Raw genomic sequence first — 115343 nt, forward strand, 5'->3', positions numbered from 1 at the left:
TCGGTCCGCCGTTAGCCCAGTGCTCGACGTGGTGGGCATCGCACCACTGCGCCGGGATCGTGCAGGCGGGAAAGGTGCACCGCTGGTCGCGGTGCCACAGGGCCCGGTGCTGTCCCTCGGTGAACAGGCGCACCTTGGTGCCCAGGTCCAGGATCTCCCCCTGCGAGCCGAGTACGGCCGGAATGACCCCGGCGTCGCAGGCCATCCGCCGAACGGTGCCGGGGGAGAGGACCTGCCCCGTGGCGGTGATGCCGGCACCCTGGGTGGTGCTGAGCAGATCTGCCAGTGGAATGGTGACCATCACCTGGGCCTTGGTCGTTTTCGGCACTCCGTCGGGGGCGGAGACCCCGCGCCGGATGACGGTCAGCAGTGCATCTGCGCGTCGTTGGGCCGGAGTGCGCGGATCCGGGGTGTCATCCTCACCTTTGACTGGGGCGGACAAGGCTGAGACAGCGGCATCGATGGTGGCGGCGGCTTCGGGCTCGACAACCAGGGCGTACTCGGTCATCCCGTTCTCGCGCGTGCTGGAGTGCAGGGTGCGGAAGGCCCGGCCGCGTTCCTCCTCGCGTTCGGACTCGGTGGCCGGTTTGATGATGCGGCGGGCCTGGGACAGGATCGTGCGCAACTCGCGCTCGCTCCACCCTCGGCGCCGAACGATGGAGTTCGGATCGTGATCCCGGCCCAGTGGATCCCTGCTCATTCCGCGGGGACCGTGGGAGTCCTTGGCGCCCTTGTTGATCGTGCGCATGGTCGTGGCCAGCGCCTGAGGGGGTGAATGGGGCGCTACCTCGTTGTGGAACCGCACGATCGTGCCGGCCCGGGACGCGGCGAGGACTCCGGCGTCGAATGCGGCGACGGTCTCCTGCAGACAATCCGTTCGGTCGGCACCCTCGGAGACCTGCTGGACGGCCTCTGCCAACCGGACGGTGTTCACGGCGTGCCCCACCGGTGGTGCGGGTGCCCGCTGGGCCTGGGCCTCGGACAGGTAGTCTGCCGGCGACAGGCACCGATCCTTGGGCAGGCCGCGCTTGAGCGTCTCGGCGGTGGCATGGACCTCTACGCGCGCGAGTTCGTGCCGCAGCCGGTTCACCGCACCGAGCACATCGACGAGGTCACTCTCCGTGGCTCGCCACCACTCGCCCTGAGGAAGGTCGCTCAACTTCTCGGTGACCTGGCCCAGCACCGCTGGCGCCTGGGTCACCGGATCGGCGACGGAGGTGGTCGACATAGAACAACCGTACTAGCGGCCACTGACATTCCAGTTTGATGACCGGTCGATGGCACTCATCCGAGCACCTCCCCTCGGCGTGGGTTGCCCGGGGCGCTCTCCGCGAGGAATCGGTGTCGGGTGTCCGGCAGCACCGGGTGGCGAGCGAGGATGCCGGTCCAGGCCGCCTCGTCGTCGATGTCGGCCACCGCGGGAGGCAACCGCCGTCGTGCTTGAACTCCCCAGCCCACCGGTACCGGCCAGCCGCCGGGTTCCCCAGAGCCCGCCGGCGCCGTTGACGCCCGCGGCGTAGGCGACCGGCGTCAGCAGGGTCGGCTGCGAGGAGGATGACGACGTCATTGAGCAGCGAGCGGTCCTTGCGTTCGCCGAACACCAGAGGGTGATCGTCTTCAACGGGGCGAACGACAGTGCCCAACACCTGCTGCACATCCGGTGTGTCGGGCAGCATTGTGAATCACGCCCGCCCGGGGTCGCCTCCCGCGGTTGCCTGCGCCAGGTGGCGCCGGTCTGAGCCATTCGCCCCGGTGGGAACGGTCGGACGCCCGCACGTGATGACGGGCCCGCACCAGATTCGCGATCGGACGGCCATGTCGCGGCGAGCGGGTTCGTCGATCAGTGCGCTGCACCCACCATAGAGTCGTACCGGCGCGGCACGCATGGCGCAGGTATTAGTCAATATGTCTTGACAAGGAATCGGGTGCTGGTCAGGATGAAATACCACACACGCAAGGTGCCGGTTCCCAACAAGGACGGGGGAGACCTGTGACAGCACCCGTAGCGGACAAGGAGCGTCTGCGTTGGGGCCTCACACTGGTTCGGATGGGGCCGGCCCTGATGCTCCTGCTCCTAGCGATCGCGATGTCCATTCTCACCCCGGTGTTCCTGTCCGGGCGCAACCTGGGCAACATCGGCCTGGAGTCCTCGGTGGTGGCGCTGCTGGCGCTGGGTCAATTGCTGGTCATCATCACCGCCGGGATCGACCTCTCGGTGGGTTCGGTGATCGCCTTCGCCAGTGTGCTCGGTGCCTTGTGGGTCCGGGAAGCCAACATCGTGGAAGGTTGGTTGATCATCCCCAGCATGATCGCCGGGGGGATCCTCGCCGGCGCGGTCAGCGGCACCTTGTTCGTCAAAGGTCGGCTACCGCACCCGTTCCTGGCCACACTGGCGATGATGATGGTAGCCCGCGGGGCTGCACTGCTGATCTCCGAAGGCCGGCCGATCACCGGTATGCCCCCTGCCATCCTCGCCCTTGGCAGTCATCGCGTATTCGGCGTGCCCATCGCGGTGTTCCTGGTGCTCGGCCTCGCGCTGCTGGTGCACATCCTGCTCTCCCGCATCACCTGGGGGCAGTGGATCTATGCGGTGGGTGCGAACAAGGAAGGTGCCAAACGAGTGGGGATCCCCGTGGACCGAGTGCTGATCTCGGTCTACGTGATCAGCGGCTTCTTCGCTGGCGTGGCAGCGCTCGTGGTCTCCGGGCAGACCAACTCGGCCTATCCCACGGCCGGGAACTTGCTGGAGCTGTCCGCTATCGCGGCAGTCATCATCGGGGGAGCCAGCTTCTTCGGCGGCCGGGGCACCGTGTTCGGGGCGCTAGTGGGGGCGCTCATCCTGGGCGTGATCCAGAACGGGCTGAACTTGCTCAACGTCGCCGCAGCTTGGCAGTACGTGGCGCTTGGCGTGGTGGTCATCATAGCCGTGGAGATGGACGTGGTCCGTCAACGCCTCGAGACCCGGCTGAAAACTGCGGAGGCTGAACACAAACCAGTCGACCAGAAGGAAGTCGACCAGAAGGAAGTTGACCAGAAGGAAGTTGACCAGAAGGCGAAGTGACATGTCCGATGCCGTAGCAGCACCAGCCCCCGCAGAGTCCGGGCGCACTCCGCCGATCCTGGAAGTGCGCGGCGCCTCGAAACTCTTCGGGCCGGTGCGGGCTCTGGACAACGTGAGCATCTCGCTGGATGAGGGCCAGGTACTGGGACTGCTCGGCGACAACGGGGCCGGGAAGTCCACGCTGATCAAGGCCATCACCGGTGTACACCGGCTCGATGCCGGCAGGATCTACATCGATGGGAATCCGGCGGACATCCGCTCCCCGAACGACGCCCGGGCCCTGGGCATCGAAGCCGTGTACCAGGACCTGGCGCTGTTCGACAACCTCGGCGTGGTCTCCAACTTGTACCTGGGCAACGAACTGACTAAGCCGCGTTGGCTGCGTGCCCTGGGTTGGCTGGACCGCAAAGCGATGGAAACCGAGGCCCGTCGTAAACTCGACTCCCTGCAGGTGCATCTGCCGAGTTTTAGCTCCTCGGTGGGCCTGATGTCCGGGGGCCAGCGGCAGGCGGTAGCGGTGGCCCGCGCAGTGGCGTTCGCCACCCGGGTGCTGATCCTCGATGAGCCGACGGCGGCACTCGGGGTCCGGGAGACGCGCAACGTGCTGGACACGATCGCTGAACTGCCGCGCCGGTACAACGTCTCGATCGTCCTCATCTCCCACAACATGGATCACGTGGTCGAGGTGTGCGACAAGGCAGTGGTGATGCGACAAGGCGGTGTGGTCGGCGAGGTCGTGCCCACCGCAGAGACGATGGAGGAAATGGTTTCACTGATCGTGGGTGCGAGAACCCACAAGGAGGAGTAGATCATGGCGTCAAGAAGCAAGAAATGGCGGGTGGGTGCAGCCTTCACCGCCGCTGCGGTCCTGACACTGAGCGCCTGCGGTAACGGAAATGGCGACGGCGGCGACGATGATGCGCTGAACGTCGCCGTGGTGCTGAAGACCACCACCTCCCCGTACTGGCTGCAGGTGATGGGCGGGGTGGAAGATGCCGCGGCCGAACACGGAGTGAACGTCACCGTGGGTGGCGCGACCCAGGAGACCGAGGTGCAGGAACAGATCGACCGCATCCAGGCGGACCTGACGAACCAGCCCGACGTGCTCGTGGTCTCTCCCACCCAGGCCGAGCAACTCCAACCGATCCTGCAAAGCGCCGTGGACGAAGGCACCCCGGTGGTACTGCTGGATACCAACATCGAGGGGTGGGACGGAGCGGAAACCTTCATCGGCACCGACAACTGGGACCTTGGTCAGGCAGTGGGCGAGTTCCTTCTCGATGAGGCGGGCTCCGGGGAATTGCTCACCATCCGCGGTGTGGCCGGTAACCCCTCCACCGACAACCGCATCGACGGCGCACTGGAGGTGCTGCAGGGCACTGACTTCAACCTCGTGGCGGATCTCGGAGCCGACTCCGACCGTGCGCAGGCTCGCGCCGTCACCGCCGACGCCCTGCAGGCCAACCCCGAGCTGGACGTGATCTTCGCGGCCAACGACGACATGGCTCTGGGTGCCATCGAGGCCGTTCGCGGAGCGGGCCTGGACCTCGATGACTTCTTCATCGTAGGCGTGGACGGGACCGGCGATGCGATCGACTCCATCATCGCCGGTGAACTGGACGCCACCATGGCCCAAGGCGCTTACGAGATGGGTGCTCGCAGCATCGAGGAAGCCATCCGGGTGGCAGCCGGTGAAGACGTGGAAGCCGAGATCGCCATCGACACCACATTGGTGACAGCCGAGAACGCCGCGGAGTTCGCGGCCGCGCTGGAGGAGCAGGCCGCGAAATAGAAGGCCGCGGAATAGCAGCCCGCGCTGCAACAGGCTCATCGAACCCGGCCGGGATCATTGCCGTGTGGTCCTGGCCGGTGCGCACCTGCTCGCTGTGGGGGTGCACCTGAGTCGCCGGGGGCGCACCAAGGGTCTCGGAGTGTATTCGGGTCACATGCGGGGTGTTCGTGAGCGCGCGGTATCAGGACTGGGACACCCTCCGCGCGCTCTGGCCTGGCGTGCGTCGCTCATCATCAGCGCAGCGGAGCGCGTGCTCGGGCGGTGAACGCCGCACCACCATTACCGCGTCGCCTTGCAGGACCGACGGTCACCGCGCCACCCGGACCGGTACTGCTGAGTCCAGCGATGCCTGCGCGGCGTCGGCGACACGCCCAGCGTCCACCGCCTCATGGGGAGGGCAGGGGTTGGCGCCGGAGCCGCGCACCAACGCTACGAACGCCGCCATCTCCGCCGCGTAGGCGTCGGCGAATCGTTCGTGGAACGTGCTGTGCACCTGGCCGCCGGCGGGGTAGCCGAATCCAGGCTCAGCGCTTCGGCCCGCATAACTGGCATCCAGGCCGACCTGGATGGTACCTACGGACCCGTGCAGTTCCAGCCGTACATCATGTCCCGCGCCGTTGTGCCGGGTGGCCGAGACTGTGGCCAGGGTTCCGTCTGCGAACGTGGCCAGCGTGACTGCCGAGTCCACGTCCCCGACGGAGCCGATAGTCGGATCGCCGTTGTTGGAGCCGCGGGCATAGACCTCCATGATCCGCTGCCCGGTGATCCACTGCAGGATGTCGAAATCGTGCACTGAGCAGTCCCGCAACAACCCACCGGAGGTGGCCAGGAACGTCACCGCTGGTGGGAACTGATCCGCGGTCACCGCTCGGACGGTGTGTAGCCACCCCAGTTCTCCCGCCCGGTACGCCCGTCGGGCCTCCTGGTATCCGGGATCCAAGCGCCGTTGGTGACCGACCTGCACCGTGGCCCCGGACGCGTCGATCGCCTCCAGCACCGCAAGGCTTCTGCAGTGGTCCGCGCCAGGGGTTTCTCGCAGAACACCGCAGCCCCGGCCGCTGCTGCCCGCTGGACCAACGGCGCGTGCTGGTCGGTGCCCGTCGCGATCACCACGCCGTCAAGATCTCGGGCGAACAAGGCCTCTGCGTCTGCCACCGCTGAGCAGCCCAGGTCGACGGCGACCTGCTGCGCCCGGGCAGGCTCGGCGTCGGCAATCAGCACCTCCACCTCTGCCAGGGCACGCAGGTTCGCCGCGTGCAGCGTCCCGATCCGTCCGGCTCCGAGGAGCCCGATCGTGGTGGCCACCATGTGTCCTCAGCCGTCGAACGGCAGACGAGGGTCGATCTGCTGACCTTCCCAGGTGCGCCGGATCCACCCGTGGTGCGGATCGTCGCTGATCAACCACGCCCGCAGCGGGCCGGGGCCGGCCATCACGTTCAGGTAGTACATGTCGTGCCCCGGCGGCGTCATCGCCGGCCCGTGCCAGCCATAGGGCACCAGCACCACGTCGCCGGTGCGCACCTCGGCGGTGACGTCGATCTCCCGGTCGTCCGAGGCGTACACGCGCTGATACCCCATCAGGTCCGGCCCGCCCTCTTCGGGCTGGGGGACAGGCATGCCCTCGGCGGGCTGCATCTCGAAGTAGTAGATCTCCTCCAGCGCGGTCTCGCCGTCGGTCTCCTCATCGTGTTTGTGAGGGGGATAGGACGACCAGTTGCCCGCCGGGGTCAGCACTTCGCACACGATGAACCGGTCGGCATCCAATGCGGCCGGGGTGCCGAAATTGTGCACCTGGCGCGAGGCCGCACCTGCCCCGCGCAGTTCCACCGGCACCTCAGCCTTGCCCACGTGCCGGACCGGGTACTCCACGGTGGCGGTGGCCGAGGCGACGGCCACCCGACCGCCATCGGCTGAACCGATCCGCACCTCGGTGCCGATACCGGCGTACAGCACATCGGTGGGGCCGTGGAACACCGACTCGCGGCCTTCCAACTCAAACCGCGCCCCTTCCACCTGCACGTCGAAGGAACCACTCAACGGCAGCACGAGCCGCTCTTCGTTCTGGGCACCCAGATGCACGTGTCCGCCGGGGGCGATCTCCGCGCTACGGATGCCGGTGTGCTCCCACCCTGGCACCTGGACGACCGAGTCAGCCGTACCCAGGTCGAGAGCCCAGGGGCCGTGGCCGGTGCTACCTGCGGGGTGGAACCAGGGCCTGGTCTGTGCATGGGGCATAGCGAGTCCTCACTTTCGTGCTCGACGGTCCTGCCGGCTGGTCAATCCACCAGGGTGATGTCGAAGGAGTACCGGTCTGCCCGGTAGAGGTGGTGCCCGTGCTCCACCGCGATGCCACGGCTATCCAGGGCGGTGCGTTCCATCATCACCAAGGCCGAACCGCGATTGCACTGGAGCAGTTCAGCCTGCTCGGTGCCGGCGGTGGTGGCGCCCACCCGCTGATGGGCCATCCGGAAGTCGATCCCGGCCTTGCGCAAGATGTTTGTACAAGCCATCCTGCTCCAAGGACTCCTTGTCCAGGTGCGCGACACTACTCGGCACCCAGTTCTCCATGACCGCCAGCGGCTGGCCGTCCACCCTCCGCAACCGGCGCAGATGACACACCTCATCGCCGGTGGCGATTCTCAGCGGTTCGGCGATCTGGGCCGGCGCGCCGATCCGTTCCAACGACAGGACCGTCGTCTGCGGGTTTGCTCCTTCGGAGACCAGGTCATTGTACAAACTTGATAAGCGCAGGTCGCGCCGCACACGGGGGCCGATCACCTGGGTGCCCACACCGCGGCGACGCACCACCAGCCCGCTACGGACCAGTTGGTTCATCGCCTGACGCATCGTGGGCCGGGACAGGTTGTATCGGTGCGCGAGGGCCACCTCATTCTCCAGTTTGGTGTCCGGAGGCAGGGTGCCGTCGCGGATGGCGCTCTCGATGGCCGACGCGACCTGGTGATACAGCGGCACCGGGGAGGAGCGGTCCAGATCGATCTCGAGTGAGGCGGGCACGGGGCGTCTCCTTTGCACCTTGGTTAGTTTGTCATGACAAGCCGGGCGTGTCATAACACCTGAGGGACAGGCGCTCGGAAGGACGATGCTATTCGCCGTTCCCTTTGTTTGTCTTGACAATAGGACAGCCTTCTCGGAAGACTGGAACCTGCAGGCCAACTCGCGGGGCCGCCGAACGGGCCTCTCGCTGTAACCGCGGCTGGAGGAGGACAATGACGCACACGCCCACCCATAGGCCCCAGGTCGCCGAGGACGGTACCGAGGCGCCGTTGCTGATCGGCACCGCACCGGATTCCTGGGGAGTGTGGTTCGCCGAGGACTCCAAGCAGACCCCCTGGAACCGCTTCCTCGACGAAGCAACCGAAGCCGGCTACCGCATCATCGAACTAGGTCCCTACGGTTACCTGCCCACCGACGCTTCCCAGCTGAAGGACGAACTGGCCGCGCGGGATCTGAAGGTGAGTGCCGGCACGGTGTTCACCGCGTTCCACCGCACTCACACGGATGAACGCCGGGCCACGTGGAACCAGGCCAGGCGCGTGGCCGAACTCACCAGCGCGGTGGGCGGGGAACACATCGTGGTGATCCCGGCGATGTGGCGCGATGACGTCACCGGCGAGCCCGTGGAGGATAAAGACCTCAGCACCGACCAGTGGCAGCGATTGTTCGATGGGCACAACGAACTGGGTCGGGTTCTGCATGAGGAGTACGGCCTGCACCAGCAGTTCCACTCCCACGCCGATGCGCACGTGTGCAGCCAGCAGCAGATCGAGCGCTTCATCGAAGGTACCGACCCGGACTTGGTCAGTATCTGCCTGGACACCGGGCACGTCGAATACGGGGGTGCCTCATCGGCTGACCTGATCCGCCGTTATCCCGACCGGGTGGGCTACCTGCACCTCAAGCAGGTCGATCCCACGATCATGGAGGTGGTGCGCCGGAACAACCTCGCCTGGGCCGAGGCGAACAAGGCCGGGGTGATGGTCGAACCGCCGGCGGGCGCTCCCGACCTGGCCGTGGTGATCGAGGAACTGGAGAAACTGGGCCGCGGGTTCTACTGCATCGTGGAACAGGATATGTACCCGGTGGCCTCCTTCGACATACCCCTGCCGATCGCTGCCCGCACCCGCCGGTACCTATGCGGCTGCGGATCCCGGACCCGGATCCGCTAGGAGCACGCGTGGCTTACGACCTCATCACCACTGGCCGCATCAGTGTGGACATCTACCCCGATGACATCGGCGTGCCATTGGAGGATGTGACCCGGTTCCGTAAGTACCTGGGCGGCTCCTCCACGAACGTGGCGGTGGCCGCCGCTCGGCACGGCCGGCGCGTTGCCGTCATCACCCGCACTGGCGATGACCCGTTCGGGGTCTACCTGCGCCGCGAACTACGGCGCTACGGCGTGGACGACCGGTGGGCGACCGCCGTGCCCGGGCTGCAGACCCCGGTGACGTTCTGCGCGATCCAACCCCCGGAGGACTTCCCGCTGTACTTCTACGGCCGCAGCCCGTCGGCGCCGGACTGGGAGATCGCGGTCGATGAGGTGGATTATCACGCGGTGCGGCACACCAGCATCTTCTGGTCCACCTTGACCGGGATGGTGCGACCCGCCTCCCGTGAAGCACAGGTCGCGATGCATCGGGCCCGTCCTCGCGATGAACTCATCGCCGGGCAACAGACCATCCTGGACCTGGACTACCGGCCGATGTTCTGGGACTCGGTGGACCAGGCCCGCGAGCAGGTGATGCGCATCCTGCCCTCGGTGACGGTGGCGGTGGGTAACACCGAGGAATGCGCCGTGGCGGTCGGTCCCGGCAGCGCCCACGACCAGGCCGACCGGCTCCTGGAGTCCGGAGTGCGACTGGCCGTGGTCAAACAGGGATCCGAGGGCGTCATGGCCGCCACCGCCGAGGAACGCGTCACCTCCAAGCCAATCCAGGTGGAGACCGTCAACGGGCTGGGCGCCGGGGACTCCTTCGGCGGGGCGCTATGCCACGGGCTGTTATCCGGCTGGCCCTTGGAACAGATCTTGGACTTCGCCAACGCCGCCGGCGCCCACGTCGCGGGGCAGATCGCTTGTTCCGAAGCGATGCCCACGTCCACCCGCATCTACCAGATGTTGCGCGACGCCGGACGCGCCGTCCCGGACCGGCCGCCGGCCGAGCCCGCCCGGAAGAAGGAATGACCGTGGCCCAACCGGCGCGAAGCGGGAGTTGCGACCCAAGACGGTATGAGCATCTGACCGACCTGCGTGTGCAGGACCCCGACTCGGTGCTGCGTGTCGCCCGTGCCCGGCGCCGCCACCCCGGCCCACGCCCGGGCAAACAGGTCTTCATCATCGCCGCCGACCATCCGGCCCGCGGCGCCCTTGAGGTGAACGGTGACTCCTTCGCCATGGCCGACCGGCGGGAGTTGCTGGACAGGCTGTGCACCGCCCTGGCAAGCCCCAAGGTGGACGGGGTGCTGGCGTCCCCGGACGTGCTGGATGACCTGCTGTTACTCGGCGCGCTGGACGGCAAACTCGTGTTCGGCTCAATGAACCGCGCCGGCCTGCCCGGACTGGTGAACGAGATCGATGACCGGTTCACCGCCCACACCGCTCCGGCCTTGGCAGAGATCGGTGCTGACGGCGGCAAGATGCTCACCCGCATCGCCTACGACGACGAACACACCACCTCGCTCTTGGAGGCCACCGCCCACGCCGTCGACGACCTGCACCGGCACCGGCTGCTGGCGATGGTGGAACCGTTCATCGCCGTCAAACGCCAGGGCCAGGTGGTCAACGACCTGTCCACCGATGCGGTGGTGCGCTCGGTAGCCATCGCCCAGGGGCTCGGGGCGAGTACGGCCCGGACCTGGCTGAAACTGCCCGTGGTACCGGATATGGAACGGGTAATGGCCGCCACCACCCTGCCCACCGTGCTGTTGGGCGGCAGCGCGGCCGGGCCCACTGAGGACATCCTGGACACGTGGCGCCCGGGCCCTGGCGCTACCCGGGGTGCAGGGCCTGACCGTGGGCCGGGCCTTGCTCTACCCCGAGGATGGTGACGTGGCCGGCGCGATCGACACCGCCGCGTCGCTGTTGCGCGACGACTCCGTGGAGAAGGAGACCCCTGAATGAGCACCCGCATCATGACCGTGGCGCAGGCCGCGGTGGAGTTCCTGGCCAACCAATGGACTGTCGACCTTATCGATGGTCACCGCACCGAGGTGCGCACCATCCCAGGCATGCACGGAATCTTCGGGCACGGCAACCTCGCCGGTGTGGGCCAGGCCCTCAAGCAGGTCCAGACCCATGCCCCCGGGCTGATGCCGTTCCACCAGGGCCGCAACGAACAAGCCCTGGTGCATCAAGCCACCGGCTTCGCCCGGCACACCCGGCGGCGCCAGACCTACGCCGTGACCGCCTCGATCGGACCGGGCAGCACGAACATGATCACTGGTGCGGCGGTGGCCACTACGAACCGGCTACCGGTACTACTGCTGCCTTCCGACGAATTCGCAACTCGGGCCCCGGACCCGGTCCTGCAGCAACTCGAACTGCCCCACGACGCGACCATCGCCTGCGCCGATCTATTCCGGCCGGTGAGCAGGTTCTTTGACCGGGTGGAGCGGCCCGAACAGGTGTTCAGCGCCCTGTTGTCCGGGATGCGGGTGCTGATGGACCCGGCTGAGACCGGCACGGTGACGATCTCACTGCCCCAGGACGTGCAGGCCGAACGGATCGAGGTACCGGATGAGTTCCTGGCCCCCCGGCAGTGGCGCATCCGCCGCCCCGACCCCGAACAGGTGGATATCGAGGCCGCGGTGGACGTGATTCGTGGCGCCCACCGGCCGCTGATCATCGCCGGTGGCGGGGTGCACTACGCGTTGGCGACCGACACACTGCGTGACCTGGCCGAGGTCACCGGCATCCCCGTCGCCTACACCCAGGCGGGTGTGGGCGTGATCGACTGGGACCATCCACAGGCCCTGGGGGCGGTCGGTGCGACCGGCTCCACCGCGGCCAACGCCTACGCCGCACAGGCCGATGTGGTGATCGGTATCGGGACGCGCTACTCCGATTTCACCACCGCCTCCAAGACACTGTTCCAGAACCCCGCGCTGCGGTTCGTGAACATCAACATCACCGGCTTCGACACGTACAAACTCGGGGTGACGGTCCCGATCATCGCCGACGCGGGAAAGACGATCCCGGTTCTGCGGGCGGCACTGGGCTCCGTGGGTTACCAAGTAGGACAGCAGGCGGCGGAACTCATCCGGGCAGAGAAGCAACGCTGGGATGCCACGGTGGACGAGGCGTTCACCATCCAGGACCAGCCGCTACCCGCCCAGAGCCAGATCATCGGCGCGGTGAACCGGGCCATGGCGGATGAGGACGTGGTGATCTGCGCCGCCGGTTCCCTCCCGGGGGACCTGCACAAACTCTGGCGGATCAAGGACCCCTACGGTTACCACGTGGAGTACGCGTTCTCCTGCATGGGTTATGAGATCGCTGGCGGCCTGGGTGTGAAACGGGCCGCGCTCGCCGAAGGCGCCGGGCGGGACGTGGTGGTCATGGTGGGGGACGGGTCTTATCTGATGATGCATACCGAACTGGTCACCGCTGTGGCCGAACGGATCAAACTGATCGTGGTGCTCCTGCAGAACCACGGATTCGCCTCGATCGGATCCCTGTCGGAGACCGTGGGCAGCCAACGGTTCGGCACCAAGTTCCGCTACCTGGACCCCCAGCGCCACTCCTTTGAGGACGGCGGGGAACTGCCCGTGGATCTGGCCGCCAACGCCGAGTCGCTGGGCGTGCAGGTGATCCGCATCGACCGTGGTCCGGGCGCGATCGACGACCTTCGCCGGGCCGTGGACCACGCCAGGTCGCTACCGGAGGACACCGGGCCGGTGCTCATCCACATCGCCTCTGATCTGTACCAGGGAGCGCCGGACTCCGAGGCCTGGTGGGACGTGCCCGTGGCGCAGGTTTCCGACCTGGACACCACCCAGGCTGCTCACGTCACCTACACCGAGCAGAAAGCCCGCCAGCGCCCGCTGCTGGGCCCCAGCGCCACCGCAGGAGAAACCGATGCCATCCACTGAGGGACGCACCGATGACGAGGTGCAGCCACCCCATCAGGTGCGCGCCGAGCGGCAGCCAGCACCGGCAGAGTCCACCGGGCGACCGGTATCCGAGCGCGATCTGCGAATCGCAGTCGTCGGCACCGGGCGGATGGGGGCCAATCACGTCGAACGGATCGCCGGAACCACTCAACGTGCGATAGTCAGTGCCCTGGCGGACGTGGACGCCGACCGGGCCCGCTCCGTGGCAGCCGGAGCCAGCGCCCGCCAGCAGGTTCAGCCGCGGGTGTTCGGCACTATCGACGATCTCGTCGCCGCCGACTGTGCAGATGCGGTCGTGCTGGTGACTCCCGGGTTCCTGCACGAGGTGGCCCTGCTGCAACTGATCGAGGCGGATCTACCGGTGCTGTGCGAGAAGCCCCTGACCCCGGCTGCCGAGTCAGCACTGCGCGTGCTGCAGGCCGAGGAACGCAGCGGCCGGCGCACGATCCAGGTGGGCTTCCACCGACGATTCGACACCGAATACCGCCAGTTGAAGCAGGTCATCGACTCCGGACAGTTGGGTCGGCTGCTGATGCTGCACTTCCAGCACCGCAATCCTGCGGCTCCGCCAGGGTTCACCGAGGAGATGCTCATCAACGACTCCGTCGTGCACGAATTCGACGCGGTGCGGTTCTTCACCGGGGAGGAAGTGACCTCCGTGCAGGTGCGCACCAGTCGCAGCACCCGCAAGGGCGCCATGCGTGACCCGCAACTGGTGCTGTTGGAGACCTCCTCGGGTCTGCTCGCCGATGTGGAGATCTTTATGAACTCCGGCCTGGGATACCAGGTGGAGGCGCAGGCGGTGTTCGAGAACGGGGTCGTCTCCGCTGGGTACGCCACCGGCATGCAGGTCACCTCCGCCCAGCAGGATCCCCGGGCGATCTCGCAGAACTTCTACGACCGGTTCGAGGTGGCCTACGACGCCGAGATTCAGCAGTGGGTCGATTCGGTCCGTGCCGGAACCACCTCCGGGCCCACCGCCTGGGACGGCTACGCCACGGCAGCGTGCTGCGAGGCCGGGGTGACCTCCCAACGGTCCGGACGGATCGAACCAGTGCGGCTCGTCGAACAACCCACCTTCTACCGATGACCCGGTGCACGCGGTGACCCCATGGGTGCCATCACTAGGACCGTGAGCCGGAGCAGCGACCATCGAGCGGTACGTGCCGATGCTGCCGCTGAGCCGGACCCAGCAGCACTACCGCCGGCTGCTGCGCACTCTTGGGGCATACCGGCTCACGCTCGGTCAACCCCGCCGGGCCGCTCATCGCCTACGTGGGCGACCAGGCCGACTTGACGGAGCGCCGGGTGGACCTGGCGCCCTGGGGTCCTCAGTCCGGCGGGATGTTGTGGTTGCGCCGCAGCACGTTGTTCGGGTCGTACCGGCGCTTGACCTCCACGAGCCGGGAGAGTTTCGACCGGCCGAACGTCTCCTCGGCCGCGACGCGGGGCACTCGCTCGTCGCGGGCAGCGAAGTTGACGTAGTGTCCGTCGCCGGCGAAGGGCGCCATATCCAGGGCAAGGTCCTGCACGAACCGTGTGCGAGCCGCGTCATCGCCCGGGTCCCGCCAGAACCCGTAGCAATTCAGCCAGAAGCGCGCATCCCGTGCCGGGAACGGGGTTCCATCAACCGGAACGCGGGCGAAGGCACCACCCATGTGGTGGATGTCGAAGGCTGTGCCCTGCCAGGTTTGTTCGGTGCCGCGGCGGACCAGGATCTCGATGACGTCGTCGTCGAGGTGGTCGAAGGAGGTGTTCTTCCAATAGCCGCGCACACCCCGGGGAAACAAGAAGTCCATGGCGCTTTGCCACTCGGTCCATGGGACCAGGCCGACCTCCTCATCCTCCGGCGTGGCGGCGGCGCGGAGATCAGCAATCAGGTCCTCGCCCTGCTGGGGCTCGCGGCCGGACCACGCGGCCCCGACGATCAGCACCGGTTCGGTACCGAGCTCGAATTCCGGAGGCGGGGATATCACCGTGACGATCGACTGCATCTGGTCGGGCAGGTCCCGCGTCCAGTTCTCCCAGGCGCTCAATGCCCCGCGCCACCGGGATGACCTGTAGACGAGGTTTGCTCCGTAGATGTCCGAACCCAGTCGGTGCGCGCGGACGGTAAACGCCGTCACGACGCCGAAGTTCCCGCCACCGCCGCGCAGCGCCCACAGCAGTTCGGGGTCATCGGCGGCCCGGATGGGCGAGCCATCGGCTGCGACGAGTTCGGCGTCGAGCAGATTGTCCGCGGTCAACCCATAGGCACGGGTGAGCCAGCCCATGCCGCCCCCGAGGGTGAGGCCGCCCACCCCGGTCTGGGACACGACTCCGAGCGGGACAGCCAGGCCCATCGGGGCGGTGACGCGGTCCACGTCGGCAGAGTGGCACCACCACCGATGCGAACTGCGGCACCGTCACCTACCGATTGGGCGGGATCGTCCAGGACCGTCACGCTGTTGATCGCGCTCAGATCGATGACCACGCCGTCCGTCACGGTGCCGTGGCCAGCCACGTTGTGCCCGCCGCCGCGCACCGCCAGAGGCAAGGCGTGGGACTGCGCGAACTCGAGGGTTGCTGCGATGTCGCCGGGTGCGGTGACCTGTACGAGCACAGCCGGGCGTGCATCGACCATCGCGTTCCAGATGCGGCGCTGTTCGTCGTAGCCGGGATCCAACGGGGTGATGACCGAGCCTTGGACCCGGCCGCGGAGCGTGTCGATGTGCGGGCTGGAAATGGTCGGCGAAGCCATGACGCCTTCTCTCCTGCGGAGGTCGGAGTCGGCGCCCCGCGATTCGGACTCGTCGCCCGAACCGGCCACAGCGGCAGGCCGGCGGAGTCGCTCCAATCCTGCGCCCGTGCTGATCGCTGGTCAATGCTTTTGACCTTCTTCGACGCCGATGACTACCCGAGCCGTTTCGCTCAGCGTGCACTGCGCGCCAGGCGAACTGGCACCCAGGGGCTAAAGGCTACGAACTCGCGGGCGCGTTGGCTTCGTCGGCGGAGTAGGAGTAGACCTCCTGGCCCTTGATGAAGACCCGCTGTGCGCGCTGCATGACATCGAGCGGATCCCCGCTCCACAGGACGATGTCGCCGTACTTGCCCTTGCTCAGCGATCCCACCTTGTCGTCGATGCCGATGACCTTGGCCGGGTTCAGCGTGATGGCACGCAGCGCGGTATCGCGGTCCAGGCCCTCCTTGATCGCGAGCGTGGCCTGGTGGACCAGGAAGTTGATCGGGACGACCGGGTGGTCGGTGATGATGGAGATCGTCACTCCGGCCCGGGCGAGTTTGGCGGGGTTGGCCAGGCTGCGCTCGCGCAACTCCACCTTCGACCTGCTGGTGAACAGCGGGCCGATGAGCACCGGCACACCGCGCTGCGCGATCTGCTGGGCCACCAGGTGCGCCTCGGTGCCATGGTCCAGGACCAGTTCGTACCCGAACTCCTCGGCCACGCGCAGCGCGGTGGCGATGTCGTCAGCGCGGTGGGCGTGCTGGCGCCACGGGATCTCCCCGGCCAGCACCGAGGCGACCGCCTCGTGGGTGAGGTTGCGTGCATCGAAGTCACCCTTGGCCGCATTGCGCTTGGCCACGTAGTTCTGCGCCTCGACGAACGCCTGCCGCAGCACCGCGGCGGTGCCCAGCCGGGTCGAGGGCATGGTCTTCTTGTCCCCGTACACCCGCTTCGGGTTCTCACCCAGCGCCGACTTCAGTCCGGCGGGAGAGCGCAGCACCATTTCATCGACCACATCGCCGTGGGTGTGGATCGCTACGCACAAACCGCCGACGACGTTGCCGGAGCCAGGATTGACGCACACCGCCGTGACACCGCCGGCCAGGGCGTCGGCGAAGCCCGTCTCCTTGGGGTTGATAGCGTCCAGTGCCCGGACCTGGGCGGTGACCGGGTCGGTCATCTCGTTGACGTCGCTACCGGCCCAGCCCTCGGCCTCCTCGTGCGTACCCAGGTGCGTGTGGGCATCAACGAAACCGGGCAGCACCCACTGTCCGGTCGCATCGACCACCTGGGCGCCCCGCGGGACCTTCGCCTTCGGCCCGATCGCGCTGATCACCCCGTCGGTGACCACCACCGTGCCATCGAAGGGCTCAGCGTCAACAGGCAGGACATGTCCGCCGGTGAAAGCAATCGTCGTCATGCTCCCACCCTGCCATGGTCGGCATGCTGGGCGTGAGTTCACCTGAGCCACGCCGTGCCCGCTTCCCGGGCTTCCGCGCAAGCGCGGGAAGCGGGCACCGGGCACGGGCCGTCAGTAACCGGGTCGTCCGGTGACTATTGAAGCTGCTCGAGGATCGCCCCGGCCTGACCGGTGAGGTCATCACGAGCGGCGTCCGCGAGTGTGTCCGGCTCCTTCGGATTCTGCACGTGGCGCAGGAACCGTTCCATCGCACGGATCGCCGGAGTCTCCCGGTCAGCGGCCAGGTGCTGCTGTGCTTGCTCCAGCGCATTCTCCAACTGGTGGGCGATCGGACCGTCCACCCCACCCGAGTCGATGTAGGCCTCCAACGAGACGGTCAACTTCTCCAGCGCGGCGGCCGGATCCGCCGGCTCCTCGGCCGGCTCCAGTTCCACACGCGCGACCTCACCGGCGACGATGGTCACCTCGGCCGGTTCGGCGCCGGTCGCGCTGACGACGTACGCGCCCGGGGCGAGGTCGACCGCGCCGAACCATCCGGAGCCGTCCGTGCGCGCTTGCGCGGACTCGCCGTCGACCGCCTCGATGGTGACGGTCACGCCGTCGATCTGCCCATCCTCGTCCGCGAGGAGGGTGCCGGACAGGTGCCCGTCGGTGGGGTTGGTCTTCCAGTCCATCTCCGGAACGTCAGCATCGGCGGCGAACACCTCCTCGCGCAGCGCCTCGGCCAACGCCTGACGCTCGGCGTCTTTGACCGCCGAGGAGCCGGACGCGTTGGCGGTGAGTGAGGCGTTGGCGTAGGAGTAGCCCGACCAGCCATCGAAGCCGGCATCGACCGTTTGGCGCGCCTGGGCCACGGAGTCCTCGATCTCGTTGAGGTACAGCGCAGGACCATTGACCACGTGGCGCCCGGCCCGGTACTCGATCAGGGCGTCGTTCCACTCGGCGAACATACGCGCCTGGTCATCCATCCAGTTGCGCTTGTAGTTCATCGCGGTGACCGTGTCGATGATCCCCTCATCGAGCCACGACCGGAAGTCCTGGGAAACGTTGGCGTAGGTGCGGGTGCCCTCGAAGCCGTCGTCGTGACTGACCGGACCGAAGCCGTAGGTGATGCCGTCGATGCTCAACCGAGCCAGTGGATCGATCTCATACATCTCCAGGAACACCTTGCGCACCAGGGCCGAGACCTGATCGCGCCGCCAGTCGGAGAACTCCGCATCGTCCGGTTCGGGCACGTCGGCGCGTCCGGTGTGTTCAGCGAAGCGTGCCAAGGAGACCTCGGAGTAACCCCACTCGTTCTGGCTCTCATCCGCGCTGTGATCGGGGTAGCGAATGTAGTCGAGGTTGATTCCGTCGACGTCGTAGTTCTCCATGATCGAGGCAACGCCATCGACGAAATAGTCCACGGCGCCCGGGTGAGCCGGGTCGATCCAGGTGTTGTTCCCCACCTGCTCGGTGCCATCCACACGCTGGTTCAGCCAACGGTCCTCGCCCTCGGCCCCCGGTCCATGCAGGTTGTAGGCGTGCTCGGGCGAACTGGGTGGGGCGGCCTGGTTCCACAGCGTCGTGGCATTCACCCAGGCGTGCACCTCGATCCCCGCCGCATGGGCCTGCTCGATGACCTCCTCGAGCGGGTCGTAGGGCGCCGGGTCGATGGAGGCGTCGGTGCGCGGGAAGGCGGAGTTGTTACAGAAGCAGTCGTAGCGGCGCCCCACCTGCACGATGAGTGCGTTGGCGCCGACCTTCTCGGCGTCGGCGACGAGGTTCTGAACCTCCTCGGCGTCGTAGATGCCCGGGTTGAAGGCGTCCACCCAGTAGCCGCGGAACTGCTCGACGGGTTCGTGCACCTCCTCACCTTCGGCGTCCACGCGGGTCCAGCCCTCGACCTGCATCCGCGCCCGGTCAGCCAGGTCCCAGTCGTCGAAGATCCTCACGCCGTCGGCGGTCACCTGGATACGGTCGAAGTAGACGCCGCGCCCGGAGTAGAACTCGTCGGTGGCGTACCGCAGTCGAAGCAGGACGTGACCATCCAGGCCGGAGAGGTCGAAGCGGGCATCCCACCAGCGGCTCAGGCCGTCACCGGAGATCCAGCCCGGTGCAGAGAGCGCGTCGCCATCAGCAGTCAGGGTGCCGCTGAGCGGTTCCCATGTGTCGCCGTCGTCCGTCGACGCTTCGATATGCAGGTAGTCGGTGGGCTCGGTGTGGAACCACACGTCCAAGGCGAGTTCACCGGCACCGTCGAGACGCGCGGGCACGGTGAGGGAGTGCTCCAACTCGTCCCCGATACCGGAGTACCAGGCGGAGCCATGGGTGAAGCCGGTCATCGGGTGGGCCAGGCCGGCGGCACGAGCCACGGCTCGGCGCACCGGGTTGACGTTTCCCCAGTCCCGGCTGGGGTGGACCCGGTTGGACATCAGGATCGCCACCGTGTCGGAGTGCGGGTCGATCACCAGCGACGTTCCGGTGAAGCCAGTGTGTCCCGCGGACTCCGCGGTGGTGAGGACGTCGTGGTAGTACCAGGCTTCCAACTCCGGGCCGAGCCCGCGGTGGGCGTTGGAGGCGTGTCCGGTGTAGTCCTGCATCATGGTCTCGATGGTGGCGGGCTCGAGGATCCGGGCGCCGTCGTAACTGCCACCGTTGAGGAGCATCTGGGCGAAGACGGCCACGTCGTCCACAGTCGCGAACGTGCCGGCGTGGCCGGCGACTCCACCGAGGGACCAGGCGTTCTCGTCGTGCACCTCACCGTGGACCAGTCCGCGTTCGGCGAGCGGCTGGTACTCGGTGGCGGCGATCCGATCGAGAAGTTCGGCCGGGGGGTTGTACGTCGTGTCGGCCATCTGCAGCGGGCCGGTGATGCGAGCCTCGACGTACTCATCCAGTGCCAGGCCCGAGACCTCCTCGACGATCTTGCCGAGCACGATCAGACCGAGATCGCTGTAGCGGTACTCCTCACCGGGTTCGCTCAGGGGGGCGATCCCGTAGACCGCCGCCAGGCGCGAGTCGATGTCGTCGTAAGCCGAGTACAGGTTGATCCACGAGGGCAGTCCACCGGTATGGGTGAGCAGATGCTCGAGGGTGACGTCCTCCTTGTCCTCAGCGGCGAAAGCCGGAATGTAGGCGGCTGCGGGATCCTCGAGGTCGATCTCGTCCTGCTCGACCAGCTGCATCACCGCGACCGCGGTGAACAGTTTGGAGAGGGAGGCCAGGTCGAAGATCGTGTCGGTCGACATCTCGATCTGCTCCTCGGCGGGCAACTCGGTGTCGGGGTCGGCCCAGCGCACCGAGTGGCCAACGGCGGTACGTTCGGCGATGACCCCATTCGCCGCGACGAGGGCGACAGCGCCCGGGTAGAGCGGGGTCGGGTCGGCCGTGAGCCCGTCGTGGAGGGCCGGTTCGATGGCCGCGAGCCGGCTGGCGATGAGCCCGGCTTCCTCCGGCGTGCCGTCTCGCAGTAGGTGGTGAGGCGCGTTCGAGCGGTCCCACCCTCGTTCACGTTCGGCGAGGGGGAGAATATCTCCCGCTGCCGGCGTTGCCATTGCCGCACCTGTCAGACCCACCGCCAGTGTGGCCGCGACCGCGAGTACCTTGCGCATGCCCTACCTCCCGTTGGCACCGGCGTCCCTGCCGGCCGACAGCCACTGTGGCGCAGGTCACCGAGGCTGTCAAGGAGTTACATTCATGCTACGAGTGGCGGAATGGAGTTACCTACCGACCGTTCCGAGGGCTCGCAAGGCCCATGATCGTGAGCAGCCAAGGTGCTGGTCCGTCACACCTGAGGGGCTCGGTCAAGGCCTCGGCTGGGCCGGTGAACGTGCTCTGAGCGCGCGCCATGGCTCGACACGCAGCAGCGGCTACTGCTCCAGGACGGGCGGCCCGTTGCCTGCCGTCGAGTCTTCGTTGCCGCCCGCGTCGTCGTCGGGGTCTTCTCTTTCGACACCGATCGTCGCGGAGGTCAGTAGCGCCGCAATGGCCCCGACCGCCACCAGAATGGGCGCGAACGCCGCGGTCACGGCGGTGATGGCCACGCCTACCGTCAGGGGGATCTCCAGCAGGGTGCGCCCCTCGGGGTTCTTGATGAACACCCGCCGGACGTTGCCTTCGGCGACGAGTTTCTTCACCTGGTCGAGAAGTTCGTTCCCGGAGACGGTGAACTCCTCGTACCAGGTCTTCTTGGCCTTGGCCGAGTCGTCCTTGGATTCGTGTGTGTCAGCCATGTGTGGTCTCCTCCTGAGGTGAGCGGTGGTCCGGTGGCCGTATTCGGCTCGGCCCCTCTCCGTCGTCGTCATTGTCCTGCATCGGCACCCGCACGTATAGTGGATAACCCCCGGGTGCGACGACGGCCGGGGTGCGAGGATGGGCCCATGGCAACGAGGCTGGGGGAGAGTCCCTGTGGCATGGTCTTCGGCTGCCGGGTGGGCATCCATGAAGCGTGTCGTTCCGCCGGATCCGAGATGGCGGTAGCGCGGTGCGGGTGACCTGGGCGCAGGCGTTGGCCTGGCGAATGGCTCGGCAGCTGCTCGCGCCGGCGGGTCGGCTTCGGGCCGACGAGGTCGTGGGCCGGTTGGGTGCCATCCCGGCCTGGTCCGGTAACCCTGGGTACGCGGTGTGGGTGCGCCAGACCGAACCGGAACCGGACGAACTCGATCAGGTCCTCGCCCAGGGCCGTGTGGTCAAGGTGTTCGCGTTCCGAGGCGGCACCTACCTGATGACCCCCGCGAGCGCGGCCGTCTACCTGGCGCTGCGATCCTCGAGCCGGATGTGGGAGCGCCGGAGCTGGCGCGACCACTACCGGGTGGAGCCGGGGGAGTGGCCGGCGCTTCGGGCAGCGGTCCGCGAGACCCTGGCTGATGGGCCGCTGACACCGGATGAAGTCGCCGCGGAGGTCACCACGAGCGCTAGGTTCGCCCACCTCGGACCGGCACTCTCGGCCGCGAACACCTTCCTCAAGCCCTTCTTCTGGCAGGGCGACGTGTGTTTCGGCCCCACCAGGAACGGGCAGGCCACCCTTCAGGCGCTCGCACAGAACCGGTACTGGCCGGGTCTTCCGGAACTGCAGGAGGCGGGAAGGCAGGCGGTCTTCGCCTACCTGTCCGCCTACGGCCCGACGACGCCCGAGCGGGTGCACTACTGGCTCGGGGAGGGGCTTGGCACCGGCCGTCAGCGCATCGCGGGGTGGCTCGCCGGCTTGGGTGAGCAACTCACCGAGATCGAGGTGGAGGGTGAGCCCGCGCTGGTGCACCCCGACCACGTGGAGGACCTGATGGCCGCCAGCCCTACCAGCGCGGTGCGCTTCCTCACCGGTCACGACCAGTGGGTGCTCGGCACTGGCACAGCCGACGTCCACGTGGTCCCGCCCGAACACCGGCCCGCCGTCAGCCGCGGAGCGAACCTGGTGATCACCGGTGGTGTGGTCTGCGGGACCTGGCGGCTCGCCGGTGATGGGCCCGCGGTGTCCTGGTTCGACGGGGCGGACCGATCACCCCCGGAACTGGCCGAACAGTCGCTGCGGGTGCGGGAACTCCTCGGCTAGACCCCGCGCGGTGGGCGGCGCCGTTATTGGGCCTTGGTGCCGACATCGGTGATCCCCTGGCCGAGCAGTTCCAGGGCCCTGCGGGTGGTGGCGTCCAGGATCTCCTCGGCGTCGCCGTCGAAGTGATGCTGCTCGCAGGTGGTGCCCTCCGGGGTGTGTACGGCGATGAACACCGTCCCGACCGGCTCACCCTCCTGCGTCGTCGGGCCCGCCGACACCGGTCACGCCCACGGCACAGTCTGCCCCCAGCCGCTGCGCCGCCCCCTCGGCCATCGCGGTGGCGCACTGCTCGGAGATCACCGGGCCGGGCGGGACGCCCAGAGCACGCTGCTTCGCCTCGACCGTGTAGGCGACCACACCACCGGCGAACCAGTCACCGGCATCGGGTGCGGCGCCCAGGTGGACGGCCACTTGCCCGCTGGTCAGGGACTCGGCGGTGGCAACGAGCGCGCCACGGGCAAGGGCTGCCTTGCCGACGCGCTCAGCGAGTTCCTCGAAGTCGGCTCGGAGTTGTTCAGAGGCGGACATGGACGCATCCTCGCAGGGGATCGTGCCTGCGGCATCTGCATCACTGCGCCGGGGCGGCCCGTTCTGGTGCGCCCGCCCGGCGGAGGCGATGGCGGCTGATGACGGGGGTGCCCGGCCCGCCGGCGCGGTCAGGTCGCGCGGTAGTCCAGGCCCTCGGCCGCCAGGGCCTCGCCAAGGATGGCGATCGCCTTGGGGCCCACGCCGTGGATGGCCAGCAGTTCCTTCCGGGAGTGCTGAGCCACCCGTGCCAGGCTCGTGATGCCGTTGCCCGCGAGTTCGCGGGCAGCGGTCTTGCCGATCGCGTCCGGTAGGTCCCCCACCGGTCGGATATCGGGTGTGTCAGCCATCGCGACTCCTTCCCTGCCGGCCGTTTCCAGGCCGGCCGTCGATTCACTTGCCAGGAGAAACTCCGACCGGTGAGTTCCCGCTCACGGCGCTCCAACCCTGTGGCGGGTCCTCGCCGACCCGACCGTCGACGGCCTCCCGGAGGAGATCCGCGTGGCCGGTGTGCCGCCCGTACTCCTCCACCAGGTCGTACAGCAGCCGGCGCAGGCTCACCTCCAACCCCTCGTCGGCGCCCAGGGCAACCCGCTGGTCCAGGCCCTGTTGCTCCAGAGCGGCCTGCAGGCGCTGGTCGGATCGGCGTACCGCCTCGTCCCACACGCCGTACAACTCCGCGGGCTCCATCCCATCGGTGCTGAACATGTAGTCGTGCGGACTTCCGTCGAAGTCGACCATGCCGGCCCACGGCGGCCCGTAGGCCGCACCGGACAGGGCCATCCCGAACTTCTCATCCTCGGCACACGCCAGATGTTTGAGCAGATTACCCAGGGTCAGCGCGGAGGCGCCCACAGTGTGGGACAGGCCCTCGGCGTCCAGGTCGTCGGTCTTCCAGCGGAAGGTGGTGCGCAGCCGGTTCAGGGCACCGAGCAGGTGCTCCACCTCCGAGCTGGCCAGCGGCGGTTCCCACGGCGCCTGCGCCGCTGCCTCGGTTGCCTCAGCCATGCACGCACTCCCATCTCTGGTGCGGCAGCCGTCTCTGGTGCGTCCGCCGCACCCGATGTGGCCCGGCCAGCCGCCTGGTGGTGTCCACATTGTGCCGTTCGGAAGGATCCGGCGGTAGATCTTCGGGTGGTAGATCCGAGCGGTACCTCATGAGGCCCTGACCGAACTCTCATCGGAAAAACTTCGGCCGAGGTGCATCCAAACGGGGGTCATCGCCAGAAAGTACCGGTGCGAACACCCACCGGCCCACCCGGGCCACATCCGATGGAGGAAACATCATGCACATGCGTCGCACCGCGCTGGCCGGATTGGCCGGCCTCACGGCAGTCACACTCGCCGCGGCACCCGCTTTCGCCGACACCACCGAACCCGGCGCCGCACTCTCTGTTCTGCACGGTGTGCCGGACATGGTCGTCGACGTCTACGTCGATGGTGAACTCACCCTGGACGACTTCGAACCCGGTGACCTCGCCGGCCCGCTCGAACTGCCTGCCGGCACCTACTCGGTGGCGATCACCGCGGCAGACGCCGACGACGACAGTGAGCCGGCCCTCGGGCCGGTGGACCTGAGTCTGGACGGTGGGATGAACTACACCGCGGTGGCCCACCTGGACGCCGACGGTGGGCCGACCGCCACCCTGTTCACCAACGACACCTCTGAAACGGGGCAGGCGAAGGGCGCCTGACAGTGCGGCACACCGCAGCCGCTCCGGCCGTCGACATCCTGGCCGGAGACGAGGCTGTCATCACCGACCTGGTCAACCCCGACGAGGCCAGCCTCGATCTGCCCGCCGGGACCGTGCCGGCGGCAGTGGCCGCAGCCGGCACCACCGACCCGGTGCTGGGCCCGGCCGACGTCACGGTCGGTGAGGGGTCACTCACGATCGTCTATGCGTGGGGCAGCCTGGAAGAGGACACTCTCGACCTGGCGGTCCAGACGGTCGATGGACTGCACTCGGCCCCGGGTGGTGTCCCCACCGGTCAGATCCCGGTCGAGGAAGCGGGCATGGCGCCGCTGGCTTGGGTCGTGATCACCCTCGGTGCGGGCCTCCTGGCCATCCTCGGATTGCGCGGCCGCAGCCAGGGCGCACACGCAACCAACTGACGAGCAAGCCCGGACGGGGCGGGAGTAGGAGTCCGAATGTTCAGGACGAGGTCATTGTCCCTCGGGATCCTGCTCTTGGCCGGAATCCTCGGTGGCTGCGCGACCCCCGACGCGCAGCCACCGAGCCGGTCTGTCTCGACCGACGCGCGCGGCGGCACGGCCGGGCTCCGCCGCGATCTCGCCGGGGGCGCCCGAGCAGGGGCGCACCGAAGCCACCGCACCCGGGTCGCAGGTCGTCCCCGGTGAGCTCGAATCACCCGCGGTCGAGGTCGACGTCAGCACCGCCAGGCTCGAGGCTGCCGGCCCCGAGGCCAGGACCCCGCCGGTGCGATTGGAGTACGCCGAGCGGGACATCACCCTCGACATCGACCCGGTCGGGGTTGCCGCGGACGGCCAGATGGAGATCCCTGACGACGCCAACAGGGCCGGGTGGTACCGCTTCGGTCCCGGACTGGGCGACGCGAACGGATCCATTGTCGTTGCTGCACACAACGGTTCCTTCACCACCGGCGTCGGTCCGTTCCATTACCTTCGCCAAGCCCAGCCAGGTGATTCGATCGACCTCATCGGCCCGGATGGGACGGAGGTGACCTATGACGTCGTCACCGTCACCAGCCAAGCCAAGGAGACCATCGACCTGGCCGACCACTTCCGGCGCGACGGGCAGCCCCGGCTGGTGCTCATCACCTGTGGCGGGCAGTGGGATGAGACGCGCGGTAGTTACAGCGACAACATCGTCGTCACTGCTAGCCTGCGACAAGGATGATCGAATCCCCGGTTGGCCCAAACATGGAGCCACGATCGTGCCGGATGGGCGGACGATGAGCGACGAGGCAGGGCAGGCTCGGGAGTCAGCCCTGGAGCGTGCCTTCGTCGCCGAGGACGACGGCGTCATGCGTGCGGTCTATCAACGGTGGTCGCCGCTGATCTACACGATCGCGTTACGAGCCCTGGGCTCGGTCGCTGACGCCGAGGACGTCACCCAGCAGGTGTTCGTGGCCGCATGGCAGGGTAGGACCAGGTACGACCCGACCCGGGCTCGCTTGCATTCCTGGCTGGTTGCCCATCGCGCGGAACAAGATCGTCGACGTCTATCAGCGCCGGACCCGGGACGGCCGCGCGCAGGACGCGGCCGAGGTCGTCGCCCGCCGGCCGGGTGGGGCCGGGGCCGGAGCCGATCCGGTCGTCGTCATCGACCGGGTGGTGATCGCCGAGGAACTGCGCCGTCTGGGTGAACCTCCGAGCACGATCATGCGGCTTGCCTTCTTCGAGGATCTGACCCACTCCCAGATCGCTGGGCGGCTCGACCTGCCACTCGGAACGGTCAAGTCCCACATCAAACGCAGTCTGCAACGTATGCGGGATCGGCTGGAGGTGACCGATGGAGCATCCTGACGATGGCACGTTGGCCCTCCTCGCTCTCGGGGAGCAGCAGGGCGTCACGCGCGCACAGAGCCGCCACGTCGCCGAGTGCGCGACGTGCCGGAAGGAACTCGAGGCGTTGCGCCGCGTGGTGAGCGCAGGGCGGGCCGGCGCCGGGGAGCCCGGCCTGGAGCGCCCGGGAGAGCACGTCTGGTCCCGGATCAGCGCCGAACTCCTCGGGCCGCCAGCCTCCGAACCGGCCGGTGCGCCAGAGGTGTCTGCGGTCGCGCCCGAGGTCTCTGCCGAGCCCGTGCGCGCGCCCGTTCCGCAACTGGCACGGCGCTCGTCCCGGAACTGGCGCACGGCGTGGGTGGCTGCGGCGGCCTTCCTGCTGGGCGTCGGCGCCACCGTGGTGGCTGACCAACTGCGCACGCCCCCGGCGCCCGAGGTGCTCGCCACGGCCGAGTTGGCGCCCCTTCCTGAGTGGAGCGAGGCCGACGCCGGCGCCGCCGCGCTGCACGAGGTCGACGGTGCCCGGGTGTTGAACGTCGAGCTCGACCCCGGCCTGGGCGAGGGGTACCGCGAGGTGTGGCTCATCGACAGCGATCTGGAGCGGCTGATCAGCCTCGGCGTCCTCGTCGGATCCGAGGGAGTCTTCGACGTTCCCGACAACCTCGATATGGGCGAGTTCCTGATCGTGGACGTCTCCGACGAGCCTTACGACGGCGACCCTGCCCATAGCGGAAACAGCATCGTGCGCGGCGAACTGTCCTAGGTGATCGCGGTGCCCCGCAGTGGCACTCAGCGGTGCCACGCGGTGTCACTCAGCGGTGGCACCCGGCGGTGGCACCACGCGGTGCCACTCAGCGGTGGCACCCGGCGGTGGCACCCGGCGGTGGCACGTGGCGGTGGGCCGGACCCAGCCCGAAGTGCCGCCCGCGCGGCGCCTGGTTGTGCCACGCTGAGGCCTGGGTGGAATCGTCGCCACCCGCCCCATCTACCCTCCCGGCTTCAGGTCGAGCCGAGAATCCGGGCGGGGACCATACTCAAGGAGGAGACATGGCAGACCCGAATAGCCAGGGAACGACGAAAGACGAGAAGAAGGCCGACGGCGGTGCGGTGCTGTCGGGCCTGATGCGCCCGTTGAACAGCCTGGTCGAGAGGTTCATCCCCTCGGCCCTGGTCTTTGCGATCGTGCTCACGTTCGTGGTGGTCCTGCTCGCCCTCATCCTGACCGACGCCGGGCCGGTGCAGGTGGTGGAGGAGTGGGGCAACGGACTGGCAGGGCTACTGGCCTTCATGACGCAGATGGCGCTCATCCTGCTGCTCGGGTACATCCTGGCCAACACCGGCCCGGTCCGGAAGGTCCTGGTGTGGCTGGCCAAGCGACCCAGGACGGCCATGCAGGGCTACGTGCTGGTCTTCGTGATCGCCGCGCTGGCCTCGCTGATCACCTGGGGCCTGGGCCTGGTAGCCGGTGCTCTGCTCGCCCGCGAGGTCGCCTATGAGTTCCGGCGACGTGACGAACCGATCCACTTCGCCATGCTGGTCGCCTCCGCCTTCTCCGGCTTCGTGGTCTGGCACATGGGCTACTCGGCGTCCGGTCCGCTGCTGGCGGCCACGCCGGACTCCTTCGTCGCCGAGCAACTCGGTGAGCCGCTGCCGATCACCGAGACGATCTTCACCCCGTGGAACATCGCCGCGGCCGGTGCCGCGATCATTCTGGTGGCCGTGGCGTTGCTGCTGGTCGCACCACGGCGCAAGGAAGCGATCGTGCCACTGAAGGTCGATGCCCGGGAGAAGGAGGTTGACGTCGCCGAGCAGGTCACCACCCCCGCGGACCGGGTGGACGCCTCTCGTGTGCCCACGCTGCTCACCGGGCTGATGCTGGTGGGCTACCTGGTGATCCACTTTTCCGGTGGCGGCACGTTGACCCTTGACCTCGTCAACTGGAGCTTCCTGGCCCTGATCCTGCTGCTGGTGAAGAACCCCTTTGAACTGATCGCGCTGACCAAGAAGGCCGCCTCCAACGTCGGGGAGATCCTGCTGCAGTTCCCCCTGTACGCAGGGATCATGGGCATCATGGCCGGCACCGGGCTGATCACGGTGATCTCCGACGCCTTGGTGTCCATCTCGAACCAGTACACCTTCGGGCTGCTTGCTTTCGTCGCCGCCGGCACCGTCAACTTCTTCGTGCCCTCGGGCGGTGGGCAGTTCGCGGTGCAGGCGCCGGTGATGCTCGAGGCGGCCGAGAGCCTGTCGGTGGACCCGGCGATCGCGATCATGGCGGTGGCCTACGGCGATCAGTGGACCAACATGATCCAACCGTTCTGGGCCCTGCCCCTGCTGGCCATCGCGGGGCTGAAGATGCGCGACATCCTCAGTTACACCACGATCACCCTGGTGACCACGGGCCTGGTGTTCGGCACCACGTTGGTGCTGATCTCGCTGTAGGCCACGCGTTCGCCCGGAGGCGCAGTGTCATCGGGCGCAGCAGGTGTCCCGTGGTGGCCACTCCCACGCCCGTCCACCTGTTGACACCGGGGGGTGGCGGGGGCAGGATTGGGATCGTATACGATCGTTCGTGGACGTCCTGGGCGAAGGAGCCGGTGCAGATGAGCAACGACCCGATCACCGCCGTCCTCGGGCACCGGCCCGGCAAGGTGATCGCGGTTCACCTCAGTTACGCCTCGCGCGCCGCTCAGCGTGGCCGAACCCCGGCGTATCCGTCCTACTTCCTCAAGACCACCTCCTCGCTGACCGGCTCCGGCCAGGTGATCCGACCGGCGGGCACCGAGCTGCTCGCGTTCGAGGGTGAGATCGCCCTGGTGATCGGCGCCGACGCGCGGGACGTCCCGCCGGAACGGGCCTGGGGTCACGTCGGCTGGGTCACCGCCGCCAACGACCTGGGCCTGCATGACCTGCGGTATGCGGACAAGGGCTCCAACGTGCGCTCCAAGGGCGGAGACGGCTACACCCCGATCGGCCCGCGGCTGCTCGACGCCACCGGGCTCGACCCCGCCCGGCTTGCCATCCGCACCTGGCTGGATGACGAACTCGTCCAGGACGACTCCACCGCCGGCCTGCTGTTCCCCTTCGCCCTGATGATCGCCGATCTGTCCCGCGTCATGACCCTGCACCGCGGCGATGTCATCCTCACCGGCACTCCCGCGGGAGCCTCGGTCGCCGGACCCGGCCAGCACATCGCCGTCGAGGTGTCCTGCCCGGACGATCCGGACCTGAGCACCGGGCGGCTGCACACCGAGGTGGTCGAGGGACCCGCCCTGCCCGACTGGGGCCATCCGCCGAAGGTCGACGACGCCCAGCGCGCCGACGCCTGGGGGCGGGAGGCCACCCCTGGCGAACCCCCGTTCGTTCTCACCGAGGATCTGCGCGCCCGCCTGGGAGCGGTCGCCGTGGCGACCCTGTCGGTGCAGATGCGCCGGCGCGGCTTCGACACCGTCTCCATCGACGGCGTACGTCCCCTGGTCCCGGGTCGCGGGCTGGTGGGCCGGGCCCGCACGCTGCGCTTCGTGCCCTACCGCAAGGACCTGTTCGCCGACCACGGCGGGGGGTACAACGCCCAGAAACAGGCGATCGACACGATCGGGCCGGGCGAGGTCCTGGTGATGGAGGCCCGCGCCGAGTCCTCGGCCGGCACCCTCGGGGACATCCTCGCGCTGCGGGCCCAGGTGCGCGGCGCCGCCGGCATCATCACCGACGGTGCGGTGCGCGATGCCGCCCCCGTCGCCGACCTCGACCTGCCCGTGTACTCCTCCGGGGCCCACCCCGCCGTCCTGGGCCGGCGGCACGTGCCCTGGGAGGCCGACGTGACCATCTCCTGCGGCGGTGCCACCGTGCAGGTCGGGGACGTCGTGGTGGCCGACGACGACGGAGCCCTGGTCATCCCACCCCACCTCGTGGCCGAGGTACTCCGGGACGCCGAGGACCAGGAGGCCGAGGAAACCTTCATCGCCGAGATGGTCGCGGCGGGGGAGTCGGTGCACGGGCTATACCCGATGAACGAGAAATGGCGGCAGGCCTTCGACGCCTGGCGCTCCACCCGCGGCTGAGCTCCGAGGAGGACACGATGAAGTTCCGCTCCGACCCCGCCCGTATCACCGGTGCGCTGGCGCCGGTGTTCACCCCGTTCACCGACGAGGGCGAGTTGGACCACGAGTCGCTGCGGCGCATGGTGCGCTGGCAACTGGCCAACGGTTCTCGGGGCATCTCCATCGGCGGGTCCACCGGCGAACCCTCCTCCCAGAGCCTTGCCGAGCGCGCGGCCGCGATCCGCACCGTGGCCCAGGAGGTGGGTGACGCCGTCCCGTTCCTGCCCGGCACCGGCACGGCGCAGCTGGAGGAGACCCTGGAGCTGACCTCGATCGCCCGGGACGCCGGGGCGGACATGGCGCTGATCATCACCCCCTACTACGCCCGGCCCACCCAGGAGGCGCTCTACGTCTGGTACTCCACGGTGGCCGCGGAGTTCCCCGACCTGCCGATCGTGGCGTACAACGTGCCCGTGCGTACCGCGGTGGACCTGGCCCCGGAGACCTTCGCCCGGCTGTTCCGCGACCACGACAACATCGTGGGCATCAAGGAGACCACCAAGGACTTCGAGCACTTCTCCCGCACCATGTACCTGTGCGGCCAGGAGGCGTTGATGTGGTCCGGGATCGAACTGCTGTGCCTGCCGCTGATCCCGCTGGGGGGAACCGGGTTCATCTCCGCGCTGTCCAACATCGCGCCGGCCGCCGTCGCCGAGACCTACGACGCCGCGATCGCCGGGGACTGGGACCGGGCGCGGGCGCTGCACTACGGCGTGCACCCGCTGGTGGACCTGATCTTCGCCGAGACCAATCCCGCCCCGGCCAAGTGGCTGATGGCCCAGCGCGGCCTGATCGCCTCGGACCATGTGCGTCCGCCCCTGGTCGGGCTGAGTGAGCAGGGCCGGCGCCGCGTGACCGAGCTGGCCCGCCGCGGCGAGCAGTACCTGACCCCGGTGGAAGGAACCTGAGGTGACCGCTGAGACGACCGGACCGACCCCGGCGAGCCGGCCCACGCCGTCGCCGGCTCCCGCCCCGCCGCCGGGCACTCCCGAGCGCATCCAGCACTACATCAACGGCGCATCCCTCGAGTCCCGCGGCGGGCAGACCTTCGAGGTGCTCGAACCCACTACGAACGCCGCCTACATCCGGGCCGCCGCCGGACAGGACGCCGACATCGACGCCGCGGTGACCGCCGCCCGGGAGGCGTTCGAGACCGGCCCGTGGCCGCGGATGAGGAACCGGGAACGGGCCCGGATCCTGAACACGATCGCCGACGCCGTCGAGGCCCAGGACAAGGCGCTGGCCACCATGGAGTCCTTCGACACCGGTCTGCCGATCACCCAGGCCCGGGGCCAGGCCCGCCGGGCGGCGGAGAACTTCCGCTTCTTCGCCGACCTGATCGTGGCCGGGACCGATGACGCCTACAAGGTCCCGGGCATGCAGATGAACTACGTGAACCGCTCCCCGGTGGGGGTGGCCGGGCTGATCACCCCGTGGAACACCCCGTTCATGCTCTCCTCCTGGAAACTCGCCCCGGCGCTCGCGGCCGGGTGCACCGTGGTGCTCAAACCCGCGGAGTTCACCCCGCTGTCGGCCTCGCTGTGGGCCGGGATCTTCGAGGAGGCCGGCTTGCCGCCGGGGGTGTTCAACTGGTCAACGGCATCGGGGAGGTGGCCGGTGACGCGCTGGTGAGGCACCCGGGCGTGGACCTGATCTCCTTCACCGGGGAGACCACCACCGGGCAGACGATCTTCGCCAATGCCGCCCCCACGCTCAAGGGCCTGTCCATGGAACTGGGGGGCAAGTCCCCGGCGCTGGTGTTCGCCGACGCCGATCTGGAGGCCGCACTGGACTCCACCCTGTTCGGGGTGTTCTCCCTGAACGGGGAGCGCTGCACCGCCTCCTCCCGGATCCTGGTGGAGCGGTCGGTGTATCAGGAATTCGTGGCCGCCTACGCCGCGCGCGCCGAGAACATCAAGGTCGGACCGCCGTCGGACCCCGACACCGAGGTCGGTGCGCTGGTGCATCCGGAGCACTACGACCGGGTGCTGGGCTACGTGCGGGCCGGGAGGACCGAGGCGCGCCTGGTCGCCGGTGGAGGGCGCCCCGAGGGACTGGACCAGGGCAACTACCTGGCCCCCACCGTGTTCGCCGACGTGCCGCCCGAGGCGTCGATCTTCCAGGAGGAGATCTTCGGACCCGTGGTGGCGATCACCCCCTTCGACACCGAGGATGAGGCCGTGGCGCTGGCCAACAACGTCAAGTACGGCCTGGCCGCCTACATCTGGACCAAGGACGTCACCCGCGCCCACACCCTGGCCGACCGGATCGAGGCCGGGATGATCTGGATCAACTCCCATAACGTGCGTGACCTGCGCTCCCCGTTCGGAGGCATCAAGGCCTCCGGCCTGGGCCAGGAGGGCGGCTACCGGTCGCTGAACTTCTACTCCGAGCACAAGGTTGTGCACGTGACCCTCGGCGCCGTGCACACCGCGCGGTTCGGGGCCACCGGGTATGACGAGCAGGACCCGTTCTTCGCCGCCAAGAGGGACGAGGCCTGAGATGGCACGCGCGCGAGGGAGCCGGTCATGACCCAACCCGGCACGGACAGCCCGACGACGGAACCCGCCCCGCCCGACATCGTGCGGGCGGCGTACATGGAACTGGTGGTGACCGACCTGGCCGCCGCGCGGGAGTTCTACGTGGACATCCTCGGCCTGGTGGTCACCGAGGAGGACGAGACCGCGATCTACCTGCGCACCCTGGAGGAGTTCATCCACCACAACCTGGTGCTCCGGGTGGGCGACGAGCCGGCAGTCGCCGCGCTGGCCTTCCGGGTGCGCAGCCCACAGGACCTGGATCGGGCCGACGCCTACTACCGGGACCTGGGTTGCGACGTGCGCCGCAGCGCCGAGGGGTTCGTGCGCGGGATCGGTGCCGCCGTACGGGTACAGGACCCGCTCGGCTTCCCGTATGAGTTCTTCTACGAGACCGAGCACGTGCCGCGCCTGGCGTGGAACTATGAACGCTACGGCGCCGGCGCGTTGGTGCGGCTGGACCACTTCAACCAGGTCTATCCCGACGTGGTCGCCGGCGCGGCGTACCTGGAGAACCTCGGGTTCAAACGCACCGAGGACATCCGCGACGACGACGGGATCACCTACGCCGCCTGGTTCGCCCGCAAGCACACCGTGCATGACACCGCACTCACCGGCGGGGACGGGCCGCGGATGCACCACATCGCCTTCTCCACCCACGAGAAGCACAACATCCTCTACATCTGCGACAAGCTCGGCGCGCTGCGCCGCTCGGACTGCATCGAGCGCGGCCCCGGCCGGCACGGGGTGTCCAATGCCTTCTACCTCTACCTGCGTGACCCGGACGGGCACCGGGTGGAGATCTACACCCAGGACTACTACACCGGCGACCCGGACAATCCGGTGGTGACCTGGGACGTGCACGACAACCAGCGCCGGGACTGGTGGGGCAACCCGGTGGTGCCGTCCTGGTACACCGAGGCCTCCACCGTGCTGGACCTGGACGGCAACCCGGTCCCGCTGCAGGAGCGCCAGGAGGCCAAGGAGATGGACGTGACCATCGGCGCCGACGGCTTCTCCTACACCCGCAAGGGCGAGACCGACCACGGCTTCAAACTCGGCAACCAGGTCTGAGCCCCAGTGCGCACCCTGACAGGCTCAGAGAGGAGTCCCCAGTGAGGTTTCACCATCACGGGTACGTCACCACCGACCCGCGCATCCAGTCGGCGGCCGGGGTGGGCCTGGACCGACCGGAGGAGATACCCGATGAGTTCGACGTGCTCGTGGTGGGTACCGGCCCGGCCGGGACGATCACCGCGGCACAGTTGTCCCAGTTCCCTCACGTCCATACCCGGATCATCGACAGCCGCCCGCACCGCCTGGCGATGGGCCACGCCGATGGGATCCAGGCCCGCAGCGTGGAGACCTTCCAGGCCTTCGGCTTCGCCGGCCGGTTGGCCGAGGAGGCCTACCGGATCACCGAGATGGCGTTCTGGAAGCCGGACCCGCAGAACCCCGACCACATCGTGCGCACGTCCCGCCCGGCCGACGACCCCACCGGCATCAGCGAGTTCCCGCACCTGCTGGTCAACCAGGCCCGCATCATCGACTACTTCAACGAGTTCATGGCGAACTCACCGGCCCGGATGCGGCCTGATTACGGCGTGGAGCTCCTCGGCCTGACCGTCGGGGAGGGTGAGTATCCCGTGCGCGTGCGGCTGCGCTACACCGCCGGGCCCCGCGAGGGCCAGGAGCGCACCGTGGCTGTGAAGTACCTCGTCGGCGGGGACGGGGCGCACAGCAAGGTGCGCAGGGAGATCGGCGCCACCCACGTGGGCGACCAGGCCAACCACGCCTGGGGGGTGATGGACGTGCTGGTCACCACCGACTTCCCCGACATCCGGCTCAAGTGCGCGATCCAGTCCCGATCCGGGGGCAACATCCTGCACATCCCGCGCGAGGGCGGGCACCTGTTCCGCATGTACGTGGACCTGGGGGAGGTGACCGCCGAGCGGGCCGCGACCGTGCGCCGCACGCCGATCACCGCCATCATCGACAAGGCCAACGCGATCCTCACGCCCTACTCGATGGACGTCAAGCACGTGGCCTGTGGAGCGTGTACGAGGTGGGCCACCGGGTCACCGACAAGTTCGACGACGTACCCGCCGGGGCCGAGTCCGAGCGCCTGCCGCGGGTGTTCATCGCCGGGGACGCCTGCCACACCCACAGCGCCAAGGCCGGGCAGGGCATGAACGTGTCCCTGCAGGACGGGTTCAACCTGGGCTGGAAACTCGGGCACGTGCTGGACGGGCGCAGCCCGGAGTCACTGCTGGCGACCTACTCGGCCGAGCGGCAGGTCGTGGCCCAGAACCTGATCGACTTCGACCGGGAGTGGTCCACCCTGATGGCCAAACCGGCCGATGAGTTCGAGGACCCCTCGGCCCTGGAGGACTTCTACGTCAAGACCTTCGAGTTCCCCGCGGGCTTCATGACCGAGTACGAACGGTCGATGATCACCGGACCGGCCACCCACCAGGGCCTCGCCGAGGGTTTCACCGTGGGCAAGCGGTTCAAGTCCGCACGGGTGGTGCGGGTCTGCGACGCCAACCCCGTGCACCTGGGTCACCTGGCCGAGGCCGACGGGCGCTGGCGCATCTATGCCTTCGCCGACGCCGGCCCGGCGGGGGAGGACTCGGCGCTGAGCCGGTTCGCGCACTGGCTCTCCACCTCGCCGGACTCGCCCGTGGTGCGGTTCACCCCGGCCGACGGCGACGACGACGCGATCTTCGACGTCAAGGTGATCTTCCAGCAGGTCCACCCCGACGTCGACATCAACGCCGTGCCCACGGTCTTCAAACCGACCGTGGGGCCCTTCGATCTGCTCGACTACAACAAGGTGTACGGGGTGATGGAGGGCGAGGACATCTTCGACATCCGCCAGATCGATCGCGGCGGGGCCGTCGTCGTCGTCCGTCCGGACCAGTACGTCGCCCACGTGCTCCCGCTGGAGGCGACCGCAGACCTGGCCGATTTCTTCGCCGCCAATCTGCGCCCGCCGGCGTGATCCCCTGACTTCGCGGATCTTGGACTGAGCGCGCGCACGCCTCGGTGCGCACGCACTCGATCCACGTGCCGCGAAGTCAGCGTTGGTCGCGGGTGGACTTGGCCTCGAGGGAGGCGGCCAGGAAGTCGGCGACCACCTCGGTGGAGATGGACACATCGAGAATGAACACGCCCTCGGTGTGGGTGGCCAGCCACTGGCGCAGGACGTCCAGGTCCGCCAGCGTGCGCGCTTGGATCCCCTCGGCACCGAAGGCGCGGCCGAGCGCGGCGAAGTCGACCTCATCGATACGCATCGCCGCATCGTGCAGACCCGCGGCGGCGTACTGGTGCAGTTCGGCGCCGTAGGCGGCGTCGTTGAAGACCACGACCACCGCCCGGTGTGCGGTGCGCATCAGGGTCTCCAGGTCCGCCAGGCCCATCAGGGCCCCGCCGTCGCCGGTGACCAGGACGGTGGTGCGGTCCGGGCGGGCGGCGGCCACACCGGCGGCGGAGCCGAAACCGAGCCCGATCGACTGGAACGCGGTGCCCAGCAGCACCATCGCGTGGGGGTCCGGGAGAAGTACATCGGCGCCCACCCGATGAAGTTGCCACCGTCGGTGACCACGGAGCGGTCCGCGGGGAGGATGCCGTCGAGTGCGGCAGCCACGACGCGGGGGTTCAACCGGCCGTCGGTGCAGAACTCGACCCCTGCTGCTGTTCCGGTGCCCTCCGGGGCGGCGAGCTCGGCCGGGGTGAACTCGGCGCGGTCGATCTGCGCGGATCGGAACTGCGCCGTGGCCACCTGCGGAACGTGGGCCCGCCAGGTGCGCGCCTCATCGGCCTGCCGCAGTCGTTCCAGTAGCCCGCGCACTACCGGCACCAGGTTGGCGTGGACGGCGTCGGTGACCATCGGATGGTCGGCCGGGGACTCGTCGTCGACCCTGATCACTCGGGTTCCCTCCGCGACCAGGGTGCCGTACCGGGTTTGGAAGGGGTTCAGGCTCGCGCCGAGCACGAGCACGACGTCGGCCCGGCGGGCGACGTCGAGGCGGTGGGCGCGAGTGAAGCCACCGGCGATGCCGAGGTTCCACGGGCTGTCGATGACGCTTGCGGCCATCACCGAGGTCATGAAGAGGGCACCGAGCCGATCGCCCAGCGCGCGCACGTCGTGGCCCGCCCGGGCAAGGACCGTGCCCCGGCCGGCCAGGATCAGGGGGCGGCGCGCGGCGCGGAGGGCCTCGGCGATCCGGTCCAACTCCTCGGCTGACGGTGCTGGGGGGCCGATGGGCGCGGGCAGGGGAGGGGGCTTCTGGCCGGTGCGGGTGCCGGGGTCCGCGTGCTCACCGGGTGTCTCGGCCGAGGGCGCCCGGTGGGCCGGCTGGTCGGCGTCGGGCAGTGGCACGGTGGCCAGGTCGTGGGGGATGGCCAGGACCACCGGACGGCGTGTCTGCAGCGCCAGGTCGAAGGCATGGTGGGTCAGGGCAGCGGCGTCGGCGGGGGTGACGGTGAGCGTCGCCACGCCGACGGCGGCCGCTGCCGCGGTTTGGTCAATGTCGAAGGTGCGCAGGCCGGTCGACGGCGCGTCGCCGGTGATGAGCACCAGGGGGACGCGGGCCCGCGCGGCCTCGGCCAGGCCGGTGTAGGTGTTGGTGAAGCCGGCGCCGTAGGTGGTGGTGGCGGCCGCGATCTGCCCGGTGGCCCGGTGGTAGGAGTCGGCCATGGTCACGGTGGCGACTTCGTGGCGGGCCGAGGTGAACGGGAAACCGGAACTCGTCAGGTGGCTCACCAGGTGGGCGTTGCCGTTGCCCAGCAGGCCGAAGAGGTGCCCGGCACGTTCGCTGATCACTTCGGCAACCGCGATGGACACGGTGGGGGTGTGCGTGGACACGGTCGGGGTGTCCGTGGACACGGTGGGGCCTTGTGTGTCTGGCTTGTCTGGCACGGAACCTCCGGTCGTCATCGTCCAAGGTGCTCGTCGTCGTCCTTCGCTGTGCTGGGCGGTCCCTACGGTGCGCTGTCAGGTGCCGCCGTGCCGGCCGGCCAGGAACTCCTCCATGGTGCGCAGCTTGTGGGGGCGCGCGCGGCGTGCTCCACCTCGCCCGCCGGCGCCTTGGTGCGGATCAGGTGGAGCAGATCGTCGTGCTCGGCGATCGAGACCGCCGGGCGCGAGGACAGCCGGATGAAACTGGAGCGGCGGATCATCGCCATCCGCTGCCACTCCCGGTCCACCAGGTCCAGCAGGCGCTGGTTCGGGCAGACCCCGCAGAGCACCCGGTGGAAGCGTTCGTTCAGTGCGGTGAAGCGCACCGGGTCGAAGTCCCCGTGGTGCAGACGGCGCATCTGCTCGTTGACCTCGGTTGCCTCGGCGACCTGCTCGGCGCTCAGGGCGGGCGCAGCCAGGGCGGTGGCCGCGCCCTCGAGGTAGGCCAGAGTCTGCATGGCGTCGGTGTAATCGCGCTCGTTGACTCCGCTGACCTCGGCACCCACGTTGCGGGTGAAGGTGACCAGCCCCTCGGCCTCCAGGCGACGGATCGCCTCACGGACCGGGACGGGGCTGACCTCGAACTCTCGAGCGAGTTTGTCCAGCACCAGCCGGTATCCCGCGCCGTAGGTGCCGGTGAGGATCCGGTCGCGTACCCGTTGGTAGACCATCTCGGACTTGGAGACCGCGACGAGTCTGGTCACTGCGCTCCCTCCGTTGGTGCCGGCCTCTGCTCGCGCGCCTGGCGCTGCTCGTGCGCCGGCCGTGCCGGCACCCAGCATCATATACGATCCTGCGTTCCCAGGTCAGCGGTGGGCGGCCCCGCCGCACACCTGAACGCGAACCGCCCCCGCGACGCACGCGCGACGGCGGCACAGCGGTTCAGCACGCTGTCGGCGAGACAGCGGTTCAGCACGCTGCGGATGGTTCCGAGCCCACCCGGTCCAGTGCCGCCGAGCCCGCCCGGTCCAGTGCCGCCGAGCCCGCCCGGTCCAGTGCCGCCGAGAGCGACCCCTGTAGCCGAAGGCGAGTGTTCGGCCACTCGCCCTCGGCCACGAGGCTCGCCCTGGAGCCGAAGCCGGCCGACGCCGTGCGCCGGGGCGTTGAGGCACCGGGGAGCCGTAGGCGGCCGGGGCCGTGCTCAGGGGCGTTCGCGCAGGTGCAGGTCGCCCGCGGTGCTGCGGAAATCGTAGATCCGCTCGGCGCCGACGGTGCTGGACAGACCCTGCGTCAGGGTCGAAGCGGTGGTGCTGGTGCGGATCTCGTACTCACCGGCGGGCAGTTCGAACAACACGTCGGTGGCCGTGGTGCCCACATTGATCGAGGAGGGCAGTTCGGTGCCGTGGAAGCTCACCATCCCTGCGGTCATGTCGATCCGGACCGGGCCGGAGACGGCCAGGTCACGGGCGATGACGTCGGAGGCGGTGCCGTCCACCTGGAGGGAACCAGCACTTCCGGTCAGGTGCATGTCGGCGGCGGTGGAGTTCACCGAGACGCCACCGAAGTCCCCCTCGATCTGCCCGTCCCCGGCCGTGGTGCGCAGGTCCAGGTCCGCTCCGGCCGAGGTGCGCGGCAAGGTGACCTCCACGTTGGCCCCCCGGCGGGAGGACAGTGACGGGGTGAGGATGCCCAGGCCCCGGCCAGGCCGTTCCACCACGATCGAGAGCTCTCCGGCCCGCACGCTGTGCCGCAGGATCAGGTCGGGGTTGTTCTGGGTGAACTCGAACTCCACCTGATCCACATCGGCGTACCGCACCTGCACGTCGGTGGCGACGGTGCGCAGTGACACGCTGTCCACCTCTTCGGTGACCTGGTGCAGGCCGCTCTGGTTCTCGTGCGTGGCCAGTGCGACCAGCCGCACCCCGGTGGGGACCAGGAGGCCGATCAGCAGCACCGTGCCGATCAGGAGCAGGGCGGCGCGAAGGGCGCTGTTGGGCCGCGCGTGCGGGGTGCCTGACGGCGGGGGAGAGGTGGGCTGGGGCGTTGCGGTGGCGGTCATCGTGGGTCCTCAGGAAAGGTCGGTCGGAGTGGCGGTGTGCCGACGACGCGTTCGCCGGCTACGTGCGGGGGTATCTGCGCCGGCGCGGCGTGCGATTGGCCGGCTACATGCGGGGGTGTGCGCGGCCCTGGGTTTCGGGGCCCCGGCGTCATGTCCCTCCGTTCTCGTGCCGGAGGTATCGCAGCACCGCAAGCACCCGCCGATTGCCGGTGGCCTCGCTCGACAGGCTCAACTTCGTGAAGATCGAGGAGATGTGCTTCTCCACCGCACCATCGGTGATGTGCAGTTGCTTCGCGATGGTGCGGTTGGCGGCGCCGGCGGCCATCGCGGCCAGCACCTCGCGCTCCCTGGCAGTCAGGGCCGTGAGCTCGTCCACCCGGCGCGAGCGCACCAGGATCTGGGCCACCACCTCCGGGTCCAGGGCCGTGCCACCGGCTCCCACGGTGGCGACCGCATCCAGGAAGTCCGTCACATCGGCCACCCGGTCCTTGAGCAGGTAGCCCAGGCCGGCGGTGTCACTGGCGATGAGTTCGGCGGCGTAGCGTTCCTCGACGTACTGGGACAGCACCAGCACGCACGTGTCGGGGTTCTGGGACCGGATCAGCACCGCGGCCCGGATGCCCTCGTCGGTGAACGTCGGGGGCATGCGCACATCCACCACGGCCAGGTCAGGGCTATGGGTGTCCACAGCGCGGAGCAGTTCGTTGGCGGTGCTCACGGTGGCCACCACCTCATGGTCGGCGTCGCTGAGCAGGCGCTCCAGTCCGGCGCGCAGCAGAACGGCGTCCTCGGCAATCACGATTCGCATGGCACCAGTACCTCGATCTCGGTTGGACCGCCCTCGGGGCTGGTCAGGGTGAACGTGCCGCCGGCGGAACGGACCCGGTCGCCGATGCCACTCAAGCCCCCACCGGGTGTGACGTAGGCCGATCCGCGCCCGTTGTCGGTGATCCGCCCGCAGACTGCGCCATCGCGCCGGTTGACCTGCACCTGTGCGCTGGTGGCGCCGGAGTGTTTGGCGACGTTGGTCAGGGCCTCGGCGACCACGAAGTACAACACCGCCTCGGTCTCGCCATCGAGGCGACCGGCAGGTTCACCTCCAGGCGCACCGGGACCGGGCTGCGGGAGGCCACCGCGGACAGTGCCGCATCGAGGCCACGATCGGTCAGGACCGCCGGGTGCATGCCGCGGGCGAGATGGCGTAGTTCGGTGATCGACTCCTTGATCTCCTCATGGGCCTCATCCAGCAGTTGGCGGGCTCCCTGCGGGTCCTCGTCGAACCGGTGCTTGGCCATGCCCAGGGTCATTGCGGTGGAGACCAGCCGCGGCTGAACGCCGTCGTGCAGGTCGCGTTCGAAGCGGCGTCGCTCGGTGTCGGCCGCACTGACCGCGCCCTTGCGCGCCTGCGCCAACTGGTTGACCTGCCCGGCCAGCGCCGCCGAGCGGCTCGGACCCAGCAGGGCCACCGAGGCGGCCTCGTCCAGCCGGCCGATGTAGGCGACGTACAGCACCAGGAGCAGCAACGCGGCCAGTCCGGCTGCCACCGGCATCGCCCAGGAGACGGTGCCGGCGTTCGCGGACAGGGTGAGCCACTCCAGCAGGCCGATGCCGCCGGCGAGGATGAGGAGCATGCCGCTGCCCACCAGCATCGTGATCAGGTGGTGGGCGAGCGTTCGCCAGGTGACCGGATCGGTCATGTCGGTCAGGCCCTGGGCGAAGGGGCGGAGCCAGTCGGTGCGAGTGGTGCGGCGGCGGTGGGGTGCCTCGATGGCCACGTTGTGCAGGGCCATCGCGCGGTGCCGCTCAGCAGAGCCGCTCACCCGGGTCAGAGCGGCGGTACCGAGGAGGAGCAGCACGCCGAGGCCTGCCAGCAGGATCAGCGGAATACCTGTGGCGATCAGGGCAAGGAACAGCGTCACCCAGAACGTTCCGACGATGAAGTCCAGGAACAGGTCCACTGCCCGTGACCAGGTGGTGATGAGTTTGGTTTTCACACCCTGAACGCTACGGGCGCCCGGTGGTGGCTTCTACGGTGCTGGCCGGTCAATCCAGGGGAGGGTTTTCCCCACCCCGCCACACGTGCGGGCACGATACAACGTCTCCCGCTGCCACCGTGGACGGCGACGCACTAGGCTCGGGTACGCCGCAGGACCGATGCGCGGCCGGCGCGGCCGGCCCGCACACGGTCCGTACCAGGGATGTGGTCCGCTGGAGGAGTCGAGGAGTGTCAATCGCAATGGAGGGTTCGCCGGATCTCGCGAACACCGTCCGCGACACCCAGCCCGCACGTCCGCGATGCAGCCACGGTCCCCGACGGCCCGCCCGACGCCCGAGAGTAATTGTGATTCGCCCTTGATGGAAGGAAGATGATGAGCGCAACTGATGGCGCCAACTACGCCCCTGATCCGATGCCGGCGCCGGTGGTGGGGCCTGGTGAGTTCGTGTTCGCCGCGATCGGGTTGGATCATGGTCATATCGGGGGGATGTGCCAGGGGTTGATCGGTGCTGGGGCGCAGTTGAAGTGGGTGTATGACCCTGACCCGGCCAAGGTTGCGGCGTTCAGGCAGAACTTCCCGCAGGTGCGCGTGCGCGTAGTGAGGCCGAGGTCCTTGAGGATGATCAGGTGCATCTGGTGGCCGGGGCTGCGGTGACTGCGGATAGGGCGGCGTTGGGGATTCGGGTGATGAATGCGGGGAAGGATTACTTCACCGATAAGGCGCCGCTGACGACGTTGGAGCAGTTGGCTGCGGCGAAGGAGGCGGTGGCGGCGACCGGGCGTAAGTATGCGGTGTATTACTCCGAGCGTCTGCATGTGGAGGCTTCGGTGTTCGCCGGTCAGTTGATCGAGGCCGGTGCGATCGGCAAGGTGGTCCAGGTGATCGGGATGGGCCCGCACCGTCTCGGTGCCGCGGGGCGTCCGGAGTGGTTCTTCCAGCGGGAGCGGTACGGGGGGATCTTGTGTGACATCGGGTCGCATCAGATCGAGCAGATCCTGCATTACACCGGCTCGACCGATGCCGAGGTGGTGCGGTCCCAGATCGCGAATTACCACAACCCCGATTACCCGGAGTTGGATGACTTCGGTGATGCGATGCTGGTGACCGATACCGGGGCCAGTGGGTACTTCCGGTGTGATTGGTTCACCCCCGATGGTCTGCAGGGGTGGGGTGATGGGCGTAGTTTCATCCTCGGGACCGAGGGGTTCATCGAGCAGCGTAAGTACATGAACATCACCACCTCCGATGGTCCGGGGCATGTGTACCTGGCCAATGGGCAGGAGGAGACCCATTTCAATGTGCACGGCAAGGTGGGTTACCCCTACTTCGGTGAACTGATCCGGGACTGTCTGGCGCGCACCGAGAACGCGATGACCCAGGAGCACGCCTTCAAGGCCGCCGAACTGGCGGTGCGCGCCCAGATGCAAGCGGTCGACCTGGTCCCACGCCCCGCCCACTGACCCCCGCGCCCCACCAACCCGAGCACTCGTCCGACCACCCGGAGCCGCTCACCCCAGCACCCCCGAGCGCTGAGACGGGTGGGGTGCGGTGGCTCCGGTCGCGCACCCCCTGTCTCGCGGGCGATCGACCGGTGTCACCTGGAGTGGGGCGCCAGGGCGAGCCCTGGAGTCCGGTGGCTTGCCAGGGGTAGCCCCGGTTGGCGCGAGGGCGGGTCCCGATGGGCGCGAGGTGCGCGCCCCAGGCCGGCCCCGCTGGGTGCGAGGTGCGCACCGGGGCGAGCCCGGTGGACGACGGTCCAGGCGGTGTGAAATGGTACATACCATCGAGGTTTTCTAACGGAGGAATGCTGCGTGACTCGAGCCGAACCCTGGACCTACTCCATGCCCGGCATGTGGGTGAGTGAACGAACGATCGAGGTCCCCCTGGACTGGGACGAACCGAGTGGGGAGACCATCGAGGTCTTCGTCCGCGAACTCATCGACCCGGGCCGGCGTGACGCCGACCTGCCCCTGATCACCTACCTCCAGGGTGGCCCCGGCGGGGCGAACCCACGCCCGCTGACCGGCTCCGGCGGCTGGCTGGCCGAGGCGCTGGCGAACTACCGGGTCGTGCTGGTGGACCAGCGCGGCCCGGTCGCAGCACACCGATCGAGGCCTCCGACGTGCAGGCCCGTGGCGACGCCGCAGCGGGGGCTGACTACCTGGCCAAGTTCCGCGCCGACTCGATCGTGCGGGACCTGGAACACGTGCGTACCACCCTGTACGAGGGTCGCAAGTGGGCCACCATCGCCCAGAGTTTCGGCGGTTGGATCACGTTGACCTACCTCTCCGTCGCCCCACGGGCCCTGAGTGCCTGCTACATCCACGGTGGGGTCCCGGGGACGCCGCCGGCGGCCGCCGACGTCTACCGCCGCACCTTCACCCGGGTGCAGGACAAGACCGCCGAGTTCTACCGTCGCTACCCGGCCGACGCCGACATCGTGGCCGCGATCGCCGACCACCTCCAATCCAACGACGTGCGATTGCCCGACGGCGACCGGCTCACCGTGCGTAGGTTCCAGTCCCTGGGCATCGACTTCGGGATGAAACCCGGCTTCGAGCGGATGCACTGGCTGCTCGAGGGGGCGTTCGTGCGACCGGGCCGGCTGTCCACCGGCTTCCTGGAGCAGGTCCAGGCCCGCACCTCCTCCGCCGGCAACCCGCTGTTCTGGACGCTGCAGGAGTCCATCTACGGCGACGTCGGCTCGGGCCCCACCGCGTGGGCTGCCCAGGCCGAACGCGACCGTCGCCCGGAGTTCGCCGAAGACCGCCGCCCCTTGCTGTTCACCGGCGAGATGGCCTTCCCGTGGATGTTCGGGGAGGTACGGCTGCTGCGCGGCTTCGCCCCGGCGGTGAACGAACTGGCCCACCGCCAGAACTGGTCCCGGTTGTACGACCTGGACGCCTTGGCCGCCAACGAGGTCCCGGTGGCCGCGGCGGTCTACTACGACGACATGTACGTCGACGCCCACCTGCAACTGGACACCCTGTCCGGGCTGGGCAATTCCCAATACTGGGTCACCAACGAGTTCGAACACGACGGCATCGGCGCCGAACGGACCTTCGCGCGGTTGCGCGAACTGGTCCGTGACCGCGGCGGAGAACAGACAGGAAACGAAGCGCGATGACGCACACTGCCCACCAGGCCGGCCCCGCCACCAAGCCCCCATACGCCGGCACCCGCCCCCCGCGGTTGCACCAGATCCCGGCCTTCACCGACTACATCGCCCAGCACTGGGGCTCCCAGCCCATTCCGGTGGACCTGCCCGAGGGAACCGCGCCTGCGGCGGCGGCCCACCGTCGTCGGCTCAGTGCCGCTCTGCCCGGCCGCACCATCGTGGCCGCAGCCGGCACCGCGCCGATCCGTAACGACGACTGCGCCTACGGCTTCCGCGCCGACAGTGACTTCGTCTGGCTCACCGGGGTGCAGGTGGAGGGCGCCGTGGTGGTGATGACTCCGGTCAGCGGCGGCCATGAGACCACCGTCTACCTTCCGCCGCCGTTCCGGCCGGGCGAGGACGGCTTCTTCGGCAACGCGATGCACGGTGAACTCTGGGTCGGCGCCTCCCCAGGGCTGACCGAGTGGTCCCAGGCTCTGGACGTGGCCGTCCGGGACGTCGCCGAACTGGACACCTCCGGGACCATCGCCTCCACCAATGGTCCGGTGCTGGCCACCGCGGTGGTGCCCGAGACCCTGCGCCGGAGCCACTCGATGGAGGTCTCGGCCGAACTGGGCCGTGCGCTGGCCCAGCTGCGGATGATCAAGGACGACTGGGAGATCGCCCAGTTGCGCCACGCCGTGGACGCCAGCGTGGGCGGCTTCGCCGCCGTGGCCGGTGAGATTCCCCGTGCCATCGACGAGGGCCTGGGGGAGCGCTGGCTGCAGGGCACCTTCGACCGGCATGCCCGGACGCACGGCAACGGCCCGGGCTACTCCACGATCGTGGGTTCGGGACCCAACGCACCGGTGCTGCACTGGACCCGGTGCGACGGCCCCATCCTCCCCGACGGGACGCTGCTCCTGGACATGGGGGTGGAGGCCCGCAGCCTCTACACCGCCGACGTCACCCGCACCCTGCCGGCCTCGGGCACTTCTTCAGCCCCGCCCAGCGCCAGGTGCATGACCTGGTGGAGAAGTCCCACCGGATCGCGATGAGCCACGTCCGCCCCGGGGTGAACTACCTGGACTTCCACTTCGCCGCCATGGAGGTGCTGGCCCAGGGCCTGCACGACTGGGGCCTGCTGCCCGTCTCGGTCGATGAGGCACTGTCCCCGGCGGGCCAGCAGCACCGGCGCTACATCGTCTGTGGCGTCGGGCACCACCTGGGCCTGGATGTGCACGACTGCTCCAAGGCCGAGTGGGAGGACTACATGGGCGCCGACCTGCAGCCCGGCGTGGTGATGACCGTGGAGCCGGGCCTGTACTTCCACACCAACGACCTGTCCGTACCACCGGAACTGCGTGGCATCGGCGTGCGGCTGGAGGATGACCTGCTGGTCACCGACGCCGGCGCCGAGGTGCTGTCCGAGGCCCTGCCCATCGATGCCGCGGGCGTCGAGCAGTGGACCCGCCAGCACATGCCCTCCGCCTGACACCCACCCAACCTGGAGACGACGTGACCCAGACCCAAGATCGCGCTGTGCCTACGGTCGGCCCGCTTGCCCGCCCCTATCCGATTTCCGATGTGGTCCTGGCCGACAACAGCGTGTTCGCCGCCAGCCGTGACCGGATGCTCCATCTGGCCCGCACCTACCCGCTGGATCGCCTGCTCGCGGTGTTCCGCACCAACGCCGGCCTGGACACCCACGGCGCTCAGCCGCCGGGCAACTGGGAGGACCACGGCCACCCGAACGAGCAGCCCTGGAGCGAGAGCGACTACCCGGGCCGGGAGAAGGCCCAGACAGCCAACCTGCTGCGCGGACACTACGCCGGGCACTTCCTCTCGATGCTGTCGATGGCCTATGCCAGCACCGGTGAGCAAGAACTGCGGGCCAAGGTCAGCGAGTTCGTCGAGGGCCTCGGGCAGGTCCAGGACGCCCTCGCCGCAACCGGCCGGTACTCCCATCCCGGTTTCCTGGCGGCCTATGGGGAGTGGCAGTTCTCCCGCCTGGAGGGCTATGCCCCCTACGGCGAGATCTGGGCCCCCTACTACACCACTCACAAGATCATGGCCGGGTTGTTGGACGCCTACGAGTTGGCCGGCAACCTCCAGGCCCTGCGGATCGTGACGGCGATGGGCAAGTGGGTGCACGCTCGGTTGTCCAGGCTGGACCCGGCACAGATCCAGAAGATGTGGTCGCTGTACATCGCCGGTGAGTACGGCGGGATGAATGAGACCCTGGCCCGCCTGGCAGTGGCGGCGCAGGATGAGGAGTTCCTGGCCACGGCTCAGTTCTTCGACCAGGAGAACCTGCTCGAGGCCGGCTCGAGCGGCACCGACATCCTCGACGGCATGCACGCCAACCAGCACCTGCCGCAGTTGGTCGGGTACGTCCACGAGTACGAGTTGACCGGGCAGCGCCGCTACCTCGACGCCGCGGCCGGGATCTTCGATTCGATCGTGCCCGGGCGCATGTACGCCCACGGGGGCACCGGGGAGAGCGAACTGTGGGGCCCGGCCAACACCGTGGCCGGGGACATCGGCAACCGCAACGCGGAGACATGCGCGGCCTACAACCTGCTCAAGATCGCCCGGCTCCTGTTCGCTCACACGCTCGATCCGAAGTACATCAACTACGCCGAGCGCACGGTCCTGAACCAGATTCTCGGATCTCGCAAGGCCGAGGACTCCGACGTCTCACCCGAGGTCACCTACATGTTCCCGGTGCACCCCGGGGCGAAGCGGGAGTTCAACAACATCGGCACCTGCTGCGGTGGCACCGGCCTGGAGAACCACGTCAAGTACGGCGAGGGGTTGTTCCACCGGGCACCGGGGCAGTTGTGGATCAACCACCTGTTCCCAGCCGCTCTGAACCGGGTCGGCGCCGATGAGTCGGCCGTGCTGAACGTGGCGGTGCAGGGACAGTACCCGCTGCACGGTTCTGTGCAGATCCACTTCGACGCACCGGCCGGTGGGGCCGACAGCGAGGACTGACCGTGCACGTGCGGATCCCCGACGCGGTCGGCGGTCCGGTGCAGGTGTCGGTCAACGGCGCCGTGGTGGAGGAGTCCGCCCGGGCGGGGGAGTACCTGAGCCTGCAGCGCCGGTGGCACGACGGCGACGACATCTCCGTGCAGGTGCCGCTCACCCTGCGGTCGGTCCCCACGATCGACGACCCGAGCGTGCACAGCCTGGAACTGGGCCCCACCGTGCTGCTCGCCCGGTCCGAGGAGACCACCCAGGTGCCGCTGCCCCTGGCGGGCAACCGCCTGCTGGACGGCAGCCTGCGGACCGAGGCTCCGGCGTCGGACCTGCTGGCGCAGCTGGACGCCGAGGGCACCATCACCTACGCCGGGATGACGTGGGAGCCGGCCTACTCCGGCCAGGACACCCGGTACCACATGTACGTGCGCCAGGCCGATGCCACGATCGCCTTCGCCGGCACCGATACCGGGGTGCCCAACCGGATGCGGCCGGCCGGAGTCACGGTGCTGGACTCCATCTGGGAGCCGGGGGTCTTCGTCGACCGGCAGGCCCTCCTCGCCCAGGTGGCCACCGTGGTCGGCCAGGCCCGTACCGAGGGCGTCCTCGGCCGGGATGAGGCGGGGCGGGTGCTCATCACCGCGGCGCAGGCCGATGTGGACGGCACGGGTACCCCGCGCCGGGCCCGGGTGCGACCCGAGCCCGGTGATGGCGATGCGATCACCTGGCAGACCGGTGAGCAGGACTCCGACACCGTCTGGCTGCTGCCGGCCGGATGGGCACAGATCCAGGCGCCACCGGTGGTCACCGTGGAGGTGGAGCAGGAGGCCGCACCCTCCGGCTGGTACACCACAACCCCCACGGTGGTGGTGCGTGCGGTGCACCTGGATGCCCAGGACGGCCGGGAGGGGCCCGGCGAGGCCGGTCTGACCATCGAGGTCCAGATCGACGACGGCGACTGGCAGCCCTACACGGGTCCCTTCACGCTGGACCAGGAGGGTGGTGCCCACCAGGTCCGAGCCCGGGTCAGTGACGGCCAGGGCCGTCAGAACCGGGACGAACGGGAACTGAGCATCGACACCGAGCCCCCGGAGTCGACCGTCAAGGTGCGCGAACTGGGCAGCAGTGTCGAGGTCACTTTCACCGCCACCGATGAGGTCTCGGGGGTCGAGCGGATCCAGTGGGAGGGGCCCGGTACGTTCTGGGGCACCTTCTCCGAGGCGTTCGTGCGGGCCCTGAACGACACCGAGCAGGTGCTGGAGTACGCCGCCACCGACCGGGCGGGGAACATCGAGCCCCGTCGTCGTGTGGTGCTGCCGGCACTGGGGGAGCAGACCACCAAGGACTGACGACGGCGGAACTCACTCGAGTGAGCACGTCGCGGCTGCCTGGCGCGTCCGGGCGCGAACACGAAAAGGCCGGCCCAGCGGGAAACCCGCTGGGCCGGCCTCGTTCGGTTCGGGGGTGCTTCTCGACCCGGGCGCTCAGCGCTGGGCCGGACCCTCCTGCAGCCAGACCGCCATGGTGGACTGGCCGCGGTTGTTCCAGGTGTAGTACGGCACCGCGCGTAGTTCCTGCTCCTGCCGGGGAGCGGGGGAGGTGAAGTACAACTGTTCGTCGTCGGCCCCGCCACGAACCTGGGCCCACGCCGGTCCCGTCAACGTGGGGACGGATCCATCGCCGGCGTCGACGGGGGCCGGGGTCTGCTCTCCCAGCACCATCGCGTGTGCGGGCACGCCCACATCCAACCCCTCGACGCAGTAGACGAACGGGCCATAGGCCAAGGCGGCACGCCCGGCGGCGGCGCCGACATTGGCCGAGGCGTACAGACGCCGCACGGGCACCTCGAAGTCCACCTCGACCCGGTCGCCGTCGGCCCAGGTGCGGTGCAGACGCACATAGCCGCCGGCCTCGACCACGGCCTCGACCGCCGCCCCGTTCACCCGGACCGTCATCTGCTCGGCCCAGGACGGAGAGCGCAGCAGCAGGTCCCAGGTCGCCTCCGCATCGGTGCTGATGGTGAAGGAGGCCGGTCCGCCGACGGGTGCGCTGACCCGCTGTTCGACCTGCACGCCCGCCACGCCGATGCGGCAGGTCAGGGTGGAGCCGAGGTACAGGTCCACAGCCACCTCATCGGTCCCCAGGCTGTAAGCGTAACTGCCCAGGGAGGCCTCCAGGCGGGCCAGGTTGGGCGGGCAGCAGGCGCAGTCGAACCAGTCCCGGCGGGCTACGTGTCCGTTGCTGGAGAGCGGGTTGTCGTAGAAGTACTTCAACCCGTCGGCGCTCATCCCGGCGATCGCGCCGTTGTACAGCGCCCGCTCCAGAATCTCCAGGTACCGGGCGTCGCCGCTGTAGGTGGCCATCCGCCGGGCCCAGAAGACCAGGCCGATCGCCGCGCAGGTCTCGGCGTAGGCGCTGTCGTTGGGCAGCACGTAGTCGTGGCTGAAGCCCTCGTTGTGGCGGGAGTCGCCGATGCCGGCGGTCACGTACATGCGCTTGCCGGTCAGATGCTGCCAGAGCCGCTCCGTGGCCTGCCACAAGGTGTCATCACCGGTCTCGGCGGCCACATCGGCCATGGCGGAGTACAGGTACATCGCGCGCACCGCGTGGCCGACGGCCTCGGTCTGCTCCCGCACCGGGGCGTGTGACTGGTTGTACTCCAGGAACTGGGTGCGTCGATGATCCCGCTGGGGGAACATCGAACCGAAGTACCCCGGGGTGGCGCGCCGCTGCTGCTCGATGTCGAAGTAGTGCGGTTCGGTGCCGCGGGAGTCCAGGAACGCCAGGGCCAGGTCCAGGTAGGAGCGTTCCCCGGTGGCCCGGTAGAGGCGCACCAGGGCCAGTTCGACCTCCTCGTGACCGCAGTAGCCGCCCTCGTGCGGGCCCCCGGAACCGAACTCCTGCACCAGCAGGTCGGCGTAGCGGCGCATGATGTCCAGCAGCGTGGTCTTGCCGGTGGCCTCGTGATGGGCCACCGCGGCCTCGATCAGGTGCCCGGCGCAGTACAACTCGTGGGCATCGCGTAGGTCGGTGAATCGCTCACCGGGCTTGACCACGGTGAAGTAGACGTTGAGGTACCCGTCCTCCTGCTGGGCCCCCGCCAGGGCCTCGATGGCGGTGTCGACCTTGGCTTCCAGGTCCGGATCGGGGTGGTTGGCCAAGGAGTAACTGGCCGCCTCGATCCATTTGGCGATGTCGCTCTCCCAGAACGGGTGCGGGGTGGGTTCGCCGTTCTCCGGGGTCCAGGTCAGCGACAACGCACCGAGCCGGCCGGTGGAGACCAGGTGGTCGTACTGGGCGGGCAACGTAGTCGTGCGCAACTGATGCTGGCGGGGTGACCAGAACGGGTCATCGATCGCCACGGCGCCGACCGGGACGGACGTGCGGGTGGCGCCCGGTCTGGGTGTGTCAGGTACGGGTGTGTGAGTCATCGATCCTTCTCCGGATGCGGGGAACTTTGGCTGACCATGGTGTTGCAGACGGTAGGGGAAAGGGGCCGGGCCGGCCCGGACCGTAATGGTCCGGACCGGCCCGGTGCGGGTCACGGTGTGTACTGTGACCCGGCTGCGGTGCTCACCGGTCGTACCGGTTCGACCATTACCCCCTGATCAGGAGCCGTCCTCCTCATCGACCTCGGAGTCCTCATCGAGTTCGTCCACGTCCACACCAGTGTCGGTGCCGTCGTGACCGGCGTCGGCCTCCCAGCCGACCTTGGTCCAGTCGATGGTCTCGAACAGGCGCGGGCCGTAGTTGGCCAGCCCGTCCCGGTAGGCCCAGATGTTCGGGCCGTTGTAGTAGATCAGGAAGTGGAAGTGGCGGGAGATGGCCTCCTGCTCGATCCGAAGGGTCTCCAGGGCACGCTCGTCATCGTCCAGGATCGTCGGCAGTGCCGCGACCCACTCGTCGATGTCGTCATCGCACACGCCGGTGGGCGTGTACTCACAGCCCCAGAACCACCCGGGACCGCTGGTGGGGTCCGCGCCGCCCTTGGTGTACCCGGACATCACGATTCCGAAGTCCTGGGTGTTCATCGCCTCGCTGAACTCACCAGCGCCACGGTTGAAGATCTCCACATCGATCCCGGCCTCGCGCATCATGGTCTGGAAGGACTGCGCGATAGCGGACTCGGTCGGGTCATCACCGAAGGTGGACAACTGCACCGTCAGCGGCTCACCGGCCTCGTTGGTGACGATCTCACCCTCCTCGCCGGTCCACCCGGCCGCGGCCAGGGTTTCACGGGCGCCGGCTGGGTCGGTGTCCTCGACCGGGTAGTTGTCCTGGTACCGAGGATCGAACGGCATCAACAGCCAGGAACCGGGCATCTCTTCTTCCCAGTTCAGGCCCTGGAAGCGGACCTCGGCGAGTTGCTCACGGTCGATCGCCTGGAAGATCGCCTTGCGGACCTCGACGTCCTCGATGTTGCGGGCATCGGCGTTGAAGAGGAAGCCACCGTCACCGATGTGCTGGCCGCGGCGGATCTGGTAGCCATCGCCGGGCTCACGCCAGTTGGTGACCTCGGAATAGCGGTCATAGTTGTTGATCTGGACCGCGTCGGTCTGCTCGTTCTGGAACGCCTGGATCGTGGCCGAGGCCTCGTACTGGACGAAGTTGATCCGGTCCAGTACCGGCTCCTCGCCCCACCAGTTCGGGTTGGGCACCACCGAGACGGTGTTCGCCGCCCGGTCGTAGATGTCCAGGATGAACGGCCCGGCCCGATAGTCGGGCTTGAGGTCGTTGACGAAGCCCTCGTTGAACTCCTCGGCGTCCGTCACCTCCGGGTGCACCATGGAGTAGGCGGCGAACAGCGACGTGATCGGCTTCTGCACCTCAGCCATCGTGACGGTGAAGGACCACTCGTCCTCGCCCATCTCGATGCTTTCCACGCGGTTGAACAGGGCCGAAGCGACTGCGTCGAAGTCCTCATCGGTGTTCATCGCAACGGTGTGCTCGTAGGTGTAGAAGTCGATCGGGGTGCCGTCGTTCCACACCGCTTCGGGGTTGAGTTCGTAGTGCAGGATCTGCGTCCCGTCCTCGGTGAACTCCTCCTCCACATCCAGGAAATAGTCGGTGTTCAGAACTGGCTGACCCAACGGGTCGGACTTCCAGGCGCTGATGTTGTGCATCGTGGCCATGATGTCCAGGGTGGCGCCGAAGTACCCATCGACAGCCGCGACGTTCCAGTTCGGGCCCATCCCACCCATCGGGATGGTCAGTTGGCCGCCTTCCTGCAGATTCTCCCGGGGCTGTTCGTTGATGTCATAGACGGCGTCCATGTCATAGGTCGCAGTGCCCTCGGCCGGATCGGTGTCCCCGCCGCCGCTACCGCCGCCGTTTCCGTCGCCGTTGCCGCAGCCCGCCAGCACCAGGGCGCTTGCGGTCAGCAGCGCGGCTGGCACAAGCAGACGCTTGCGTTTCATCTCTCTCATGTGTCGTTACTTTCTGGTGGGTTTGCGGGCGCCCTCGTCCCGCGATGGGTAGAGACCGAGTGGCCTCCGTGGTGTCGGTCGCGTCGGGCCGCGCGACCGCAAGTTGTCAGAATGAGTTATTCCTGCCTGCCGTCCCCCGGAGCTCAAACCCTTCCGCTGACCTTGGGCCCGTGAGCCACTGCTTCGATGAGGTCCTGCGGGTAGTGGCAGGCCACCCGCTGGTCCCGTTCATCGATGGGGTCCAGGGTGGGCTCGGTCTGTTCGCATGCGCTCTGCTTGTCTTCCGGGAGTAGTTGGTACAGCGGGCAGCGGGGGCGGAACCGACAACCCCCGGGCACGTCGGTGGGGGAGGGCAGGTCACCTTCCAGGACCAGGTGGGTGCGGTTCTTCTCCACCTGCGGGTCCGGAATCGGGATCGCCGAGAGCAACGCCTGGGTGTACGGGTGGCGGGGCCGTTCGAAGATCGTCTCCACATCGCCGATCTCGACGAACCTGCCCAGGTACATCACCGCGACCCGATCGGATATGTGCCGCACCACCGACAGGTCATGAGCCACCATGAGGTAGGACAGGCCCAACTCCGACTTCAGTCGCTGCAGCAGGTTGATCACCCCGGCCTGGATGGACACATCCAGCGCGGAGACCGGCTCGTCCAGCACGATCACCTTGGGATTCAGCGCCAGCGCCCGGGCGATACCGAGGCGTTGTCGCTGGCCTCCGGAGAAGGCGTTCGGGAACCGGTTGACGTAGTCGCGCTGCAGGCCGACGATCTCGAGCAACTCCAGGATCCGGGCCTTGATCCGATCCGGCCTCCATCCATGGGTTTCCATCGGTTCGGCCAGGATCTCGTACACCGTCTGGCGCGGAGACAGCGCCCCGACCGGGTCCTGGAAGACCATCTGGATGTCGGCCCGCAGGCTGCGTGGTGCCCGGTGGCGTCTCTTCGACCCCTCGATCACGGTGCCGTTGATCTCCAGCCGCACACCTTCGGCCGGGTCCATCTCCATGATCTCCAACAGCGTGGTGGTCTTACCCGACCCGGATTCACCCACGATGGAGAAGCACTCGGCCTCCCGGACATCGAAACTGACACCGTCCACCGCCCGGACGGTGCCCAGATGCCGTTTCAGCATCCGGCTGCGCAGTTCGAAACGGCGCTCCAGGTTGTCCGCAGCCAGCACCACCTCGCGCTCGGAGCGCGGCAGTTCCTCGATCTGCGAACGCGGCATCCGTTTGACTCCGTAGACCTCCTGGGCATCGGCGTGCACCGTCTCCTCCAGGCGCACGCAGGCGGCGCTGTGGTCGCTACCGGGTTCGATGGGGAGCAGGTCCGGCTCGCCCTGCTCGCACTTCTCGGTCGCGAGCGGGCATCGAGGGGCGAAGGTGCAACCGGTGGGCGGGTCGACCAGGTTCGGCGGTCGGCCGGGGATGGTGGCCAGGGCGTGCTCGGCGGAGACGTCCAGTCGTGGCACCGCCGCGATCAGCCCCATCGTGTAGGGCATCGAGGGATTGGCGAAGACCTCCTCGGTGCTGCCCTCCTCCACCGCCCGGCCGGCGTACATCACCAGCAGGTCATCGGCCAGGCCGGCCACCACACCGAGGTCGTGGGTGATCATGATGATTGCGGCGCCGGTCTCCCGGTGGGCGATCTTGAGCAGTTCCAGTACCTGGGCCTGCACGGTCACGTCCAGGGCGGTGGTGGGTTCATCGCAGATGATCACCGCGGGATCGTTGGCCATCGCGATCGCGATCATCACCCGCTGGCGCATCCCGCCGGAGAACTCGTGCGGGAAGGAGGTCATCCGCCCCTCGGGGTCGGGAATGCCGACCTTGGTGAGCAGTTCCACCGCCCGGGCCTCCCTGTCCTCCTTGGACATCTCCGGGTTGTGGTTCTTGATCGCATCGGTGATCTGGTGGCCGATCGACAGCACCGGGGTCAGTGAGGACAGCGGGTCCTGGAACACCATGGAGATGGTGTTCCCGCGGTGCTTGCTCATCTGCTTGTCCGACAGGCCCAGCACCGACTCACCGGCGAGGACGACCTCGCCGTCGACCTTGGCGTTGTCCGGGAGGAGTCCCATGATCGCCATCGATCGAGGTGACCGACTTGCCGGAGCCGGATTCACCCACGATGCCCAGCACCTGTCCCGGGTGCAGGTCGAAACTGACCCCGCGGACGGCGTGCACGGTGCCGGCCTCGGAGGGGAAGCGAACGTTCAGGTCCCGCACGCTCAGCACGGGCTCGTCAGTGCGCCGGGTCGTGGCGTCACCGGATCGGGTGGCGAAGGTACTCATGCTTTGGCCCTACCGCTGGCTTTGGATTCGGGGTCGAGCGCATCGCGCAGCCCGTCGTTGATCAGCGCCAGGGCGCCGACGATGAGCATGAACGCCAGCACCGGAGTCCAGAACATCCACGGCTGGGAGAACAGGTAGTTGCGGGCCTGGGCGATCATCAGCCCCAGGGATGTCTCCGGGACGGTGACCCCGATGCCCAGGAAGGACAGGCTGATCTCGGCCAGGATCGCGCCCCAGATGCTGGTGGTGGCATTGATGATGGCCAGGGAGGCCAGGTTCGGGGCCAGATGGCGCCAGACGATCCGCAGCGAGGGGACGCCCATGAACCGGGCCGCCTTCACGAACTCGCGGTCCACGAACGACAGCGCCATCCCGCGGATGAGACGGGCCGAGGACATCCAGCCGAACATCACCATGATGAAGGCCAGCAGCACCGGTCCACCGCCGCGGCCGGTCATGATGATCCCGATCAGGATGATCTGGGGGAACATGATGAGGGACTCGATCACCCACATCCAGCCGCGGTCCACCCAGCCGCCGAAGTAGGCCATCGCGGAACCGATGACCAGACTCATGAGCGGGGTCAGCAGTCCCACGACCAGGCCGATCATCAGGGAGGTCCGCGCGCCCTGGGCGAGCAGGGCGACCATGTCCACCCCGGCGGAGTTGGTGCCCAACCAGTGCTCGTCGCTGGGCGGGGAGCCGAGGGAGAGGAAGTCCTGCTGGGTGTAGTGCCACGGGGTGAGCAGGTGGCCGAAGAGTGCGAACGCTCCGATCAGGCCGAGCATGACCAGCCCGACGACGGCGAGCTTGTTGCGGAAGAACCGCTTCAGGATCAGCCGCTTCTTACCCAGTGGTTTGAAGTCGGCACCGAGGGGCTCGGTGGGGGCATCGTCGTGGGTGGGTACCTCGGCGCCGGTGCTGCGGGCGTTCTGGGTCGCGGACAGCGGAGTCATCGACATGGCTCAGAGCCTCACTCTCGGGTCGACGATCGAGGTGAACAGATCCGCCAGGAGGGCACCGATGGCGAAGATGACACAGCCGTAGAAGGTCATCAGCACGGTGGAGTTCACGTCGTGGGCGTGCAGGGCCCTGATGGACCAGGAGCCCAGACCGTCCCAGTTGAAGATCACCTCGGCGAAGATCGTGCCGGTGAACAGCGCCGGGATGGTGAAGGCCAGGGACTGGGCAGTGGGTACGAACGAGACCCGCAGGGCGTGCTTGCGGATCGCCTGGTTTCGGGTCAGGCCGGTGGCACGGGCGGTCCGCACGAAGTCGGCGTTGACGAAGTCCAGCAGGTACTGGCGCTGGGAGATCTGCATCGAGGCCCAGCCGAAGATGGTCATCGCCACCGTGGGGACGGCGTAGTGGGCGGCCATATCCACGATCTGGTTCCAGGTGCCCTCCACACCGATGCTGCGGAACCCGGTGACGTAGAAGATGCGCTCGCTGGATCGATCGTTGATCCAGATCGCCGCCCGCTGCACCAGCAGGTAGGCCACCGGGGTGGGTAGCACCATGGTCAGGTAGGAGTACCACGTGGTGACCCGGTCCCCGAGCTTGTACTGCCGGGCCGCGGAGAAGACGCCCAGCGCCACACCGAGGACGAAGGTCAGCACCGTGGCGGCCAGGGTGAGCTGGGTGGAGATCCACAGCCGGATCCCGAACTCGGAGTTCACGAACCCACCGCTCGGCGTGCGGCCCCAGTCCCAGTCGGTCAGGATCGCGGTCAGCCAGACCCAGTAGCGCTGGAACGCGTTCTGGTCGGGATCCAGGTCCAGACGGGCCAGGGTTTGCTGGACCCGTTCGTAACTGATCTCGGGGTCCATCTCGATGCCGCCCTGGGTATCCAGCATCTGCAGCGCCGGGTTGAAGAAGCTCACCGCGAGCAGGTAGGCCAGCGACGTGACCGCGATGGTCATGATCGAATAGCGGACGAACCGCATCCCGAGGAACTTCAGCATGGTCCCGTCCCCTTGCGGAGCCGCAGGATCCGAACCGGATTCATGCGTTCACAGTCCGTCATCGCTGTTCCTCGCTCTGCGTCTCGTCCATGGCGTGGCGCCTCGCTGCCCCCGTCACATTCGTAGAAATGTAACACATGCAATGTGCCATGTTACGTAGCCCAAACGGTCGGAGACTGCTGGCATCCTCGGCGCGCACGGACCGCTGCGTCCTCCACTCGGGCTGCGAAATGGCACGTACCATGTTAACGCTCACGTAAAGGGGCGTCACGTGAGTTTCCCGCTGCGGCCCCTCGGGGTGCGCCGCGCTCATGCGCGTGCGGCCCGGCGTTGTTCGATGAATCGCTCCATGTGCTCCTCGAAGACGGCCAGCGGCACACTGCCCAGCCCCAGCACGGTGTCGTGGAAGTCGCGGATGTCAAAGCCGGCGCCCAACTCGGCCTCGGCGCGTGCCCGCATCTTCTGGATGCTCAGCTGCCCCAGGTAGTAGGCGGCCGCCTGGCCCGGCCAGGCGATGTAGCGGTCGATCTCGGTGAGGATCTCGTGCTCGGCGATCGCGGTGTTCTCGCGCAGGAAGTCCTGGGCCTGCTCCCGGCTCCACCCCAGTGCGTGCATGCCGGGATCGACCACCAGACGGACCGCCCGCCACATCTGGAAGGACAGCATGCCCATCGTCTCGAAGGGCGTGGTGTACATGCCCATCTCCACCCCCAGCCGCTCGCAGTACAGCCCCCAGCCCTCACCGAAGGCGGACATGTACTGACGGCGGAAGTCCGGCAGATCGAGTTCCCGAGCCAGGGAGAGTTGGAAGGAGTGCCCCGGAGCGGACTCGTGCAGGGTCAGCGCCGGCAGGGAGTACAGCGGCCGGGCGGGCAGGTTGTAGGTGTTCAGGATGTAGGCATCCGGTGCCCCGCGCCCGAAGGTGTCGAACGGGGCGATGTCGGGCGGGGTCTGCACGATCGCGAACCGTTGATCGGGCAGACGGCCGAAGTAGCGGTGGATGACGCCGTCGAAGGCCTTGCAGGTGTAGGCGGCCTCGGCGATCAGTTGCCGGGGCGTGCTGGCGTAGAACTGCGCGTCGGCGCGCATGAAGGCGAGCATGCCGGCCACGTCGCCGGCGAAGCCGACCTCGGCAGCCACCTGCTCCATCTCGGCCCGGATCGCGCGTACGTGCTCCATGCCGATGTCGAAGATCTGCTGGGGGCTCAGGTCGGTGGTGGTGAACTCCCGCAACTGGGCGGCGTAGAAGGCCTCTCCCTCGGGCTGGTCGTGCGCGGCGATGCTCTCTGGCAGGTTCGGCAGGTACTCGGTGACCAGGAACTCCAGCAGTTCGGCATAGGCCGGCACCACCACCTCGCGCAGCAGCGCGGCAGCCTCCTGCTGCAACTCCTCCCGCACGGCGGCCTCGATCGCCTCGGGCAGGGTGCGCAGGGGCGCGAACAGGGCCAGCTCGGTGACATCGGCGGCCTGGGCGACGGCGCGGACCGGCTCCTCGCGCCCGGTCAGGGTGATCCGGGGCGGACCGAAGCCGCGGGCCAGCCCGGCGCGCATGTTCTCGGACTGCTGGGCGAAGTACCGCGGGATCTGGGCGAGCCGGCCCAGGTAGGTGCGGGCGTCGTCGTCGGTCATCAGCACCTGGCGCATCGCGCCGAAGGTGAGGTTGCGCCAGAACGCCGAATCGGCGTTCACCGGGCGCTCCCACAGTCGGAACCGCTGAGAAGCCACCAGCGTCTGCAGCTGCTGGGCGTAGACGTCGTAGTCGAGCCGTTCGGTCTCGGTGAGTTCGGAGCGCGGGATCCGTTCCAGTTCCACCAGGGTCTGCTCCCAGCGTTTGCCGGCGTCGCTCCTGGCTGGCCTCGTCGACCTGGGGCAGGAAGCCGACGACCTCGGTGGGCTGGGTCATCGTCAACGGGCCGAGTTCCCCGGTCCGCCAGGCCCACTCCTGGGTATAGAGGTCCCGCAACGCCTCGGCTGCACTGGTCGTGGTGCGATCCGGCTCGGTTGGGGGTGTGGAAGTCGTCATGATCAGTGCCTCATTGCGTCGCTGGGTCACGGTTGATCCCGCACTATACATCCAGTGCAATGTCACAGTTGACACTTGAAGACGATGTAGAGCACACTGGCGCCAGTGTGCAGAGGCCTTCTGCACGAACGTGGGATTCAGAGGAGACCTCTCATGAGTGAGCGCAAGCCCTGGCACGGTGTGATCGTCGCGACCACCCTGCCGTTCAAGGACGACCTGTCGGTGGATTACGACGCATACGGCGAGCACGTGCAGTTCCTTGCCGCGAACGGCTGCCACGGGGTCGCGCCGAACGGATCGCTCGCTGGGGGAGTACCAGACGCTGTCGGACGAAGAGCGCGCCCGGGTGGTCGAGACCGCCGTGGCCGCTGCACCGGAGGGCTTCGCCGTGATGCCCGGGGTGGGCGCCTACGGCGGCCTGCAGACCGAGAAGTGGGCCAACCAGGCGGCCGAGGCCGGCGCTCAGGCCGTGATGCTGCTGCCCCCGAACACCTACCGCGCCAACGATGACGAGGTGGTGGAGCACTTCCGCCTGGCCGCCAAGGCCGGTCTGCCGGTGGTGGGGTACAACAACCCGATCGACACCAAGGTGGACCTGACCCCCGAACTGATCGCCCGGATCCACAACGAGGGCAACATGGTGGGCGTCAAGGAGTTCTCCGGTGACGTGCGCCGCGCGTACGCGATCAAGGAGCTCAGCCCGCAGATGGACATCCTGATCGGCACCGACGACACCCTGCTGGAGACCGGCCTGGCCGGCGCGGTGGGCTGGGTGGCCGGCTACACCAACGCGATCCCGCAGACCACGGTGGAACTGTTCAACCTGTCCACCTCCGGCAAGGCCGAGGACCTCCTCAAGGCCCGTGAGATCTACACCGACCTGCACTCGCTGCTGCGGTGGGACACCAAGACCGAGTTCGTCCAGGCGATCAAACTCTCCATGGACATCTACGGTCTCAAGGGCGGCCCCACCCGTCCGCCGCGTGGTCCGCTGGCAGACTGGATGCGCAAGGGCATCACTGCCGACACCGAAGCGGCCCTGGCCAAGGGTTACAAGTAAGCCACCAGGCGCGGCGGAACCGCCAGGGACCGCGGCCCGGGACCACGAAGGAACACTCGTGAGAACCTCACACGTCTACCACGCCGTTGACTCACACACCGAGGGCATGCCCACGCGCGTGATCACCGGCGGGGTAGGCGTGTTCCCGGGTGCCACGATGGCCGAGCGGCGGCTCTGGTTCGCCGAGCACAACGACCACCTGCGCCGGCTGCTGATGCGCGAGCCGCGCGGGCACAGCGCGATGAGCGGGGCGATCCTGCAGCCGCCCACCCGCGACGACGCGGACTGGGGCGTGCTGTTCATCGAGGTGTCCGGTCTGTTGCCGATGTGCGGGCACGGCACGATCGGCGTGTGCACCGTGCTGGTGGAGACCGGCATGGTCGAGGTCACCGAACCGGTCACCACCATCCGGTTGGACACCCCGGCCGGCCTGGTGGTGGCGCAGGTCGCGGTGCAGGACGGTTCGGCCACCTCGGTGACGATCACCAACGTGCCCTCCTTCACGTTGCGCACCGGTGCGAGCGTGCAGGTTCCCGGCCTGGGCGAGGTCACCTACGACATGGCCTTCGGCGGCAACTTCTATGCCGTGGTGGAACTGGAAGACCTGGGCCTGCCGTTCGACCGGGCGGCCAAGGACGAACTGCTCTCCGCAGGGCTGGCCATCATGGCGGCGATCAACGAGACCGACGCCCCGGTGCATCCCACCCGCCCCGACATCACCGGATGCCACCACGTGTACCTGCAGGCCCCGGGCTCCACGGCGAAGCACTCCCGACACGCCATGGCTATCCACCCCGGGTGGTTCGACCGTTCCCCCTGCGGCACCGGTACCAGCGCCCGGATGGCGCAGCTGCACACCAAGGGGGAGTTGGCGCTGAACACGGACTTCGTGAACGAGTCCTTCATCGGCTCCCGCTTCGTGGGCCGGTTGACCGGGACCACGAAGGTCGGCGACGTGGACGCGGTGGTGCCCACCGTGACCGGCCGGGCCTGGATCACCGGGACTGCGCAGTACTTCCTGGATCCCTCCGACCCATATCCCGAAGGATTCGAGTTGTGACCGCGCTGTGCAATTGCGCCGATGTAGGCTACCGGCACACGGCTCACCGTTGAGTGTGTCGTTACCTATCAGTGACCAGCAGGAGACCACTATGACGTCGGCTCAGGACATTCCGCTCCACACGATCCAGCAGTACAAGAGCCTGCGCGCCAGCGTCACCGAGGCGCTGCGCACTGCCATCATCGTGGGGGCCTGGAGGAGGGCCGGCTCTACTCAGCGCCTGCGCTGGCCGAGCCGTTGGGGGTCTCCGCCACCCCGGTGCGCGAGGCCATGATGGACCTGGCCGGGGAGGGTTTGGTCATCTCGGTCAAGAACAAGGGGTTCCGGGTGACCGTGATGACCCCGCGTGACCTGGAGGAGATGGCCGAGGTACGCACGCTCCTGGAGGCCCCGGTGGTGCGCGACCTGGCCGGGACGATCCCGGCCCCGGACTACGCGAGCCTGCACCGGCTCGCCGACGAGGTCACCGCCGCTGCCGAGGCCGGGGACCTGCGCACCTACCTCAGCGGGGACCGGAAGTTCCACGCCGACCTGCTGCGCTGCTCCGGGAACACCCTGCTGGTGGAGCTGGCCACCCGGCTGCGCGGGCAGACCCGCCTGAAGGCCCTGCGCCCGCTGGCCGAGGCCGGCGTGCTGGTGGACTCCGCCCGCGAGCACACCCAGCTGCTGGAGCTGATGGAGGCCGGCGACGCGGCCGGCACCTACGACCTGATCGTGACCCACATCGGGCACGTCTCCCGGCTCTGGGCCCAGGGCGTGGGAAGCGAGCCGGCCGAGACCCCTGCGGCGTCCACGACCTCTGATACCGCCGCGGCCCTGATGGGGGGCCGGGCAGCGGCTCCGGGTGACGGTGGCCGACTCAGTGAACCCTGCGCAGGTCACCGCCGGGACCAGCGACGTCATCGTCATCGGCGCCGGCGCCGTCGGGGCCGCGGTCGCCTACTACAGCGCCCGGGCCGGGCTGTCGGTGACGGTGCTGGACCGCGGCCGCCCGGGAGGTGCCACGTCCTCGCGGTGCGAGGGCAACATCCTGGTCTCGGACAAGGAACGCGGGCCCGAACTGGACCTGGCGAACTTCTCGCTGTCGCTGTGGCACGGCGAACTCGCCGAGTTCGCGGACCTGTGGGAGTTCGAGGCCAAGGGCGGCATCATCGTGGCCTCCCGGGACTCCTCCATGGTCTCGTTGCAACGGGCGCTGCAGGCCCAGCGAAGCCACGGGATCCGGGTGCAGGACATCGACGTGGCGGCGTTGCGGGAGTTGGAACCGCACATCAGCGACGAGGCGGTCGGGGCAGCGTTCTACCCCGACGACTGCCAGGTGATGCCGATGCTGCTGACCGCACACCTGTTGCGGATGGCGGCCGGGTACGGGGCCAGCGTGGTCGCCGAGACCGAGGTGCACGGCTTCGTGCGGGACCGCGCCGAGCGCATCACCGGGGTGCGCACCACGCGCGGTACCTTCTCCGGGGCGGCGGTGGTCAATGCCGCCGGGCCGTGGTCGGCACAGGTGGCGCAGTTGGCCGGGGTGCACGTACCGGTGGCACCGCGGCGGGGCTATGTGCTGGTCACCGAACCACTGCCGCCGCGGGTCTTCCACAAGGTCTACGCAGCCGAGTACATCGACAACGTGGGTAGTTCGGACAGCGGGCTGCAGGCCTCGCCGGTGGTGGAGGGCACGCCCTCGGGCACCATCCTGGTGGGGTCCTCCCGCGAGCGGGTCGGGTTCGACGAGCGGCCCAACCCCGCGGCACTGGAACTGATCGCGGCGAACGCGCTGGCTCTGTTCCCCTTCCTGGCCGAGGTGCGCATCCTGCGCCACTACTTCGGATTCCGTCCCTACAGCCCCGATCACGTACCCGTCATCGGCCCGGATCAGCGTGCCGAGGGGCTGTGGCACGCGTGCGGGCACGAGGGCGCCGGGATCGGACTCTCGGTGGGTACCGGCAAACTCATCGCCCAGTCCCTCACCGCCCGCCCCGAGTTGGACCTGGCGCCGTTCGCTCCGCACCGCTTCGGCGCCGCCGCGGACGCCCACCACCAGGAGGCCTCCTGATGAGCCCGGATCGCGACCTCACCATCACCGTGGACGGGCAGGCGGTGCAGGTGCCACCGGGCCGCACGGTGGCGGCGGTCCTGATGGCCGAGACCGACCGGATGGCCTGGCGGCGCACCCGCTTCGCCGGGCAACCGCGCGGGCTGTTCTGCGGCATCGGGGTCTGCTTCGACTGCCTGGTCAGCATCGATGGGCGCCCGTCGATGCGCGCCTGCCTGGTGCAGGCGGCCGAGGGCATGGTGGTCCGGACCGGCACAGCCGACGACGACGGGGCCGCACCTCGCGAGGAGAGCGACGACCAGGGGAGCGGGCAGCCATGAGCGTTCAGACCGGCGACGGTTCCTACGCTGCCGACGTCGCCGTCGTCGGTGCCGGCCCGGCCGGGCTGGCCGCGGCCGATGCCGCGGCCCGGTCCGGTGCGCGGGTGCTGTTGATCGACGCTGCCCGCCAGTTCGGCGGGCAGTACTGGCGCCACGCCGACGAGGCGACCGAGACGGGCGACCCCTCGCGCTGGCACCACGGCTGGCGCACCTACACCGGCCTGGCCACCAACGTGCGCGCGGCGATCGATGCGGGGCAGGTGATCTACCGTCCCGGCACCCAGGTGTGGTCCATCACCCGCACCGACGGCGGCGCCGGGATGGTCGCACCGGGGTACCTCATCAGCACCGCGGCCGTCCCCGAAACCGCGCCCGCCACGGAAACCGGTCACGTCCGGGCACGCACGCTCATCCTGTGCCCGGGCGCCTATGACAAGCAGGTGCCGGTCCCCGGGTGGACGCTGCCCGGGGTGATGGCGGCCGGGGGAGTGCAGGCCTTCATCAAGACCCAGGGGGTGGCACCCGGCGCGCGCGTCTTCCTCGGGGGCACCGGTCCGTTCCTGCTCTCCGCGGCGGCCTCGGTGCTGCAAGCCGGGGCACAGGTGCGCGGGGTCGCCGAGGCAGCGGCCCTGCGTGGCTGGTTCCCGCGCGGCGTCACCGGCCTGGCGGTGCCATCGAAACTGAAGGAGGGTGTGGCCTACGCCGCCCTCCTGGCCCGCCACCGGGTGCCCTACCGCACCCGCACCGCCATCATCGGTGTCCACGGTCAGCACCGGGTTGAGGCCGTCACCATTGCCAAGGTGGACTCCCGCGGCAGCATCCGCCCGGGCAGTTCCCGGCGGATCGGGGGGATCGACGTCGTCGGTCTCGGCTGGGGCTTCACCCCGCAGGCCGAGTTGCTGCTGCAACTGGGCGCCCGCACCCGGGTGGACCTGGACGGTTCCCTGGTCGGAACGGTCGAGGAGGACCAGCGCAGTTCGGTCCCGGGACTGTTCCTGGCCGGGGAGATCACCGGCGTGGCCGGCGCGGCCGCGGCCGTTGCCGAGGGGCGGATCGCCGGAGCGTCGGCGGCGTCCCTGGCCCACGGCACCGTGATTGGCACCTCGCGCACGGACCGGCTGGTGCGCCGGCAGCACCGCGCCTTCGCCCGGGCGATGCATCGCGCGCACCCGCTGCCGCCGGCCTGGACCGACTGGTTGCAGGCGGACACCATCGTGTGCCGCTGCGAGGAGGTGCCGTGGAGCCGGGCCCGTGAGGCCGGTGACCAGTTGGGAGCCGCCGAACCACGCGGGCTGAAGGGCACCACCCGCATCGGCATGGGGCTGGTGCCAGGGGCGGATGTGCGCGCTCGCCGCGGTATGCGGAAGCCGGGCGCCTGAGGCCGCCGGCAGGGGTACCGGGAAGCACGGCGAGGGTGCGCCGGCAGCGAACGGGGGCGGCCCTCACCTTGCTGCGGGCGCCGCAACGGCGGATACTCGCGCTAGGCCCCCCGCTCATGACGCCCTGATCTCCACCGCGCGCCGCCCGGTCGCCATGCCCGTCACGTTCACCACGATGGCCGATTCCACCGCTGCGCCGCCCGCTCGGGAGCGCCGCGGATCCGACCCGCACTCGAATGCAACGAAGGAGCAGAGATGACAGCACCAGTCGCCAACTACCGAAGCACCACCGATCACGCCCAACTCGACCGAGTGCTGCAGGCTGCTGCCGTGGCTGCACCGGCGTGGTCGGCCATGAGCGCCGAGGACCGTGCCGGTGCCCTGGAAGGCGTGGCCGACGCCCTGGAGGGCGCCGGATCCGAACTGATCCCGGTGGGCATGCGTGAGACCAACCTCGCCGAGGGCCGCCTGCAGGGGGAGTTGAAGCGGACCGCCTTCCAGTTGCGGCTGTTTGCCGAGGTGGTGCGCGACGGCCGGCACCTGGACGTGCGCATCGACCACGCCGACGCCGACTGGCCGATGGGCGCCCCGCGCCCGGACCTGCGCCGGTACCTGCGTCCGATCGGGCCGGTGCTGGTGTTCTCCGCCTCGAACTTCCCGTTCGCCTTCTCCGTGGCCGGTGGCGACACCGCCTCGGCCCTGGCCGCCGGTAATCCGGTGGTGGTCAAGGCCCACTCCGGCCACCCCGAACTGTCCCGCATGACCGGCGACGTCGTCACCGAGGCGCTGCGCCGCGCGGGCGCGCCGGACGGTGTCTTCGCCGTGGTGTACGGGCGCGAGGCGGGCACCGCGGCGGTCCAGGACCGCCGCATCAAGGCCGCCGGGTTCACCGGGTCCATCCCCGGCGGGCGCGCCCTGTTCGACCTGGCCAACGCCCGTCCCGAGCCGATCCCGTTCTACGGCGAGCTGGGCAGCAACAACCCCGTCTTCGTCACCGAGGCCGCCGCGGCCGAGCGGGCCGATGAGATCGCCGAGGGCTTCATCGGCTCCTTCACCATGGGCACCGGCCAGTTCTGCACCAAGCCGGGCACCCTGTTCGTTCCGGTGGGCTCGGGCCTGGTGGAGAAACTCCAGACGGCCACGCTTCCGGCGGTGCACGACTTCCTGAACGAGGGGATCGGCAAGGGCCACGCGGAGTCGCTGAGCGAACTGAGCGGGCACCCGCAGGTCGAGGTGCTGGCACAGGGCCAGGACGGGCCGGAGGGCCAGGTTCCCACCCTGCTGCGCACCACCGCCGATGCGATGCTGGCCGACCCCGACGCGCTGCAGGCCGAGTGCTTCGGTCCCACCGCGTTGGTCGTGGAGTACGAGAACCTGGATCAGGCGGTGCAGGTGGCGCGCACCTACGGCGGCCAGCTCACCGCCGGGGTGTTCGGGCAGGACGACTGCCCCGTGCAGCCGCTGTTGGCGGTGCTGACCGAGATCGCCGGCCGGGTGATCTGGAACCAGTGGCCCACCGGGGTGTCGGTGACCTACGCCCAGCAGCACGGTGGCCCCTACCCGGCCACCACCGCGGTCGGTACCACCTCGGTGGGGACCGCGGCGATCAACCGGTTCCTGCGCCCGGTGGCCTACCAGAACCTGCCCCAGCACCTGCTGCCGGCCGAGTTGCAGGACGCCAACCCGCTCGGCCTGCCCCAGATGGTCGACGGGCAGTAACCCCAGCGCCCCCGGTTTCTCTCGCGCAGGTTCAGGATCGGACGGCCCGCGAAGCCGCGATTGTTCGGCTGTGGTTGGGGTTAGCCTCGATCAATGCTGACTTGGAAGGATTCACCGGTGGCTGGGTGGCTGGGTGGCTGGGTGGCTGGGTGGAACTTACCGTCGGTATTTCGGTTGTCCGGCCCATCCGGCGGATGCTGTCAGATGATGCCGCGGCCCTCCCGTCGGGCCTGCAGCCACTCGCGGATGAAGGCCCGGAAGATCACGAGCATCACCCCGGCCACCAGTACCGGCCAGGTCAGGACGTAGGCGGTCAGTAACCACACAGGCATATCGGTTGCTCCTTCCGTCTCAGCGGGCACCGGCCGGGGCCGGCTGCTGGTCGGGATCGTCATCGGGATGGGGCAGGGCGGCGACGTCCGGGGTGAGCCCGGCCCGAGCCGGCGTTCCGGGAGAGGGGAGTGCGTCGTCGTCGCTGGGGTCGAAGTCCCCCACGCGGTGCTTGATCACGGAGAAGTCGAAGCGCTGCTTGCTGCGCCAGGACATCGCCGCACACACGATCGTGGACACGGCGTAGGCGATCAGGGAGGCGCTCAGCGTGGCGTAATCGTGCAGGAAGCCGATCGCGAACGGGGCGGTGATCAGGGTGGCCGCGGCGCCGACGATCTTGGCGACCCGGGCTCCGAAGAACCCGAAGGCCATCAGGCCCAGCACCACTCCGACACCGATGACGGCGAGCACGTCGCTGATCAGGCCGGTCAACCCGGTCATCGGGACCCAGCCGAAGCGCACCGGGATGAACACCGCCAGTGCGGTGATCACGGCGGTGGTGAAGGCCCGGTTGGTGACCTTCTCCCAGTAGAAACTGGCGATCACGGGGAACACCAGTGCGCCCCACAGTGCGCCCACGAAGACCAGCAGGTCCAGGATGTTCATCTGGAAACTGGCCAGCGTCACCGCGATCGCGGTAGCCAGGATCATCGTGAGCCGGCCCGCCATGATCATGACCTTCGGGTTCGCCCGCTCCTTGCCGGCCACGTTCTGCCCGTAGATGTCGGCCATCACGATCGAGCTGAGCGCGGACAGGTCCGAGTCGGCGGTGGAGGACAGCGCCCCGATCACCATGACGAAGAACAACACCAGCAGGGCCGCTGGCAGGTAGGAGGCGGCCATCTGGGGTATCAGGTTGTTCGGATCCCCGCCCATCGGCTCCAGCCCCAGGTAGAGCGCCAGCACCCCGAGCATGCCCACCCCGATCACCATCGCTCCGTAGCCCACGGTGGCGGTGATGAAGGTCTTCTTGATCAGGTCCTGGCGCACCGCGAACAGGCGCTGGGCGATGGTCTGGTTCCCGATCGCATAGGCAAGGACGGCCGCGATGTAGGGCGCCCCCTGGCGCAGGAAGGCCTCGGAGGAGAAGAAACTGGACTGCTGGGCGGTGAGGTTGTCCGCGCCGGCGGTGAAGGCGGTGGGGAAGTCGGCGGCGAAGAAGATCGCCGGCACTATCACGGCGACAGCGCCCAGCATGGCCATCACCTGCATGAAGTCGGTGAGCACCGAGGCCCGGAATCCCGACCAGAGGGTATAGAGGAGCACGCCACCTGCCACGGCGAAGACGCCCTGGAGGAACGTGAACGGCGACAGCAGTGCCACCAGCGCACCGCCGGCGATGAAGTTCGACATCAGCGAGATCACGCTCCCCACCACGTTGGAACCGGCCAGCATCAACTGGCTGGAGCGCCCGTGGCGGGCGAACATCACCTCGGCCAGGGTGTGCGCCCGGGGCGCCACCTGGCGGATCCGCTTGCCGAAGGGGTAGATGAACAGGATCATCAGCGCACCCCACAGCCCGTAGTGGATCGGACCGGAGATCCCGTAGGTGTACCCCGAGGTCGCCGATGCGTACATCGAGGAGGCCCAGATCCAGGTGGCCGTCATCGAGGCGGCGGAGATGCCGAACCCGATCTTGTTCCCGGCGGTCATGTACCCGTCGGCGTTCTCGCGCTTCTTGGCGATTCGGGTGGAGACGAAGAAGGTGCCTCCGTAGAAGAGGATGATCAGCACGATGACGGTGATCGCCCCGAACTGGACAAGTTCTGGATCGCCCAAAGCGGTGCCTCCTTGTGAAAGTGTTCTGCTGTCGGATTCGCTCGATCGGCACGCAGGCGTGCAGCGGCTCGACGGTAGTCGTCGCGGCGGCGCAGCAGGCAAAGTCCAGTCCAGCCTCTCGGTCGCTCTCCGTCATGGGGCGATCGCTGCGAGGTCCTGACCGGCACTTGGCAGACGAATGGTCTTGCCTTGCCCTCGTTGGCACTGCGTTTTGGTGTGCCTATCGGACAGCAATGGACTGTACCATTTCACCGGTCTCCTATCCAATCCGCCTCAGGTGGTGCATCGCGCGGGCTTGGAAGGGTGCCGGGGGTCGGGTGAAGGCGTGCCAGAGTAGTGCCATGAGCACCGAGAGGTTCGACGTCAAAGCCGCCACCTGGGATGCCGACCCGGACAAACTCACTCAGGCGGGCGAGGTGGCCGGTGCGATCCGTGCGGCGGTCCCGCTGAACCGCAGCATGCGGCTGCTTGAGTACGGTGCGGGCACCGGGCTGGTCAGCCAGGGTCTCGCCGGCTCGGTCGGCCCGCTCACCCTGGCCGACAACTCCGCCGGGATGCGCGCGGTGATGCAGGCCAAGATCGCCTCCGGTGCCCTGATGAACGCCCGGGTCTGGGACCTGGACCTGCAGGCACGACCGGTTCCCGCCGAGAGCTTCGATCTGATCGTCACATCCCTGGTGCTGCACCATGTGCGGGACTTGGACTCGGTCCTGACCGGCTTCGCCCAGTTGCTCGTGCCCGGTGGCTACCTGGCCGTCGCGGACCTGGACGCCGAGGACGGGTCCTTCCATGACCACGACTTCGACGGCCACCACGGCTTCGACCGCGGTGAACTCACCGGCCGGCTCACCAGCGCCGGATTCGCCGACGTCCGGATGCAGGACGCCACCCGGATCCACCGGGACGGGACGCGGTACTCGGTGTTCCTGGCCACCGCTCGCCGGTCCGAATAAGGGGCGCCGGGCCGGACGCGGACGGCAACAGGGCGGATCCGTGCCGCATTGGTCCTGCGCCGGTGGCCGCGAGAGGCCATAATCGAGTCCACGTACACGCAGGGGAGCGATTGTGGCGAGGACGACGCGGCAAACGGGATCGGCTGACGACCCAAGCGCCCCGCAGCCGCCTGCGCCCGCAGCGACCGGCGGAGGCCTGGCCGCCCGGATGCTGGTGCTGGCCACGGTGGGATTCCTGATCAATTTCTGGTCCTGGGCGCTGCTGGGCCCACTGGGCAACACCTATGGTGACGAACTCGGGCTGACCGGGTTCCAGGTCGCGGTGGCGGTGGCCGTTCCGGTCGTCGTCGGTTCGCTCGGGCGCATCCCGGTGGGCGCGCTGAGTGATCGGCTCGGCGCGCGGGTGATGTTCCCCCTGGTGAGCCTGCTCGCGATCCTGCCGACCCTGTACGTGGGATTGGGCGCCAGGAGTTTCACCACCCTGGTGATCGGCGGCTTCTTCCTCGGTATCGGCGGCACATCCTTCGCCATCGGGATCCCGTTGGTGAACTCCTGGTACCCGCCCTCCCGCCGGGGCCTGGCGCTGGGCATCTTCGGCATGGGCACCGCCGGCACCGCGGTAGCGGCCTTCACCACCGTGGCGTTGCGCGAAGCGTTCGGGCCCGAGGCTCCGTTCGTGCTCGTCTCCGCGGTGCTGCTGATCTATGCGGTGCTGGCCTGGCTGCTGCTGCGTGACGCGCCGGGACGGGTGCCGGCGTCCGGGTCGATGCTCGCTCGCACCTGGAACACCCTCAAGTTGCCCGTCACGTTGCAGCTCTCACTCATCTACGCACTCGGCTTCGGTGGGTTCGTCGCCTTCAGCGTCTACCTGCCCACCTACCTGGTTAACGACTACGGCCTCGAGACCGGTGATGCGGCGCTGCGCACCGCCGGCTTCATCGTGCTCGCGGTGGTCGCGCGCCCGACCGGCGGTTGGCTCTCGGACAAGTTCCACCCGGTCACCGTGCTGACCTGGTGTTTCGGGATCGCCACCGCGATGGCGGCGCTGGCGGCGATGCGACTGGAGCTGCTCCCGGTCGGGACCGTCGCCTTCCTGGGGCTGGCGGCGACACTGGGCGGGGCCGCGGGTGCCTGCTTCGCACTGGTCTCGCGAATGACCCCGACCCGGGCAGGTCGGCTCGGTCACCGGCGTGGTGGGCGCCGCGGGCGGTCTCGGTGGCTTCTTCCCACCGCTGGTGATGGGCGCCGTACACGGCCTCACCGGGGCCTACACGATGGGCTTCGTGCTCCTGGCGATGAGTGCCCTGGCCATGACCGCCTTCGTCTGGTGGCCGGTGGGCAAGGCCGCCCGCGGCGCATCCTGAGTCCGGCGGCGCGTTACGAAGCGCAACCGTTACCGGGGCACCCTGCCGGCCTCGGCGCGACCGGGTCCGGGACCATCGGGCGCAGCGCCGCCGAGCACCCGCCCGCCCAGCACCACGTGCCGCGGGCGGGTCGCGGAGACGGGGTCGGTGAGCGGGTCCCCGGTCGTCACGACCAGATCCGCGGGCGAGCCGACCCGGATCCGGCCGGCATCCACCCCGAGGGCATCGCCGGCGCGGGAGGTCGCGGCCTTGAGTACCTCCACCGGTGCCAGCCCCACATCGCCCAGCGCGGCCAGTTCCCGGTCCAGGGCCGGGTGCGGCATACCCGGTGAGCCCGAGTCGGTGCCCGCGATCACCGGTACCCCGGCCCCGATCGCCATCCGGACGCTCTCGCGATGGGCGCGTACCACCGCGGCGGCCTTGGCCACCGCGTACTCCGGCGCGCTGCCGCCGGCGATGGTCCGGTACACCGCGAGCGTCGGGGACAGGACGGTGCCGCGTTCGACCATCGCGGCCACCACGTCCTCGGTCAGGAAGACCCCGTGCTGGATCACATCGATACCCGCCAGCACCGCGTTGCGGATCCCCTCGGTGCCCAGCGCGTGCGCGGTGGCCCGGACCCCGCGGCGGTGTGCCTCACCGGCCAGGGCGGCGAGTTCGGTCCGGGTGTACTCCGAGGCGCCGACCTCCTCACCGACCGCGCGTCCGTACACCCCGCCGGTGGCGCAGGTCTTGATGATCCGGGCACCGGCGAAGATCTGCTCGCGCACGCCGCGCACCACGCCGTCCGGCCCGTCGCAGAAGTTGCCCCAGAACGGGTCGTGCCCACCGGTCATCACCACGGTGCGGCCGGTGGCCACCACCTGCGGCCCGGTCACGTGACCCTCGCGGACCGCCTGGGCCACCGCCAACGACACGTCCCAGTTGCTGCCCAGGTCCGCCACCGTGGTCACCCCGGCCCCCAGGTGCGCCCTGGCGTGGGTGACGGCCCGGATCGCGGTGACCTGTTCGCCGTCGGCCGCTACCTGGGCGGCCGGGTCCTGGGAGGAGTCCCAGACCAGGTGCACGTGCCCGTCCACCAACCCGGGAAGGACGACGGCGTCAGGCACCTCCAGGACCTCATCGTCCGCTCCGGCGTGGGTGCTGCCCGGTGTGGCGAGTTCGGTGATCACCCCGGCGGAGCAGACGATGTCGGCGCTGCGCATGCCGGAGGACTCCCCGTCCCAGTAGGTGGCCCCGGGCAGGATGAGCGCCATCCTCAGAACCCCGAGGGACTCGTGGCCGCGGGCACGATGCGCCCGGCCTTGATGACGGCGGACAGGTGCGCATGCGGGTCGGCCAGCACCGCGGCGTCGGTGAGCGGATCGGCGTCGGCGACGAGCACGTCGCCGTGGGCGCCGGGTGCGATCACGCCGAGTCTGCCCTCGGCGCCGATCAGTTCGGCGCCGGTGAGGGTGGCTGAGCGCAGCACCTCCGTGGGGGTCTGCACCTGAGCGCGGATGGTGAACTCCTCGCTCTGGTGCGGGTGCATCGCGCCGAGCAGGTCGGTGCCGAAGGCGATCTTCACCCCACCGGAGTTCGCCAGGTCCAGGGCCTCCAGGCCGGCGTCGAGCACGATCGACACCTTGGCCTGGCTCTCCGGCGGCAGCCCGGCCTCGGCCCCCTCGCTCTTGAGGTAGGAGTAGGTCACCAGCGTGGGCACCAGGAAGGAGCCGGTGGAGTTGAACAGGTCCACCGAACTCTCATCGATGAGGTTGCCGTGCTCGATGCACCGCACCCCCAGTTCCAGGCCCCGGTTCACCGCGGCGGCGGTATAGGCGTGCCCGGTCACGTAACGCCCGGCGTTGCCGGCCTCCTCCACCACGGCGCGGATCTCATCGGCGGAGAACTGCAGGGAGTCGATCCGGTCGGTGGGCGAGGCCACCCCGCCGGAGAGCATCACCTTGACGTGGTCGGCCCCGGTGCGCAGCTGGTGCCGGGCGGCCCGGCGCACCTCGGGCACCCCATCGCACACGTGCCCGATATTGGGGCAGCAGGTGTGGTTGTCCAGAACCTGCCGCCCGGGGCCGCGCATGTCGGCGTGCCCACCGGTGGGGGACAGCGCCTTGCCTCCGAAGAACACCCGAGGCCCCTCCCACAGTCCCTGCGCCACGGCCGCGGCGATGCCGAAGTCGGCTCCGCCCACATCACGTACCGTGGTGAATCCGCGGCGCAGCATCGAACCGAGGATGCGGGAGGTCTGGGCGGCGACGTAGAACGGGGAGTCCTCGGCCTGGGCGCCCAGGTTCGCGGTCCCGGCGCTGACGTGCACGTGCGAGTCGATCAAACCGGGCACCACGAATTTCCCGGTGGCATCGATCTGCTCGGCGCCCTCCGGCGCCTTGACGTCGCTGCCGACGCCGGTGATCGTCCCGTCGGTGATGAGCACGTCGGCCGGGCTGGAGGTGCCGGCCTCCACATCGCACACACTGCCCCCACGGATCCACAGAGTTGCCTCGGTCATCACGATCTCCTTCGCGTCGGTGCGGGCCGGTGCCGGCGGCGCGGTGGTGCGACCGGCCGGGTCTGCGTCCTCATCTTCGCAATGGGACCACCAGGGAGCAACATCTGTTGCAGGCGCGCGGCATACTGGACGCCATGACCGAGGGTGCAGCGTGGCCGGCATGGGTGCGCGACCGCCTGGCGGGGCGCCGGCCCGGGCACGCCGCGGCGAAGGTGCTGGCGTTGCTGGCCACGAAGCAGCGGGAGATGTCCTATGCCAGCACCGCGGCGGCTGCGCGGCTGGCAGGGGTCAACGTGGCCACCGTGGTGCGCACCGCGCAGTTGTTGGAGTTCTCCGGCTGGCCGGCGCTGCGGGCGGAAGTACGTTCGCGCTTCCTCTCCGGGCTCTCCGCCGCGCAAGTGCTCTCCGAGCACGACCCCACCCCCGCCGGTCCGGCCCGGGCCACCGTGCTGCGGGAACTGGCCAACCTCCAGGGACTGTCCACGCTGATCGATCAGGACCAGGTCATCCGGGTAGCCCGGTTGATTGCCGACGCCCGGGTCACCCTGGTGCTGGGATCGGGAAGTTTCGCCGCCCCGGGACTGCAACTGGCGCACCTGGCCCAGACGATCGGCCACGACGTACGTCTGCACCAGGTGGGCGGGACGGCCCTGGTCAACGCCGCCACGCTGCTGCGCCCGGGCGATGTGCTGGTGGTCTTCCACCTGTGGCGCAGCCCGCGGGAGGTGCTCAACGCCGCGACGATCGCCGCCGAGGCCGGGGCCGCGGTGGTGGTGGTGGCCGATCACGTGCGCCCGGAGTTCGCCGAGCGTGCCACCGAGACCCTCCTGGTGCCCAGCGAGGGGGCCAGCATGTTCCCCTCGCTGGTGGCGGCGATCACGGTGGTGCAAGCGATCGTCGCCGCGCTGGTGGCGTTGGATCCGGAGGGTGCGGCGCTGGCCAGTGACCGCATCGAGGGCCTGTGGGAGCACTTCGACCTGTTCCCGCCGGTGGTGCGCTAGGCCCGGCCCAGCCGCCGGGGAAGGGCCGGACATGCGGCCGCAACATCTATTGCGCTCCGGTGGGATCGGGGGTTTCATGGAGGGGCCGCGCCCCAGCGCGACCCTCCCGATCAGCAAAGGTGCTCCCGATGCAGACCGTGCACATCGTCATCCTGATCCTGTACCTGGCGCTCATGGTGGGCGTGGGCGCGTGGTTCTCCCGCAAGAAGGTGATGGCCACCGGCGATGACTACATGTTCGCCGGCCGTTCGCTGCCGCGTCCGGTGATGGTGGGCACGCTGCTGGCCACCTGGGTGGGGTCGGGCACCATCATCGGCGGTGCCTCCTTCGCCTATGAGTACGGACCGCTCGCCTCGATCTTCTTCCTGGCCGGCACCCCGATCGGGATCGTCGTGCTGTACTTCCTGGCCAGGCGGATCCGCCGGTTGAGCACCTACACCGTGCCGGAGATGCTGGAGAAGCGGTACGGGCCCTCGGTCCGGCTGATCGCCGCGCTGATCACGCTGCTGGCCTACATCGGCATCACCGCCTACCAGTTCACCGGCGGCGGGTACATCATCAGCGTGATCACCCCGCTGAGCGCCGCGCAGGGCGCGATCGTCGTAGCGGTGCTGGTGACCTTCCTGGCCTTCGCGGGCGGGTTGAAATCGGTGGCCTGGAGTGACTTCCTGTCCGCGCTGGTGATCGTGATCAGCCTGATGGTCGCGCTGCCGATCATCTTCGGCGGTGAACTGGGCGGCTGGGGCGACTACTGGTCGCAGATGCCGGAGACGCACAACACGTTCTCCGGCGGGGTGAGCGCTCTCCAGTTGCTGGGCTTCTTCCTGCCTTTGTTCCTGCTCATCCTGGCCGACCAAAACATGTACCAGCGGTTCGGGGCCGCGAAGAACGAGAACGAGGCCCGCTCCAGCGCGGCCGGCTTCTTCTTCTCCTCCTTCCTGGTCACCGTGCCGGTGGCCCTGCTCGGGTCGGCCGCGATCGTGCTGTTCCCCGACATCGTCCCGGATACCGCGGTGCTGTCACTGGCCTCCGAGGGAGTGCTGCCGGCCCTGATCGGTGGACTGCTGCTGGCCGGGGCGCTGGCGTTCATCATCACCACCGGCTCCTCGTTCCTGCTCTCCGGCGCCGGCAACGTGGTCTATGACGCGATCCAGCGCCTGTTCGGTAAGGAACTGGATGGCCAACAGCGGCTGCGCACCCACCGCCTGGCGGTGCTGGGCATCGGCATCCTGGCCTACATCCTGGGCCGGTACTTCCCCACGGTGCTGGAGCTGCAGATGTACTCCTACACCGTCTATGGGGTGGCGATCGCGCCGCCGGTGCTGGCGATCTTCTTCTGGAAGCGTGCCTCCACAGCCGGAGCGCTGACCTCGATGCTGCTCGGGGTGGTGGTCACGATCGTGTGGGAGCAGATGGGCCAGCCCTATGATGTCAACGCGGTGATCGTGTCGCTGCCGGTGGCGCTGGTGTCGCTGGTGGTGATCAGCCTGCTGGTGCCGAACCGCACCGAACCCGAGATCGGGCCGGAGGATGCCCAGCCGGCACCCCGGCGCGGTGCAACCGAGGGAGAGATGTGAACCTGACCCACTACCGCGCACTGAGTTTCGATGTCTATGGCACCCTGATCGACTGGGAGGCGGGGATCGCCGATGTGCTGACCCCGTGGGCCGCTACCCAGGGACTGGCGCTGAACGAAGAGGAGTTGCTGGTCTCCTACGCCGCGAACGAGGCGGCCGTTGCGCGCGAGGAGCCCGGGTGGCGGTACCCGCGGGTGCTGGCCGAGGCGTTCCGGCGCACCGGTGTGGACCTGAACCGCACCGTCTCCCAGGGATGGGCCAACCGGCTGGGGAACTCGGTGCCGCAGTGGCCGGCGTTCGAGGACTCCGCGCAGGCGCTCGCGGACCTGGCCCAGCGGTATGAGTTGATCATCCTCTCCAACGTGCACCGGGACGGATTCACCGGCAGCAACGAGCAGTTGCGCGGTGACTTCGCCGCGGTCATCACCGCCGAGGATGTGGGTGCCTACAAGCCGGCCGATCCGCACTTCGAGGCGCTCGAGACCACGCTTGGGGACCTGGGCATCGAGCGCAACCGACTGCTGCACGTGGCGCAGAGCCTGTTCCACGACCACGTGCCCGCCAAGCGGCACGGGCTGGACTCGGTGTGGATCAACCGCCGCCACGATCGACCCGGCTGGGGGGCCACACCCGAACTCGCCGGGGGATGGGACTACCAGGCCGAGTACCCCTCGATGGCGGCCTTCGTCGAGGCGGTGCAGGAGGCCTTCGGCGACTGACGGTCCTGCTGCGGGCGAAGAATGCCATCCGGCTCGAGCGCCTCAGCGATCGCTACCGCCGGACGGGAACGGAGGTCACCGTCTTCGCCGACTCGGGACCCGACCCCGGTGCCCCGGATCCGGAGCCGTTGGCGGACCTGCTTGCTGCCCCGGCGGCCGGCTGAGGATTCCCGCTACACGTGGTCGCGCGGAATCTGCCGGCTCCACGTCGCCGAGTGCACGCGTTCGGGCCCGTGCCAGGCGTCCAACTCCGCGTACAGGTGGAAGTGTGTCGGTGAGCACGTCAGCACTGTGCGGGTGGTGGTGCGCGCTTCCCAATCGCCACGGGAGAAGCCCATCTGCCACAGGGTCTGGCCGCGCACGGAGTTGAAGTCACCGGAGGTGAAGGTATAGCGCTCGTTGGCATTGCGGTGCACGTTCAGATCGATGTCGTCGAAGCGCACCACCCCCAGATCCTTCACCACCTCCAGCGCACCGGTCAGGTCCACCATGTTCCGGCTCACCCGCCAGTCCTGCTCACCGGGTTCGATCTGCGTCACCTCCAGCGGCGGGGCACCCTCGGGTTCAGCGAACGTGGGCGCGTCCTCGCCGTCGTCCACCCCGAGGGGTCGAACCGGGAGCACCAGGGAACTGGTAGCCGGATGCACCGTCATCTGAACCGGCTCCGGTGGTGGCCACACCACCGGCCAGTACGACGTGGACACAGCCAGGCGCAGCCGGTGCCCGGGTGGGAAGGACTGCGCGATCCCGTTCAGCGGCACCCGCACCTTCAGGCGTTCCCCGGGAGTGAGGGCTGACGGCGAGTCTGAGCCGCTGTGATGGGTCAGGTTGCGTACGCCGTACGTCACCCGGGTCGCCGCACCGTCCGGTGCGACGTCGGACAGGCGCACCACCACCTGGGCCACCGGCTGATCCACCGACACGTCCAGTTCAGCCACCGGGGCCCCGAGCACCTCCAGGGTCTCGGTCAACTCCTCCCCGTTGAACACCAGGGACCCGCCGTCCTCCTCCCGTTGGTCATAGGGCATGTCCGGTGGGGCGTTGTAGGAGCACCACTTACCGGCGAACTGGCCCACAGACAGCGGGGACTTCACCGTGGAGGTCTGCGTGCTGATCTGGCTGGAGCCGGCTTGCTCCGGGTCCAGGATCTTGTACAGCTCCAGCGGGTAGACGCGCTCGGTGAGGCGCTGGCTGGGCCAGGTCGGCTCACCCACCCAGCGCCCCGGACGGTCGTCGTAGGTGGTGGCCGGGGGAGCGGCGTCCTGCATCCAGATGGTCAGTTGCGGACCGTCCATCGCGCCGTTGTCACGCTCGCCCTTCAACCAGTGGTCCCAGAAGCCCACCACCTCCTGCAGGAACCCGATCGCCGGGCCGGGCTGGCCCAGGTGCGGGTACTTGTGGCTCCACGGCCCGATCAGCCCGCGGGAGGGCACCTGCAGGCCTTCGAGCAACCGGAACACGGCATTGGAGTACCCGTCGGCCCAGCCGCTGACGGCGAAGACCGGCACCTCGATGGCGGAGTAGTCCTCGATCACCGAACCGTGCCGCCAGTACTCATCCCGGCGCTGATGTTCCAGCCAGGACTCCAGCCACAGGCCACTGCCCTCCAGGCGCTGCTTCCACAGGTCCAGCCAACGATCGCCCACGATCGCGGGGTCGGGCGGGCAGGAGTTGTAGGCGAACATCGTCGATGCCCAGGACAGGTTGTCCGTGAGCAGGCACCCGCCCATGTAGTGCACATCGTCGGTGTACCGGTCGTCGGTGGAGCACACGGTCACGATCGCGCCCAGGCTGGCTGGGCGCCGGGCGGCCACCTGCAGAGCGTTGAAGCCGCCCCAGGAGATCCCCATCATCGCGGTGCGCCCGCTGCACCAGGGCTGGTCGGCGAGCCAGGCCAGCACGTCCTCGCAGTCCTGCAGCTCCTGCTCCAGGTACTCATCCTCCAGGACGCCCTCGGAGTCCCCGGAGCCGCGCAGGTCGACGCGCAAGCAGGCGTACCCGTACCCGGCCATGTAGGGGTGGTGGATGGAGTCGCGTTGGGCGGTCAGGTCACGTTTGCGGTAGGGGATGATCTCCACCACGCCGGGCACCGGCTCATCGTCGGAGGCGACCGGCCGCCACAACCGGCCGGCCAGCCGGGTGCCATCGCGCATCGGGACCCACAGGTGCTCGGTTTCGCTCACCTGATGCGGCAGAGAGGTGACGGTGCGCACTCAGGCCTCCTCGTCGTCGTCGATCTCGAAGGGCAGGGCCTGCAGGAACTCGTCGTACTTGCGCTGCAGATCCGCGTCATCGGTGCCGGCGGTGATCACCTCGGCGAGGGCGAAGGAGTAACTGTCTTCGAAGTAGCCATCGGACAGTCTGCTGCCCTCGGTCACGACCACGTCCACCTTCGTTCCAGGCACGCGTTGCTCGAACTGCGCGATCTGCTCCGCGGTGGGCACCCGGCGCACGACGCCGTCGGCGAAGTGACGCAGGAACCACTTGGCGGCCACCGGGTAGGGGCCCTTGTCATCCGGGATGTGCGGACGCCGGCCCAGCCCCAGGGCCACCATCGCGGCGTGGTTCGGGACGCCGTCGACCATTTCGAACAAGGTGGCGTGCGCCTGGGAGTGGCGGGCGTTGACCTCCAGCAGCCGAAGCCGGCTGGTGCCGGGGTCCCAGAAGAACTCGATGTTGAAGGTGGAGTTGTCCAGACCGGAGGCCTGGATCACCTCGCGGGAGGCGTCGGCGACCTGCTCCACGACGCGGTCGGGCTCGCTGGAGGGGTAGGTGTAGCGCTGGAAACTGGCGCTGCCGGGGTAGGAGGTGGAATCGACCAGGCCGTAGATGTGGGCCTGCTGGTTGTGAATGAAGCCTTCGACGGTCATCTGCCGTCCGGTGGCCTCCTCCTCTGCCATGTAGACGGCGCCGCCGATCTGTTCGATCTCCGCAGGGAGGTCCAGCATCGCCAGGATGTCCTCGAAGGGCCGACCCATCCGCACCACGTCCTCGCGTGCGCTCGGGATCGCCTCGGCGAGTTGGTCGGCGTCCTCGACGTGGTAGGCACCCTCGGAGGAGGCGGACATGGCGGGTTTGATCCACGCCGGGTAGTCCACCCCCTGGGGCAGGTGCGGTGGCTCGGCCTCCAGGTCCAGAAGCCCGAAGGCCGGCAGGGCGTCGATCACCCGGGCCTGGATCAGGCGGTTCCAGTATTTGTGCTCCAAGCGCACGACGGCGTCCAGGCTGGCGGTGGGCAGGCCGCGCCGGTGGCACAGGATCGGCACCATCATGGCTCTTCAACTTTGAGCGTGGTGTGCCGTTGAGGTAGGGGCTCGTGGCCCTGATCCAACATGGGTGTTGTCAAAGCATCCAGTTGGAGAAGGGACCACGAGCCTGTGTGCCACGATACGCACCGGCGCGATGCTGCGTCGATTCTGTTCAACCTGCCCGGTTACCGGGTGATCACCGCCTCGCGGCGTGCCGATGGGCAGCGGGTGGTGCTGATCGAAACCACTGCCGGCGAGGACGGGTGTCCCTCGTGTGGGGTGATGTCGAACCGGGTGCATTCGCGCCCGGTCCAGCAGGTCAGAGACGTCAGTTGCGGCGGGCAGCCGGTGGTGGTGCGGGTGCGCAAGCGCCGATACCTGTGCGCCGAGCAGGTTTGCCCGCGGGGCACGTTCACCGAGGTCACCGAGGAGTTGCCGGCCCGGGCCAGGGTGACTACGCGCTTGGCTGCGACGGTGGCCGGGGCGCTGCGCACCGAGCCGCGGGCGGTCTTGGGGGTGGCCGGGGAGCATGGGTTGTCGTGGACCACAGTGATGCGCCTGGCCACCCAGACCTTGGATGTAGACGGGCACGCCGATTCGCGCCTGGTGCGCCGGCTGGGGATCGATGAGCACCGCTTCCGCAAGGTGCGCTATGTCCGAGACGCCGACATCGGGGCCACGGTGCGAGTAGAGCCGTGGTCGGTCGTATTCACCGACCTGGACACCGGCGCGATCCTCGACGTCGTCGACGGACCCCCGGGCGGCCGCAGTCAAGTCCTGGTTGCGGGCCCGGCCGCGGTGGTGGCGCAAACGCGTGGAGACAGTCGCCATCGACATGTCCAGTGAGTTCCGCTCCGCCGTTCGCGAGGTGTTGCCGAAAGCGAAGATCAGTGTCGATCACTGGCACGTGATCCGCCTGGCCAACCAGATGCTCACCGACGTGCGCCGACGCCGGGCCTGGGAGGTTCATGGCCGGCGGGGCCGGTTGATCGACCCGCCCTGGCGGTATCGCAAGTTGCTCACCTGCGCCGGGGACCGACTCTCGGTGCGCCAGCGAGAACGTCTCCAGGAGATCCTGGAGGCCGACATCGAACTGGCCGTGGCCTGGGGCATCAAGGAACACGTGCGCCAGTTGATGGCCACCCGCGACACCGCAGCGTTCCAACGGGCCTGGTCGGAGTTGGAGAAGGCGGTGCGGGCCACCCGCCTGCCCGAGCCGCGCCGGCTGTTCAAGACGTTGTCTGCGTGGCGCCGGGAGTTGCTCACCTTCTGCCGCACCCGCACCACCAACGCCCGAACCGAGGCGGCGAACCTGACCGCCAAGACCTTCAAACGCATCGGACGCGGGTATCGCAATCATGACAACTACCGCTGCCGCATAATGGCCTACACGACGTCACCAAAGGCGGCGTGAACACCCCTCACCACGCTGAAAGTGGAAGAGCCACCATCATCCTGGCCGGGAAGTCCCAGTAGGTCACGATCGCATCGACGGAGCCGGGGAAGGCCTCCAGTTGTGCCTCCGCACGGTCCAGCAGATCAGGGATGCTGACCTGACCCTCCTGCAACTCCGCCGGGGTGAGGAGGTAGTGGAAGGTGAGGTCCTCCGATCCGGGCACGGCGTGCAGGACCTCGAGGTTCGGCTCGTCCAGGCCGAGGACGAAGACGTTCTGGTTCTTCGACTGCGTCATGCCTCCGATCGTCACAGCTCAGTTGGGGGTACGCATCCCGGGGGAGTGGGGGCGGGTTGACGCTCCGCGTGAAGTGCAAGTACGAAACCTGGCTCCGGATCATTCGCCAGACAAGGCCAGGCCTGACGTGCTCAGCGGCCTCGTAGATGACGTCGTGCAAGGACAGGCGCAGCGTCGCGGTCGTCACGGCACCCTCCCCGAGGTCCTAGTGGACGGTCCGTGGACGGGGCTGAGCCAGGGGCTGGGTGGACATTCGCTCCCTGAGGGTGGGTAGCAGCGCGGTGCGCTGCGGACCTGCAGGGGTTGGCGTGTTCAGGTGCGCGAGGCAGGAGGTCAGCGCGGTGTGCCCGACCGCGAACTTGGGCGGTGAGACTGCGGTGACCGGAACGGGCGCCAGCGCGGAGACTTCATCGTCGAAGGCGATGATCTCCAGGTCCTGGGGGATCTGGATGCCGCGGTCCTGCGCTACTTCAAGCAGAGCTATGACGGCTTCGTCCGGCAACATCAAGAGCGCACCGATGTTCAGGTCCACCGCGGCGTCTAGAACCTCGCCCGCTCGAAGCAGGGCCTTGGCCGGGTCGGCGCCAGCCAGCAGGATCTGTACCTCAGCGAGATGCCCGCGCGGCCGCAGGGCCCGCACCGCGCGGCGCACCCCGGCGCGGACCGCCTCGGCGGTGGGGCTGGCCCGCCAGGCCAGCAGGAACCGGTCATGGTGACGCTCTACCAGTTCCCGGACGGCGAGCTCAGCGCCGTGCCGCTGGTCGCTCCGGACCGAACTCAGGGGCATGCCCGGATCGGCACGGTCCAGCGATCGCTCCACGATGATCACCGGGACAGGAAGGGAACTGAGGAGTCGGTACGTGGATGGATCCGCCGCCACGGTGTCCGCCGGCGTGACCAGCAACGCATCGACTCCGGTGGCCGCCAGGCGCCTGATCTGCTGCTGCTCCACCTCGCGGGAGTACCCGGAGATAGCCAGGATCAGACGCACCCCCGACTCGCCGGCGGCGACGTGAGCTCCTCGGATGATCTCGGGGAAATAGTAGTTCCGGGACGGGACCACCAAACCCACGGTCGCCAGTGGTGGTGTGCCCTGGCGGCTCGTCCTGCCCTGAGGTGGGCGGAGGGGGACTGCGCCGCCATGCACCCGTTGGAGGTGTGCGTCGGCCTCCAGCAGTTCCAAGTCGCGGCGGATGGTCATGGCCGCGACACCGAACTTCTGGGCTAACTCTCCGACGCGGACCGCACGGTGTAGCCGGAGTTCCCGCAGGATATGGTTGCGACGCTCCGCCGGGATCATCAGATCATCTTCAATGATCCGTGCCGCGCCGCACAAGGCGCCGCTCGGCGTGCTCAGGAATCGACCCGCACCGTGATCGTTCGGCCGGTGGTAGAGCCGAACTCGTTGATCAGTTCGGCTCGATAGGAGTAAGTACCCGGATCGCGATCGGTGACCGCGATCTGAACCTGCTGCGCCTGTGGTGTGTTGGCCTCCAGTGCTCCCCGGGCGATCTCCGCATCGTCCTCGTAGAGGACATACTCCGTGGCGTTCGTGCCCCACCACATATTCAGATCAACCGTGAAAGCGGGCGAGCGGCTCCAGTTGTCGTGGCTGAGTTGCGGAACTCCTGGCTCGGCGTCCCGCACGGTTACGGTCACGGGTCGGGTGGCGGTGGTGCCGGCGGAGTTCTCGAGTTCACCGGTGTAGATGTAGTCGCCGTTCGGGCGGCCCTGGATCCTCACCTCTGCGTTCTGAGCGTTCGGGCTGTCCATCTCCAGGGATTCGGTAGCGATCAGTTCATCGTTCTCGTACAACCGGAAGGTGCCCGCATTCTCGCCCCACCACATGTTCACGGACACATCGAAGTACCCGTCCCGCAGGCCATGGGCTCGTCCCTGGGTGGTCCCCAGGACGCCCACGCCCGGGGCACTGGTGGCGCCGTCGTCGCTGTCCTCGGTGGGCAGGGCCGTACCGGTGTCGAGGGTGTCGAAGTCGATTACCCTGCCGTCCAGGACCACCGTGCCGTCGTCGGCGTCGGTCAGGCTCAACTGTCCGGAGGCGGATGTGGCCAGCACGATCCGGAAGTCGGCCGACTCGCCTTCGGTGGAGATCCGTAGGGTCCCATCATCGATCACGATGTCGGGAGCGTCCGGACCCAGGACGAATCCGCTCAGCGCCGCTCCCTCGTCGTCGTTGAAGGTGAAGTCGGGTGATCCGCTGCCGGGATCGGTTGCGGTCTCGATTCGCACGCCCTGCTCGGGGCGCAACTGCCAATCCCACGTCCGTGACTGATCGTCGGCGAACCGGTCCCGTATGACCACGATCGCATCGGCGTCGTGCCCGGGCGCGAGATCCACGACCTGCTGCCGCTCGGCCAGGTTGACGCCGAAGTTTCCGGATCCGTCCAGGTGCAGATATCCGCCACCCTGATCGGCGTAACCGACCGACTCCAGCGTGACGCCGTCACCGGTGAGTGTCTCGTACTGATTACGGTACGGTTCCAACTCCCCGTCCACCAGTGGCTTGCTCCACAGGTTCGGTTCCGTGGCCGCGCGGGCTCCGAGTGTCGCCCAGGTGGTCCCGTGCCCCATCCAGGACAGGGAGAACGTCTCCGCGGCCGACCAGCCGCGGTGCTGAGTGTTCCGGTTGGAGGTGGCGATGATCGCATCAGAGGTGTCGGCGTACCCGGAGCGGAAGGCGTAGAACCCCGGCTCATCGTCCAGGATCGCTGTGAACGCCTCCGGCGCGCTGATCTGCGCCGGGTCGCTGCTGACCTCGGTGGGGTAGTACAGCATCGTCCACATCGAGTGCAGGTGGTCGAACTGCGGCCGGGGATGCTCGGTTCCCTGGACGTGGTCATAGGTGTGGCGCAGCCCGGGGAGCGCGCCCTCCGGCGTGAGCGGGAACAACAGGGGGAAGAGCCCCGACACCTGCCCGTTCGGACCGGAGACACCGAACTGGGCGACATCGCCGTCCGGGCGGGAGGAGGCAACGTGGAGCGCCAGGTTCCACCATTGCGGCCGCTCGACGTGCGCGTCGAGCACCTGGAGACCGGCGCTCTGGGCGAAGTAGATCGAGGGAAGCATGTACAGGCCGGTGTAGTGCAGGTAGTCCCAGCCTTCCTGGGTGTACCCGTGGTCGGTGTATCCCTGGTCCAAGTGCTGTGCGACCTGGTCGGTGACATAGGCGATCCGGTCGTCATACATCCCGAAGTCGCCATCTCCGCGCGCGGCGAGGAGAACCTGCAGTTCGGGCGCGCGGGTCACCCCGACCCAGTTGCTGGTCTTCTCTGTGTCGAACAGGGCGTCGTGGTGATAGGTGGAGAGTAGGTCGACCGACCGGGTCATGAGGTTCCGTACCTGGGCGCGCTGGTCGGTGTCCCATCCGTTGTAGGCCCAGTCGTAGACCGGCGCCAACGACAAGTTCGCCCGGCCCAGTTCCAGGCCCATGTTGACATCGCGGGCGACGACGAAGTCGGCTGCGCTCATCACCGCGTCGAAGGCGACCTGTGCCCACTGCTCGTCGCCGGTGACCAGGTAGGCGAACGCGGCGTCCCGGCGCGGTAGAGGCCTGCGCTGCCGTCGGGGCGGTTGTAGGGGCCGTCATCGCCAGCGTCCAGGCGGGTCATGAGGTTGTTCCATGCACCGGTGACGGTGGGTTGCTCGGCGTCCAGGTGCGCGCGGACTCGGTCGATCGCGTCCTCGCTGATCGACCTTGGGTGCTCGGCAGCACCAACCGTGGCGGTAGCGATCTCACTGTCGCCGGCGAGCAGTCGTACCCGCTCGCCGGGTGCGGCGTCGACCACGACGGCCCCCTGCTGGCCAGACACCGACTCACGTCCGTTCTCGGTGGCCAAGGCGAGGCCCTCCGCTGAGGCATCATCGGGCAGGGACCAGGCCACCCTGGCACCGTCCTCGGTCTCCAGTGCGGTCAGGGTGGAGATGACCTGCTCGCGCTCGAACGTCTCCGGCGTCGTGGTGGTGGCCGGGGGAGTGGTGGTGATCACGGAACCATCGGCGGCGTGGGCGACGACGACGTAGGTGTAGGTGGTGCCGGGTTCGGCCCCAGTGTCCGCGGTCGTCAGGGCGTGGGCTTCGCGCACGAAGGTTTCCTCGGACGGCTCCGGCGCCTCGCTCCCCTCGGTGCGGTAGACACGATACGCGTGAGCATCGTCGTCGTCCTCGGTCAGTTCCCAGAACAGATGAACCGGGCCGGCTGACGTGGCCGAGGCGGTCAAGGTCGCCTGGTCGACGGTTTCGGCGATCCGTACGTCGGCGAACCAGATTGTTCCGCTGGCGCGGTCCAGCATCGGTTCCACGGCCAGTTGCACCGCTTCCGCGGGCAGTTCGATGCGGGACTCGTAGGTGCGCCAGTCGAAGGTGCCTGTCAGGTAGGGGCCGGGCCGTGCGGGCACGACGGCGACGCCGTCTTCATCGAAGGCCTGCACACGCAGCATGCTGAAGCCCCCGGAGAGTTCCTCACCCTTGACCTGGGCGGTCACGGTCAGTTCACGTGGTGTCTGGGGGGTGACCGTGATCCGCTGCGTCAGGGCCAGGCGGGCGTCGGGCCCGGACTCGGAGGTGATCGAGACAGCAGGCCCGTCCTCGGGGCCGGCATCCGGCACGGCCTCGACGGTGGCTGCGCCCGCAGGGTTCCAGGTGCCCCACCCGTCGGGGTGGCCATCGCCGTTGGTATCGGCGAACGTGGGGTTGGTCAGTTCGGGGACGGCGGCCACGGCCGGGGTGGATGCCCCCAGTCCGATGACCACCGCCACGGCGGCGGCCAATGCCGCGTAGCGGAACCGGGAGTGGGTGGTGGTGTCGCGATCGGGTCGCATCAGCGTCCTTACTGGTCCATGCGGTACATCGGCCTGCAGCGCGGTGTCGTGGGTCACACAGTAGGCAGGGCCGGATGAAGAAGCACGGAGTCGCACACAGTCGCACATCCGGCGTCGCATCTCGGCACGGTGGCGCTGGATCACTCAGCGGGCGTCGGCGGCGATTCGGAAGCCGGTATTGCCGGAGGAGGAGTCACCGGCGTTCAACGTCCGGGCGGCCACCGGTACCTGTTGCAGTAGGAGTCATGGCACAGGTAGGAACCACCGCGGATGGTCCACACATCCGGCGTGGATCGGCCCGGGGACTGGGCCCATGGGCTCACTGTCCACTCCCAGACGTTGCCCGCTACATTGAACAGCCCGTACCCGTTGGCCGGGAAGGACCTCGCCGGGGCGGTGCCCACGTACCCGTCGTCCGCGGTGTTGTGGCGGGGAAAGTCGCCCTGCCAGATATTGCACATGTGTCTGCCACCCGGGGTGAGTTCGTCGCCCCAGGCGTACCGCCGTCGTAGGAGCCCACCACGGGCGGCATACTCCCATTCGGCTTCGTCCGGAAGGCGGGTGCCGGACCACGCACAGTAGGACTGCGCATCATGCCATGACACATGCACCACGGGGTGGTCGCGGCGATCTTTCAGTGAGGAACCCGGACCTTCCGGATGGCGCCAGTCGGCGCCATCGATTCCGACCCACCACGGGGTACCTGCGGCCACGCCGCGTACCATGCGGGGGTCGATGTCACGCACGAAGAGGTGGAAGACGAAGCTCCAGCCGAACTCCTCCGCCTGGGTGCGGTATCCCGTGGACTTCACGAAGCGTTCGTACTGGGCATTGGTGACGGTGGTGGATCCGATCAGGAACGGTTCGACCTCGACCGTGCGGACCGGCCCCTCGCCGTCGGCGGGGTGGGCATCGGGATCCTCGCTCCCCATCGCGAAGACACCGCCGGGCAGGTCGACGAGGTCGCGCCGGATCTTGCGCGCTTCGTTAGCGTTGTGCTCCGGTCGGGAACGCTCCTTCGAGGTGTGGAGCCGCACCGGTGTCGCGCCGGTGCTGCGGTCACCGGGACCTGTCAACTGAACCTCCCGTGCGGATGCCTCTGGGGCGGAGCACCTCTACTGTACGTGGGACTCCACGGCGGTCTCGGGTCGAATCCGGTCGACCTCGGGGATTCCGGACATCATGGCCATCCACTGGGCGAAGCGGTCACCACGCTCGCACAGGATGCGGTACAACCGCCGTCGCAGATCGGTCACCACATTGCCGTACGCGGGCACGGCCACGACATTGCGCAACTCATGCGGGTCGGACTGCAGGTCGTAGAGTTCGTCGGTGCCCTCGGGGTTGACGATCAGTTTGAAGCGCCGGTCCCGCAGCATCCGCTGGGAATAACCGAAGTGGTGGCCGTGGAACTCCGCGACGATCTCCCGGCGCTCGTGCAGCGCTGAGGGGTCCAGCAAACTGGTTCCTCTGCTGGCAGCGGTGTCAATCCCGGCGACGTCCAGGATGGTGGCGTGAAAGTCCAGTAGCGAAACGAAATCGTCGCACCGGGCTCCCCGCACCCCTGGGTTATGCACCAGGGCGGGGATGCGGTAGATGTCGTCATACATCGCCGGGCCTTTGTCGTTCAACCGGTGGGCACCGGTGAACTCGCCATGGTCGGCGGTAAAGCACACCACCGTGTCTTCCTGCAGCCCGTGGTCTTGGAGTGCTGCGAGGATCCGGCCCACCTGGTGGTCGATCAGGGCGACGTAACCGCGGTAGATCGCGATGAGCTTGCGCCATCGCACGGCGTCGAAACCGTCGGCACCCCAGTACTGGGAGTACGTGCATTGGATCTCGGGCTTGTCAGCGAAGGTCTCCGCCATCGATGCCGGCAGTTCGATCTGGTCCGGGTCGATCAGGTCGAACCACTCATCGGGCAGCAGATAGGGAAGATGCGGACCGAAGAAGTGACAGTTGAGGTAGAAGGGCTTCCCCTCGGCTGCGTAGGTGCCGATTCTCTCGATCGTCAGGTCCGCCAGGTACTGCTCGAACGTCGCCTCGGTGGGTTGGCGCAGCCGCGAGGCGAGGAGATGGCCCTGGCTGCCGTCCGGCAGCCTGGTGTGGATCTGCTCGGTGAGTTCCACCGGCGGGTGACCGTGGCGTTCCAGCCACGCCAGGTAGCCGGGATTGGTGTAGTCGTTCAGCGCTCCGGCGATGTGATCCCCGTCGAACCCGTGCTCTCGGCCGGACCCCGGCGGCGGCCCACGTGCCACTTGCCCACATGCCCGACGTTGTAACCCTGGGCACGCAGTTGGTGGGAGAAGACCGCGTGATCGGTGGGTAGTTCCTCGCGATGCCCGGAGTTCCACTCGTAGTTCGCCAGGAGGCCGTGCTCGAAGGGGTGCAGGCCGGTGACCAGACTCGCCCGGGCCGGCGTGCAGATCGCGCTGGGGGTGTACGCGGAGGTGAACACGGTGCTGACCTCGGCGAGGTCGTCCAGCACTGGAGTGTACGCCGGCGTGCCCTCGTAGAAGCCGAGTGTGTCCAGCCGGTGCTGGTCGGTCATCAGGAAAAGGATGTTGCGGGGTTGAGCCCCGCCGGTTGGCTGGTTGCGAGGACTGCGCATCGATCCCTCTCGTGCTTTCGTGGTGGGCAGTGGACCATCGCTGGGCCCTCCCGCTGAGGGGAGGGCCCAGCCGTCGTTCACCGTCTCAGCTCGAAGGTCACCGGCACACCACCGAGTCCGGCGGTGTCCACGACGATCCGCAGGCCGCTGTCTTCGGGATGGAGTTGTACCCGTTCCGACTGCCCGGCGAGCCGACGGGGCTGGTTCCCGTGCAGGAACACTTCGACGGTGTCGGCCTGGTGGGTCGGATCGCTGATCGAAACACGGCCGCGGCCCGGATTGATCTCAGCCAGGACCGAGGCAGGCTGGTCGCAGGAGATCTCTCCACCTCGCCCCGGTCCCCAGAAGTTCGCGGCTTGAACGTGCCCGATCCGGACGGCCTGGACATCCGCGTCGTTGGCGAGGAGTTCGATCCCGGGATTGTGCGAGCGCGCCTGGGTGCGATTCGCGCTCACCCCCGGCAATACCGCGTAGGCGTAGGTGGTGCGATCCGGTGCGTGGACCGACTCCAAGGTGGCATACACCCGGGTGTGTTCAGTACTCGAACCGGCGGTGTGGTTCCTCGACCAACTACCGGATCGCTCGCGCACCGAAGCACGCAACTGGGGTACGTCAAGCAGCAGGTAACCAGCCACCCCCTCCACGTGCGCCCAGGTCGGGTCGCCGACCTCGGTCGCCGCCGTGACTTCCACACCATCGACGACCAGACGGCGGTGATCCTCGCCCAGATTGCGGTGTTCGATGACCGTCTTGACCTCATTCCCGGAACCTGTGACGACGTCGCTGCCCAGGGCGATAATCATGTCCGGCAGGCAGAGCCAGGTCTTGCGCGCGTTCAGGCCCGTCCCGCCGGGACCGATGAGGTGCTGTCCGGCGAGAGCAATGTCATTGAGAGCCGCGCCACCGGTCCACTCGTTATCGGGCGTACTCAAACCCCATTGGCCTTCGGTCCGGGCGGGCAACTCGGTGGTGTCAACCGTGGTGCCTGCCGGAGCCATCAGGTCGCTGGTCGGCCAGTACTCGTCGTCGTAGTGCGCGATGTCATCAGGCAGGTACAGATATGTCATCCCGTTGGAGGTCTTGAATCCGAACTCGTTCTCACCGTTCCCGCACTCGTACCACGCAATGCGATCGGAGCACATCGCGATCGCGGTGGCCCAGTCCTCTCCCCGGTACACGAGCCGGTCCATCCGGGCGAACAGTGTCGGACCCAAAGGATCCGGAACTGGCTCGGCGCCGGAGGCCTCGAGTTCCTTGATGATGGCCACCTGGGGAACTGAGGCGCCGTCGTAGATCGACCGGTAGTCGTTGGTCTCCAGCCAGTGCAGACAGCGTCCACGCCACTGCCGGGCAGTGGCCGCTTCCACTGATTGCGCGAGGGTCGCGATGGCCTCGATTGCCATGAATCCGTTGTCGATGCTGCGTTCATGCTCTCGGGAGATGGCCCGGCCGCGCACCGGATCCATCATCTGGGCCCGGTAGATCACGGGTGCGAACGATCCCTCGACCGAGTCCAGCAGGATCTGGTGGCTCGGATCGTCGATGTCGTGGCTCGTGTCGGCAAGCAGGGCGAAGAGCCGGGACAGCGCACGGAGCAAGACCAATCCATAAGTCCCGGTGTACGGGACCGTCGAATGCTGGATGAACGAACCGTCGTAATAGAACCCATTCCCAGATTCGACGATTTGCCAAACATCGCTCAGTCCGGCCACCGCATGGGCGAGCCGGTCGGCGTCGGCTCCGGCGATCGACCGGATGATCACCGCCTGGCACAGGTCCACGCGATTCGCGCCCTCCGAGAGAGCACGGCGTGGCGAATCCTCCGGGAACTGGTACCAGGGGTCGGAAACGTAGAAGTCTATGGCATCGGCATAATCCTCGAAGTGCTCCGGCTCGATGTGGTCCGCCAGCAGAGCCATACTGTCTGCGAGCGACCGGGCGGATCCCGACTCCCACGCCCACCAGTTGCCGTACTCGGCAGTGCTGGGGTTGTAGGTGAGCACATTCGTGCGCCGGAGTGCGCCCAATGCGGTCTCAAGTGCGCTCTCATCCTCGAAGTAGTCCGAACCCGGGGTGGCCCAGGCGGTGGCGATCGCCTGGATGCGACGGAAGGTTGTGACAATGTTGCCTTCGTTTCCTTCGGGCAGGAAAGGGAGGTCGACGAAGGTGCGGGCGTCAGCACCATCGTTCACCTGAATGTCGGCGAACCAGATCGTGCCCTCCGTCCGGTCCAGCATGACGCCGACGGACAACTCGACTGCCTCGGGTGGTAACTCGACCCTTCTTTCATAGGACTGCCAGTCGAATGTTCCTCGCAGGTACGGTCCGGACCCGATCGGCACTACTACCGAGCCCTCGGCGTCGAAGGCCTGCACCCTGAGCATGCTGAATCCGCCGGATAGTCCGGTTCCCTTGACCTGGGCGGTCACGGTGAACTCACGCGGTGCACCGGGTGGGATCGGCAGGCGTTGAGTGAAAGCCAGCCGGGCATCCGCTCCGGACTCCGAGGTGATCGCCAGTGCAGCGTCGCCATCTGGGCCTACACCCTGCTCGACGGTGGCGTGGGCTGCTCCTGCCGGGTTCCAGGGAGTCCAGGCGACCGGGAACCCGTCGCTACCGACGTCACTGAAGTCTGGGTTGGTCAGGAGGTCGTATTCGGAGCCTGGCCCGTCGTCGACTTCCGTCGAGATCAGTTCGATCGCGCTCCGTGCGTCCTGGTCCAGGGCAGCCAGGGCGGGGCCGAATGCAGAGTCGTTGCTATTGACTTCGAGGCGACCGGTCAATTGGTCGACCCAACGTTGCCGTAGTTCCTCGAACTCAGCGGTGCTCATTTCAGGAGCGGCGAGCGCTGCACCGTGGAACGTATGGGTGAACATTGCCGCTAATCCCATGGCACCGGCACCCTTGAGTGCTGTTCGACGTGTGATTTCCATGGATCCTCCTTGATCGTGGACGAAACTATTACTGAAGATGATTCGATTCACTGGGTCGTCAATATGCGCTGTGCCACTCCTTCCTGTCCGGGTCAGTAGGGCGTGGCATAGATCTCCTCGACTACCTGCTCGGGGGTGTCCTGGGGGAGTGCGAGCCGTTTGAGCATCTGGAAATCGGATGTGGAGCGGGCCCAGTCGAGCAGCGCGCCGCGTAGCCGCTCCAACTCGGCATGGTGCCGGGACTCCACCGCAAGGTTGGTCATCTCACCAGGGTCAGCATGCAGATCGTGTAACTGTTCCCGGTGCTGCCCCCAGCTGTACACCACGTACTTGTAGCGATGTTCGACGACGGCGCGTCCGCGGGTGACGGGGGCTGCGGCAGTAGGGAAACTCGTCTGCACGACCAGGCGTTCCCGGTCCAGGACTTCCCCGTCACGAAGCACCGGTAGCAGGTTCTGCCCGGGGAGGTCCGGCTCAGGCCGCACCTGGGCTATCTGGGCGAGTGTCGGCAGCATGTCCAGGCACACCGACACCAGCGTGTCGGCGTCGACCCGCCCGGCGGCGACTTTCCCGGGCCAGCGCACCAGGAACGGCACGCGCACGATCTCCTCGTACAACGCCGTCTTCTGGTTCCACGCATGGCTCGCATCGCCGTCGCCATGATCGCTGGTGAAGATCACCACGGTGTCCTGTGCCAGGCCTGCCCGGTCGAGCATGTCCAGCAACTCACCAACGCGTGCGTCCATGCGCTCCACCAGGCGGGCGTAGGCATACCGGTAGTGGCGCCAGTCCTCAGGGGTGTAATCGCTTGTCCCGTAAACCTTGGCTTGGTCGTGCTGCTCCTGGCGCAGGGCTTGGGGTTCGAACGGCTGGCGGCCGAAGTTCGGCGGTAGGTTCGGGGTCTCCCTCAGCGGGGCGGCCGGGGTGTCCCCGTAGTAGAGCGGCTGATCGCGGGCGTACTCGCAGATGGTGTGCGGATCGTCGAAGGAGGCCACCAGGAAGAAGGGGCGGTCCGGGTCGCGACCGGTGGTCAGGAACCGGTCCACCGCCTCGGTGAGGCCGCGATCTCCGAAGTCCTTGATCGGCTCGAATCCGTCCCCCGGTTCGGCGCTCGGCTGCACCGCATGCCACTTGCCCGCATAGGCGCATTGGTACCCGCTGCCTTCCAGCAAGTGGCCGAGCGAGTCCGGGCCGAGCACGTCGCTGGTCACGTCGTTCGACGTCACTCCCAGCGTGTGCGGGTACTGCCCGGTGAGCAGGGAGGTGCGGGCCGGGACACATAACGGGAACGTGACGTAGGCGCGGTCCATCCTGGTGCCCTCGGTCGCTAGTCGATCCAGCGCCGGGGTGGAGAGGTCCGGGTTACCGGCATTGCTCATCATGTGCGCGGCCATCTGGTCGGCCATGATCAGCAGGATGTTCGGCCGGTCGCTCATGGCCGGAGCGGGGGTTCCTTCGGGCGGAGTCGTCATCGGCGGACGGCGCTACTTACCCATGCCCAGGGTGAGTCCCTCGGTGAGTCTCCGCCCCAGCCATAGGTAAACCGCCAGCACCGGAATGATCACCAGAACCAAGCCGGCAAACAAACCACCCCAGTCGGCGCCGCTGTAGGTCTGACGTTGCACGAAGTTGATCAAGGCGATCGGCAGGGTGTACTTGTCCGTGGTTTGCAGCAGTACGAGGGCAAGGACCGTCTCGTTCCAGTTCGAAATCAACTGCAACACGAAAGCGGTTAGGAGCCCGCCCTTCGCCAGCGGCAGCATGATGGTCCAGAACGTGCGCCCCGGCGTGCTCCCGTCCAGCGCCGCAGCCTCCTCCAGTTCACCGGGCAGGGAGCGGAAGAACGCAGTGAGCAGGAATACGGTGAAGGGCATCGACACGCCCATATACACCAGCCCGAGGCCGAAGATGCTGTTGGTCAGGCCCACCCGGGCGAGCATCACGAACAACGGCACGATGATCACCTGGACCGGGACCCCGAGCCCGAGGATGAACAGCAGGGTCACCGAACGGCTCAGCCGGGTCTCCTGGCGGGACAGATAGTAGGCAGCCGGTGCCGCGAGGGCCACGATTGCCACTGAGGCGCCCACAGTCAGGACCACGCTGTTGAACGCCGCGGTACCGAAGTTCCCGGCATTCCAGGCGGTGAGGAAGTTGTCGAACGTCCAGTTGTCGGGCAAGCCCCAGGGATTGGCGAAGATCTCCCGAGTGTCGCGGAATCCCTGCAGGACAACCCAGGCGAGCAGTGCGATGTTGAAGGCCACGAACAACCAGGTCAGGGTGATGCCGATTTTGCGGAGCGGTCCGGTCTCCGCCGCTCGCCGCAGTCCGCTCTTACGCTTACGAGTGGGGACCTGGGTAGCACTTGTCATGATGAAATCCCCATCTCAGAACTCAAGGGCTTCGCGCCGGGTGACCCGACGCAGCAGGACGATGAGCACGGCCACGAGGAGCAGTGCCAGCATGGCCGAGGCGCTGGCCATTCCGAACGAGGGGATCGACTGCCCGGAGAAGGCCATGATGTAGGTGTACACCGCGGATGTCCAGATCTCCTGCGGCGGTAGACCCACGCCGGTGGTGCCACCGAAGATCCAGACGAGTTCGAAGATCTTCACCGAGGTGATCGTCCAGAGCACGGCACAGACAGCGAAGACGTCCCACGTGAGCGGCAGGATCACGTATCGCAGCCGCTGGAACGCGCTGGCTCCGGCTAGTGCGGCGTCTTCGAAGAAGTACTCCGGGATCCGGTCCACACCGGCCATCAGGATCGTGGTGTAGTACCCCACGCTCGCCCAGGCCAGGATCGCCATCACGAGGCCGAAGAGGTTGTCCCGCGCGAGCCACAGCGGTGGATCGGACACACCGATAGCCCGCAGGAAGGTGTTCACGAGCCCGTTGGGGTTGAACGCGAAGCCCGCCAGCGCACCGAAGACCAGCGCGTTGATCAGGTGAGGGAAGAAGAGCACGTTCCTGGCGGTCCTCTTGCCCGCCATATCCCGCAGCACCAGCGTCAGGGCGAAAGCAACCACGAAGATCGTCGTGCCGACGATGAACAGGATCAACAGGGTATTGAGGAAGGACTGGAGGAAGAGGTCGTTGCGTACCAGCCGGGCGTAGTTGCGCAGTCCGACCCACTCCATCTCCCCGGCACCGGCCCAGTTGTGCAGGCTGATCCACGCCGCAGCAAGGATCGGGACGACGAAGAGGACGACGTAGAACAGCAGCGCAGGCATCACGAACGGCACGAACAACTTGCGTCGTTGGCGATCCAGGGGTGAGCGCTGGCTGGTCTTGCCGGACCGGCCGGTCGGGGCGTGCCCCGGACCGGCCGGCCGGAGGTCCTGCTCGCGTGCGAGCAGAGCACTCATCAGGCTTGGTCCTCCCAGTAGGAGATCGTGGCTTCCTTGGCTTCTTCGACGAACTCCTCTGCCGTCAGGTTGCCCAGCACGAGATCGTCGTTGATGGCCCAGAAGACGGTGTCGTTGTAGCCGGGGAAGGCCACACCATCGTTCTGCTGGTGGAAGGACTCGGCGGTGGACAGTCGCTCCATCACCGTGTCAAGAACGGGGTTGACGTCCACGTCCTGCCGGACGGGCAGTAGCCCAGCCCCCTCACCGAGCATCGTCTGGTACTCCTCCTGCAGGAAGAATGCCGCGAATTCCTGCGCCGCCTCACCGTTGTCCGCCGTTGCCGGAACCACGAACCCGGTGAAGTCCACCCGGGCACTGTCATGGGTGCCGGCAGGGAACGGGAAGGACGAGTACTCGAAGCCATCGGCCGCGTACGGAGTCGTCTCTGCTGCCGCCCACGAACCCATGAAGAGCAATGCAGCGTTACCCGATGCCCACTGTTGCTGTTGCTCCGGGAACTGACTCCCTTGGAAGCCGTCGATGAAGTAGCCGCCTTCGACGAGTTCTTGGACCCGCTGCGCCGCTTCGAGCACCGCTGGGTCATCCCAGGCGGCACCGGTCTCGTCCGAGGCCAACTCATACAGAGCCCCCGGACCCAACTCCCGCAGCAAGAGGGTTTTGAACCAGTACACGTTGTAGCCCGGGATGTCCCCGTCCAAGGCGATCGGCGTGTGTCCGTCTGCCTGGAGATCATCCAGCAGGTCGATGAACTCGTCCCACGACTGTGGAGCGTTGTCCACCAGATCCGGGTGGGCCGCAGCGTCGAACCAGATGGCGTCGGAGGTCAACTGGTAGGGGACCATCCAGTACTCACCGTCATCGAGTTGAATGTCGATGTACTCCAAGTACTGCGACGGGACGATGTCAGCCAATGTCTCGCCATTGATGTCGGCGTTCCACGCTGTCGAGAGCCCCTGTACCTGTCCGGCCGACACGACGCTGCCATAGGTGTTGACATAGGACTGGTCGACGAGGTCCGGTACCTCGGCAGTGTTGAGTGCGGGGACGAGTCGTTGGACGTTGTCCCGGCCCTGCCACTGGACGTTGACCTCGATGCCGGTCTCCTCGGTGAAGTCCTCGATCGCCTGGGCCATGACCTCCTGCTGAGCTTCGCCCTCGTTCCAGGTCGACCAGTACGTGAACTCGGTGGATTCGCCATCTTCGCCATCGGCGCTGCTTCCGGAGCATGCCGCCAGCACCAGAGCAACCGCCCCGAGAGCCCCGACCACTGCGACGCGCCGGGAATGAGAGTGCTGCATCATTGCACCTTTCTCTTTAGAACTGACTGAGGTATCTATTCGCTGTCTAAGTGCTCACGATGGCGTAAGACTCCAGCGATCGTCAAGAGTGACTTAGAGAGGAGTGTAGATGCGCCCATCGCGTGTCTGTGGACGAAATGTCCAATCCGTCGACGATTGTTGCACTGCTGTGACCATTGATCCTGACTGTCGCCAGACGAATGGAAGGAAGTTGAGCTTGCGATGAGCAAAGGTGGGTGCAAGTCCGGTTCGGCTCCGCTACTCTTCATCTAATGCACCTTAGGTGCATCCTTTTCAAAGGAATCAATCAAGGGAGAGTGGGGCGGCCGTGGATGACGCCACGAGCGGGCGGGAGTTGAAGTTCCGTGCACTGGCCAAGGACCTCCGTCAGGAGATCTTGAGCGGGAGGTGGGAGCCCGGAGCAAAGTTGCCCACGGAGAAGGAACTCATGGCTCAGCGGGGATTGTCGCTGACCACTGTTCGACGAGCACTCGACGAACTCGCCGACGATGGATTGATCGTGCGCAGGCAGGGCTCCGGCTCCTATGTCTCGACTGACCCCCGGGCAGGCGCGGGGGCCATGCGCACGATCGGCGTACTCGTCCCAAGCACAACGGAGTACTACCCGCGTGTGCTCGCAGGCGTGGAGAGCGCGCTCTCCGGAGCCTCTGCCCGCATGGTCCTCGCGTGCTACCACTACGACGCGGCCGAGGAGGAACGCGACATGGCATCCCTGATGGCCAGCGGCATCGATGGTCTGATCGCGGTTCCCGACCTCCTGTCCGCTGCGGATTCGCAGAAGAAGATCGAGGTGCTCTTCAACTTACCGGTGCCTGTAGTCATGCTGGAACGACGTGACACTCAGGCCCGACTCTCGGACCGTTCGGAGTATGTGTGCACCGACCATGCAGGCGGGGCGTACGACGCGGTGAACCATCTGCGCGGGCTGGGGCACGAGCGGATCGGTCTGGTGTGCCGGTACCCGAACCCCACGGGCATCTGGGTGGCCCAGGGGTACAAGGCAGCCGTGCACGACGTAGCGTTGCCAACTCTTCCGATCGACACCGCACCGGCTGCGGAATGGTCCTTGGAGCGGGCTGAGGTAGCGCTGCAAGAACTGCAGAAGTCGGGGGCGACCGCGGCGCTGGTCTTCGGAGACAGGGAAGCGGCGTGGATCGAGGCTGCTGCGCGACGTGCCGACGTCCGTATCCCTGAGGACCTCGCTCTGGTTGCGTATGACGACGAGAGCGCCGCGTACGCGGATATCCCGCTGACTGCGGTTTCCCCGCCGAAGCACGAACTGGGTCGGCTCGCCGCGGAGACCCTCCTGCAGCGCGTGGAGGGAAACGACCTGCACGCCGTACACCAGATCACCCTGCGCCCACCGATCGTCATCCGTAGTTCGTGTGGCGCCTTAGAGGCCGCGCAACCAATCAAGGAGAAGGTATGAAACTCGGGCTCCTGGGGGCCGGCGCGGTCGGTGCGGTGCACGCCCAAGCGGCCGCAGCGTTGCCCACCGTCAACGTAGCCGCGGTGTCCTCTCGCTCATTGTCTGAAGCCGAAGCCGTGGCCGAACCCCATGGTGCACGGGTGTACAGCGACTACCGCGAGATGTTCGACAGCGACCTCGACGCCGTGGTCATCAGCACGCCGCATTCGTTGCACACCCAGATGGTCCTCGATGCGGCGCAGGCCGGGTTGCAGGTGCTGTTGGAAAAGCCCATGGCGACCACAGTTGCGGATTGCGACCTGATGATCGAGGCGTGCGAGGCAGCAGGGGTTGCGTTGGCTGTGGGCCACATCCAACACTTCCTACCCGAGAAGGTGGCTGCTTACGACGCCGTACGGTCCGGGTGGATCGGGGCTCCGCGTCTGGTGCACGACCTGCGAAGCACCGACTACCGCCCGGGAACACGACCAGAGTGGTTCTTCGACCGGGAAGTGGCAGGCGGGGGAGCCGTGATGAACATCGGTAGTCACTGCATCGATCGGAGTAGTTGGCTGGCCGGTGCCCTGGGTGGAGCGGATCGAGGCTGCCAGCACCGCGTCGCGATTCGGCGTTGGCGTGGAGACCGATGCCACCGCACTTTTGACGATGACGAACGGACTCCGGGCATCGATCACCGTGACGTCGACACCGCCTCGCCTCGTAGATCAGGTCACCGTCGTCGGGGACGAGGGCACCATCGTGGCCGACTCCAGGCGTGGGACCCTGATGCGCGTCGGAGACACGGAACAGACATTGCATGAACGGTCCGAAGGGGACATACCCGCCGCGTTCCGGAACCAACTCGCGGCGTTCGTCGAGTTCGTCGACCACGGAACACCGTTCCCCGTCAGCACCGCCCTGAGCCGGACGGTCGTGGCGGCCGTGCATGCCATCTATGAAGCCGCGGACACCGGCCGGCCGGTCACGGTGCCGATGAGGCAGCACTCCGGGGCATTGTCGTGACATATGCCCGCGAGCGATGATGGGTTGACGCTCTTGACGCAGGTCGTGGTGAGGTGACAATAGGCGATGGCTAGTCGGGACACGAATCGGCCGAACGTCGTGATGATCATGGCAGATGATCTCGGCCCGTGGGCCCTCGGGTGCGCCGGAAACCCCGAGATACGGACACCGACCATCGATCGAATGGCATCGGAGGGTACCCGGTTCACCGAGTTCTACTGCGCCTCGCCGGTGTGTTCACCAGCTCGGGCCACGCTCCTGACCGGGCAGATGCCCTCGGCTCACGGTGTGCATGACTATCTCGACGCTCGGCATGTGGGAGCAGACGGTCACGACTTCCTCGGCGGTCAACGTCTGTATACAGACGACCTGGCGGACGCCGGCTATCGCCTCGGCCTCGTGGGTAAATGGCACCTCGGCGCCAATGACCGGCCGCGCCCGGGATTCGTCCGCTGGTTGGCTCATGGCGGAGGAGGCGGGCCGTACTACGGTGCGCCGCTGTACGACGAGAACGGGCCCGTCGACGCACCGGGTTACGTCACTGACGTCCTGAGCGATGCTGCCTGTGACTTCCTCGAGGACGAGTCGCGGACAGAAGACCCATTCTATCTATCGTTGCACTACACGGCTCCGCACAGTCCGTGGAAGAACAACCACCCCACGGAATACACCGACCTGTATCGCGACTGTGCCTTCGCCTCGCTGCCGCAGGAGGAGTTGCATCCGTGGGTACCCATCGTGGACGGCGCCCCGATCGGCGGTGAACCGGATACTCGCGCAGCGCTCGAGGGCTACTTCGCGGCGGTCACCGCGATGGACGCCGGCATCGGTCGGGTGCTGTCGCGCCTGTCGCACCTCGGATTGGACGAGCACACGGTGGTGATCTTCACCAGCGATAACGGATTCAGTTGTGGCCAGCACGGGATCTGGGGCAAAGGGAACGCGACTTTCCCCCAGAACATGTACGACGAATCAGTGAAGGTGCCGTTCATCATGCGGCAACCGGGCCGTATCCCAGCAGGTGAAGTGAGCGATGCCCTGGTGTCCGCCTATGATGTCGCCGCAACACTGCGGGATCTCTGCGGGATCGCTCATCCGCCGCAGAACGGCCCTGGGCGGTCCTTCGTCACCACTCTGATGGGGCAACAGGGGCAAGATCCCCGTGAGCGGGTTGTGGTGTTCGATGAGTACGGGCCGGTGCGGATGATCCGCACCCGCAGGCACAAGTACGTCCATCGCTATCCCCATGGGCCGCACGAACTCTATGACCTCGTCGCCGACCCGGGGGAGCGGTCGAACCTGATCGGTTCCCCCGACGCTGCCGCGTTGCGCACGGAACTGGAGGACCAATTGAATGCATGGTTCCACCAGCATGCACGCACCGATGTCGACGGTCGGGCCTTGCCGGTGAGCGGCGCCGGGCAGGTGGACACGGTGGGACCTGGGCGGAGCCCGTTCCCCTTGGCGACGGCCTTCAACACCATCCCGAGGTATTGATGGCGACGTTGACGTTGGCCGTCTCCGGACTCGGCGTGCCCGAGGAGGGGCTGTCAGTGTTCCTGGATCTGGTCGAGCGCTCAGGCATTCAGGGAATCGAGATCAGACACGGTGCGGTCGTGCCCGCGGAGTACCAGGATTCCGGCATCCGCGATCGTCTGGCGATGTTGGACTTCGTCGCCCTGGCTTCGCGAGTGAAGGTCGGCGCGGGGGCGCGCAGCGAGTTCATTCGGCATCTCAAGGCGGCCGTGGCGGATGCGAACCGGCTGGGGGCAACGCATGTGCGCGTCTTTCCCGGTGCCGGCAAGGGGGCGGATCGCACCGAGGACGGCGAACTGGTAGACCGGCTCGTGCAGGCCTCTCATATCGCGCGCGACGCGGGGGTCTACATCGCCGTGGAGACGCACGATTCCCACTGTGCTGGGGCCGACATCGCCAAACTCCTGGACGCGGCAGTCGACTCGGATGCCGCTACCGGCTCGCTCACGGCCGTGTGGGACGTCCTGCACACCTGGCGGGTCGGAGAGAGCGCGGGTGAGTCGTTGGACCACCTGTCCGGTTGGCCACCAATGGCTGGATCCAGGTCAAAGATGCAGTGGGCAGGAGTGATCCGGCACCCGAACTACCTGGCGATGGCGCGGTCCCGCTGGTCGCGATCCTGAAGACGATCCAGGAGCGCGGATACTCCGGTTGGGTGTCACTGGAGTGGGAGCGGGTGTGGTTCCCAGGCGTTGCGCCGCTGGAGGTGGCGATCGAGCATCTCCACTCGGTCTTCCGTCAAGCCGGCGGTGGCTCCTGAGGCCCGTTACTCCCGCACGAATCACGGACCACGATCCGGGGTCTCAAGAAGATCTGATGGATCGGAGATTCCTCCCCCTCTCGGATCCGGTTCAGCAGAACCTCAGCTGCAAGCCGTCCGAGCCGGTGCTTGGGCGGTGCCAGTGCGGTGAGAGGGACCTCCGCCAGTTCGGCAGTCTCGTCGTCGTAGGAGACGATGGCGAGATCCTCGGGAATACGGATGCCGACCTTGCGCGCGACGGACTGCAGGATGGTCGCCTCACGATCACCGAACACCAGGGCAGCGGTGACACCGTTCCGCTGCAGGCGCTTGAGCGTGGCACGCGCCCGTGGCTCGTCCCATTCGTCCCATGGCGCGGAGATCATCAGTGAGCCTTTCAGGCTGAAACGTCGTGCGGCCTCGTCGAAGCCGAGCCTGATCGAACGTCCGGTCCAGGACTTCTCTCGCAGACACAATGCAATTCGCTCATGTCCCAGGCGATGCAGGTGCCGGACACCAGCGAAGGCGCCGGCCTGATGATGCGAGCACACGAATTCCGTCGGGTCTGCTGATCCCAAGGTATCGAAGCGACGCTCGATCAGGACTACCGGAACACCGAGTTTCTCGAGTGCGTCGATCCGCTGCATCACCAGATCTAGGTTGCTGATGCTCGGCACGAGGAGTAATCCATCGATGTTGGACTGCATGAACCGCTCGATCGCTCGTGTCTCCCGAACCGGGTCGTAGAGGTAGGTCGCCAGCATCAACCCAGTCTCTGCGCTCGCCAGGGTCTGCTCGATCCCCTGCAACACCTTCGGGAAATATAGACTCGTGTCCGGGAGCAGCACTCCGATGGAGGATTCGCTGACCCGGCGTTGCCGGGGCTCCCGAACAACGAACATTCCGGCACCCTGGCGCACCTCGACCAGTTGATCGCGGACGAGTTCATCGATCGCCCGGCGGACCGTGTTGATCGAGTAACCGGTGGACTCGGCCAACTCTCGTTCGGTCGGCAATTTGGTACCCAACGGCCAGGTGCCGGCGTCGATGCCCCGCCGAAGGTCGCTGGCGAGTGTCTGGAACTTTAACTGGCGGGCAGAGACGTTGGTCGATAGCACGGCATGCCCTCAGAAGACCCGGACCGCCACGACCTGCGCGTAACGGGACCCGTTGGTGGCCAGCACCTTCACCCGGATCGCCTCCACGTTTGCGGCGGAGCAGGCATGGACCCGGTGTCGTTTCCGATTACCGCGCTCGGCTACGGACGTGTGCCAGGCTCCGTCGCGGTAGACCTCCAGGTCGTAATCGGCCACGATCTCTGGAATGACGCGGAACGGCCACCGGGAGTAGTGCAGGTTGTTGGCGTACTCATTCACGTCGTCGTTGAACAGCAGGTGGACTTCCTCGATCGACTGCGGCACATCCCACCGCAACTCCACCCACTCCGGCCCGTTCGCCATCGGTGCCGATGACCAGATCTGGGGACCCGCGAACGGTCTGCTGTATGCAGAGATGACCTGATTTGGCGCGTAAGGACCGCCGTCGTCGATCCGCAGCGCCAGCCGGGTGCGGTTCAGCGCCTTGATGTCCCACTGCACGATCTCGTTCGGTGCGCGGTCATCCACGTGAAGGTCGATGTCGCGGGTGGCGAGGTCGGCGCGGCGGCGCATCGCGAGTTGACCGAACAGGTAGTCGGGATGGGTGTGCCAGGAGACGTCGTCGTTCGCGGATAGAACCAGGACCAGATTCTCCTCATCGTTCCGGGCAGCGGGGAGTTCGAGGGAGAGCCATCGACTCCCGGAATCCTCGATGTTCACCGTGCCGGAGGTGAGGAGTTCCTGGGGTACGTAGGTGAGCGGGTCTGCTGTGGTGTGGAACGCGTACTGCACGGAGGTGCTCTGCTTCGCGTTCAGGTAGACACGGGCGACGCGTGCGGCGCTCGTCCGAGGAAAGAGGACGGCGGTATCGGCGCTCAGTCGGACCGAACCGTCGATGTGACTCGCGGCATCCGGATCCAGTGAGGAACTGGCGGTCACGAGGGCCCCTCGCGCTCTGTCGGCGGGATCGGTCCACGGCACGCCGATCAGGGAGGCATCGTGCCGGATCAGCCGGTGTTGGAGCGCGGTCACGGACTCGCGCAGGCCGGCGGGGTCGATTCCCTGCTCAGCGCACAGCGCGGCTGCGGTACCGGCAGCCTCGCCCATGACGCCGCAGGTGGCCATCACCCGCATGGAGCCGAACGCAACGTGCGTGGCACTGACGTTACGTCCTGCCATGAACAGGTTGATGATGTTGCGGGAGTGCAGCGCGCTAAATGGAATGTCGTACAGACCGGGCGGGTAGATCTGCTGCGCCGCCCCGCGCGGTTCATAGACACCCTTCGGAGGGTGTAAGTCGATGGACCAGCCACCGAACCCGATGGCGTCCGACTTGCGGCGGTCCTGTTCGATATCCCGTTGCGTCATGATCGTCTCGCCCAGGATTCGGCGGTACTCGCGCTTGCCTGGCACCGACCCGACCCACTCGAGGGTGAGATTCTCGGCGTCGAACTTCCCGGAGTTCTTGATGTAGTCCCAGATGCCGTAGACGACGCCCCAGAGTTCGTCGCGGATCCGTTCGTTGTCGTGGACCACGTCGAGTTCACCGCCCCACTCGATCCACCAGTAGTCGGCGCCGTTGTCGCCGGTGTGGATCACACGTGATTCCAGGATTGAGGTGGCCTGCACATCGATCGCGAACGACGGCGGAATGAATGGGACCGCCTCGGACTCCTCGCGGGTGTAGTAACAACAGCGTGCTGCCGAGGGTCAGGTCGTCCTTCTCGGCGGGTGCCCAGGACTCGGAGTACTCGTGCTGACCCTCCCGGCCGAGCAGATGGTCGGCGCCGGCCGCCGCTGCGATTGAGCCATCGCCGGTGCAGTCGATGACGAACTGCGCGTGCATGTGCACCTCGCGTTCGGAGCCGAGCACATGGCCCACGACAGACTCGATCCGCTGCCCAGCCATGTGGACATCGAGCACGTGGGTGTTCAGGAACAGGTCAATGTTCGGTTCGCTCTTGACCGCTTCGAGCAGCACAAGGTCCCAGTACTGGGGGTTACCCAGTGGGTTGCGGTACTCGTTTTCGAGATAGAACTCGCCGACGATGCCGGTCTCCCGGGCGTACCGCTGATGTCCGGTGGCGGTGGCCCCGCACACCCACACGCGCACCTCGCTGCTGGAGTTGCCACCCAGCACCGGGCGGTTCTGGAGTAGCGCGACGCTGCGGCCGTTGCGTGCGGCGGCGATCGCCGCAGACGTTCCGGCCAACCCGCCACCCACGACTACCACGTCGTGGTGATGCTGTTCGATTCTCACGAGTTATCCCTCCTTCCCGAGGAGTCTGCAGCATCAACAGGGAATGAATACAGAACCAGTTACTCAGGAGAGTTGGGCGACCGCGGTCTCGACCTTTTGCACCAGCAGATCCTTGGTCACGGGCTCCACGGTGTGGGGCGGGTGCGGTGCGGTCAGTTGATACTGGAACCGCTCCAGAGCCTGGATGGCCTGCTGGTTGCGACCCGCTTCTGCGTGACGCTGGGCGATACCCACCGACGCCCGTAAGCGAGCGGCGACCGGAGCAGCGATAGCGCCCGTGGCCACCGACCGGTCGAATGCTCCGGATACTGCGTGCACAGGCCCGGCAGAGGTGGTCATCTCGACGGTGAAGACCCGTCCGCTGACGTCCTTGGTGTCGATCACTAGCGTGCTGGCGTCATGTCCGGACTCCATCGAGACGCCCTCGTCGGCAGCGACCAGGTCCAGGTCCAGGTCGGGCAGGGCGAGCGTGAAGCGTACTTGGTCACGGGAGAACGTGGGTTCGGAGAGGCCGAGTCGAAGGTGCCCGTCACCGTTCTGCTTCACTACCACGGAAGTCGCCCCGTCGGCACTGAGGAGCCCCGCATCGCCGGCGGAGAAGAAGTTTGCCATCGTGACCCCGGACCTCGTGTCGACGACGGCTTGGACCTCTGATGTGTTGGCCAGTACCTCGATGCACGCGTGAGAGTACGTCGCCAGGAGTTCGTCGGTAGCATTCGGTACCAACGCGTAGGCCAACGACGTCCGTGCCGTGCCGGGATGCAGGTAGGAGATGTTCGCGATCGTGCGTTCGATCAGCACGCTATTCACGGTAGTGCTGTCATCGTCCAGGCCTAGCGTCACTGGATGATCGTCCAGGAAGATGTACCCGACGGCGGCGTCTACCTCAGGATCGTGCCAGCGGGCGTTGGACAAGCGGACCGCGTCGACGGGCCGCTGCCAGGGACGCCATCCTTCGTCGTCCACGACACCTCGGTGCTGCTGGAATGTGTGGACAGTCGAGTATCGACCGACGTGCGCAGATCGCGTCCGTTGCTCTCGGTCAGGTCTGCCGCGAGCACGATGATCACCCCTTCGAACATGAACCAGGACTTGCAACCGTCGGGATTGACGTACTCCAGGTTGAACTCGGGGGACAATGTCATGCTTGAGGTTCCGAAGCCATCGACACTGGCACCACCCGAGTGTGCATTGGTCCCCCAGGGGCTGCTCCCGGTCCGTTCGCGCGATTCACCCACCTGAGCGGTCACTCCAGCGAGCATGGTGGGATCCACCACGTGCAGGTACTCGCCGCCGTAGGTGGTCGGATGATTCTGTCCGGTGAGATACAAATAGTAGGCACCCTCACCTTGGAACCATGGGCGTGGATTGGCGCCGCTCATGGTCTCGTATTTGCCGATGCGTTCTGAACTCCGGGCGATGGTGAAGCGGTAGCCGGTGCGGGCGTGCACGTCCCGTTCCATGAGGTTAAAGGTGGCGTGGCCTGACGGGAAGTAGGGGTCACGTGGCGTCACAGCAGTGTCAGCGAGCAATGCATGCAGGGTCACGGGCGTGACCGGAGAGGCGAAGTCGTCCGCGTTCACCACTGCAAGGGTGTCGGTGGCGAGGTGCTTCACATACGCTCGCAGGTCGTCGGCGGTCTGCCCGCGCACGTACCGGGTCAGGTCCGTCAGCGCCTCCACCATCACAGGGGTGTCGTCGTACCCCACGTTGATTCGGGCTGCCACGCGTCCCTTGAGGTGCTCGAAGAAGTGACCTTCGTACAGCACCGGTGCGAAACTGTTGCGTACCCACGACATCAAAGTGTCCGTCAACTCACCCTCCGGCAGAAGGGAGGTGTCGGCCATGATCTGCGTGAACTGCATGACCCGCGTGAGCAGGTTCCTGCCATAGGTGGCGGTGTAGGGTACGTTGCCGTGCTGGAGGAACGATCCGTCAGGATAGAAGCCGTCGGTGATGTTCTCGGCAGGATCGATGGGATCGATGGTGGCCATGACGGTGAGATGGCTCTCCAGCCCTTCAACCACGCGTGCGCCGTCGCCGACAAGTGCGCCCTGAATCAAATAGTTGATGGTCATATCAGCGCGGTTCGCGCCCGTGTGGAACTTCGGGACGAAGGTGAGGTGACTGTCCATCACATCCAGGGCTTGTTGCATCAGGCTTGGATCGATCTCGACGATCCGGTGACGAAGGCACACCAGCGCCAAGGTGATCTGGTTGGGTGAGCCGATTTCCCAGTCCCACCAGTCGCCGTACTTGTCTCCCTCGCCGGTGTAGATGTCCCCGGGGACGTCGTAGTAGTTCTCGATCACCCATCGCAGCGCCTCGATCACCGCGTCCTGGCGGGTGATGTCGCCATACGAGGTGGAACCTGGTGTCGCGGTTGCGAGCGCGATGCTGCCCAAGACCCTGAACGTGCTGGTCAGCCTGCCACTGGCGGTTGGGCCGTTCGAGGAGTTTTCCGGCCCCAGCCGGACGTTGTTGATGACGCCGAAGTTATCCTCCCATTGCGAACGGGGCCGGAGCCGAGCGGCGTAGCCGTCACCGTCCCCCTGGATCGCTTCGACCTTCGCCGCTGCGGCCGGGTGGGAGTTGTTGGTCGCAGTTCCCGCGAAGATCGCGGTGTAGTTGGCCAGCAAGAGTTCATGATCAGCGCTGTTGGCCAGTGCTCGAACTGGGATACCGGCGACGGCAACTCCCAGGGTGGTGCCGCCCGCGAGAGCGAACAGGCTTCGTCGGGATAGGTCAACCATGGGCCTTCCTTGGTCAGGTTTCTCTGGGCGGTGCTGGTGCTGGGTCAGCCCGCCCAACTGCGGGAGCGGATGACGCGGGCCCGCCCATCTGGATTCAGGAGAGTTGCGCGATTGCGGTCTCGACCTTCTGCACCAGCAGGTCCTTGGCTGCCGGATCCACGGTGTCGGGTGGGCGTGGTGCGGTCAGTTGGTCCTGGAACCGCCTTAGGGCTTGGATGGCCTGCGGATTGCGGTCCGCCTCCGCGTGGCGCTCGGCGATACGGAGCGACGTTCTCAGACGAGCGGCGACAGGACCAGCGATCGCGTCGGTGGCCACTGCGTGGTCAAATGCGGCTGATACCTCGTGCACGGGACCGGCCGAGGTTGTCATCTCAATGATGAACACTCGCCCGCTGACGTCCTTAGTGTCGATCACCAGCGTGCTGGCGTCGCTTCCTGATTCGATTGAGACTGCGTCGTCGGCCGAGATCATTTCCAGGTCGGGGAGCGCGAGCGTGAGGCGTACCCGCTCACGTGCGAACGTCGGTTCGGAAACAGCAAGACGGACAAGGCCGTCGGGGTTGCGATTGAGGACCACCACGGTAGCGCCGTCGGCTCTGACCAGGCCGGCCTCACCCGCGGCGAAGAAGTTCGCCATGGTGACGCCGACGTCTCCGTGGGTAACCGCTTGGACGTTCGTGGTGTTCATCATCAGCACCCGAATGCTCGAATGTGCATACGAGGCAAGTCGTTCCTCGGTCGCATTCGGCACCAGGATGTAGGCGACCCTGGACTCCTCTTTTCCATCGTGCTCGTAGAAGATGCTGGAGATGGTCCGCGTCGGCGGGGGATTGCCGGCTTGTGCGGTCCGGTCAACTTGTTGCAGATGGACGTCCCCCTGGTTGAGCATGACGTAGCCCACGGCGGTGTCGAGTGTGGGGTCCGTCCAGCGGACCCACGCCAAGTCTCCAGTGGTGGCGCCAGACCCGACATCACCGCTGCGATTTGCCCACGTGTAGCGCGCACTTGCATCGACGAGGCTGGTCCGGCTGTCCACGGAGGTGGTCAGGAGGCGCCCCTGGGGGTCGGTGATTCCAGCACCGAGGGTGACGATTTCGTCGTCGAACATGAACCAGGATTTGCGCCCGTGGGGGTTCTGGTAGGCAACGACGTCTTCAGGGAGGAGCCCTTCCTGCTTGTGATGCCAGGTGATCTCGGAACTCATCTCCATGCTGGCAGTGGCGTAGCCATCCAGGTCTGCCGAGCCGGAGTGGATGTTCACGCCGCAGGGGTAGTAGAAGTACTTGTTCTGCAATGGTGAGGACGAGGTGAATCCGAGATCGGGGTTGTCGTACCAGCGCTGCCCGTAGAGTTCCTCGATGGTCTGCCGTTCCTCATCGGGAGTGGTGGTCCCCGCGTACTTCATCGGATCTACCGTGTGGATGTACTCACCGCTGTACGTTGCAGGGTGATCCTGACCGGCGAGGTAGATCTGATAGGCGCCCTCACCTTGGAACCATGGTCGCGGGTTGGCGCCGCTCATGGTCTCGTACTTGCTGATGCGTTCAGAACTTCGGGCAAGTGCGAACCCGAAGGCCTGGCGCACGTGGACGTTGCGCTCCATGATATTGAAGGCGGCATGGCCAGTGGGCAGGTAGGGGTTCTCGGCCACGATGGTCGGATCGTCGATCAAGTCGGCGTACGTGGCGATCGTGGGCAGGGAGATCAAACTGTCCAGTGGGATCTGCGCCTGGGTGTCCAGGGCCACATGCTTAATGTAGGAACGCAGGCGGTCGCCGTCGTCGGCGCCCAGGTACCGAGTCATGTCCGTCATGGCTTCGATCACCACGATGGTGTCGAGGTATCCGTTGTTTAGCCGTGCAGCGATACGGCCGCGCACGATTTCCAGGACGTATCCCTCGTACATGATGGGAGCGAAGCTATTGAGAAGCCATCCATGGACAGTCCCGGTCATGAGCCCTTCGGGTATATAGCCGGTGCCGTGCAGGATCTTGATCGCGTTGACCACCCGGGTCAGCAGATTCTTACCGTACGACCCGTTGTAGGCGACATTGTCATGGTGCAGGAAGGAGCCGTCCTCATAGAACCCATCGGTGATGCCGTCGACAGGGCTGACGGGGTCAATATCGGCCATCACGGTCAGATGCTGGGAGATGCCTTCCTCGATCGCGTCGTCGTCGCCGACCAGGGCTCCTTGCACGAAGTAGTTGGTGGTCATGTCGGCGCGGTTGGCGCCGGTGTGGAACTTGGGCTCGAAGGTCAGGTGGCTGTGCATGACGTCCACGCAGTACAGGGTCAGGTCCGGATCGACGTCAGCGATCGGATCCCGCATGAACGCAAGCATCATCGTGATCTGGTGGGCAGAGCCGATCTCCCAGTCGAACCAGTCGCCGTACTTCTCACCGGTGCCGGTGTAGATGTCTCCGGGGACGTCATAGTAGGTCTCAGTTACCCACCGGAGTGCTTCGATCACCCGGTCCTGCCGCTGTCGGTCTCCGTACGAGGCTGCTCCGGGCGTCACGGTGGCCAGCGCAATCTCAGCGAGCGCGCGGAAAGTACTGGTCATACGTCCGCTGGCGGTAGCGCCGGTGGTGGAGTTCTCCAGTCCCAGGCGGACGTCGACGATCACTCCGGAGTACTGCACCCAATCCGAGTTCGGACGTAATCGTCCGAACATCTGGTCCAGCGTGTCTGGATGGCAGCGATCTTATCCGCGACGGCCGGGTGTGCGTTGCTGTCCTCGGTCCCGGTGTACAGGGCGGCATAGTTTTCCAGAATCGCGTTCCGGTCGAGAAGCAGGTCATCGGCTCTCGCTGTCCGCTGAGTAAGGGGCAGACCCGCGATCGCGATACCCAAGCCCGCGCCGGCGGCGATTCCCAGAACTTGTCGTCTGCTCAGACCAGGCATGCTTTGTCCTCCATCTACCTCCGGCGTTTCCAAAGGACGCAGCGGCGCGCCGTTGTCAGCCAGTGCAAGGAATTGAATCCGCACCCCAACGAATGAATCAAGAATGAACGTCGTTCTTCTGGGAATCGTACGCCGCTGTGCGGCAGGCCCCGGCTTTCTCCACACATGGCAGAGTGTGTTCGTTGGACTTGCCACAACCCGTTCATGGGAGGAGGTACCGATGCAGCCGATCACGCGGGCCGGAGTTGTGGGCCTGGGCACGATGGGCCGCCGGATCGCGGGGATGTTGGTGCGAAGTGGCGTCACGGTTCGTGTCTTCGACATCGCCGGTGTGCCAGCAGAACTCGGCAGCACCGATCGGGCAGAACTGGAGGTCGCCGGGTCGATCGAGGAGTGTGCGGTCGATGCGGACATTGTGTTCGAGTCGACCTTCGAAAGCCTTGAGGTAAAGCAGGAGGTGCTCGCCGCGATCTCCGGAGCCACGGATACGGTCATTGCGTCCAACACCTCGACTTTCCGGCCGAGCGTGCTCGCTACCTTCGTACAACGGCCGGAGCGTTTCCTGCTCACCCACTTCTTCAATCCGGCCGATGTGGTCCCCCTGGTGGAGGTCATCCGCGCGCCCACGACCGCAGAGGTACACGTGCAGGCCGTCCTCGATCTGTTGAGCCGTCTGGGGAAACGACCCGTGGCTGTCGGTGAGGTTGAGGGGTTCATCGCCAACCGGCTCCAGGCCGGGGTGCTGCGCGAAGCCTTTTCCCTGGTCGCACGGGGGATTGCCAGCCCGGAGGACGTCGATGCGGTGATGCGGTATGGGCTCGGACCGCGCTGGGCCATTGCCGGTCCGATCGGCATCGCGGATCTGGGTGGGCTCGATGTGTGGGAGGCGGTGTGTGCGGAAATCTTCCCGACTCTCGACAACGCCGATGCGCCTCCGGCGTCGCTCGTCGAGCATGTCAGAGCCGGCCGGCTTGGCGCGAAGTCCGGAAGTGGTTTCTATGACTACGCCGACGGTCGGGACCAACGCCTCGTGGCCTCGATACAGGATCTGTTCACCCATCTCGACGCAGCCGCTGCAGACGGTTAGCCGCACGGCCGACCGAGCGTAAGCCTGCATCCGCTGCGTGCAACCGTGGAGCGGGACTACTTGGTTGTCAAAGGTCGAGAAGGAGGGCGAGTGTGTTGCGCACTTGCCCGAGAGTGACCGGCCCGATGTTGCCCCGCTGCCCGGTGACACGGGCGACAGCCACCGATCGGACGTGCTGGCATTGGACTGCGGACGGAGTGTCCAGGCCGTTGTCATCATCGGGCGGGATCAGGACTTCGGCCCCGCTGTCGCGGAGCGTGCGGGTGAGGGGTACCACCTGGATAACGTTCGGACTTCCACGGAGCACCCGGCGGGCAGTCACTACGATGGCCGGTCTGGTCATTCCTGCTTCCGATCCAGCGGGCGGCCCGAGGTCTAGATTGACGACGTCACCCGGCGTCAGCATCGAGCCACGAGATTTCGTCGCCGGTCAGGGGGCCGGCGAGATCGCGACCCATCTCATCTTGACGTAGCAGCCTGACGGCGTGCGCCACGGTCTCTGCGACCGTTGATCGTCGATGGCTCGCGAGGTCTCGTAGTTCGTCGCGAGTGGCTTTGCTGACCCGGATGGTCGTGGATTCAGACATGCACTTACATCACCACATGTAGATGGATTTGTCTACAGCCGGGAATGGCGAGGGCTTCCGGCCAACCGGGCATCCAGCTCCTCCGTCACGCTCTACAGGCTGGCACGGGGGAGGGACGCTCATTCCCCGGGCTCGACCTCGACCACGGCTTCCACCTCGACCGGTGTGCCGATCGGGAGTTCGGCCACGCCCACAGCCGAGCGGGCGTGCCGGCCGCGGTCCCCGAGGACCTCGACGAACACCTCCGAGGCGCCGTTGGCGACCTGCGGTTGGTCCCGGAACCCGGGCGCGGAGGAGACGAACACGGTGAGCTTGACGACCTGGGCGATCCGATCCAGTGACCCCAACTCCTCCTGCAGCCGGGCCAGCAGGTTCAACGCGCACTGGCGGGCGCAGGCCTGACCGGTGGGGACATCGACGTCGCCGCCCAGCACCCCGGTGGCCAGCAGATCACTGCCCACGAAAGCCACCTGTCCGGACATGTGCAGCACCTGACCGACGCGGCGCAGCGCGCGGACGGTGGACTGGGGTCCGGGAGCCGCTGAGGGGACCGGTTCCAGGGCAGCGAAGCGGGCGTCAGCGCCGGTGGTGGGGGAGTTGTTCATGGTGTTCTCCTTCTCGGTGTGGGTTGCTGGTCATGCGGGTTCAAGGACCTGGCCGGGTGCGGCGTCGGTGTCGGCGCCGCCGTAGATGACCACCCGTCCTGCGACCAGAACGTGGGCCACTCCGTGTGGCGGGAGCAGCGGGTCGGCGAAGGTGGCCCGGTCGGAGATGCCGGCCGGGTCGAAGACCACCAGGTCCGCAGCGTAACCGCGGGTGATCCGTCCCCGTTGGGGCACGGCGAACCGCTCGGCGGCATCCTGGGTCATCCGTTTGATCATGGCCGGCAGCTCGGCCACCTGCTCCTGGCGCACGTAGCGCCCCAGTACCCGGGCGAATGTGCCGGCGGTACGCGGGTGCGGCCGGCCGGGCAGCGGGATCGTGTCGGATCCGATGAGCACGTCCGGGTGGGTGATCAGGGTGCGCACGTCCGCTTCGCTCATCTTGTGCAGCACCACCAGGCAGTCACCGCGCAACTGTTGCACCAGGCCGGTGAGGACTTCCGCCGGGGGGCGACCGTCGTCGTCGGCCAATGCGGCGACGCTGCGGCCCTCGATCTCAGGACGGGCCGGTGCGAAGGCGATGGTGATGCCATCCCATCCAGCCGCAGCGACGAAGTTCTGCCAGCCGGGCAGCCCGGTCTCGAATTCGCGCGCGACCCGACGGCGGACCTCCGCCTGGTCGAGCCGGGAAAGCATCGCCTCGATCCCGCCGTCATTGACCCACGGGGGCAGCAGGGCCCGCAGCAGGGTGCTGCTGGCGGCGTAGGGGTAGACATCACCGCGGACGTCGATACCGCCGGCGTTCGCGGCCTCGATCTGGTCCAGCACTGAGGCTGCTGTGCCCCACCGTTGCCGGCCGGCGACTTTCAGGTGGGACAGTTGCACCCGCGCCCCCGTCGTGCGGCCCATCGCGATCGCCTCGGCCACTGCCTGGTGGACCATGTCCATGTCGTTGCGCATGTGGGTGGCGTAGATGCGCCCGGCACGTGCCAGCACCTGGCCCATCGCGTGCAGTTCCTCCGGTGGGCTGTACATCCCCGGTGGGTAGACCAAACCGCTGGACATCCCGAACGCCCCCTCATCCAGGCTCTGGGCCAGCATGTGGCTCATCACCCGGGTGGCCTGGGGGCTGTCGGGTTCGCGGCCCAACCCAGCGGCGGCGGCGCGCAGTGTGCCGTGACCCACCAGCGGCGCCACATTGGTCGGCAGGGACTGGGCGCTAAGTGCCTCGCGGTAGTGCGCATAGGAATCGAAAGCGCGCGCAGCGGGGCCGAACAGGGCACCGATGTGATCGCGGATCGCTGCCTGCCGGGCGGGTGTGGTGGGGAACGGCGTCCACCCGCAGTTGCCCGTGACTTCGGTGGTGACCCCTTGTCGCACCGAGGCGCGCGAGACCTGTGTGGCGCTCGCCGGCAGGAAGGCGGTGAGGTCGCTGTGGGTGTGCACGTCGATGAAGCCCGGCG

The 115343-nt window shown here is 67.6% G+C and carries 91 protein-coding genes and 13 pseudogenes (2 of these 104 cut by a window edge); 47 read left to right on the plus strand and 57 right to left on the minus strand.

What is annotated here, in order from left to right; genetic code table 11:
• On the minus strand, positions 1-1228 hold the 5' portion of the coding sequence (locus ACRRRO_RS14265) for a DUF222 domain-containing protein (protein WP_424796859.1). Its footprint begins 107 nt before the window's first position; only the first 1228 of its 1335 coding nucleotides appear in the window; it begins with the start codon at positions 1226-1228; the stop codon falls past the left edge of the window.
• A gap of 56 nt (positions 1229-1284) precedes the next feature.
• The gene (locus ACRRRO_RS14270; RefSeq protein ID WP_424796860.1) at positions 1285-1416 is read right to left on the minus strand and encodes a hypothetical protein; all 132 of its coding nucleotides are present in this window, start codon (positions 1414-1416) and stop codon (positions 1285-1287) included.
• A 631-nt stretch (positions 1417-2047) separates the two neighbouring features.
• Between ACRRRO_RS14270 and ACRRRO_RS14275 the strand changes: the two genes are divergently transcribed.
• Genes ACRRRO_RS14275 through ACRRRO_RS14285 form a run of 3 tightly spaced genes read left to right on the plus strand, consistent with a single transcriptional unit; the run spans position 2048 to position 4853 of the window.
• Positions 2048-3061: an ABC transporter permease gene (locus ACRRRO_RS14275; protein WP_434080448.1), complete on the plus strand. Its 1014-nt coding sequence runs from the start codon at positions 2048-2050 to the stop codon at positions 3059-3061.
• Between the two features lies 1 nt (position 3062).
• On the plus strand, positions 3063-3869 hold the full coding sequence (locus ACRRRO_RS14280) for an ATP-binding cassette domain-containing protein (RefSeq protein ID WP_424796862.1): 807 nt from the start codon (positions 3063-3065) through the stop codon (positions 3867-3869).
• 3 nt (positions 3870-3872) lie between these two features.
• Positions 3873-4853 carry a sugar ABC transporter substrate-binding protein gene (locus ACRRRO_RS14285; RefSeq protein ID WP_424796863.1) on the plus strand — a complete coding sequence of 327 codons (981 nt, stop codon included), beginning with the start codon at positions 3873-3875 and terminating at the stop codon, positions 4851-4853.
• Positions 4854-5160: 307 nt separating this feature from the next.
• Here ACRRRO_RS14285 and ACRRRO_RS14290 read toward each other — a convergent pair whose 3' ends face one another.
• The 5 genes from ACRRRO_RS14290 to ACRRRO_RS14310 are packed head-to-tail and all read right to left on the minus strand — an operon-like array spanning position 5161 to position 7868.
• Positions 5161-5817 carry a Gfo/Idh/MocA family protein gene (locus ACRRRO_RS14290; protein ID WP_434081586.1) on the minus strand — a complete coding sequence of 219 codons (657 nt, stop codon included), beginning with the start codon at positions 5815-5817 and terminating at the stop codon, positions 5161-5163.
• Positions 5715-6161, minus strand: coding sequence for a Gfo/Idh/MocA family protein (locus ACRRRO_RS14295; protein ID WP_434080449.1), 447 nt, complete (start codon positions 6159-6161; stop codon positions 5715-5717). Before ACRRRO_RS14295 ends, ACRRRO_RS14290 begins: the two co-directional genes overlap by 103 nt.
• 6 nt (positions 6162-6167) lie before the next feature.
• On the minus strand, positions 6168-7088 hold the full coding sequence (iolB, locus tag ACRRRO_RS14300) for a 5-deoxy-glucuronate isomerase (RefSeq protein ID WP_424796865.1): 921 nt from the start codon (positions 7086-7088) through the stop codon (positions 6168-6170).
• A gap of 41 nt (positions 7089-7129) precedes the next feature.
• Entirely contained in the window at positions 7130-7303 is a 174-nt protein-coding gene (locus ACRRRO_RS14305) for a UTRA domain-containing protein (protein ID WP_434080450.1), read from the minus strand.
• The gene (locus ACRRRO_RS14310) at positions 7269-7868 is read right to left on the minus strand and encodes a GntR family transcriptional regulator (protein ID WP_434080451.1); all 600 of its coding nucleotides are present in this window, start codon (positions 7866-7868) and stop codon (positions 7269-7271) included. The genes ACRRRO_RS14305 and ACRRRO_RS14310 overlap by 35 nt, the downstream gene beginning before the upstream one ends.
• Positions 7869-8080: 212 nt before the next feature.
• On the opposite strand from ACRRRO_RS14310, the gene ACRRRO_RS14315 reads away from it, so the two are divergent.
• From ACRRRO_RS14315 to ACRRRO_RS14335, 5 genes and pseudogenes are all read left to right on the plus strand, one after another.
• The gene (locus ACRRRO_RS14315; protein ID WP_424796867.1) at positions 8081-9040 is read left to right on the plus strand and encodes a sugar phosphate isomerase/epimerase family protein; all 960 of its coding nucleotides are present in this window, start codon (positions 8081-8083) and stop codon (positions 9038-9040) included.
• Between the two features lie 8 nt (positions 9041-9048).
• The gene (gene iolC, locus ACRRRO_RS14320) at positions 9049-10056 is read left to right on the plus strand and encodes a 5-dehydro-2-deoxygluconokinase (protein ID WP_424796868.1); all 1008 of its coding nucleotides are present in this window, start codon (positions 9049-9051) and stop codon (positions 10054-10056) included.
• Positions 10053-10992, plus strand: a pseudogene (locus ACRRRO_RS14325) (Cgl0159 family (beta/alpha)8-fold protein). The gene iolC and the pseudogene ACRRRO_RS14325 overlap by 4 nt, the downstream one beginning before the upstream one ends.
• Positions 10989-12962 (plus strand): 3D-(3,5/4)-trihydroxycyclohexane-1,2-dione acylhydrolase (decyclizing), encoded by a 1974-nt coding sequence (gene iolD / locus ACRRRO_RS14330; protein WP_424796870.1) that lies wholly within the window; start codon positions 10989-10991, stop codon positions 12960-12962. The pseudogene ACRRRO_RS14325 and the gene iolD overlap by 4 nt, the downstream one beginning before the upstream one ends.
• Positions 12949-14073, plus strand: a complete 1125-nt coding sequence (locus ACRRRO_RS14335; protein WP_434080452.1) for a Gfo/Idh/MocA family protein — start codon at positions 12949-12951, stop codon at positions 14071-14073. The genes iolD and ACRRRO_RS14335 overlap by 14 nt, the downstream gene beginning before the upstream one ends.
• 241 nt (positions 14074-14314) lie before the next feature.
• On the opposite strand, the gene ACRRRO_RS14340 is transcribed toward ACRRRO_RS14335, so the two are convergent.
• From ACRRRO_RS14340 to ACRRRO_RS14360, 5 genes and pseudogenes are all read right to left on the minus strand, one after another.
• On the minus strand, positions 14315-15256 hold the full coding sequence (locus tag ACRRRO_RS14340) for an FAD-binding oxidoreductase (RefSeq protein WP_434081587.1): 942 nt from the start codon (positions 15254-15256) through the stop codon (positions 14315-14317).
• Positions 15230-15723: pseudogene (locus ACRRRO_RS14345) on the minus strand (FAD-binding oxidoreductase); the annotation flags it as partial. The gene ACRRRO_RS14340 and the pseudogene ACRRRO_RS14345, both read right to left, overlap by 27 nt.
• Positions 15724-15940: 217 nt before the next feature.
• A complete protein-coding gene (locus tag ACRRRO_RS14350; protein ID WP_424796873.1) occupies positions 15941-17125 on the minus strand; it encodes an amidohydrolase in 1185 nt (394 codons plus the stop codon).
• A 134-nt stretch (positions 17126-17259) separates the two neighbouring features.
• The gene (locus tag ACRRRO_RS14355) at positions 17260-20718 is read right to left on the minus strand and encodes a serine hydrolase (RefSeq protein ID WP_424796874.1); all 3459 of its coding nucleotides are present in this window, start codon (positions 20716-20718) and stop codon (positions 17260-17262) included.
• 258 nt (positions 20719-20976) lie between these two features.
• Positions 20977-21339 (minus strand): DUF4342 domain-containing protein, encoded by a 363-nt coding sequence (locus ACRRRO_RS14360; RefSeq protein ID WP_424787671.1) that lies wholly within the window; start codon positions 21337-21339, stop codon positions 20977-20979.
• Between the two features lie 257 nt (positions 21340-21596).
• Between ACRRRO_RS14360 and ACRRRO_RS14365 the strand changes: the two genes are divergently transcribed.
• Positions 21597-22655: a DNA glycosylase AlkZ-like family protein gene (locus tag ACRRRO_RS14365; protein ID WP_424796875.1), complete on the plus strand. Its 1059-nt coding sequence runs from the start codon at positions 21597-21599 to the stop codon at positions 22653-22655.
• Positions 22656-22678: 23 nt separating this feature from the next.
• On the opposite strand, the gene ACRRRO_RS14370 is transcribed toward ACRRRO_RS14365, so the two are convergent.
• The 4 genes from ACRRRO_RS14370 to ACRRRO_RS14385 all read right to left on the minus strand — a co-directional run bounded on the left by ACRRRO_RS14370 (position 22679) and on the right by ACRRRO_RS14385 (position 24188).
• Positions 22679-22828 (minus strand): hypothetical protein, encoded by a 150-nt coding sequence (locus ACRRRO_RS14370; RefSeq protein ID WP_434080453.1) that lies wholly within the window; start codon positions 22826-22828, stop codon positions 22679-22681.
• 13 nt (positions 22829-22841) lie between these two features.
• Positions 22842-23183, minus strand: a complete 342-nt coding sequence (locus tag ACRRRO_RS14375) for a CinA family protein (RefSeq protein WP_434080454.1) — start codon at positions 23181-23183, stop codon at positions 22842-22844.
• Between the two features lie 128 nt (positions 23184-23311).
• Entirely contained in the window at positions 23312-23530 is a 219-nt protein-coding gene (locus ACRRRO_RS14380; protein ID WP_424787674.1) for a hypothetical protein, read from the minus strand.
• 43 nt (positions 23531-23573) lie between these two features.
• On the minus strand, positions 23574-24188 hold the full coding sequence (locus ACRRRO_RS14385; protein WP_424796877.1) for a DUF664 domain-containing protein: 615 nt from the start codon (positions 24186-24188) through the stop codon (positions 23574-23576).
• A gap of 284 nt (positions 24189-24472) precedes the next feature.
• Between ACRRRO_RS14385 and ACRRRO_RS14390 the strand changes: the two are divergent.
• From ACRRRO_RS14390 to ACRRRO_RS14440, 11 genes and pseudogenes are all read left to right on the plus strand, one after another.
• A pseudogene (locus tag ACRRRO_RS14390) lies at positions 24473-25293 on the plus strand (DUF4397 domain-containing protein).
• A gap of 91 nt (positions 25294-25384) precedes the next feature.
• Positions 25385-26059, plus strand: a complete 675-nt coding sequence (locus tag ACRRRO_RS14395; protein WP_434080455.1) for a class F sortase — start codon at positions 25385-25387, stop codon at positions 26057-26059.
• A gap of 127 nt (positions 26060-26186) precedes the next feature.
• Positions 26187-26297, plus strand: a pseudogene (locus tag ACRRRO_RS14400) (sigma factor); the annotation flags it as partial.
• A 55-nt stretch (positions 26298-26352) separates the two neighbouring features.
• The gene (locus ACRRRO_RS14405; RefSeq protein WP_434080456.1) at positions 26353-26688 is read left to right on the plus strand and encodes an RNA polymerase sigma factor; all 336 of its coding nucleotides are present in this window, start codon (positions 26353-26355) and stop codon (positions 26686-26688) included.
• Entirely contained in the window at positions 26675-27430 is a 756-nt protein-coding gene (locus tag ACRRRO_RS14410; protein WP_424796880.1) for an anti-sigma factor, read from the plus strand. Before ACRRRO_RS14405 ends, ACRRRO_RS14410 begins: the two co-directional genes overlap by 14 nt.
• A gap of 359 nt (positions 27431-27789) precedes the next feature.
• Positions 27790-29109, plus strand: coding sequence for a short-chain fatty acid transporter (locus ACRRRO_RS14415; protein ID WP_424796917.1), 1320 nt, complete (start codon positions 27790-27792; stop codon positions 29107-29109).
• A gap of 161 nt (positions 29110-29270) precedes the next feature.
• A complete protein-coding gene (locus ACRRRO_RS14420; protein WP_424796881.1) occupies positions 29271-30728 on the plus strand; it encodes a fumarylacetoacetate hydrolase family protein in 1458 nt (485 codons plus the stop codon).
• A 17-nt stretch (positions 30729-30745) separates the two neighbouring features.
• Entirely contained in the window at positions 30746-31675 is a 930-nt protein-coding gene (gene dapA, locus ACRRRO_RS14425) for a 4-hydroxy-tetrahydrodipicolinate synthase (RefSeq protein ID WP_424796882.1), read from the plus strand.
• A gap of 145 nt (positions 31676-31820) precedes the next feature.
• Positions 31821-33268 (plus strand): annotated as a pseudogene (locus tag ACRRRO_RS14430) (aldehyde dehydrogenase).
• Positions 33269-33295: 27 nt separating this feature from the next.
• Positions 33296-34378, plus strand: a complete 1083-nt coding sequence (gene hpaD / locus ACRRRO_RS14435) for a 3,4-dihydroxyphenylacetate 2,3-dioxygenase (protein WP_424796883.1) — start codon at positions 33296-33298, stop codon at positions 34376-34378.
• Positions 34379-34419: 41 nt separating this feature from the next.
• A pseudogene (locus ACRRRO_RS14440) lies at positions 34420-36308 on the plus strand (FAD-binding monooxygenase).
• Between the two features lie 76 nt (positions 36309-36384).
• Here ACRRRO_RS14440 and ACRRRO_RS14445 read toward each other — a convergent pair.
• The 7 genes from ACRRRO_RS14445 to ACRRRO_RS14475 form a co-directional block, all read right to left on the minus strand.
• The gene (locus ACRRRO_RS14445; RefSeq protein ID WP_434080457.1) at positions 36385-36786 is read right to left on the minus strand and encodes a thiamine pyrophosphate-dependent enzyme; all 402 of its coding nucleotides are present in this window, start codon (positions 36784-36786) and stop codon (positions 36385-36387) included.
• Complete coding sequence (locus ACRRRO_RS14450; protein WP_434080458.1) at positions 36726-38195, minus strand: thiamine pyrophosphate-binding protein; 1470 nt, start codon at positions 38193-38195, stop codon at positions 36726-36728. Before ACRRRO_RS14450 ends, ACRRRO_RS14445 begins: the two co-directional genes overlap by 61 nt.
• 95 nt (positions 38196-38290) lie before the next feature.
• The gene (locus tag ACRRRO_RS14455) at positions 38291-38971 is read right to left on the minus strand and encodes a GntR family transcriptional regulator (protein WP_434080459.1); all 681 of its coding nucleotides are present in this window, start codon (positions 38969-38971) and stop codon (positions 38291-38293) included.
• 437 nt (positions 38972-39408) lie between these two features.
• Positions 39409-40266, minus strand: a complete 858-nt coding sequence (locus ACRRRO_RS14460; protein ID WP_424787685.1) for a hypothetical protein — start codon at positions 40264-40266, stop codon at positions 39409-39411.
• A 148-nt stretch (positions 40267-40414) separates the two neighbouring features.
• Positions 40415-41074 (minus strand): response regulator, encoded by a 660-nt coding sequence (locus ACRRRO_RS14465; protein WP_424787686.1) that lies wholly within the window; start codon positions 41072-41074, stop codon positions 40415-40417.
• Complete coding sequence (locus tag ACRRRO_RS14470) at positions 41062-41325, minus strand: sensor histidine kinase (protein WP_434080460.1); 264 nt, start codon at positions 41323-41325, stop codon at positions 41062-41064. Before ACRRRO_RS14470 ends, ACRRRO_RS14465 begins: the two co-directional genes overlap by 13 nt.
• Complete coding sequence (locus ACRRRO_RS14475; protein ID WP_434080461.1) at positions 41295-42260, minus strand: sensor histidine kinase; 966 nt, start codon at positions 42258-42260, stop codon at positions 41295-41297. Before ACRRRO_RS14475 ends, ACRRRO_RS14470 begins: the two co-directional genes overlap by 31 nt.
• A 375-nt stretch (positions 42261-42635) precedes the next feature.
• On the opposite strand from ACRRRO_RS14475, the gene ACRRRO_RS14480 reads away from it, so the two are divergent.
• The 7 genes from ACRRRO_RS14480 (at position 42636) to ACRRRO_RS14510 (ending at position 49694) form a co-directional block, all read left to right on the plus strand.
• Positions 42636-42917, plus strand: coding sequence for a hypothetical protein (locus ACRRRO_RS14480; RefSeq protein WP_434080462.1), 282 nt, complete (start codon positions 42636-42638; stop codon positions 42915-42917).
• 32 nt (positions 42918-42949) lie between these two features.
• Positions 42950-43723, plus strand: coding sequence for a Gfo/Idh/MocA family protein (locus tag ACRRRO_RS14485; RefSeq protein ID WP_434080463.1), 774 nt, complete (start codon positions 42950-42952; stop codon positions 43721-43723).
• 662 nt (positions 43724-44385) lie between these two features.
• Positions 44386-45390: an alpha/beta fold hydrolase gene (locus ACRRRO_RS14490; protein ID WP_434080464.1), complete on the plus strand. Its 1005-nt coding sequence runs from the start codon at positions 44386-44388 to the stop codon at positions 45388-45390.
• On the plus strand, positions 45387-46418 hold the full coding sequence (locus ACRRRO_RS14495) for an aminopeptidase P N-terminal domain-containing protein (RefSeq protein WP_434080465.1): 1032 nt from the start codon (positions 45387-45389) through the stop codon (positions 46416-46418). The genes ACRRRO_RS14490 and ACRRRO_RS14495 overlap by 4 nt, the downstream gene beginning before the upstream one ends.
• Positions 46391-46855 carry a M24 family metallopeptidase gene (locus ACRRRO_RS14500; RefSeq protein ID WP_434080466.1) on the plus strand — a complete coding sequence of 155 codons (465 nt, stop codon included), beginning with the start codon at positions 46391-46393 and terminating at the stop codon, positions 46853-46855. The genes ACRRRO_RS14495 and ACRRRO_RS14500 overlap by 28 nt, the downstream gene beginning before the upstream one ends.
• A 47-nt stretch (positions 46856-46902) precedes the next feature.
• Entirely contained in the window at positions 46903-48357 is a 1455-nt protein-coding gene (locus tag ACRRRO_RS14505) for a beta-L-arabinofuranosidase domain-containing protein (RefSeq protein ID WP_434080467.1), read from the plus strand.
• Between the two features lie 2 nt (positions 48358-48359).
• Positions 48360-49694 (plus strand): hypothetical protein, encoded by a 1335-nt coding sequence (locus ACRRRO_RS14510; protein ID WP_434080468.1) that lies wholly within the window; start codon positions 48360-48362, stop codon positions 49692-49694.
• Positions 49695-49829: 135 nt separating this feature from the next.
• Here ACRRRO_RS14510 and ACRRRO_RS14515 read toward each other — a convergent pair whose 3' ends face one another.
• From ACRRRO_RS14515 to ACRRRO_RS14540, 6 genes and pseudogenes are all read right to left on the minus strand, one after another.
• Positions 49830-51776, minus strand: coding sequence for a glycoside hydrolase family 127 protein (locus ACRRRO_RS14515; RefSeq protein WP_424796892.1), 1947 nt, complete (start codon positions 51774-51776; stop codon positions 49830-49832).
• Positions 51777-51953: 177 nt separating this feature from the next.
• On the minus strand, positions 51954-53762 hold the full coding sequence (locus tag ACRRRO_RS14520; RefSeq protein WP_434080469.1) for an ABC transporter family substrate-binding protein: 1809 nt from the start codon (positions 53760-53762) through the stop codon (positions 51954-51956).
• A gap of 152 nt (positions 53763-53914) precedes the next feature.
• Positions 53915-56066: pseudogene (locus ACRRRO_RS14525) on the minus strand (dipeptide ABC transporter ATP-binding protein).
• Positions 56063-57022: an ABC transporter permease gene (locus ACRRRO_RS14530; protein ID WP_434080470.1), complete on the minus strand. Its 960-nt coding sequence runs from the start codon at positions 57020-57022 to the stop codon at positions 56063-56065. The pseudogene ACRRRO_RS14525 and the gene ACRRRO_RS14530 overlap by 4 nt, the downstream one beginning before the upstream one ends.
• Positions 57023-57031: 9 nt before the next feature.
• Positions 57032-58030, minus strand: a complete 999-nt coding sequence (locus ACRRRO_RS14535) for an ABC transporter permease (protein WP_424796896.1) — start codon at positions 58028-58030, stop codon at positions 57032-57034.
• A 309-nt stretch (positions 58031-58339) separates the two neighbouring features.
• Positions 58340-59869, minus strand: a pseudogene (locus ACRRRO_RS14540) (DUF885 domain-containing protein); the annotation flags it as partial.
• Positions 59870-60206: 337 nt separating this feature from the next.
• Between ACRRRO_RS14540 and ACRRRO_RS14545 the strand changes: the two are divergent.
• The 8 genes and pseudogenes from ACRRRO_RS14545 to ACRRRO_RS14580 all read left to right on the plus strand — a co-directional run bounded on the left by ACRRRO_RS14545 (position 60207) and on the right by ACRRRO_RS14580 (position 67644).
• Positions 60207-61113, plus strand: a pseudogene (locus ACRRRO_RS14545) (dihydrodipicolinate synthase family protein).
• Positions 61114-61171: 58 nt separating this feature from the next.
• The gene (locus tag ACRRRO_RS14550) at positions 61172-62173 is read left to right on the plus strand and encodes a proline racemase family protein (RefSeq protein WP_424796899.1); all 1002 of its coding nucleotides are present in this window, start codon (positions 61172-61174) and stop codon (positions 62171-62173) included.
• A 91-nt stretch (positions 62174-62264) separates the two neighbouring features.
• On the plus strand, positions 62265-62447 hold the full coding sequence (locus ACRRRO_RS14555; protein WP_434080471.1) for a hypothetical protein: 183 nt from the start codon (positions 62265-62267) through the stop codon (positions 62445-62447).
• Positions 62447-62842: pseudogene (locus ACRRRO_RS14560) on the plus strand (GntR family transcriptional regulator); the annotation flags it as partial. The gene ACRRRO_RS14555 and the pseudogene ACRRRO_RS14560, both read left to right, overlap by 1 nt.
• 181 nt (positions 62843-63023) lie before the next feature.
• Entirely contained in the window at positions 63024-64226 is a 1203-nt protein-coding gene (locus ACRRRO_RS14565) for an NAD(P)/FAD-dependent oxidoreductase (RefSeq protein WP_424796900.1), read from the plus strand.
• A complete protein-coding gene (locus tag ACRRRO_RS14570) occupies positions 64226-64546 on the plus strand; it encodes a (2Fe-2S)-binding protein (RefSeq protein ID WP_424787700.1) in 321 nt (106 codons plus the stop codon). The genes ACRRRO_RS14565 and ACRRRO_RS14570 overlap by 1 nt, the downstream gene beginning before the upstream one ends.
• Complete coding sequence (locus ACRRRO_RS14575; protein WP_434080472.1) at positions 64543-65925, plus strand: FAD-dependent oxidoreductase; 1383 nt, start codon at positions 64543-64545, stop codon at positions 65923-65925. Before ACRRRO_RS14570 ends, ACRRRO_RS14575 begins: the two co-directional genes overlap by 4 nt.
• Positions 65926-66180: 255 nt before the next feature.
• Positions 66181-67644: an aldehyde dehydrogenase (NADP(+)) gene (locus ACRRRO_RS14580; protein WP_424796902.1), complete on the plus strand. Its 1464-nt coding sequence runs from the start codon at positions 66181-66183 to the stop codon at positions 67642-67644.
• Positions 67645-67844: 200 nt separating this feature from the next.
• Here ACRRRO_RS14580 and ACRRRO_RS14585 read toward each other — a convergent pair whose 3' ends face one another.
• Positions 67845-67976, minus strand: coding sequence for a putative transporter small subunit (locus ACRRRO_RS14585; RefSeq protein WP_424796903.1), 132 nt, complete (start codon positions 67974-67976; stop codon positions 67845-67847).
• A 19-nt stretch (positions 67977-67995) separates the two neighbouring features.
• Positions 67996-69753: a sodium:solute symporter family protein gene (locus tag ACRRRO_RS14590; RefSeq protein WP_424796904.1), complete on the minus strand. Its 1758-nt coding sequence runs from the start codon at positions 69751-69753 to the stop codon at positions 67996-67998.
• Positions 69754-70094: 341 nt separating this feature from the next.
• Between ACRRRO_RS14590 and ACRRRO_RS14595 the strand changes: the two genes are divergently transcribed.
• Both ACRRRO_RS14595 and ACRRRO_RS14600 read left to right on the plus strand, forming a co-directional pair.
• Positions 70095-70706, plus strand: a complete 612-nt coding sequence (locus tag ACRRRO_RS14595) for a class I SAM-dependent DNA methyltransferase (RefSeq protein WP_424796905.1) — start codon at positions 70095-70097, stop codon at positions 70704-70706.
• 208 nt (positions 70707-70914) lie between these two features.
• Positions 70915-71817: pseudogene (locus ACRRRO_RS14600) on the plus strand (MFS transporter); the annotation flags it as partial.
• A gap of 282 nt (positions 71818-72099) precedes the next feature.
• On the opposite strand, the gene ACRRRO_RS14605 reads toward ACRRRO_RS14600, so the two are convergent.
• Both ACRRRO_RS14605 and ACRRRO_RS14610 read right to left on the minus strand, forming a co-directional pair.
• On the minus strand, positions 72100-73326 hold the full coding sequence (locus ACRRRO_RS14605) for an amidohydrolase family protein (RefSeq protein WP_424796907.1): 1227 nt from the start codon (positions 73324-73326) through the stop codon (positions 72100-72102).
• Positions 73327-73328: 2 nt separating this feature from the next.
• Complete coding sequence (locus ACRRRO_RS14610; RefSeq protein WP_424796908.1) at positions 73329-74573, minus strand: amidohydrolase family protein; 1245 nt, start codon at positions 74571-74573, stop codon at positions 73329-73331.
• A 134-nt stretch (positions 74574-74707) separates the two neighbouring features.
• Between ACRRRO_RS14610 and ACRRRO_RS14615 the strand changes: the two genes are divergently transcribed.
• The 3 genes from ACRRRO_RS14615 (at position 74708) to ACRRRO_RS14625 (ending at position 77870) form a co-directional block, all read left to right on the plus strand.
• The gene (locus ACRRRO_RS14615) at positions 74708-75574 is read left to right on the plus strand and encodes a MurR/RpiR family transcriptional regulator (protein ID WP_424796909.1); all 867 of its coding nucleotides are present in this window, start codon (positions 74708-74710) and stop codon (positions 75572-75574) included.
• 128 nt (positions 75575-75702) lie between these two features.
• Positions 75703-77151 (plus strand): sodium:solute symporter family protein, encoded by a 1449-nt coding sequence (locus ACRRRO_RS14620; RefSeq protein WP_434080473.1) that lies wholly within the window; start codon positions 75703-75705, stop codon positions 77149-77151.
• On the plus strand, positions 77148-77870 hold the full coding sequence (locus tag ACRRRO_RS14625; protein ID WP_424796911.1) for an HAD-IA family hydrolase: 723 nt from the start codon (positions 77148-77150) through the stop codon (positions 77868-77870). The genes ACRRRO_RS14620 and ACRRRO_RS14625 overlap by 4 nt, the downstream gene beginning before the upstream one ends.
• Positions 77871-78043: 173 nt before the next feature.
• Here the strand turns inward: ACRRRO_RS14625 and ACRRRO_RS14630 are convergent, their stop codons facing one another.
• Entirely contained in the window at positions 78044-80083 is a 2040-nt protein-coding gene (locus ACRRRO_RS14630) for a CocE/NonD family hydrolase (RefSeq protein WP_424796912.1), read from the minus strand.
• Positions 80084-81142 (minus strand): ATP-grasp domain-containing protein, encoded by a 1059-nt coding sequence (locus ACRRRO_RS14635; RefSeq protein WP_434080474.1) that lies wholly within the window; start codon positions 81140-81142, stop codon positions 80084-80086.
• Between the two features lie 60 nt (positions 81143-81202).
• Between ACRRRO_RS14635 and ACRRRO_RS14640 the strand changes: the two are divergent.
• A pseudogene (locus ACRRRO_RS14640) lies at positions 81203-82532 on the plus strand (ISL3 family transposase).
• A gap of 7 nt (positions 82533-82539) precedes the next feature.
• Here the strand turns inward: ACRRRO_RS14640 and ACRRRO_RS14645 are convergent.
• From ACRRRO_RS14645 to ACRRRO_RS14700, 12 genes are all read right to left on the minus strand, one after another.
• Positions 82540-82809: a hypothetical protein gene (locus ACRRRO_RS14645; RefSeq protein ID WP_424798282.1), complete on the minus strand. Its 270-nt coding sequence runs from the start codon at positions 82807-82809 to the stop codon at positions 82540-82542.
• A gap of 205 nt (positions 82810-83014) precedes the next feature.
• Positions 83015-84109: a substrate-binding domain-containing protein gene (locus ACRRRO_RS14650; protein ID WP_424798283.1), complete on the minus strand. Its 1095-nt coding sequence runs from the start codon at positions 84107-84109 to the stop codon at positions 83015-83017.
• Between the two features lie 53 nt (positions 84110-84162).
• Positions 84163-86298, minus strand: coding sequence for a hypothetical protein (locus ACRRRO_RS14655; protein ID WP_434080475.1), 2136 nt, complete (start codon positions 86296-86298; stop codon positions 84163-84165).
• Entirely contained in the window at positions 86298-87647 is a 1350-nt protein-coding gene (locus tag ACRRRO_RS14660; protein WP_434080476.1) for a hypothetical protein, read from the minus strand. Before ACRRRO_RS14660 ends, ACRRRO_RS14655 begins: the two co-directional genes overlap by 1 nt.
• 203 nt (positions 87648-87850) lie before the next feature.
• Positions 87851-88723, minus strand: a complete 873-nt coding sequence (locus ACRRRO_RS14665) for a formylglycine-generating enzyme family protein (protein WP_434080477.1) — start codon at positions 88721-88723, stop codon at positions 87851-87853.
• A 39-nt stretch (positions 88724-88762) separates the two neighbouring features.
• Positions 88763-89905 (minus strand): sulfatase-like hydrolase/transferase, encoded by a 1143-nt coding sequence (locus ACRRRO_RS14670; protein WP_434080478.1) that lies wholly within the window; start codon positions 89903-89905, stop codon positions 88763-88765.
• Complete coding sequence (locus ACRRRO_RS14675) at positions 89833-90198, minus strand: sulfatase-like hydrolase/transferase (RefSeq protein WP_434080479.1); 366 nt, start codon at positions 90196-90198, stop codon at positions 89833-89835. The genes ACRRRO_RS14670 and ACRRRO_RS14675 overlap by 73 nt, the downstream gene beginning before the upstream one ends.
• Positions 90199-90335: 137 nt before the next feature.
• Complete coding sequence (locus tag ACRRRO_RS14680) at positions 90336-93242, minus strand: polysaccharide lyase 8 family protein (RefSeq protein WP_434080480.1); 2907 nt, start codon at positions 93240-93242, stop codon at positions 90336-90338.
• Between the two features lie 41 nt (positions 93243-93283).
• Complete coding sequence (locus ACRRRO_RS14685; protein WP_434080481.1) at positions 93284-94627, minus strand: sulfatase family protein; 1344 nt, start codon at positions 94625-94627, stop codon at positions 93284-93286.
• 48 nt (positions 94628-94675) lie between these two features.
• On the minus strand, positions 94676-95563 hold the full coding sequence (locus tag ACRRRO_RS14690; RefSeq protein ID WP_424798288.1) for a carbohydrate ABC transporter permease: 888 nt from the start codon (positions 95561-95563) through the stop codon (positions 94676-94678).
• 15 nt (positions 95564-95578) lie between these two features.
• Positions 95579-96559: a carbohydrate ABC transporter permease gene (locus tag ACRRRO_RS14695; RefSeq protein ID WP_424798289.1), complete on the minus strand. Its 981-nt coding sequence runs from the start codon at positions 96557-96559 to the stop codon at positions 95579-95581.
• On the minus strand, positions 96559-97863 hold the full coding sequence (locus tag ACRRRO_RS14700; protein WP_434080482.1) for an ABC transporter substrate-binding protein: 1305 nt from the start codon (positions 97861-97863) through the stop codon (positions 96559-96561). The genes ACRRRO_RS14695 and ACRRRO_RS14700 overlap by 1 nt, the downstream gene beginning before the upstream one ends.
• Before the next feature lie 325 nt (positions 97864-98188).
• Between ACRRRO_RS14700 and ACRRRO_RS14705 the strand changes: the two genes are divergently transcribed.
• From ACRRRO_RS14705 to ACRRRO_RS14725, 5 genes and pseudogenes are all read left to right on the plus strand, one after another.
• Entirely contained in the window at positions 98189-99310 is a 1122-nt protein-coding gene (locus tag ACRRRO_RS14705) for a substrate-binding domain-containing protein (RefSeq protein ID WP_424798306.1), read from the plus strand.
• Positions 99307-99810: pseudogene (locus ACRRRO_RS14710) on the plus strand (Gfo/Idh/MocA family protein); the annotation flags it as partial. The gene ACRRRO_RS14705 and the pseudogene ACRRRO_RS14710, both read left to right, overlap by 4 nt.
• A 145-nt stretch (positions 99811-99955) precedes the next feature.
• Positions 99956-100312, plus strand: coding sequence for a hypothetical protein (locus ACRRRO_RS14715; RefSeq protein WP_434080483.1), 357 nt, complete (start codon positions 99956-99958; stop codon positions 100310-100312).
• A gap of 102 nt (positions 100313-100414) precedes the next feature.
• Complete coding sequence (locus ACRRRO_RS14720; protein ID WP_424798313.1) at positions 100415-101809, plus strand: sulfatase-like hydrolase/transferase; 1395 nt, start codon at positions 100415-100417, stop codon at positions 101807-101809.
• Complete coding sequence (locus tag ACRRRO_RS14725) at positions 101809-102471, plus strand: sugar phosphate isomerase/epimerase family protein (protein WP_434080484.1); 663 nt, start codon at positions 101809-101811, stop codon at positions 102469-102471. Before ACRRRO_RS14720 ends, ACRRRO_RS14725 begins: the two co-directional genes overlap by 1 nt.
• A gap of 115 nt (positions 102472-102586) precedes the next feature.
• Here ACRRRO_RS14725 and ACRRRO_RS14730 read toward each other — a convergent pair whose 3' ends face one another.
• The 6 genes from ACRRRO_RS14730 to ACRRRO_RS14755 all read right to left on the minus strand — a co-directional run bounded on the left by ACRRRO_RS14730 (position 102587) and on the right by ACRRRO_RS14755 (position 111374).
• Entirely contained in the window at positions 102587-103705 is a 1119-nt protein-coding gene (locus tag ACRRRO_RS14730) for a LacI family DNA-binding transcriptional regulator (RefSeq protein ID WP_424798309.1), read from the minus strand.
• Between the two features lie 9 nt (positions 103706-103714).
• The gene (locus ACRRRO_RS14735) at positions 103715-105313 is read right to left on the minus strand and encodes an FAD-dependent oxidoreductase (RefSeq protein WP_434080485.1); all 1599 of its coding nucleotides are present in this window, start codon (positions 105311-105313) and stop codon (positions 103715-103717) included.
• On the minus strand, positions 105228-105944 hold the full coding sequence (locus ACRRRO_RS14740) for an FAD-dependent oxidoreductase (RefSeq protein ID WP_434080486.1): 717 nt from the start codon (positions 105942-105944) through the stop codon (positions 105228-105230). The genes ACRRRO_RS14735 and ACRRRO_RS14740 overlap by 86 nt, the downstream gene beginning before the upstream one ends.
• Positions 105945-106007: 63 nt before the next feature.
• Positions 106008-106745, minus strand: a complete 738-nt coding sequence (locus ACRRRO_RS14745; RefSeq protein WP_434080487.1) for a polysaccharide lyase beta-sandwich domain-containing protein — start codon at positions 106743-106745, stop codon at positions 106008-106010.
• 80 nt (positions 106746-106825) lie between these two features.
• Positions 106826-108697 carry a polysaccharide lyase family 8 super-sandwich domain-containing protein gene (locus ACRRRO_RS14750; RefSeq protein WP_434080488.1) on the minus strand — a complete coding sequence of 624 codons (1872 nt, stop codon included), beginning with the start codon at positions 108695-108697 and terminating at the stop codon, positions 106826-106828.
• 94 nt (positions 108698-108791) lie between these two features.
• Positions 108792-111374: a polysaccharide lyase family 8 super-sandwich domain-containing protein gene (locus ACRRRO_RS14755; RefSeq protein ID WP_434080489.1), complete on the minus strand. Its 2583-nt coding sequence runs from the start codon at positions 111372-111374 to the stop codon at positions 108792-108794.
• A 450-nt stretch (positions 111375-111824) separates the two neighbouring features.
• On the opposite strand from ACRRRO_RS14755, the gene ACRRRO_RS14760 reads away from it, so the two are divergent.
• A complete protein-coding gene (locus ACRRRO_RS14760; RefSeq protein WP_424798163.1) occupies positions 111825-112691 on the plus strand; it encodes a 3-hydroxyacyl-CoA dehydrogenase family protein in 867 nt (288 codons plus the stop codon).
• A gap of 67 nt (positions 112692-112758) precedes the next feature.
• On the opposite strand, the gene ACRRRO_RS14765 is transcribed toward ACRRRO_RS14760, so the two are convergent.
• The 4 genes from ACRRRO_RS14765 to ACRRRO_RS14780 form a co-directional block, all read right to left on the minus strand.
• Positions 112759-113097, minus strand: coding sequence for a type II toxin-antitoxin system PemK/MazF family toxin (locus tag ACRRRO_RS14765; protein WP_434080490.1), 339 nt, complete (start codon positions 113095-113097; stop codon positions 112759-112761).
• Entirely contained in the window at positions 113081-113278 is a 198-nt protein-coding gene (locus ACRRRO_RS14770) for a hypothetical protein (protein WP_424798161.1), read from the minus strand. The genes ACRRRO_RS14765 and ACRRRO_RS14770 overlap by 17 nt, the downstream gene beginning before the upstream one ends.
• 119 nt (positions 113279-113397) lie before the next feature.
• Entirely contained in the window at positions 113398-113883 is a 486-nt protein-coding gene (locus ACRRRO_RS14775) for a RidA family protein (RefSeq protein ID WP_424798160.1), read from the minus strand.
• A gap of 30 nt (positions 113884-113913) precedes the next feature.
• Positions 113914-115343, minus strand: the 3' portion of a protein-coding gene (locus tag ACRRRO_RS14780) for an N-acyl-D-amino-acid deacylase family protein (RefSeq protein WP_424798159.1). It continues 160 nt past the right edge of the window; the window shows 1430 of its 1590 coding nt (coding positions 161-1590); its start codon lies off the right edge, out of view; it ends in the stop codon at positions 113914-113916.

Origin of the sequence: Sanguibacter sp. Z1732, from assembly GCF_051020515.1 — a bacterium.
GTDB lineage: Bacteria > Actinomycetota > Actinomycetes > Actinomycetales > Beutenbergiaceae > CALKWS01.

What these genes read in the sequence shown, in the direction of transcription:
- ACRRRO_RS14275 (WP_434080448.1), top strand. Translation starts at nt 2,048, where the DNA reads ATGGGGCCGGCCCTGATGCTCCTGCTCCTAGCGATCGCGATGTCCATT.
- ACRRRO_RS14280 (WP_424796862.1), top strand. Translation starts at nt 3,063, where the DNA reads ATGTCCGATGCCGTAGCAGCACCAGCCCCCGCAGAGTCCGGGCGCACT.
- ACRRRO_RS14285 (WP_424796863.1), top strand. Translation starts at nt 3,873, where the DNA reads ATGGCGTCAAGAAGCAAGAAATGGCGGGTGGGTGCAGCCTTCACCGCC.
- ACRRRO_RS14295 (WP_434080449.1), bottom strand. Translation starts at nt 6,161, where the DNA reads ATGGTGGCCACCACGATCGGGCTCCTCGGAGCCGGACGGATCGGGACG.
- iolB (WP_424796865.1), bottom strand. Translation starts at nt 7,088, where the DNA reads ATGCCCCATGCACAGACCAGGCCCTGGTTCCACCCCGCAGGTAGCACC.
- ACRRRO_RS14315 (WP_424796867.1), top strand. Translation starts at nt 8,081, where the DNA reads ATGACGCACACGCCCACCCATAGGCCCCAGGTCGCCGAGGACGGTACC.
- iolD (WP_424796870.1), top strand. Translation starts at nt 10,989, where the DNA reads ATGAGCACCCGCATCATGACCGTGGCGCAGGCCGCGGTGGAGTTCCTG.
- ACRRRO_RS14335 (WP_434080452.1), top strand. Translation starts at nt 12,949, where the DNA reads ATGCCATCCACTGAGGGACGCACCGATGACGAGGTGCAGCCACCCCAT.
- ACRRRO_RS14340 (WP_434081587.1), bottom strand. Translation starts at nt 15,256, where the DNA reads ATGGGCTGGCTCACCCGTGCCTATGGGTTGACCGCGGACAATCTGCTC.
- ACRRRO_RS14350 (WP_424796873.1), bottom strand. Translation starts at nt 17,125, where the DNA reads ATGACGACGATTGCTTTCACCGGCGGACATGTCCTGCCTGTTGACGCT.
- ACRRRO_RS14355 (WP_424796874.1), bottom strand. Translation starts at nt 20,718, where the DNA reads ATGCGCAAGGTACTCGCGGTCGCGGCCACACTGGCGGTGGGTCTGACA.
- ACRRRO_RS14360 (WP_424787671.1), bottom strand. Translation starts at nt 21,339, where the DNA reads ATGGCTGACACACACGAATCCAAGGACGACTCGGCCAAGGCCAAGAAG.
- ACRRRO_RS14375 (WP_434080454.1), bottom strand. Translation starts at nt 23,183, where the DNA reads ATGTCCGCCTCTGAACAACTCCGAGCCGACTTCGAGGAACTCGCTGAG.
- ACRRRO_RS14380 (WP_424787674.1), bottom strand. Translation starts at nt 23,530, where the DNA reads ATGGCTGACACACCCGATATCCGACCGGTGGGGGACCTACCGGACGCG.
- ACRRRO_RS14385 (WP_424796877.1), bottom strand. Translation starts at nt 24,188, where the DNA reads ATGGCTGAGGCAACCGAGGCAGCGGCGCAGGCGCCGTGGGAACCGCCG.
- ACRRRO_RS14410 (WP_424796880.1), top strand. Translation starts at nt 26,675, where the DNA reads ATGGAGCATCCTGACGATGGCACGTTGGCCCTCCTCGCTCTCGGGGAG.
- ACRRRO_RS14415 (WP_424796917.1), top strand. Translation starts at nt 27,790, where the DNA reads ATGCGCCCGTTGAACAGCCTGGTCGAGAGGTTCATCCCCTCGGCCCTG.
- ACRRRO_RS14420 (WP_424796881.1), top strand. Translation starts at nt 29,271, where the DNA reads ATGAGCAACGACCCGATCACCGCCGTCCTCGGGCACCGGCCCGGCAAG.
- dapA (WP_424796882.1), top strand. Translation starts at nt 30,746, where the DNA reads ATGAAGTTCCGCTCCGACCCCGCCCGTATCACCGGTGCGCTGGCGCCG.
- hpaD (WP_424796883.1), top strand. Translation starts at nt 33,296, where the DNA reads ATGACCCAACCCGGCACGGACAGCCCGACGACGGAACCCGCCCCGCCC.
- ACRRRO_RS14460 (WP_424787685.1), bottom strand. Translation starts at nt 40,266, where the DNA reads ATGACCGCCACCGCAACGCCCCAGCCCACCTCTCCCCCGCCGTCAGGC.
- ACRRRO_RS14465 (WP_424787686.1), bottom strand. Translation starts at nt 41,074, where the DNA reads ATGCGAATCGTGATTGCCGAGGACGCCGTTCTGCTGCGCGCCGGACTG.
- ACRRRO_RS14480 (WP_434080462.1), top strand. Translation starts at nt 42,636, where the DNA reads ATGAGCGCAACTGATGGCGCCAACTACGCCCCTGATCCGATGCCGGCG.
- ACRRRO_RS14485 (WP_434080463.1), top strand. Translation starts at nt 42,950, where the DNA reads ATGAATGCGGGGAAGGATTACTTCACCGATAAGGCGCCGCTGACGACG.
- ACRRRO_RS14495 (WP_434080465.1), top strand. Translation starts at nt 45,387, where the DNA reads ATGACGCACACTGCCCACCAGGCCGGCCCCGCCACCAAGCCCCCATAC.
- ACRRRO_RS14515 (WP_424796892.1), bottom strand. Translation starts at nt 51,776, where the DNA reads ATGACTCACACACCCGTACCTGACACACCCAGACCGGGCGCCACCCGC.
- ACRRRO_RS14520 (WP_434080469.1), bottom strand. Translation starts at nt 53,762, where the DNA reads ATGAAACGCAAGCGTCTGCTTGTGCCAGCCGCGCTGCTGACCGCAAGC.
- ACRRRO_RS14530 (WP_434080470.1), bottom strand. Translation starts at nt 57,022, where the DNA reads ATGACTCCGCTGTCCGCGACCCAGAACGCCCGCAGCACCGGCGCCGAG.
- ACRRRO_RS14535 (WP_424796896.1), bottom strand. Translation starts at nt 58,030, where the DNA reads ATGCTGAAGTTCCTCGGGATGCGGTTCGTCCGCTATTCGATCATGACC.
- ACRRRO_RS14555 (WP_434080471.1), top strand. Translation starts at nt 62,265, where the DNA reads ATGACGTCGGCTCAGGACATTCCGCTCCACACGATCCAGCAGTACAAG.
- ACRRRO_RS14570 (WP_424787700.1), top strand. Translation starts at nt 64,226, where the DNA reads ATGAGCCCGGATCGCGACCTCACCATCACCGTGGACGGGCAGGCGGTG.
- ACRRRO_RS14575 (WP_434080472.1), top strand. Translation starts at nt 64,543, where the DNA reads ATGAGCGTTCAGACCGGCGACGGTTCCTACGCTGCCGACGTCGCCGTC.
- ACRRRO_RS14580 (WP_424796902.1), top strand. Translation starts at nt 66,181, where the DNA reads ATGACAGCACCAGTCGCCAACTACCGAAGCACCACCGATCACGCCCAA.
- ACRRRO_RS14585 (WP_424796903.1), bottom strand. Translation starts at nt 67,976, where the DNA reads ATGCCTGTGTGGTTACTGACCGCCTACGTCCTGACCTGGCCGGTACTG.
- ACRRRO_RS14595 (WP_424796905.1), top strand. Translation starts at nt 70,095, where the DNA reads ATGAGCACCGAGAGGTTCGACGTCAAAGCCGCCACCTGGGATGCCGAC.
- ACRRRO_RS14605 (WP_424796907.1), bottom strand. Translation starts at nt 73,326, where the DNA reads ATGGCGCTCATCCTGCCCGGGGCCACCTACTGGGACGGGGAGTCCTCC.
- ACRRRO_RS14610 (WP_424796908.1), bottom strand. Translation starts at nt 74,573, where the DNA reads ATGACCGAGGCAACTCTGTGGATCCGTGGGGGCAGTGTGTGCGATGTG.
- ACRRRO_RS14615 (WP_424796909.1), top strand. Translation starts at nt 74,708, where the DNA reads ATGACCGAGGGTGCAGCGTGGCCGGCATGGGTGCGCGACCGCCTGGCG.
- ACRRRO_RS14620 (WP_434080473.1), top strand. Translation starts at nt 75,703, where the DNA reads ATGCAGACCGTGCACATCGTCATCCTGATCCTGTACCTGGCGCTCATG.
- ACRRRO_RS14635 (WP_434080474.1), bottom strand. Translation starts at nt 81,142, where the DNA reads ATGATGGTGCCGATCCTGTGCCACCGGCGCGGCCTGCCCACCGCCAGC.
- ACRRRO_RS14645 (WP_424798282.1), bottom strand. Translation starts at nt 82,809, where the DNA reads ATGACGCAGTCGAAGAACCAGAACGTCTTCGTCCTCGGCCTGGACGAG.
- ACRRRO_RS14650 (WP_424798283.1), bottom strand. Translation starts at nt 84,109, where the DNA reads ATGATCCCGGCGGAGCGTCGCAACCATATCCTGCGGGAACTCCGGCTA.
- ACRRRO_RS14655 (WP_434080475.1), bottom strand. Translation starts at nt 86,298, where the DNA reads ATGAGCGCAGCCGACTTCGTCGTCGCCCGCGATGTCAACATGGGCCTG.
- ACRRRO_RS14660 (WP_434080476.1), bottom strand. Translation starts at nt 87,647, where the DNA reads ATGCGACCCGATCGCGACACCACCACCCACTCCCGGTTCCGCTACGCG.
- ACRRRO_RS14675 (WP_434080479.1), bottom strand. Translation starts at nt 90,198, where the DNA reads ATGACCGACCAGCACCGGCTGGACACACTCGGCTTCTACGAGGGCACG.
- ACRRRO_RS14685 (WP_434080481.1), bottom strand. Translation starts at nt 94,627, where the DNA reads ATGAGCGACCGGCCGAACATCCTGCTGATCATGGCCGACCAGATGGCC.
- ACRRRO_RS14690 (WP_424798288.1), bottom strand. Translation starts at nt 95,563, where the DNA reads ATGACAAGTGCTACCCAGGTCCCCACTCGTAAGCGTAAGAGCGGACTG.
- ACRRRO_RS14695 (WP_424798289.1), bottom strand. Translation starts at nt 96,559, where the DNA reads ATGAGTGCTCTGCTCGCACGCGAGCAGGACCTCCGGCCGGCCGGTCCG.
- ACRRRO_RS14700 (WP_434080482.1), bottom strand. Translation starts at nt 97,863, where the DNA reads ATGATGCAGCACTCTCATTCCCGGCGCGTCGCAGTGGTCGGGGCTCTC.
- ACRRRO_RS14715 (WP_434080483.1), top strand. Translation starts at nt 99,956, where the DNA reads ATGACGAACGGACTCCGGGCATCGATCACCGTGACGTCGACACCGCCT.
- ACRRRO_RS14720 (WP_424798313.1), top strand. Translation starts at nt 100,415, where the DNA reads ATGATCATGGCAGATGATCTCGGCCCGTGGGCCCTCGGGTGCGCCGGA.
- ACRRRO_RS14725 (WP_434080484.1), top strand. Translation starts at nt 101,809, where the DNA reads ATGGCGACGTTGACGTTGGCCGTCTCCGGACTCGGCGTGCCCGAGGAG.
- ACRRRO_RS14750 (WP_434080488.1), bottom strand. Translation starts at nt 108,697, where the DNA reads ATGGTTGACCTATCCCGACGAAGCCTGTTCGCTCTCGCGGGCGGCACC.
- ACRRRO_RS14755 (WP_434080489.1), bottom strand. Translation starts at nt 111,374, where the DNA reads ATGTTCGGACGATTACGTCCGAACTCGGATTGGGTGCAGTACTCCGGA.
- ACRRRO_RS14760 (WP_424798163.1), top strand. Translation starts at nt 111,825, where the DNA reads ATGCAGCCGATCACGCGGGCCGGAGTTGTGGGCCTGGGCACGATGGGC.
- ACRRRO_RS14765 (WP_434080490.1), bottom strand. Translation starts at nt 113,097, where the DNA reads ATGCTGACGCCGGGTGACGTCGTCAATCTAGACCTCGGGCCGCCCGCT.
- ACRRRO_RS14770 (WP_424798161.1), bottom strand. Translation starts at nt 113,278, where the DNA reads ATGTCTGAATCCACGACCATCCGGGTCAGCAAAGCCACTCGCGACGAA.
- ACRRRO_RS14775 (WP_424798160.1), bottom strand. Translation starts at nt 113,883, where the DNA reads ATGAACAACTCCCCCACCACCGGCGCTGACGCCCGCTTCGCTGCCCTG.